The 112,229-nt window shown below is 72.3% G+C and carries 104 protein-coding genes and 7 pseudogenes (1 of these 111 cut by a window edge); 71 read left to right on the top strand and 40 right to left on the bottom strand.

Going from position 1 to position 112,229, the window contains the following annotated elements; all coding sequences use genetic code 11:
* Positions 1-29: 29 nt before the first annotated feature.
* Together OG286_RS02665 and OG286_RS02660 are read right to left on the bottom strand one after the other, a co-directional pair.
* Entirely contained in the window at positions 30-857 is an 828-nt protein-coding gene (locus tag OG286_RS02665; RefSeq protein ID WP_396320393.1) for a class I SAM-dependent methyltransferase, read from the bottom strand.
* A 182-nt stretch (positions 858-1,039) separates the two neighbouring features.
* On the bottom strand, positions 1,040-2,401 hold the full coding sequence (locus tag OG286_RS02660) for a M14 family metallopeptidase (RefSeq protein WP_396320392.1): 1,362 nt from the start codon (positions 2,399-2,401) through the stop codon (positions 1,040-1,042).
* 117 nt (positions 2,402-2,518) lie between these two features.
* Between OG286_RS02660 and OG286_RS02655 the strand changes: the two are divergent.
* The 7 genes and pseudogenes from OG286_RS02655 to OG286_RS02625 form a co-directional block, all read left to right on the top strand.
* A pseudogene (locus OG286_RS02655) lies at positions 2,519-2,854 on the top strand (nitrate reductase molybdenum cofactor assembly chaperone); the annotation flags it as partial.
* 65 nt (positions 2,855-2,919) lie between these two features.
* Positions 2,920-3,261: pseudogene (locus OG286_RS02650) on the top strand (respiratory nitrate reductase subunit gamma); the annotation flags it as partial.
* A gap of 217 nt (positions 3,262-3,478) precedes the next feature.
* Positions 3,479-3,829: a 5-carboxymethyl-2-hydroxymuconate Delta-isomerase gene (locus OG286_RS02645; RefSeq protein WP_396320391.1), complete on the top strand. Its 351-nt coding sequence runs from the start codon at positions 3,479-3,481 to the stop codon at positions 3,827-3,829.
* A 272-nt stretch (positions 3,830-4,101) separates the two neighbouring features.
* A complete protein-coding gene (locus OG286_RS02640; RefSeq protein ID WP_396320390.1) occupies positions 4,102-4,998 on the top strand; it encodes a LysR substrate-binding domain-containing protein in 897 nt (298 codons plus the stop codon).
* Between the two features lie 111 nt (positions 4,999-5,109).
* Entirely contained in the window at positions 5,110-5,292 is a 183-nt protein-coding gene (gene dmpI / locus OG286_RS02635) for a 4-oxalocrotonate tautomerase DmpI (RefSeq protein WP_396320389.1), read from the top strand.
* 666 nt (positions 5,293-5,958) lie between these two features.
* Entirely contained in the window at positions 5,959-6,774 is an 816-nt protein-coding gene (locus OG286_RS02630) for a maleylpyruvate isomerase family mycothiol-dependent enzyme (RefSeq protein WP_396320388.1), read from the top strand.
* A gap of 47 nt (positions 6,775-6,821) precedes the next feature.
* Positions 6,822-7,838, top strand: a complete 1,017-nt coding sequence (locus tag OG286_RS02625; protein ID WP_396320387.1) for a YhjD/YihY/BrkB family envelope integrity protein — start codon at positions 6,822-6,824, stop codon at positions 7,836-7,838.
* Positions 7,839-7,933: 95 nt separating this feature from the next.
* On the opposite strand, the gene OG286_RS02620 is transcribed toward OG286_RS02625, so the two are convergent.
* On the bottom strand, positions 7,934-9,622 hold the full coding sequence (locus OG286_RS02620; protein ID WP_396320386.1) for a hypothetical protein: 1,689 nt from the start codon (positions 9,620-9,622) through the stop codon (positions 7,934-7,936).
* A 244-nt stretch (positions 9,623-9,866) separates the two neighbouring features.
* On the opposite strand from OG286_RS02620, the gene OG286_RS02615 reads away from it, so the two are divergent.
* On the top strand, positions 9,867-10,670 hold the full coding sequence (locus OG286_RS02615) for a methyltransferase domain-containing protein (protein WP_396320385.1): 804 nt from the start codon (positions 9,867-9,869) through the stop codon (positions 10,668-10,670).
* A gap of 334 nt (positions 10,671-11,004) precedes the next feature.
* Positions 11,005-12,102 (top strand): AI-2E family transporter, encoded by a 1,098-nt coding sequence (locus OG286_RS02610; RefSeq protein WP_396320384.1) that lies wholly within the window; start codon positions 11,005-11,007, stop codon positions 12,100-12,102.
* 85 nt (positions 12,103-12,187) lie between these two features.
* On the opposite strand, the gene OG286_RS02605 is transcribed toward OG286_RS02610, so the two are convergent.
* Together OG286_RS02605 and OG286_RS02600 are read right to left on the bottom strand one after the other, a co-directional pair.
* Positions 12,188-12,757, bottom strand: coding sequence for a DinB family protein (locus OG286_RS02605; RefSeq protein ID WP_396320383.1), 570 nt, complete (start codon positions 12,755-12,757; stop codon positions 12,188-12,190).
* Between the two features lie 117 nt (positions 12,758-12,874).
* Positions 12,875-13,303, bottom strand: a complete 429-nt coding sequence (locus OG286_RS02600) for a MarR family winged helix-turn-helix transcriptional regulator (protein WP_396320382.1) — start codon at positions 13,301-13,303, stop codon at positions 12,875-12,877.
* Positions 13,304-13,434: 131 nt separating this feature from the next.
* Between OG286_RS02600 and OG286_RS02595 the strand changes: the two genes are divergently transcribed.
* Positions 13,435-14,319 carry an MBL fold metallo-hydrolase gene (locus OG286_RS02595; RefSeq protein ID WP_396320381.1) on the top strand — a complete coding sequence of 295 codons (885 nt, stop codon included), beginning with the start codon at positions 13,435-13,437 and terminating at the stop codon, positions 14,317-14,319.
* A 138-nt stretch (positions 14,320-14,457) separates the two neighbouring features.
* Here OG286_RS02595 and OG286_RS02590 read toward each other — a convergent pair whose 3' ends face one another.
* A complete protein-coding gene (locus OG286_RS02590) occupies positions 14,458-14,661 on the bottom strand; it encodes a cold-shock protein (RefSeq protein ID WP_396320380.1) in 204 nt (67 codons plus the stop codon).
* Between the two features lie 511 nt (positions 14,662-15,172).
* On the opposite strand from OG286_RS02590, the gene OG286_RS02585 reads away from it, so the two are divergent.
* The 3 genes from OG286_RS02585 (at position 15,173) to OG286_RS02575 (ending at position 18,363) form a co-directional block, all read left to right on the top strand.
* The gene (locus OG286_RS02585; RefSeq protein ID WP_396320379.1) at positions 15,173-16,408 is read left to right on the top strand and encodes a glycosyltransferase; all 1,236 of its coding nucleotides are present in this window, start codon (positions 15,173-15,175) and stop codon (positions 16,406-16,408) included.
* Between the two features lie 159 nt (positions 16,409-16,567).
* On the top strand, positions 16,568-17,575 hold the full coding sequence (locus OG286_RS02580; protein WP_396320378.1) for an ATP-binding cassette domain-containing protein: 1,008 nt from the start codon (positions 16,568-16,570) through the stop codon (positions 17,573-17,575).
* Entirely contained in the window at positions 17,572-18,363 is a 792-nt protein-coding gene (locus tag OG286_RS02575) for an ABC transporter permease (RefSeq protein ID WP_396320377.1), read from the top strand. Before OG286_RS02580 ends, OG286_RS02575 begins: the two co-directional genes overlap by 4 nt.
* Here the strand turns inward: OG286_RS02575 and OG286_RS02570 are convergent.
* Positions 18,344-21,487, bottom strand: coding sequence for an ATP-binding protein (locus tag OG286_RS02570; protein WP_405364680.1), 3,144 nt, complete (start codon positions 21,485-21,487; stop codon positions 18,344-18,346). The two genes, OG286_RS02575 and OG286_RS02570, sit on opposite strands and share 20 nt — an antisense overlap.
* Before the next feature lie 249 nt (positions 21,488-21,736).
* Between OG286_RS02570 and OG286_RS02565 the strand changes: the two genes are divergently transcribed.
* From OG286_RS02565 to OG286_RS02545, 5 genes are all read left to right on the top strand, one after another.
* Positions 21,737-22,231, top strand: a complete 495-nt coding sequence (locus tag OG286_RS02565; protein ID WP_396320375.1) for a MarR family winged helix-turn-helix transcriptional regulator — start codon at positions 21,737-21,739, stop codon at positions 22,229-22,231.
* Complete coding sequence (locus OG286_RS02560; protein ID WP_396320374.1) at positions 22,228-22,692, top strand: MarR family transcriptional regulator; 465 nt, start codon at positions 22,228-22,230, stop codon at positions 22,690-22,692. Before OG286_RS02565 ends, OG286_RS02560 begins: the two co-directional genes overlap by 4 nt.
* A 733-nt stretch (positions 22,693-23,425) precedes the next feature.
* Entirely contained in the window at positions 23,426-24,562 is a 1,137-nt protein-coding gene (locus OG286_RS02555) for a GNAT family N-acetyltransferase (protein ID WP_396320373.1), read from the top strand.
* Positions 24,559-25,737, top strand: coding sequence for an acyl-protein synthase (locus tag OG286_RS02550; RefSeq protein WP_396320372.1), 1,179 nt, complete (start codon positions 24,559-24,561; stop codon positions 25,735-25,737). Before OG286_RS02555 ends, OG286_RS02550 begins: the two co-directional genes overlap by 4 nt.
* Positions 25,734-28,322, top strand: coding sequence for an acyl-CoA reductase (locus OG286_RS02545; protein ID WP_396320371.1), 2,589 nt, complete (start codon positions 25,734-25,736; stop codon positions 28,320-28,322). The genes OG286_RS02550 and OG286_RS02545 overlap by 4 nt, the downstream gene beginning before the upstream one ends.
* Before the next feature lie 122 nt (positions 28,323-28,444).
* Here the strand turns inward: OG286_RS02545 and OG286_RS02540 are convergent, their stop codons facing one another.
* The 3 genes from OG286_RS02540 to OG286_RS02530 form a co-directional block, all read right to left on the bottom strand.
* Complete coding sequence (locus OG286_RS02540) at positions 28,445-29,719, bottom strand: phenylacetate--CoA ligase family protein (RefSeq protein ID WP_405363313.1); 1,275 nt, start codon at positions 29,717-29,719, stop codon at positions 28,445-28,447.
* A 338-nt stretch (positions 29,720-30,057) separates the two neighbouring features.
* Positions 30,058-31,224 carry an alanine--tRNA ligase-related protein gene (locus OG286_RS02535; RefSeq protein ID WP_396320368.1) on the bottom strand — a complete coding sequence of 389 codons (1,167 nt, stop codon included), beginning with the start codon at positions 31,222-31,224 and terminating at the stop codon, positions 30,058-30,060.
* A 372-nt stretch (positions 31,225-31,596) separates the two neighbouring features.
* A complete protein-coding gene (locus tag OG286_RS02530; protein WP_396320367.1) occupies positions 31,597-32,355 on the bottom strand; it encodes a DeoR/GlpR family DNA-binding transcription regulator in 759 nt (252 codons plus the stop codon).
* A gap of 49 nt (positions 32,356-32,404) precedes the next feature.
* On the opposite strand from OG286_RS02530, the gene OG286_RS02525 reads away from it, so the two are divergent.
* Both OG286_RS02525 and OG286_RS02520 read left to right on the top strand, forming a co-directional pair.
* On the top strand, positions 32,405-32,788 hold the full coding sequence (locus tag OG286_RS02525; protein ID WP_405363315.1) for a DUF4406 domain-containing protein: 384 nt from the start codon (positions 32,405-32,407) through the stop codon (positions 32,786-32,788).
* The gene (locus OG286_RS02520) at positions 32,785-33,468 is read left to right on the top strand and encodes an NUDIX domain-containing protein (RefSeq protein WP_405364677.1); all 684 of its coding nucleotides are present in this window, start codon (positions 32,785-32,787) and stop codon (positions 33,466-33,468) included. The genes OG286_RS02525 and OG286_RS02520 overlap by 4 nt, the downstream gene beginning before the upstream one ends.
* A gap of 27 nt (positions 33,469-33,495) precedes the next feature.
* Here OG286_RS02520 and OG286_RS02515 read toward each other — a convergent pair whose 3' ends face one another.
* Positions 33,496-34,095: a CGNR zinc finger domain-containing protein gene (locus tag OG286_RS02515; protein WP_405363317.1), complete on the bottom strand. Its 600-nt coding sequence runs from the start codon at positions 34,093-34,095 to the stop codon at positions 33,496-33,498.
* Between the two features lie 88 nt (positions 34,096-34,183).
* Between OG286_RS02515 and OG286_RS02510 the strand changes: the two genes are divergently transcribed.
* A complete protein-coding gene (locus OG286_RS02510; protein ID WP_405363319.1) occupies positions 34,184-34,981 on the top strand; it encodes an MBL fold metallo-hydrolase in 798 nt (265 codons plus the stop codon).
* Positions 34,982-35,380: 399 nt separating this feature from the next.
* On the opposite strand, the gene OG286_RS02505 is transcribed toward OG286_RS02510, so the two are convergent.
* Positions 35,381-35,869 carry a DUF6882 domain-containing protein gene (locus OG286_RS02505; RefSeq protein ID WP_396320362.1) on the bottom strand — a complete coding sequence of 163 codons (489 nt, stop codon included), beginning with the start codon at positions 35,867-35,869 and terminating at the stop codon, positions 35,381-35,383.
* Positions 35,870-36,368: 499 nt separating this feature from the next.
* The gene (locus OG286_RS02500) at positions 36,369-37,313 is read right to left on the bottom strand and encodes an ABC transporter permease (protein WP_396320361.1); all 945 of its coding nucleotides are present in this window, start codon (positions 37,311-37,313) and stop codon (positions 36,369-36,371) included.
* Between the two features lie 479 nt (positions 37,314-37,792).
* Between OG286_RS02500 and OG286_RS02495 the strand changes: the two genes are divergently transcribed.
* From OG286_RS02495 to OG286_RS02480, 4 genes are all read left to right on the top strand, one after another.
* Complete coding sequence (locus tag OG286_RS02495) at positions 37,793-38,176, top strand: cupin domain-containing protein (protein ID WP_405364675.1); 384 nt, start codon at positions 37,793-37,795, stop codon at positions 38,174-38,176.
* A 271-nt stretch (positions 38,177-38,447) separates the two neighbouring features.
* Entirely contained in the window at positions 38,448-38,633 is a 186-nt protein-coding gene (locus OG286_RS02490) for a hypothetical protein (RefSeq protein ID WP_396320360.1), read from the top strand.
* A 29-nt stretch (positions 38,634-38,662) separates the two neighbouring features.
* A complete protein-coding gene (locus OG286_RS02485; RefSeq protein WP_405364673.1) occupies positions 38,663-39,352 on the top strand; it encodes a phosphatase PAP2 family protein in 690 nt (229 codons plus the stop codon).
* An 89-nt stretch (positions 39,353-39,441) separates the two neighbouring features.
* Positions 39,442-39,768: a phosphatase PAP2 family protein gene (locus OG286_RS02480; RefSeq protein WP_396320358.1), complete on the top strand. Its 327-nt coding sequence runs from the start codon at positions 39,442-39,444 to the stop codon at positions 39,766-39,768.
* Here OG286_RS02480 and OG286_RS02475 read toward each other — a convergent pair.
* Positions 39,705-40,541, bottom strand: coding sequence for an undecaprenyl-diphosphate phosphatase (locus OG286_RS02475; protein WP_396320357.1), 837 nt, complete (start codon positions 40,539-40,541; stop codon positions 39,705-39,707). The two genes, OG286_RS02480 and OG286_RS02475, sit on opposite strands and share 64 nt — an antisense overlap.
* Positions 40,542-41,656: 1,115 nt before the next feature.
* On the opposite strand from OG286_RS02475, the gene OG286_RS02470 reads away from it, so the two are divergent.
* The 4 genes from OG286_RS02470 to OG286_RS02455 all read left to right on the top strand — a co-directional run bounded on the left by OG286_RS02470 (position 41,657) and on the right by OG286_RS02455 (position 45,560).
* Positions 41,657-42,595, top strand: coding sequence for an ATP-binding cassette domain-containing protein (locus OG286_RS02470; protein ID WP_405363324.1), 939 nt, complete (start codon positions 41,657-41,659; stop codon positions 42,593-42,595).
* On the top strand, positions 42,592-43,440 hold the full coding sequence (locus OG286_RS02465) for an ABC transporter permease (RefSeq protein ID WP_396320355.1): 849 nt from the start codon (positions 42,592-42,594) through the stop codon (positions 43,438-43,440). Before OG286_RS02470 ends, OG286_RS02465 begins: the two co-directional genes overlap by 4 nt.
* A gap of 105 nt (positions 43,441-43,545) precedes the next feature.
* A complete protein-coding gene (locus tag OG286_RS02460) occupies positions 43,546-44,880 on the top strand; it encodes a sensor histidine kinase (RefSeq protein WP_405363326.1) in 1,335 nt (444 codons plus the stop codon).
* Positions 44,877-45,560, top strand: a complete 684-nt coding sequence (locus OG286_RS02455; protein WP_396320353.1) for a response regulator — start codon at positions 44,877-44,879, stop codon at positions 45,558-45,560. Before OG286_RS02460 ends, OG286_RS02455 begins: the two co-directional genes overlap by 4 nt.
* A 64-nt stretch (positions 45,561-45,624) precedes the next feature.
* Here OG286_RS02455 and OG286_RS02450 read toward each other — a convergent pair whose 3' ends face one another.
* Complete coding sequence (locus tag OG286_RS02450) at positions 45,625-47,082, bottom strand: DUF2252 domain-containing protein (RefSeq protein ID WP_396320352.1); 1,458 nt, start codon at positions 47,080-47,082, stop codon at positions 45,625-45,627.
* Between the two features lie 366 nt (positions 47,083-47,448).
* Here OG286_RS02450 and OG286_RS02445 point away from each other — a divergent pair, with 366 nt between their 5' ends.
* The 4 genes from OG286_RS02445 (at position 47,449) to OG286_RS02430 (ending at position 51,369) form a co-directional block, all read left to right on the top strand.
* On the top strand, positions 47,449-48,066 hold the full coding sequence (locus OG286_RS02445; RefSeq protein ID WP_405364671.1) for a hypothetical protein: 618 nt from the start codon (positions 47,449-47,451) through the stop codon (positions 48,064-48,066).
* Positions 48,067-48,429: 363 nt separating this feature from the next.
* Positions 48,430-49,878 carry a proline-rich domain-containing protein gene (locus OG286_RS02440; RefSeq protein WP_396320350.1) on the top strand — a complete coding sequence of 483 codons (1,449 nt, stop codon included), beginning with the start codon at positions 48,430-48,432 and terminating at the stop codon, positions 49,876-49,878.
* A gap of 208 nt (positions 49,879-50,086) precedes the next feature.
* Complete coding sequence (locus OG286_RS02435) at positions 50,087-50,719, top strand: potassium channel family protein (RefSeq protein WP_396320349.1); 633 nt, start codon at positions 50,087-50,089, stop codon at positions 50,717-50,719.
* 2 nt (positions 50,720-50,721) lie between these two features.
* Entirely contained in the window at positions 50,722-51,369 is a 648-nt protein-coding gene (locus OG286_RS02430; RefSeq protein WP_396320348.1) for a GAP family protein, read from the top strand.
* A gap of 112 nt (positions 51,370-51,481) precedes the next feature.
* Here the strand turns inward: OG286_RS02430 and OG286_RS02425 are convergent, their stop codons facing one another.
* From OG286_RS02425 to OG286_RS02415, 3 genes are all read right to left on the bottom strand, one after another.
* On the bottom strand, positions 51,482-51,913 hold the full coding sequence (locus tag OG286_RS02425; RefSeq protein ID WP_396320347.1) for a hypothetical protein: 432 nt from the start codon (positions 51,911-51,913) through the stop codon (positions 51,482-51,484).
* Between the two features lie 895 nt (positions 51,914-52,808).
* Positions 52,809-52,991 carry a hypothetical protein gene (locus tag OG286_RS02420; protein ID WP_396320346.1) on the bottom strand — a complete coding sequence of 61 codons (183 nt, stop codon included), beginning with the start codon at positions 52,989-52,991 and terminating at the stop codon, positions 52,809-52,811.
* A 1-nt stretch (position 52,992) separates the two neighbouring features.
* The gene (locus OG286_RS02415) at positions 52,993-53,439 is read right to left on the bottom strand and encodes a DUF6325 family protein (RefSeq protein WP_396320345.1); all 447 of its coding nucleotides are present in this window, start codon (positions 53,437-53,439) and stop codon (positions 52,993-52,995) included.
* 635 nt (positions 53,440-54,074) lie between these two features.
* Between OG286_RS02415 and OG286_RS02410 the strand changes: the two genes are divergently transcribed.
* The 5 genes from OG286_RS02410 (at position 54,075) to OG286_RS02390 (ending at position 58,676) form a co-directional block, all read left to right on the top strand.
* Positions 54,075-54,530 (top strand): hypothetical protein, encoded by a 456-nt coding sequence (locus OG286_RS02410; RefSeq protein ID WP_396320344.1) that lies wholly within the window; start codon positions 54,075-54,077, stop codon positions 54,528-54,530.
* A 28-nt stretch (positions 54,531-54,558) separates the two neighbouring features.
* Positions 54,559-55,092, top strand: a complete 534-nt coding sequence (locus OG286_RS02405) for a DUF1269 domain-containing protein (protein WP_405364669.1) — start codon at positions 54,559-54,561, stop codon at positions 55,090-55,092.
* A gap of 99 nt (positions 55,093-55,191) precedes the next feature.
* Positions 55,192-55,458: a hypothetical protein gene (locus OG286_RS02400; RefSeq protein WP_396320342.1), complete on the top strand. Its 267-nt coding sequence runs from the start codon at positions 55,192-55,194 to the stop codon at positions 55,456-55,458.
* A 468-nt stretch (positions 55,459-55,926) separates the two neighbouring features.
* Positions 55,927-57,867 (top strand): ATP-binding cassette domain-containing protein, encoded by a 1,941-nt coding sequence (locus OG286_RS02395; RefSeq protein ID WP_396320341.1) that lies wholly within the window; start codon positions 55,927-55,929, stop codon positions 57,865-57,867.
* Positions 57,868-57,992: 125 nt separating this feature from the next.
* Positions 57,993-58,676, top strand: coding sequence for a hypothetical protein (locus tag OG286_RS02390; RefSeq protein WP_405363334.1), 684 nt, complete (start codon positions 57,993-57,995; stop codon positions 58,674-58,676).
* A gap of 37 nt (positions 58,677-58,713) precedes the next feature.
* Here the strand turns inward: OG286_RS02390 and OG286_RS02385 are convergent, their stop codons facing one another.
* A complete protein-coding gene (locus tag OG286_RS02385) occupies positions 58,714-58,932 on the bottom strand; it encodes a hypothetical protein (protein WP_396320339.1) in 219 nt (72 codons plus the stop codon).
* Between the two features lie 358 nt (positions 58,933-59,290).
* Between OG286_RS02385 and OG286_RS02380 the strand changes: the two genes are divergently transcribed.
* Positions 59,291-59,563 (top strand): hypothetical protein, encoded by a 273-nt coding sequence (locus tag OG286_RS02380; protein WP_396320338.1) that lies wholly within the window; start codon positions 59,291-59,293, stop codon positions 59,561-59,563.
* Positions 59,564-59,830: 267 nt separating this feature from the next.
* Positions 59,831-60,790 (top strand): prolyl aminopeptidase, encoded by a 960-nt coding sequence (gene pip / locus OG286_RS02375; RefSeq protein WP_396320337.1) that lies wholly within the window; start codon positions 59,831-59,833, stop codon positions 60,788-60,790.
* A gap of 63 nt (positions 60,791-60,853) precedes the next feature.
* Here the strand turns inward: pip and OG286_RS02370 are convergent, their stop codons facing one another.
* Positions 60,854-61,903, bottom strand: a complete 1,050-nt coding sequence (locus OG286_RS02370) for a GlxA family transcriptional regulator (protein WP_396320336.1) — start codon at positions 61,901-61,903, stop codon at positions 60,854-60,856.
* Between the two features lie 128 nt (positions 61,904-62,031).
* Here OG286_RS02370 and OG286_RS02365 point away from each other — a divergent pair, with 128 nt between their 5' ends.
* Complete coding sequence (locus OG286_RS02365; protein WP_396320335.1) at positions 62,032-62,955, top strand: NADP-dependent oxidoreductase; 924 nt, start codon at positions 62,032-62,034, stop codon at positions 62,953-62,955.
* 233 nt (positions 62,956-63,188) lie between these two features.
* Here the strand turns inward: OG286_RS02365 and OG286_RS02360 are convergent, their stop codons facing one another.
* Positions 63,189-64,793, bottom strand: coding sequence for an FAD-binding oxidoreductase (locus OG286_RS02360; RefSeq protein WP_405363338.1), 1,605 nt, complete (start codon positions 64,791-64,793; stop codon positions 63,189-63,191).
* A 68-nt stretch (positions 64,794-64,861) separates the two neighbouring features.
* Here OG286_RS02360 and OG286_RS02355 point away from each other — a divergent pair, with 68 nt between their 5' ends.
* The 12 genes from OG286_RS02355 to OG286_RS02300 all read left to right on the top strand — a co-directional run bounded on the left by OG286_RS02355 (position 64,862) and on the right by OG286_RS02300 (position 74,945).
* On the top strand, positions 64,862-65,515 hold the full coding sequence (locus OG286_RS02355; protein WP_396320333.1) for a TetR/AcrR family transcriptional regulator: 654 nt from the start codon (positions 64,862-64,864) through the stop codon (positions 65,513-65,515).
* A gap of 323 nt (positions 65,516-65,838) precedes the next feature.
* On the top strand, positions 65,839-66,591 hold the full coding sequence (locus tag OG286_RS02350; protein WP_396320332.1) for a hypothetical protein: 753 nt from the start codon (positions 65,839-65,841) through the stop codon (positions 66,589-66,591).
* A gap of 89 nt (positions 66,592-66,680) precedes the next feature.
* Complete coding sequence (locus tag OG286_RS02345; protein ID WP_405363340.1) at positions 66,681-66,917, top strand: hypothetical protein; 237 nt, start codon at positions 66,681-66,683, stop codon at positions 66,915-66,917.
* A 442-nt stretch (positions 66,918-67,359) separates the two neighbouring features.
* The gene (locus tag OG286_RS02340) at positions 67,360-67,698 is read left to right on the top strand and encodes a carboxymuconolactone decarboxylase family protein (protein WP_396320330.1); all 339 of its coding nucleotides are present in this window, start codon (positions 67,360-67,362) and stop codon (positions 67,696-67,698) included.
* Between the two features lie 536 nt (positions 67,699-68,234).
* The gene (locus tag OG286_RS02335; protein WP_396320329.1) at positions 68,235-68,639 is read left to right on the top strand and encodes an SHOCT domain-containing protein; all 405 of its coding nucleotides are present in this window, start codon (positions 68,235-68,237) and stop codon (positions 68,637-68,639) included.
* A gap of 370 nt (positions 68,640-69,009) precedes the next feature.
* On the top strand, positions 69,010-69,138 hold the full coding sequence (locus OG286_RS02330) for a hypothetical protein (protein ID WP_396320328.1): 129 nt from the start codon (positions 69,010-69,012) through the stop codon (positions 69,136-69,138).
* A complete protein-coding gene (locus tag OG286_RS02325; RefSeq protein ID WP_396320327.1) occupies positions 69,131-70,558 on the top strand; it encodes an MFS transporter in 1,428 nt (475 codons plus the stop codon). The genes OG286_RS02330 and OG286_RS02325 overlap by 8 nt, the downstream gene beginning before the upstream one ends.
* A 250-nt stretch (positions 70,559-70,808) precedes the next feature.
* Positions 70,809-71,168 (top strand): hypothetical protein, encoded by a 360-nt coding sequence (locus OG286_RS02320; protein WP_396320326.1) that lies wholly within the window; start codon positions 70,809-70,811, stop codon positions 71,166-71,168.
* Positions 71,169-71,268: 100 nt separating this feature from the next.
* Complete coding sequence (locus OG286_RS02315; protein WP_396320325.1) at positions 71,269-71,811, top strand: HEAT repeat domain-containing protein; 543 nt, start codon at positions 71,269-71,271, stop codon at positions 71,809-71,811.
* A 343-nt stretch (positions 71,812-72,154) separates the two neighbouring features.
* Entirely contained in the window at positions 72,155-72,655 is a 501-nt protein-coding gene (locus tag OG286_RS02310; protein WP_396320324.1) for a hypothetical protein, read from the top strand.
* 300 nt (positions 72,656-72,955) lie between these two features.
* Entirely contained in the window at positions 72,956-73,252 is a 297-nt protein-coding gene (locus tag OG286_RS02305; protein ID WP_396320323.1) for a hypothetical protein, read from the top strand.
* Positions 73,253-73,439: 187 nt separating this feature from the next.
* Entirely contained in the window at positions 73,440-74,945 is a 1,506-nt protein-coding gene (locus OG286_RS02300) for a histidine phosphatase family protein (RefSeq protein ID WP_396320322.1), read from the top strand.
* A gap of 159 nt (positions 74,946-75,104) precedes the next feature.
* Here OG286_RS02300 and OG286_RS02295 read toward each other — a convergent pair whose 3' ends face one another.
* A complete protein-coding gene (locus OG286_RS02295; RefSeq protein WP_396320321.1) occupies positions 75,105-75,626 on the bottom strand; it encodes an HAD domain-containing protein in 522 nt (173 codons plus the stop codon).
* A 579-nt stretch (positions 75,627-76,205) separates the two neighbouring features.
* Between OG286_RS02295 and OG286_RS02290 the strand changes: the two genes are divergently transcribed.
* Complete coding sequence (locus OG286_RS02290) at positions 76,206-76,682, top strand: hypothetical protein (RefSeq protein ID WP_396320320.1); 477 nt, start codon at positions 76,206-76,208, stop codon at positions 76,680-76,682.
* A 259-nt stretch (positions 76,683-76,941) separates the two neighbouring features.
* Here the strand turns inward: OG286_RS02290 and OG286_RS02285 are convergent.
* The 4 genes and pseudogenes from OG286_RS02285 to OG286_RS02270 all read right to left on the bottom strand — a co-directional run.
* Positions 76,942-77,362: pseudogene (locus OG286_RS02285) on the bottom strand (2-phosphosulfolactate phosphatase); the annotation flags it as partial.
* A 572-nt stretch (positions 77,363-77,934) separates the two neighbouring features.
* On the bottom strand, positions 77,935-78,681 hold the full coding sequence (locus OG286_RS02280; RefSeq protein ID WP_396320319.1) for a hypothetical protein: 747 nt from the start codon (positions 78,679-78,681) through the stop codon (positions 77,935-77,937).
* A 406-nt stretch (positions 78,682-79,087) separates the two neighbouring features.
* A complete protein-coding gene (locus OG286_RS02275; protein WP_396320318.1) occupies positions 79,088-79,708 on the bottom strand; it encodes an L-threonylcarbamoyladenylate synthase in 621 nt (206 codons plus the stop codon).
* 499 nt (positions 79,709-80,207) lie between these two features.
* A pseudogene (locus tag OG286_RS02270) lies at positions 80,208-80,930 on the bottom strand (class I SAM-dependent methyltransferase); the annotation flags it as partial.
* 367 nt (positions 80,931-81,297) lie between these two features.
* Between OG286_RS02270 and OG286_RS02265 the strand changes: the two are divergent.
* Entirely contained in the window at positions 81,298-81,993 is a 696-nt protein-coding gene (locus tag OG286_RS02265; RefSeq protein ID WP_405363348.1) for an alpha/beta fold hydrolase, read from the top strand.
* A gap of 173 nt (positions 81,994-82,166) precedes the next feature.
* Here OG286_RS02265 and OG286_RS02260 read toward each other — a convergent pair whose 3' ends face one another.
* The 3 genes and pseudogenes from OG286_RS02260 to OG286_RS02250 all read right to left on the bottom strand — a co-directional run bounded on the left by OG286_RS02260 (position 82,167) and on the right by OG286_RS02250 (position 84,811).
* Positions 82,167-83,627 carry a hypothetical protein gene (locus OG286_RS02260; protein WP_405363350.1) on the bottom strand — a complete coding sequence of 487 codons (1,461 nt, stop codon included), beginning with the start codon at positions 83,625-83,627 and terminating at the stop codon, positions 82,167-82,169.
* 190 nt (positions 83,628-83,817) lie between these two features.
* The gene (locus OG286_RS02255; protein WP_396320315.1) at positions 83,818-84,168 is read right to left on the bottom strand and encodes a hypothetical protein; all 351 of its coding nucleotides are present in this window, start codon (positions 84,166-84,168) and stop codon (positions 83,818-83,820) included.
* A gap of 80 nt (positions 84,169-84,248) precedes the next feature.
* Positions 84,249-84,811, bottom strand: a pseudogene (locus tag OG286_RS02250) (dihydrofolate reductase family protein).
* A gap of 309 nt (positions 84,812-85,120) precedes the next feature.
* Here OG286_RS02250 and OG286_RS02245 point away from each other — a divergent pair.
* The gene (locus OG286_RS02245; RefSeq protein ID WP_396320313.1) at positions 85,121-85,582 is read left to right on the top strand and encodes a pyridoxamine 5'-phosphate oxidase family protein; all 462 of its coding nucleotides are present in this window, start codon (positions 85,121-85,123) and stop codon (positions 85,580-85,582) included.
* A 122-nt stretch (positions 85,583-85,704) separates the two neighbouring features.
* On the opposite strand, the pseudogene OG286_RS02240 reads toward OG286_RS02245, so the two are convergent.
* Both OG286_RS02240 and OG286_RS02235 read right to left on the bottom strand, forming a co-directional pair.
* Positions 85,705-85,860 (bottom strand): annotated as a pseudogene (locus tag OG286_RS02240) (GlcNAc-PI de-N-acetylase); the annotation flags it as partial.
* Between the two features lie 100 nt (positions 85,861-85,960).
* Positions 85,961-86,593, bottom strand: coding sequence for a disulfide bond formation protein DsbA (locus OG286_RS02235; protein WP_405363352.1), 633 nt, complete (start codon positions 86,591-86,593; stop codon positions 85,961-85,963).
* 926 nt (positions 86,594-87,519) lie between these two features.
* On the opposite strand from OG286_RS02235, the gene OG286_RS02230 reads away from it, so the two are divergent.
* From OG286_RS02230 to OG286_RS02215, 4 genes are all read left to right on the top strand, one after another.
* Positions 87,520-87,654 (top strand): hypothetical protein, encoded by a 135-nt coding sequence (locus OG286_RS02230; protein ID WP_396320311.1) that lies wholly within the window; start codon positions 87,520-87,522, stop codon positions 87,652-87,654.
* Positions 87,651-88,514, top strand: coding sequence for a hypothetical protein (locus OG286_RS02225; RefSeq protein ID WP_405363355.1), 864 nt, complete (start codon positions 87,651-87,653; stop codon positions 88,512-88,514). The genes OG286_RS02230 and OG286_RS02225 overlap by 4 nt, the downstream gene beginning before the upstream one ends.
* A gap of 565 nt (positions 88,515-89,079) precedes the next feature.
* Positions 89,080-89,853, top strand: coding sequence for a dienelactone hydrolase family protein (locus OG286_RS02220; protein WP_396320309.1), 774 nt, complete (start codon positions 89,080-89,082; stop codon positions 89,851-89,853).
* A 440-nt stretch (positions 89,854-90,293) separates the two neighbouring features.
* Positions 90,294-90,584: a DUF3303 family protein gene (locus OG286_RS02215; RefSeq protein WP_396320308.1), complete on the top strand. Its 291-nt coding sequence runs from the start codon at positions 90,294-90,296 to the stop codon at positions 90,582-90,584.
* Positions 90,585-90,743: 159 nt separating this feature from the next.
* On the opposite strand, the gene OG286_RS02210 is transcribed toward OG286_RS02215, so the two are convergent.
* On the bottom strand, positions 90,744-92,918 hold the full coding sequence (locus OG286_RS02210; protein ID WP_405363358.1) for a glycoside hydrolase domain-containing protein: 2,175 nt from the start codon (positions 92,916-92,918) through the stop codon (positions 90,744-90,746).
* A gap of 717 nt (positions 92,919-93,635) precedes the next feature.
* Between OG286_RS02210 and OG286_RS02205 the strand changes: the two genes are divergently transcribed.
* Positions 93,636-94,154, top strand: coding sequence for a hypothetical protein (locus OG286_RS02205; protein ID WP_396320306.1), 519 nt, complete (start codon positions 93,636-93,638; stop codon positions 94,152-94,154).
* A 72-nt stretch (positions 94,155-94,226) separates the two neighbouring features.
* On the opposite strand, the gene OG286_RS02200 is transcribed toward OG286_RS02205, so the two are convergent.
* The 3 genes and pseudogenes from OG286_RS02200 to OG286_RS02190 form a co-directional block, all read right to left on the bottom strand.
* Entirely contained in the window at positions 94,227-94,655 is a 429-nt protein-coding gene (locus OG286_RS02200; RefSeq protein ID WP_405363360.1) for a hypothetical protein, read from the bottom strand.
* A 446-nt stretch (positions 94,656-95,101) separates the two neighbouring features.
* Positions 95,102-95,728: pseudogene (locus OG286_RS02195) on the bottom strand (sigma factor-like helix-turn-helix DNA-binding protein); the annotation flags it as partial.
* Positions 95,729-95,914: 186 nt separating this feature from the next.
* Entirely contained in the window at positions 95,915-96,643 is a 729-nt protein-coding gene (locus tag OG286_RS02190) for a TetR/AcrR family transcriptional regulator (protein ID WP_396320304.1), read from the bottom strand.
* 126 nt (positions 96,644-96,769) lie between these two features.
* Between OG286_RS02190 and OG286_RS02185 the strand changes: the two genes are divergently transcribed.
* Positions 96,770-97,807, top strand: coding sequence for an amidohydrolase family protein (locus tag OG286_RS02185; RefSeq protein WP_405363362.1), 1,038 nt, complete (start codon positions 96,770-96,772; stop codon positions 97,805-97,807).
* A gap of 463 nt (positions 97,808-98,270) precedes the next feature.
* Here the strand turns inward: OG286_RS02185 and OG286_RS02180 are convergent, their stop codons facing one another.
* Positions 98,271-98,906: a dihydrofolate reductase family protein gene (locus OG286_RS02180; protein ID WP_405363364.1), complete on the bottom strand. Its 636-nt coding sequence runs from the start codon at positions 98,904-98,906 to the stop codon at positions 98,271-98,273.
* Between the two features lie 379 nt (positions 98,907-99,285).
* On the opposite strand from OG286_RS02180, the gene OG286_RS02175 reads away from it, so the two are divergent.
* Positions 99,286-99,663, top strand: a complete 378-nt coding sequence (locus OG286_RS02175) for a hypothetical protein (RefSeq protein WP_396320301.1) — start codon at positions 99,286-99,288, stop codon at positions 99,661-99,663.
* Positions 99,664-99,996: 333 nt separating this feature from the next.
* Here OG286_RS02175 and OG286_RS02170 read toward each other — a convergent pair whose 3' ends face one another.
* From OG286_RS02170 to OG286_RS02160, 3 genes are all read right to left on the bottom strand, one after another.
* A complete protein-coding gene (locus OG286_RS02170; protein WP_396320300.1) occupies positions 99,997-101,088 on the bottom strand; it encodes a Ku protein in 1,092 nt (363 codons plus the stop codon).
* A gap of 278 nt (positions 101,089-101,366) precedes the next feature.
* Positions 101,367-101,774 (bottom strand): hypothetical protein, encoded by a 408-nt coding sequence (locus OG286_RS02165; RefSeq protein ID WP_396320299.1) that lies wholly within the window; start codon positions 101,772-101,774, stop codon positions 101,367-101,369.
* A 136-nt stretch (positions 101,775-101,910) separates the two neighbouring features.
* Positions 101,911-102,747, bottom strand: coding sequence for a helix-turn-helix domain-containing protein (locus OG286_RS02160; protein WP_396320298.1), 837 nt, complete (start codon positions 102,745-102,747; stop codon positions 101,911-101,913).
* A 113-nt stretch (positions 102,748-102,860) separates the two neighbouring features.
* Here OG286_RS02160 and OG286_RS02155 point away from each other — a divergent pair, with 113 nt between their 5' ends.
* The gene (locus tag OG286_RS02155) at positions 102,861-103,457 is read left to right on the top strand and encodes an NADPH-dependent FMN reductase (protein WP_396320297.1); all 597 of its coding nucleotides are present in this window, start codon (positions 102,861-102,863) and stop codon (positions 103,455-103,457) included.
* An 11-nt stretch (positions 103,458-103,468) separates the two neighbouring features.
* The gene (locus tag OG286_RS02150; RefSeq protein WP_405364668.1) at positions 103,469-104,437 is read left to right on the top strand and encodes an aldo/keto reductase; all 969 of its coding nucleotides are present in this window, start codon (positions 103,469-103,471) and stop codon (positions 104,435-104,437) included.
* Between the two features lie 583 nt (positions 104,438-105,020).
* On the opposite strand, the gene OG286_RS02145 is transcribed toward OG286_RS02150, so the two are convergent.
* Complete coding sequence (locus OG286_RS02145) at positions 105,021-105,881, bottom strand: helix-turn-helix domain-containing protein (RefSeq protein ID WP_396320295.1); 861 nt, start codon at positions 105,879-105,881, stop codon at positions 105,021-105,023.
* 125 nt (positions 105,882-106,006) lie between these two features.
* Here OG286_RS02145 and OG286_RS02140 point away from each other — a divergent pair, with 125 nt between their 5' ends.
* From OG286_RS02140 to OG286_RS02115, 6 genes are all read left to right on the top strand, one after another.
* On the top strand, positions 106,007-107,008 hold the full coding sequence (locus OG286_RS02140) for an alpha/beta fold hydrolase (protein ID WP_405364666.1): 1,002 nt from the start codon (positions 106,007-106,009) through the stop codon (positions 107,006-107,008).
* Positions 107,009-107,309: 301 nt separating this feature from the next.
* On the top strand, positions 107,310-108,506 hold the full coding sequence (locus OG286_RS02135; RefSeq protein ID WP_405364664.1) for a transposase family protein: 1,197 nt from the start codon (positions 107,310-107,312) through the stop codon (positions 108,504-108,506).
* 411 nt (positions 108,507-108,917) lie between these two features.
* A complete protein-coding gene (locus OG286_RS02130) occupies positions 108,918-109,781 on the top strand; it encodes an LLM class flavin-dependent oxidoreductase (protein WP_396320292.1) in 864 nt (287 codons plus the stop codon).
* 343 nt (positions 109,782-110,124) lie between these two features.
* Positions 110,125-110,439, top strand: a complete 315-nt coding sequence (locus tag OG286_RS02125; protein WP_396320291.1) for a hypothetical protein — start codon at positions 110,125-110,127, stop codon at positions 110,437-110,439.
* A gap of 89 nt (positions 110,440-110,528) precedes the next feature.
* Complete coding sequence (locus OG286_RS02120) at positions 110,529-111,557, top strand: homoserine dehydrogenase (protein WP_405364662.1); 1,029 nt, start codon at positions 110,529-110,531, stop codon at positions 111,555-111,557.
* Positions 111,558-111,664: 107 nt separating this feature from the next.
* Positions 111,665-112,229, top strand: partial view of an RNA polymerase sigma factor gene (locus OG286_RS02115; protein ID WP_396320561.1) — the 5' portion only. 65 nt of this gene lie beyond the right edge of the window; the window shows 565 of its 630 coding nt (coding positions 1-565); its start codon is at positions 111,665-111,667; the stop codon falls past the right edge of the window.

Raw genomic sequence — 112,229 nt, 5'->3', positions numbered from 1 at the left:
AGGGCAAAGGTCAGGCGGGGGCCGGGACTTCAGCCGACCGACCGCCTCACCACGCGAGCCTCACCCGGCCGGCCGGCCGGCCGAGCCCGCCGGACGGTCAGCATGTCCTGGGTGTGGCCGATGACGAACGAGCCGTCCGGCCGGGCGAAGTGACGCCGGACGTAGGCGGTCAGCTCGGTGCGGTCCGGCCGCGGCTCCATGGTGGCCAAGTCGGCCACGTTCACCATGAACTCGGCGACGTCCACCGCCTCCTCCAGGCGGTCGGCCCGGTAGCGGAGGTCGAGCGTCTCCAGCGTGTACTCGTGGGCCGGCTCCCGCTCGCGCAGGCGGTCGGCCAGCGGCCGCAGGTCGTAATGGACCCCGGTGAAGTGCTCGGCCATCCGCATGCACGGGCTGTCCGGGTTCTGGAGCATCACCACCAGGGTGCCGCCGTGCACCGTCCAACCGAGGACCGTGCCGACCGTGCGCAGCCAGTCCTCCTCCGGCACGTAGTAGAGCACGTGCGAGAGGTGGACCAAGTCCGCCGGCCCGGGCGGCTGCGCCTCGTCGATCGGCTCCGGCAGGACCAGGGCGTCGGGACAGGCCAGGCGCAGCCTTTCGCGCATCGCGGCACTGGGCTCGACGGCCACCGTCCGTTCGAAGAACCGCCCCAGGTGTGCGGTGGTCCGGCCCTCGCCCGCGCCCACGTCCAGCAACACCCGGCGGTGCTCCAGCCCGGCGACGACCTGGTCCAGCCGGGCGTGGGTACGGAGCTTCTCGTCGGTGCCGGCGAGGAACAGCTCGAAGGCACGACGGTAGGCGGCGCCGGAGACGTCCAGCACCCGGACGGGCCCCGGCTCCGCAGTCCCTGCCTCCATCCGGAAACCCCTTTCGACGGTGCGCCGCGTCCGGTCCATTGCACCGGGAACCGGCGGGTACGGAGCGCAGGGACGTTCCTGCCCGCGTGTCGCGGACCGGGCGGACCCCGTCGGCGACGCCGCCGCGGGGGGTGTGGCGGCGCGCCGGACGGGCGAGGCCGGGCTGTCGGGGGGCCGGGAGCTCAGGTGGTGATGCCGCAGTACTGCTGCTGCTTGCCGATCACCCGGAACATGCAGTCGGCGGTCTCCACCAGCCGCAGCACGGCCTCGCGGTTGCGGCTGGTCTCCCGTCCGATCACCTCGTCCGGCGGGTAGAAGCCGCTGCTGCCGTTCGGGCCCGGATACATCTCGAAGGTGTAGGCGAAGATCCGCTGCGCGCCCCACAGCCAATCGTCGATCGCGCCGTCGGTGATGTAGAGGTCGCTGGACTGTTCGGGCGTGTAGCCGTTGGTGCCGGCCATGCTCCGGCCGAGGGTGGCGAAGGTGTTGGCCTCGTCGGCGGTCATCCCGGAGGCCGTGTCCGCGGTGGTCCAGCCGAACGGCCAGAGCACCAGCTCGCTGTAGGTGTGGAAGTCGATGGCCGCGGTGATCTGCTGCTTGCCGCCCACCACCCGGGAGCGGACGAAGTCGGCGACCACCTTGGTCTCCTTGGCGGACTCGGGCGCGGCGCCCCGGTAGGTCTCGCTGGAGGTGGAGCCGGAGGAGCCGCCGCAGCAGCCCCACTTGTAGTCCCAGTTGCGGTTCAGGTCGGTGCCGACGTTGCGGCTGCCGGCGTTGGGCTGGCGGTCCTTGCGCCAGCTGCGGTAGCGGCCGGTGGCGATGTCGTACTCGCCGCCGTCCGGGTTGAGGTCGGGGATCACCCAGATCTCGCGGCTGTTGACGGCGTTGGCGATCCGGCTGTCGGTGGCGAACTTGTCGCCGAACTCGTGCAGCAGGTAGAGCGCCATCTCGACGGTGAGGTGCTCGCGCGCGTGCTGGTGGGCGGTGAACAGCACCTCGGGCTCGTTCTCGTCGGTGCCGACGTTGTCGCTGATCTTGACGGCGACGATCGGGCGGCCCTCGTAGGAGGTGCCGATCACGCGCTTGCTCATGATGTCGGGGTGCGCGGCGACGACGGCGTCGATGTCGGCGGCGGCCTCGGCGTAGTTGTGGTACCCGGAGTCGGCGGGCGGGAAGTCGTACAGGCCTGCGGCCGTGCTCTCCCGGCCGTCCTCGACGCCGTACCGGGGCCCCGGCAGCGCGGTGGGGGACCAGCCGAGCGCGCGCAGGCGGGCGAGTTCGGCGGACGTGGCGGTGACCACCACCGAGTCGGGCCGGACGGCGTCGACGGAGGCGCCGGTGGCGGCGACGGCGCTGCGTTCGGCGACCGTGCGGGGGCCGTCGAGGAGGTACTGACGGGCGGTGTCGCCCGCGGCTTCGGCCGCGGCGACGGTGTCGCCGGCGACCGGCTGGGCGGCGACCCGCGTGGTGAGCGGCGAGGCGAGTGCGAGGGCCAGCAGCACGGCGGTGACCGCGGCGGGCTTCCCTCGGCGGGGCAGTCGCATGACTGTCCTCCTGTGGGGGGTCCGTAGGGACGGAGCAGGGGAGGAACTGCGGCGCGCGCCAGCATGATGGTCCGTCAGTGTCATGAGTTCGTCAAGACGGCGGTGTCCGTCCGGCACGGTCTGGAGTTCACCGGCGAGGAGCTGCCCGACTTCCTGCCCGCCGTGCTGGAGTTCACGGCCGCCACCGGCTCGGATGCGCTGCTGCGCGAGCACCGACCCGCCCTGGGGCTCCTGCGGCTCGCCCTCACCGAGCACGGCACCCCGTACGCCCGGGTGCTGGAGGCCGTGTGCGCCACGCTGCCCGGACCGTCCCCGAAGGACCGGGCTGCTGCCCAGGCCCTCGCCCGTGGCGGCCCGACGCGTGAGCAGGTCGGTCTGGACACCCAGCCGCCCTACGGCCACTTGGGCCTGCTCCCCGTCCTGCCCGTGGAGTCCGTCCGGCCCATGGGGTAGCTTCCGCCCGTGGGGTCTGTCCCGCCCGTGGGGTGTGTTCCGCCCGTCGCGACCGGAGACCGCCGATGAGCACCTTCCTCTGGGGCGCCCTGCCGTACCCCGCGGTCGCGCTGCTGGTGTTTGGCCTGGTCTGGCGTTACCGCTACGACAGGTTCGGGTGGACCACCCGCTCGTCCGAGGTGTACGAGTCCCGGCTGCTGAACATCGCCTCGCCGATGTTCCACTACGGCATCCTCTTCGTCCTCGCGGGCCATCTCATGGGCCTGTTCGTCCCCGCGTCGTGGACCGACGCGATCGGACTCGACGAGCACGCGTACCACCTGCTCTCGCTCTTCGCCGACTGCGCGGCCTGGCTCCTGGCGGTGGCCGGGATCCTGGTGCTGCTGTACCGCCGCCGCACCAACGCGGCCGATGACGGCCGGGCGGACGGTGGCGAAGGTGGAGAATCAGGCGAGCGTGACCGGCCCGCGGGGGTGCCGGCGGCCGGGCGCACGGCGGTGCGCGATAGCGTCGCGGATGTCGTCCGTGCCGTCGGGGCCGGCTGTCCGTGCCGTTCGGCCGGTCCCGTCCGGCTGTCCGTCCGGTCCGGACCGGCTGTCCCGTCCCGTCCTGTAGGAGGCCCCCGTGCCGCAGATCCTGATCGACCACTCGCCGGAACTCGACTTCGACCAGGCGGGCCTCGCCGCGGAGGTCCACCAGCTCATCACCGAGGTGATCGACACCAAGGTGGCGGACTGCAAGACCCTGTTCCGCCCGGCCGCGCGGTACGCGGTCGGCGACGGGAGCACCGGTGAGGCCCTGGTGCTGGCGCAGATCAAGATCCTGGCCGGCCGCACCACCGAGCAGCGGGCCGAACTGACCGCCCGGGTGCTCACGGTCCTCCAGGCCCGCATCGCCGTTCCGGCGGCGATCTGTGTCGAGGTCACCGAACTCGACCGCGACACCTACCGCTTCGTCCACCACCTTGGCCGGTAACCGGCCCTGACGCCTCCACCGGTGGCCGGGCCGTCGCGCGGGGCGTGACCCAGGGCCCTACGGCGGTGCCGGCCCTTCCGGCACGGGCCCTTCGGCACCGCGCACGCGGGAGCGCGCGGCGGGCGCGATGCGCAGCGGCGAGCCGGCGGCGGCGACCTCCAGCCAGATCAGGCCGTCCTCGTCCGCACCCTCGCCGGCCGGGGCACGGGTGCGCGCGGCCCGCCTGCGGGGCCCTGCGACGATGGGCCGTCGACACACCGAGCGGGGGTCCCATGGAGCTACGACAGCTGCGCTGCTTCGTCGCCGTCGCCGAGGAGCTGCACTTCGGCCGGGCGGCCGAGCGGCTGCTGCTGGGCCAGCCCGCGGTGAGCCAGCAGGTGCGGCGCCTGGAGCGGGAGTTGAAGGTCGAACTGTTCGACCGGTCGCCCCGGTACGTGCGGCTGACGCCCGCCGGCGAGCGCTTCCTTCCGGCGGCCAGGAACGTGCTGGCGGCCGAGGACGCCGCCCGGGCCGTCGCCGCCGGCCTTGCCTCGCCCGGCACGCTCCGGATCGGAACCGTCACCGGCCTCGGCGAACGCCTCGACGCCATCCTGGACGCGTACCAGCAGCACGCCCCCGGCACCCGCGTCGAGCTGCACTCCGCCCCGGTCGGGGACCGGCTCGCCCGGCTCGCGGACGGGCGGCTGGACGCCGCCTTCGTCCGGGGCGCGATCCCGGATTCCGACCCCGCTCTTCGCTTCCTGCCGGTCTGGCAGGACGAGTTGGTCCTCGCCCTGCCCGCGCGGCACCCGCAGGCCGTGCACCCCGTGATCGATCTGTCCGAGCTCGCCGAGCTGCCACTGCGGCTCACCGAGCGATCGAACCATCCCGCCCTGGTCGACCTCGTCATGTCCGCCTGCCAGGAGGCCGGCTTCCGCCCCGTCCTCGGTCCGTCCACCGGCTCCCTCCAGGACACCCTGGCCGCCATCGGCACGGGGGCGCCGATGTGGACGGTGGTCTACGCCGCGAACGCGCGGACGGCGAGCACCCGCCGGATCGTCTTCCGTTCGCCCCGCAGACCGCTGGCGCTGCCGACGGCGCTCGCCGTGCGCCGCGCCGACCCGGTCCCGCGGCTGCTCCTGAACGCCTGCCGGACCGAGCCCGTGAGCTGGGACGATCAGGATTCGTGATCGCTGCCAGCCGAAATCGGGTCTGGGTGCGCGGCCCGCGATCCGGTGGACTGGTTCACGGCGGGAGGAATCCCGCAGGAGAAGTCCCAACCGAGGACCGAGGAGCCGAAGATGCCCGTCGTCACCATCCAGCAGGGCCCGCGCAAGGTCGAGCAGAAGCGCGAGCTGGTCAAGAAGATCACCGAGGCGTTCGTGGAGGCCCTGGAGGTCCCGGCGGAGAGCGTCTACGTCTGGATCCAGGAATACCAGGGCGAGGACTGGGCCCACGCCGGCAAGCTCACCGCCGACAAGTAGGCGCGGCGGCGCTTCGGCGCCGCGCCGCCGCGCCTTTCCCGGGTCGCCGTCCGCCCCGGGGGTGCGACCTCTCCTCCGCCCCTGAGCAGGCGCAGGGGAGGGGGCGCGCCTTGAGCAGGCGCAGGGGAGAGGGGCGGCCGTCGCTGCACGACCCGCCCCCCTGTACCCCGCCCCGTCGCCCGCACCGCCGGTGGGACGCCAGGCCCTTCGACGCCCGCAGTGATGCCCGCCGTCGCGAAGTGGCCACCCACCGCGGCGGAGTGACCACCGCCGCCGCGAAGTGGCCACCCACCGCGGCGGAGTGACCACCGCCGCCGCGAAGTGGCCACCCACCGCGGCGGAGTGACCACCGCCGCCGCGAAGTGGCCAGCCGCTGCCGCGGAGTGACCACCCGCCGCCCCATTTCGAGGAGTCTCGATGACCGACACCCCGACCAGCCCCGCCCCCGGCACCGTCCTGGTGCTGGTGGACCTCCAGCAGTGGATCGTCAACCGCCCCTCCACGCCGCCGCCCTGCAGGCGTTCCGCGCCCTGGGCGTCACTGTCACCGGCACTGATGCCCTCCTCGCCGGCGGGGTCACGGGCGGGGCCACCGGGCCTACCCGCCGGTAATCAGTTCCGCCGGATCTCTGGACAGCGGGGCGGGGGTGGTCCACGATTCACCACCATGATCCCTGCCCCGGTCCCGCGGGACTCCGTGCGCACCGTGCTCCTAGACGCCGTCCTCGGCGTGGCCGAGGATATCGCGGCGCTGCTCCGCCACCGCCCCGACACCGACCGCCCGATCCCCGGCGCGCAGTGGACCGTGGGCGAGGCGGCGGCCCATCTCGCCCTCGCCAACGAGCTGATGGCCGCTCTGGCCGCCGGCGAGCAGCGGACCTACGGGGACGGGACACCGGACAGCCTGGCCGCGGCCAACGAGGCCTCCCTGACCGCCTTCGCCGAGCGTGACACCACGGTCCTCGCCGAGGAGATCGTCCGGCACGCCCGCGCCTTCACCGAGGCCTGCGCGGACCGGCCGGCGTCGGCCCCGGTCCTCACCCCGCTCGGACCGATGGACCTCGCCACGCTGGCCTCGTACCTGCTCACGCACATGCTCGGCCACGGGTACGACCTGGCCGTCGCGCTGCGCCGCCCGCACATGGTCGACCGCCACCGGGTGGCACTGACCGTACCGTTCCTGATGACCGCCATGCCCCGGGTCGTCGACGGCCGATCCGCCGCCGGTCACACCGCCTGCTACGACCTGCGGATACGGGGCGGCGCCCGCTTCACGGTGACCTTCCTCGACGGCGCCGCCGAGGTCTCTCCCGGGCCCACGACCCGGCCCGACTGCACGATCCTCACCGAGCCGGTGACCTTCCTGCTGCTCGCCCTCGGCCGGTGCGACCCGTTCGCGGTTCTGGCCCGCGGCAAGGTCCTCGCCTGGGGCCGCAAGCCCTGGCTCGCCCTGCGGTTCCCGCTGCTGTTCAAGGCCCCCTGAGGCCTCCCGCGGACGGGGGGAGCCCCCGTCCGCGTCGGAGCCGTGGGATGCCGCGGCGCCGGGCTACTCTCGCCCTGTCACCAACCGGCCGGTCGCGAGGGGAGACGGCACCGATCAACCGCGAGCGAGTCATCAGAACGCTGACCTTCTGGCTGCGCCCGGCCTTCGCGCTGCGCGTCGTCAACCGCTTCCAGAAGGTCGTGGGCTTCGACCGGTCGATGGCGCTCGCCTCCAGCGCCCTGACGGCACTCATCCCGCTGGCGATCCTCTGCAGCTCCGTCCTGACCCGTCTGAGCGACAAGGACGTCGCGAACCGCATCATCGACCGCTACGGCCTCACCGGAGGCGGGGCCGAGGCGGTCGACGAGGTGTTCGCCTCCGCCACCGGCGCGAGCGCGAGTGCGAGCATCCTGGGAACGGCGTTCCTGGTGGTCTCGGTCCTGAGCTTCACACGGGCGATGCAGCGGATGTTCGAGCAGACCTGGGAGTTGCGCCCGCTCAGCGTGCGCAACACACCGAACGGCCTGCGGTGGGCGCTCACCCTGCCGGTGTACGCAGCGGCGGTTTCGTGGCTGCACGCCGTTCTCGGCCACGGACGTCTGGAACTGGTGGCATCCCTGGCCGAGGTGCCGCTCACGGCGGCCTTCGCCGTCTGGAGCGGCCGGGTGCTCTCCGCCGGGCGCATCGCCCTGAAGGACCTCGTCCCGTTCGGTGTCATCGCCGCCCTCCTCCTGGCGGCCTGTTCGATGGGGGCGACCTTCTACCTGCCGCGCCTCTTCAGCTCCTACGCCACGCGGTACGGCGCGGTGGGCGCCGTCTTCGCGATTCTCTCCTGCCTGTTCTGCGCCATGGTCGTCGTGGTCGGGTCCGCGGCGCTCGGGCGGGAGGTGTGCGATGAACTCGACCGCATCGGCCGGGGCGAGCGACCGCCGGACGACGAGGTCCGCCGGGAGTGGGACCACGTTCTGGGCCAGATGAGACTGCGGTGGCGCACCACCCGTCAGCAGATCTCCCGCCGCCGCCGGCGGCGGCACAGGCAACGCAGAGGACCCAGCCGACCCTGACGGCCCTCACCCGGCCCTCACGGCTCTCACGCGAGGGACCACCGTACGGTCCGACCGCCTTTCACCGGGTCACGTCTCGGGAGCGGGCCCGGGCGTCACGGCGACGCGGTGGCCGAGCCGGGCGTGGCCGGTGCGGGAGCGGACGAGGACCCGGACGGCCCGGGCGGCGTCGAGGCCGTGGGAGAGGCCGTGGGAGAGGCGGAGGTGGAGGCCGAAACGGGTTTCGGTGCGACCTGGAGGCCGATGACGTGCCCGTCGGCGGTGAGGAAGTACTGGAGTCCGGCGTAGCCCGGTGTCACCAGGATCCCCTGGGTCATCTTCGGCAGTTGGCTCGACCGGGCCAGCTCGGTGCCGGTGCGGGCATCGCGCCACACCACCTGTTCCGTGTCGTACGTCTTGAGCCCCTGGAAGAACTTCACGGGGATGTCGGTCCCGACCAGGACCCGCTGGTCCTTCGGGCCGAGCAGGGTCGTGAAGCTGAGCGTCGTCTGGTCCTGGGTCCATGCCACCGACAGGGTGCCGTTCGCCAGGTCGAGCCCGGCCAGCTTCCCCGCTCCCGCGTCCATCGCGTAGACGCGGTTGTTCTCCGGGTCGACCGAGACCATCGACGGAATGAAGCTCTGCTTGGTGCCGCTGCTCGCGAACGGCTGGACGCTCGCCACGTCGGTCGAGTCCGCCTGGGACACCGCGACGACGCTCATGGGGGTCGAGGTCGGCTTCCCACCGTTGGTCATGGCGACGACGTGGTCGTTGATGACCGCCATTGCCGACGCCGCCGTCTGCCCGTTCTGGAGGTAGGAGACCGGCCCCCAGCCGGGGTCGCGGGCGAGGGCGCCGTTCTGGTAGGTGTACCGGTAGAGCTTGCTCGTGCCGGGCAGGTAGATCGCCTGGCTCCCGTTGAAGGTCGTCGTGGTGAGCCGGCCGCCCATCATCTCGGGCAGCGTCACCTGGGAGACGACCTGCAGGGTCTTCGGATCGATCGCCACCATGATCGAGGGTGCCGTCGCCGTCGGGTCGGGGCAGTCGAGGAAGGCGCTGAACCCCTGCTCGGTACAGCCGGGCTGCCGGTTCACGGTCTTGGCCACGATCGTGCCGTCGGGGAACGCGTCGTAGCCGTTGTAGGCCGTGTCGCGCGGAGCCGACTGTCCGGTGGGCAGCGCGGTCCGGGCCAGGACGTTCCCGGTCGTCGGGTCGATCCTGGCGATGTGATAGCCGTAGATCACGACCAGGCTGCCGTCCGCGAGGGTGTTGAGGACACCCGGGTAGTCCCACTCGTCGGTCGCGTCGGTGTTGATGAGCACCCGCCGCCAGACCTCGTTGAAGGTGCCGGGCTCCACCCGTGAGACGAACGAGCCGGACGCGGCCGGGTTGTCGCCGTAGCCACCGCCGTAGACGTAGAGCTCGTCCGGTCCGCGGTCCACGATGTTGTACGGCGTGGTGTAGACCTGGTCCGAACTGTGCGCGAAGACCTGGTTGTTCGACGGGCCGCCCTCGAAGTGCGCGCACGCGTAGCGGTGCGTCCGGTTCGAGTCGTGCACCTCGAAGGCGGCGATGGTCGGGTACCACGGAGCGTTTCCCTCCGCGGCGGCACAGGCCTGCTCGTCGGGGATGAGCGCGGGGGCGCCGACCAGCGGGCCGTTGGCGGCCACCTCGTCGGCGGGCGGCGAGGAGCTCGCCCGCGGGCTGGGGGTGCTCTCGGCGGAGTCCACGCCGGAGCAACCGGAGAGCCCGATGATCAGGCCCATCACGGCGGCCGTCAGCCGGAGAACGGGCAACCGGATCATCGGCGCCTCCTCGACTCGGTTGGGGCGCCGGTGCTCGGCCGGCCCCGTCGCTTTGATCGACCGACAGAGTGTCAGTGCCGCCACGACCGCCCCGGGCTGACGCGCCGCCCGGCCCGGCCGGTCACCCAGCTGGGCGGTTCCGCCGATGGTGAGCAACCGGTCGCCGCACACCCGTCGCCTACGATCACCACCGGTGCCTGTCGGGTCCGGCGGCAGGCTCGGGCGACCCGAGAGGCGGCGGAACATGACCGGCGAACGCAGTCACCTGCTGGACAACCGGCAACGGGAGGCGGGCCGGCGGTTCGACGCCATCGCGGAGCCGTTCGACGGTTGGACGTTGCAGCACCTGGACCGGCTGGGGTTGACGGGCGGACACCGCTGCTGGGAGGTGGGTGCGGGCGGGCCGGGGATCCCGCGGGCGCTGGCCGAGCGGGTCGGCCCCCGCGGCCGGGTCCTGGCCAGCGACCTCGACACCAACTGGCTGACCGGACTGCCCGCCGACACGGTCGAGGTCGTCCGGCACGACATCACCCGGGACCCACTGCCCGACGAACAGTTCGACCTGGTGCACGCCCGCCTGGTGCTGGTGCACCTGCCCGACCGGGCCGAGGTGCTGCGGCGCCTGGCGTCCGCCGTACGGCCCGGAGGCTGGCTGGTGGTGGAGGACGCGGACCCGGCGATGCAACCGCTGGCCTGTCCGGACGAGCACGGACCGGAACAGGAGCTGGCCAACCGCGTGCGCCGGGCCTTCCGGGCCAGGCTCGCCGAGCGCGGCGCCGACCTCGCCTTCGGCCGTACCCTGCCCCGGCTGCTCCGTGCCGCCGGCCTGACGCAGGTCGCGGCCGAGGCGTACTTCCCCGTCACGTCCCCGGCCTGCCGGGAGCTGGAGGCGGCGACGGTGCGCCAGCTCCGCGACCAGCTGGTCGGGCCCGACCTCGCGTCCACCGACCTGGACCGGCACCTGACGAACCTCCACGATGCCGAGCTGGACGTGACCACCGCCCCGCTGGTCAGCTGCTGGGGCCGGCGAGGTCCGGCAGCCCCCTGAGCCGGTGACCCCGCAGCCCGGCACCCGGACAGGCCCGGTCCGCCGGGCACGTCCGAGCACGGGCGTCCGCCGACCCGGCTGCGCGGGGCGGGGGAGCGGGTGCGGTGGATCGATGCGGTGGGCGACCCGGCAGGCGTCCGTCGGCGCGGGAACAGGCCGGGCGGCGTTCCACCCGCTATCCAGGATGCATGTCGCTTTCGCACCCCAGCAGTCCCCGGCCCGACGGCAGTCCCTCGGAACGGCGTGGTCGGTCGCGCTCCGACGGTGCCGGGCACGGCGGCCCGGCCCCTGTGCGGCGTGCCCGGGCGGGGGGTGCGGCGGGTGGCGGTGTCGCATGCCGGTGAGGCGGCCCAAGCCCCGCCGGCCGGGCCCTGCGGCGGCCGTCGGCGGCGCTGGTCCGGCGCTGCGCCGCCTTTCGGACTACGCGTGGCGGCTGCTCGTCGTCGCGGCGGCGGCGTACCTGGTGCTGATGGTGGCGGGGCGGTTCCACCTGATCACGCTGGCCGGCTTCCTGGCCCTGGTGATCACGGCGGTGGTCCGGCCGGTGGTCGATCTGGTGGCCCGCGTCCTTCCCCGTTCGCTCGCCGTGGTGATCGGCCTGGCCGTGGCGATCCTGGTGCCGGCCGCCCTGCTCGCGCTGATCGGTGAGACCGTGGCGGACGACGTGTCGCGCCTGGTCGGGGAGTTCCAGGGTGGTCTGGACCGGCTGGAGAAGTGGCTGGAAGGGGCGCCGTTCCATCTCTCGGCGACGTACTTCGACGATCTCCGGCGCAAGATCTCCGACTACGTCTCCGCGCACCGTTCGACGCTGATCAGCACGGCTGTCAGCGGGGCCGGGCGGGTGATCGAGGTCGCGACGGGCGCCGCGCTCGCGCTTTTCATGTCGGTGTTCTTCCTGCACTCCGGGGAGCGGATGTGGCGGTGGACCGCTGGTCAACTGCCGGCTGCCGCGGGAGAGCATCTCGACCGGGGCGGCCGGGCGGCGTGGCGGACCTTCTCGGGTTACACCCGGGGCATCTTCATCGTCGCCGCGAGCAACGCGATCATGGTCGGCATCGCCCTGTTCTTCCTCGGAGTGCCGCTCGTCCTGCCGCTGATCGTGCTGGAGTTCTTCGCGTCCTTCGTCCCCCTGGTCGGCTCACCGGTCGCGATGCTGATCGCCTCCCTGGTGGCGCTGGCGGCCCGCGGCCCGGTGATCGCGATCGTGGTGCTGCTGCTGATCGTGGTGATCGGTCAGATCGAGGGCCACCTGCTCCACCCGCTGGTGATGAGCTGGGCGGTGAGTCTGCACCCGGTGGTGGTTGCGGTCTCGGTGCTCGCCGGCAGCATCGCGGCCGGAGTGATCGGCGCCGTGGTCGCCGTCCCCGCCGTCTCGGTGGCGTGGTCGGTCTACGCGGACCTGCGCCGTCCGGCGCCGCCGCCGGTGGTCTGACGCTCTCCGGGGCCCGGGTCCCGCCGCCGAGCCCGGGTGCGGCGCGGCTCCCCGCTTCACGACCGTCATGCCGGCGAGGCGAACCTCACTGGCCCACCCGTCCGTCGACGCACTCGCGCAACAGGTCGGCGTGCCCGCAGTGACGGGCGTACTCCTCGACCCTGTGCACCATCAGCTCCCGCACGGCGATGCCGTCCTTGCCCAGACGCTCGCCCGGATCCGGGTGCCCGGCCAGCGCGGCGTCGGTCGCGGCCTGCTCGCGCGCCAGAGCGGAGTACGCAGCGTCCACCTCGGCCTGCTCGGCGACGGCTTCGTCGAAGTCGGCATCACGCCTGCCGTACAGCTTCGGGAGCGGATCACCGTCGGTGATCCAGTTGCGCCAGTCCCGCTCCACTTCGGCGAGGTGCCGCACCAGGCCGAGCAGCGACATCGTCGACGGCGGAACCGACCGACGGGCCAGCTGCTCCGGATCCAGGCCCTCGCACTTCATCCGCAGGGTCGTCCGGTAGTTCGTCAGGAAGCCCTGCAGCGTCGCCAGCTCGCCGTCCGGACTGGCTCCCTCGCCGGCGCGGGGGTCGTCGCCCGGGTCGGCCCACATGTCGGGGTAGACGGTTGCCTGGCTCCATCGTGCGGGTCGGTCACTCATGCGCTCCATGCTGGTTCGTGAGGGCCCGGGCCCGCCAGTGGATTTCTCTGCGGTGATCACTGCCGGATTCCGCCGAGGACGTTCGGGGCGGGGTGGGGCGGCGCGGACGACGGTGCGCCGTTGCGGTCACGCGGAGGTGATGGCCTGCTCCAACAGGCCGTGAAGGACCTGCTGCTCCTGGGGGGTGAGGCCGGACAGCGGGGAGTCCACGGCGAGGAGCTCGAGGAGGCGTGTGCGCAGCGCGGTGCCCTCGGCGGTGAGGACGAGGTGCTTGGCGCGGCGGTCGGTGGGGTGCGGATGACGCTCGACCAGGCTCTGCTTCTCCAGCTTGTCGACGACGAAGGTGGTGTTGGAGGGCTCGCAGCTCATGCGTTCGGCGAGCTCCCGCATGGTCATCGGCCCGCTCATCTCCCGCAGCGCGGTCGCCTGGGACGCGGTGAGGCCCAGGGTGGCGGCGCGCTCCCGGACGTGCTCGCCGATCCGCTGGGCGAGCCCGTTCACCAGACCGCACAGCTGTCTCTCGGCGATGGCCTGGCGCTCGGGGGACGTCGTCATGCCACCACCCTAGCAAATCCATCAAGGCCAAATAATTTCAGCTTGAATGATTCGAACTTGATGCTTATGGTGGGCGTCGTCGCCGCGGGAGGCACCGCGGCGACCTGATGACGACTCACAGGAGAGAACCCATGGATGACGTGACGGTGGATCGGGACGAGCGACTGCGCCGGCCGGCGGGAGTCCGCTCGATACGCCTGGGCGACACGCTGGTGTCGTACGTGCCGGACGGCGATGTGCGGCTCCGGCCGCTTCACCTGCTCCAGGACACCACCGACGAGGTGTGGGCCGCGCACCCGGAGTACCTGGACGCCACCGGCCACCTCGTGGGCAGCGTCGGCGCCCTGCTGGTGGAGCACGGTGACCGCGCGCTGCTGATCGACGCGGGCTTCGGCCCGCGGACGCTCCAGGCTCCGGACGGCCCCCTCGGCGTGATCCGCGGAGGTGCGCTCCCGCAGAGCCTGGCCGAACTCGGCCGCGGCCCCGGGGACATCGAGGCGGTGGCCTTCACGCACCTCCACTCCGACCACCTCGGCTGGGCCTGCCACCCCGCCCCCGGAGGCGACCGGCCCGTGTTCGCCCACGCCGACTACCTGATCTCCGAGCCGGAGTGGGAGCGTCGCGACCTCCTGGAGGCCCAGGGCATGACGGACGAGGTCGCGGCCCTCGCACCGCGCGTCCGCACGATCACGGACGGGCAGGAGATCTTCCCCGGCGTCCGCGTGCGGATCACCCCCGGCCACACCGTCGGACACGCCGAGTACGTCATCACCGGGGGCGGACGGCGCCTGATCGCCTTCGGTGACGCCGTGCACTCGCCCATCCAGATCGACCACCCCGACTGGTCCTCGGCCTTCGACCACGACGGTGCCCGGACCGCCGAGCACCGCCGCCGCCTCGTCGCCGAGCTGGCAGAGCCCGGCACGATCGGCTTCGGCGTCCACTTCGCCGACGTGGTGTTCGGGCACGTCCAGCCGGGCGGGGACGGCCCGGCCTGGCGGCCGCTGGACGCCTGACCGGCCGGGTGAGGGCCGGGGCTGCTCCGGGGGGCCCGTACGGAGGCGGGAGGCGCTTCGTCCCGAGCCCACGGCCCGGGTCCGGAAACGGCAGCGCGCCCCGCATCGAGGTGATGCGGGGCGCGCCGTGCGGTGTGATCAGAGGGGCACGATGTTCTCGGCCTGGAGGCCTTTCTGGCCCTGGACGACGTCGAACTCGACCTTCTGGCCCTCCTGGAGCTCGCGGAAGCCCTGGGCGGCGATGTTGCTGAAATGGGCGAAGACGTCGTCGCCGCCGCCGTCCTGCGCGATGAATCCGAAGCCCTTCTCGGCGTTGAACCACTTCACCGTGCCAGTTGCCACGGTTTTCTCCCTCTGACTCGTGCTCACCCGGGGGCGAGCGTTCTGGCGAATCGGTCGTCGATGCGGTCCGCGGCCGACGGACTACCTGAAGGGTGGCGGCGCTGCCGCCGGGCCGACCGCGAGGAGCCCGTACGACGGACGGTACGGGACGGGACGCGCCGCGCGGTACACGCATCTCCGCCAGTCACCCGATCGAGGTGGCGGCAGCAGGCCGGGGCGCAGTACACCACCGCTTCCGGGCGGCTGATCGGGTCAGGCCGGCCCAGGGGAACGCCGGTCACCGCCGCCCCATCGGTGGGAGAAGTACGCGCCGGTCGCCGTTTCGCGGGGAGGCCGTTTCGCGGGGAGGCCGTCGGTCCACCGTCGGCGAGAAAAGGCAAAGGCAAAGGCAAGGAGTTCTTTCTCCTTGCCACTTTCAGGTTATATCGCACCGGGGGGCTTGCGGCAAGACCCGGGTTGTGCCGCAGGATTGTCGGCCGAAGCCGGAATTCACGGAAATGGGGAACCCGATATGCGTGTGGTGTTGTCGACGTGGGGATCGCGCGGGGACGTGGAACCGCTGGCGGGCCTGGCGGTGGCGTTGCGGGAACTCGGTGCGGAGGCGCTGGTGTGCGCGCCGCCGGACGAGGAGTTCGCGGCGCTGCTGGCGCGGGTCGGCGTGCCGTTGGTGCCGCTGGGCCCCACGGTTCGCTCGGTGGTCGCCGGCCCGAAGCCGCCCTCGGCGCAGGACGCGTTCCGGCTCGCTCCCGAGCTGGTCGCCGCGCGGTTCGACACGCTCCCCGCGGCGGCGGAGGGTTGCGACGTGCTGCTGGCGACCGGCCTGATGCCGGCCGGTGCGCGGGACGTGGCCGAGAAGCTGGGCATCCCCTACGTGTTCGCCTGTTTCCACACGGCCGGCCTGCCGTCGCGGCGCTTCCCTCCGGCAGCCCGGCCGGGCAAGCAGTCCTCGCCGGACGAGACCGACAACCGGGTGCTGTGGCAGCAGGACGCCCAGAGGGTGAACGCGCTCTACGGCGAGGCGCTCAACAGCGGGCGGGCGGCGATCGGCCTGCCGCCGGTGGACGACGTCCGTGACCACGTCCTCACCGACCGGCCGTGGCTGGCGGCGGACGCGACCCTGTGGCCGTCGCAGGACGCGACGGACCTCGACCTGGTGCAGACCGGGGCGTGGATCCTGCCCGACGACCGCACCCTCCCGGCGGGACTGGAGGCGTTCCTGGACGCGGGCGCACCACCGGTGTACGTGGGCTTCGGCAGCATGGCCGCGCACGCCCCGAAGGACATCGCCCGAGTGGCCATCGAGGCGAGCCGCGCGCACGGCCGCCGCGTGCTCCTCGCCCGCGGCTGGGCCGACCTGGGCCTGATCGACGACCAGGACGACTGCTTCGCCGTCGGCGAGGTCAACCAGCAGGCACTGTTCGGCCGGGTGGCCGCCGTCGTGCACCACGGCGGCGCCGGCACCACGACGACGGCCGCCCGGGCCGGCGCACCCCAGGTCGTGGTGCCGCAGATCGTGGACCAGCCGCACTGGGCCGCCCGGGTGGCCGAGCTGGGCATCGGCGTGGCACACGACGGTCCGACCCCGACCTTCGACTCCCTGTCGGCCGCGCTCGGCACGGCCCTGTCCCCGCAGACCCGCGCACGTGCAAGGGCGGTGGCCGGCACGATCCGCACGGACGGGGCCACGGTGGCCGCGAAGATGCTGCTCGACGCGGTCGGCCGGGAGCGGCCACCCGTGTCCGGGTGAACCGACCGGATCGGCGGTTCGGGGGCCGGCGGGCGACAGCACCGGCGTTCCGGGGCCACAGTGTGAGGAGTACGGAGGCATCGCCTCGCCCGCCCGGTTCCAGGGCGCTGAAACCGTCGTGAAACCGCGCTGAATGCGGGCAGGCGCAACCTCTGCGGCATGACAGCAACGACATCGCACGCACTGGCCATCGCCGCGTACGGGCTGCGCAAGTCCTACGGCGACAAGACCGTCCTCGACGGCATCGACCTCGCCGTCCCCGAGGGCACCGTCTTCTCCCTCCTCGGCCCGAACGGGGCCGGCAAGACCACCGCCGTCAAGATCCTGTCCACCCTGATCGGCCCCGGCCCGGGCTCCGGCGACATCCGGGTCGGCGGGCACGACCTCGTCACCAACGCCCAGGCGGTGCGGGCCGCGATCGGCGTCACCGGGCAGTTCTCCGCCGTCGACGGCCTGATCACCGGCGAGGAGAACATGCTCCTCATGGCCGACCTGCACCACCTCTCCAAGCGGGAGGGCCGGCGCACCGCCGCCGAACTCCTGGAGCGCTTCGACCTGGTGGAGGCGGCGAAGAAGCCGGCCTCCACCTACTCCGGGGGCATGAAGCGGCGTCTGGACATCGCGATGACGCTGGTCGGCGGCCCGCGGATCATCTTCCTCGACGAGCCGACCACCGGCCTCGACCCGCGCTCCCGGCACACCATGTGGCAGATCATCCGCGGGCTGGTCTCCGGTGGTGTCACCGTCTTCCTCACCACCCAGTACCTGGATGAGGCCGACGAGCTCGCCGACCGCATCGCCGTCCTCAACGACGGAAGGATCGCCGCCCACGGCACCGCCGAGGAGCTGAAGCGGCTGGTGCCCGGCGGACACGTCCGCCTGCGCTTCTCCGACCCGGCCGCCTACCGGTCCGCGGCCGTGGCCCTGCGCGAGGTGACCCGGGACGACGAGGCCCTGGCACTGCAGATCCCCAGCGACGGCAGCCAGCGCGAGCTGCGCTCCGTCCTCGACTGGCTCGACACGGCGGGCATCGAGGCGGACGAGCTGACCGTGCACACCCCCGACCTCGACGACGTCTTCTTCGCCCTGACCGGCACCACCACCGACATCCCCAACCAGCCCAACCAGTCCAACCAGCCGAACCAGTCCAAGGAGAGCGTCCGATGAGCGCCCTGTCCCTCGCCGTCCGCGACTCGTCCACGATGCTGCGCCGCAACCTGCTGCACGCCCGGCGCTACCCGTCGCTGACCCTGAACCTGCTGCTCACCCCGATCATGCTGCTGCTCCTGTTCGTCTACATCTTCGGCGACACCATGAGCTCGGGGATCGGCGGCGGCGCCCCGGACCGCTCCGCCTACATCGCCTACGTCGTCCCGGGGCTGTTGCTGATGACCATCGGCAGCACGGTGATCGGCACCGCCGTGTCCGTCTCCAACGACATGTCCGAGGGAATCATCGCCCGCTTCCGCACCATGGCGATCCACCGCCCCTCGGTGCTCGTCGGGCACGTCGTCGGCAGCGTCCTGCAGTCCGTCGCGAGCGTCGTCCTCGTCGGCGCCGTCGCCCTGGCCATCGGCTTCCGCTCCACCGACGCCACCGCCCTGGAGTGGCTGGCCGCCTTCGGACTGCTCGTCCTCTTCGCCCTGGCGCTCACCTGGATCGCCGTCGGCATGGGCCTGATCAGCCCCAACGCCGAGGCGGCCAGCAACAACGCGATGCCGCTGATCCTGCTGCCTCTGCTGTCCAGCGCCTTCACCCCCATCCACTCCATGCCCGGCTGGTTCCAGCCGATCGCCGAGTACCAGCCCTTCACCCCCGCCATCGAGACCCTGCGCGGCCTGCTCCTCGGCACCGAGATCGGCCACAACGGCTGGCTCGCCGTCGCCTGGTGCCTGGGCCTGGCCGCACTCGGCTACCGCTGGTCCACCTCCACCTTCAACCGCGACCCCAGGTAACCGCCGTGACAACGCGGGCCGCGTCCCGCAACCCGCTCCGCCCCAGGGCGGCGTACTCCGACACCGCGTCGGCGTACGCCGCCCCGTCGGCGTCCAACGCCTTCTGCCGGGCCCGCTCCTCCGACATCGTCGGCTGGAAGTCGCGCATCACCCGCAGCCGTTCGGCCAGCGCGATCATCCGTACGGCGGACGCGTCGCCCGACGCGAGCCCCACCAGGCCGAGGGCGTGCAGCACCGTCCCGAACACAGGGAGCTCCATGGGCGAGCCGGACGGGCCGGAGAGCAGCGTCCGCAGCCGCTTCCGCAGGCGGTCGACCGGCCCCGCGACGAGCTCGACGCGGCCGGCGTGCGCGTGTGCCGTCACCGCCGCCGACTGGATCTGCAGGGCCCACGGGTCGAGCCAGGGGTCGCCGCTGTGTGTCGAGCCGGCCGCGAGAATGCGCTCGACGGCGCTGCGCCACAGGCCCAGACCGACCTCCGTCAGCCCGCGGGCGAGCGCGATCTCGGCGCGCCCGCCGAGATCGGTGCTGTAGAAGGCGTCCTGCTGCGGGGCGTTGTCACTCTCCGCCAGCCGCAGCCAGTACTCGGCCTCGTCGGGGTCCCCGCGCTGCAGGCAGGCGAGGACGAGGGTCGAGCGCATGCCGATGTAGTCGTGCCCGTCGCCGATCCGCGGCAGCGTCTCGAACGCCGCCTTGAGGTGCTCGTACGCCGTCTCGCCCTGCCCCGTCCGCAAGCAGAGCTCGCCCAGCCGCGAATGACGCATGAGCTGGATGGACGGGTTGTCGACCGGGGCCAGTGCGGCGACCATCCGGTGAGCCGAGGCGAGCGCGCGGTCGATGTCCTGCTCGTACTCCCAGACATAGGTGGCGACACACTCGGCGAGACCGGCGACCAGCGGCTGCTCGCTGTCGCTGCCGCAGAGCCTGCGCAGCGCGTCGTAGTCGGGGGGCCGCATCTCGGGGACCGCGCACAGCACCACGGCGGTGGCGCCCAGCAGCGTGTCCGTCGGGGCCGGGGGCAGCCGCCGCAGGGTGACGAGCTGGCGTACGGCGTGCGGGCCGTAGCCCATGAGCAGGCCCGCCGTGCACACCACCGCGGCGGCGCGGGCGACTTCGACGTACTCGGGCCCGGGGCGGTAGTGCGACAGTGGCGGGCCGGTGTCGGCGGCGAGGGTGACGAGGCGGGGAAGGTTGGCGGCGGTGGACCACAGGCCGGCGAGGGCGGCGGCGAGGGCGGCGGTGGTGGGGTCGTCCGCCCGGGCCAGGGCGTACCGCAGGGCCAGCACGAGGTTGTCCTGCTCGGCCCTGATCCGCTCCCAGGCCGCCCGCGGTTCGGGGCCGAAGAGGACGTCGTGGTGCGCGACCCCGAAGTCCCGCGCCCAGGCGAGGAACCGGCCGACGGCCGCGTCGTCCCCGCCGGCCTCCGTACGTCGGGCCGCGCTGAACTCCCGTACGGTCTCCAGCATCCGGAACCGCGCGCCGGCCGGGGTGTCGGCGACGGTGAGCAGGGACTGATCGGCCAACTGCTCCAGGAGAGAGAGCGCGTCCTCGCCGAGCACCTGTTCCGCCGCCTCGCCCAGGAAGCCGCCGGGGAAGACGGACAGCGTCCGCAGCGCGGCCTTGGCGTCCTCGGCGAGCAGGTTCCAGCTCCACTCCACGACCGCGTACAGCGTGCGGTGGCGCTCCGGCATGTCCCGCACCCCGCCCCGCAGCAGCGCGAACCGGTCGCCGAGGCGCCGGGCGATCTCCGGCACCGAGAGCACCCGCACCCGCGCCGCGGCGAGCTCCACGGCGAGCGGCAGCCCGTCGAGGTGGCGGCAGAGCCCGGCCACCGCGTCCGGCGGCAGCTGCACGCCTGGCCTGGCTGCCCGCGCCCGCTGTGTGAACAGCTCGATGGAGGTGTCGAGACCGAGCTCCGGCAGCGCGTACACCGCCTCCGACGTCAGGCCGAGGGGGGCCCGGCTGGTGGCGAGCACACGCAGGTCCTTCGAGGACGAGACCAGGGCCCGCACCAGGTCGGCGGCACCCCGGACGACCTGCTCGCAGTTGTCCAGCACCAGCAGTGCGGGCCCGGAGCCGAGCACGCCGAGGATGCCGGACAACGGGTCGGCCGAGGCGTGGCCGCTCACGGCGCCGGGCCGTCCGTCGCCCGCGCCGAGCGCGGAGGCCACCTCCGCGGCCACGTCCTCGTTCGCGGTGACGGCGGCCAGCGGTACGAAATACACCACGCGCTGCTCGGCCCCGCGGCTGACGGCGTGCGCGAGCCGGGTCTTGCCGAGGCCGCCGGGGCCGACGACGGTGACGGCGCGGGAGGCGCGCAGCAGCCGTTCCACCGCCGCGATGTCGTCGTCCCGTCCGAGCAGGGGGTTCGGCTCGTGCGGCACGCCGTGTCTGACCACGGGCGCCTCGCCGCGCAGCAGCTCCTGCTGGACGGCCTTGAGTCCGGCGCCCGGATCCGTGCCGAGCCCGTCGCGCAGCTCACGGCGGTACGCCTCGTACCGCATCAGCGCGGCGGACGGGCCCGCCGTCGCCGCCTCGCCGCGCAGCAGCTCGGCGAGCACCTCCTCGTCGCGCGGATGCCTCGCGGCGGCCACGGCCAGCGGCCCGGCCGCCTCCGCGTGCCGCCCCAGCCGGGCGAGGGCGAGCGCCCGAGCGCGGAGGAGCGTGCCGTGGACGGGGGCGCGCTCGGTGCGCAACACGGCTACGGGGTCGTCGGCGTCGCCGGCCTCGTCGGGGGCACCCTTCCACAGTGCGAGCCCGGCCTCGGCCGCAGCCAGCGACCCCGCGTGGTCCCCGGCCCTGGCCCGGTCCGCGCTCGCGGCGGCGTGCAGCAGCAGGGCGGAGCTGTCGACCTGATCCTCGGCGAGCGTGAGCCGGTATCCGGTCGGCGTGCTCGCGAGGACGTCGAAGCCCAACTGCGCCCGGGCCCTGGAGACGAGGACCTGCAGCGCCTTTCCCGGCCGCTCCGGCAACTCGCCCGGCCACAGCCCTGCGACCAGCCGCTCGGTGCTGCAGCCCGTGCGCAGGTCGCCCGCCAGCAGCGCGAGGAGGGCGCGGAGCCGGGGCGCGGTGACCTCCTGTCCGCGGTAGGCGACACGCGGCAGCAGGGTCAGGTCGGTGGTCACCCGTGCAGATTAGCCGAGGCACCGGCCGCCGGAAGTCCTGGTGCGGGGCCGAACTCCCGCCGCCCGCACGGCTGCCGCGGCCGTGCCGACGGGGCCCGCACCCGCGCCACCGGGGCGGCTCAGGGCCGCCCGATCGCCGACTCCGCGGGGGTCGGGTGCGGGGGATCCGGTGGAGGGGTCCGGCGGGAACGGCGGGGGACAGGCGGAAGATAGTCGCCATGGATATAGTAGCCATGTACTCTATTTGCCATGAGCAAGGGTTCAACGGGCCCCACACCCGGCTTCCTGGTATGGCGGCTCGCCAACAAGTGGCGCGTCGCGGTCGATCGCGCGGTGGCCCCGCTGGGCCTCACGCACGCGCAGTACTCACTGGTCGCGTCGCTGTACGGCATGCAGCGCGCCGGCGAGCGGCCCAGTCAGCGCCGGCTCGCCGACCACACCGGGCTGGAGGCGCTGTACGTCTCGAAGCTGGCGCGTGCCCTGGAGTCCGCCGGGCTGATCGAGCGCACCCGCGATCCCCGCGACCCGCGCGCCGTACAGCTCGCCCTCACCGACGAGGGCCAGGCCGTCACGCGGCAGGCCATCGCGGTGGTCCAGGGCCTCCTCCGGCAGTTGCTGGAGCCGCTCGGCGGCCTCGACGCCCCGCGGACGCGCGCCTTCACCGAGGAGCTGGCGGCCCTGCTCGACGCACCTCTCGCTCCATCCCTGCCCGACGACGAGAGCACTCAGGGGACAACACCATGACCACCACCGCGTCCACCGCCACCGCCACCGCACCCGCCGCCGACGCCCGCGCCCTCGGCCTGGCCCACTACGCCGCCCGCGGCGTCCTGGAGCACGTCCTGGCCCGGCACGGCGTCACGTTCCAGCAGCAGGTCGCCCTGCGCACCGCCGTCACCGCCGACGCCCCGCAGACGCCGGACGAACTGGTCACGCAGGTCCGGAGCTCCCTCAAGGCCGATCCGGCCGACATCCGCGCCACCCTCGACGAGCTGCTGGCGCGACAGCTGCTCGTCGCGGACGGTGCGCACCTTCGCGCCACGGATGCGGGGCGCGAGCTGCTCGCCGTCGTCGCCACGGAGACCGCCCCCATCACCGCCCGCGTCTGGGGCGGGATACCCGCCGAGGACCTGGCCGCCGCCGGGCGCGTCCTCGCCCTGGTCACGGAGCGCGCCGACGCGGAGCTCGCTGTGCTGACCGCCTGACCGCCCCGCGGCTGAGCCCGCAGGAGGCGAAGGCCTACGTCATGATCGTTCGGGACGGCGCCGAACCCCCGGAGGAGCTGGCGAGCCTCACCCGGGAAGAGCCGAGGTGGCCGCCGCTGCCCATCGAGATGCTGGCCGGCCCGGTCGAGTCGCGGCCGGGCCGAGGGGTCGAGATGCCGGCCGGCCCGGTCCGGCAGCGGCCGGGCCGAGGGGCCGGTGAGGTCGACGGCGCTCTGTTCGGCCGACGGATACGCGCCCTGATCACCGCCCACAACGGGCTCGGCGACCACTCGGCCCCGGGGCACGGCAGATCTCCGACGCCGTCCGGAAAATCACCGCCCTGGGGCAGGGTGGATCAATTCATTCGTTGAATTTCGTACATATTTGATGATCCATCAGAAGAGTTTTGGCGAACCATCACCGCTGCTTCTGAATGGTTGTGATCCTTGTCGCACCACTACCGGTGAACCCCTTGTCCCACCTGCTGAGACGGCATCGACCGCCGGCGAAGGGGGCCGCCGTGATGCCGGAGCCGGGTTAGTGTGATGGTCGGTCAACCTACAGTGACCGCACTCCTTCCGTTCGTGCCCAACGCGGCTTTCGCGACCCATCCGGTCCGCCGTGTGGCGGGTTGCCCCAATCCGGGTGCTCGCCGCCGGGCGTGAATTCGCTCTTCCATGTCGCGTCCACGCAGATCCGTGGACGTACCGCCTTCGTGGGGGGAGGCAATCCGGTGCTCAACTATTCCCCGGCGCGTCCCGATGACGTCGACGCGCTGCTCCTGCTGTACCGAGAGGTCTACGGGCGTGCGTACGCACTGCCGCTCGGGACCGATCCCGACGTGATGGCGAGCGAGATCAGCTCGCCGCAGACCACCTGGCTGGTCGCCCGCGAGCCCGCCGGCGGCCGGCTCCTCGGCTCGATCGTCGGCACCCTCGACCCTGCCGCCCGGCTCGGCAAGCTCCAGGGCCTGGTGATCCACCCGGACGCCCGCGGCCTCGGCGCGGGCCACCTGGCCGTCCGGCAGCTCAGCGAGGCACTGCTAGGCGGCGATCGGCCGGCCGACTCGCTCTACTCGACCGCCCGTACCAACTCCACCGCGCCGCAACGGATCTGCCTGCAGGCCGGGTTCCGCGCACTCGGCGTCCTGCCGAACCTGCGCAAGGCCGCACGGCACGAAACCATGGTGCTGCTGGCCCGCCACCGCGAGGGCGTGCTCGAACAGCGCCTGCCGGTGGCACGCGTCCCGCAGGCCCTGGGCGGCCTCATGCGGGCCCTGGACGCCGTCCCGGGCCCGCACCCGAGGCCGGAGCTCGCCGACGAGCCGCTGCCGGTCCCGGCCCGGGGTCCCGGCCCGGGGCTCGAACTCGTCGACGCCCCGCAGTTCGTGGCCCGCCACTTCGCCCGCCACCTGCCCGACCCCGGGCAGTGCTTCTACCCCTTCCACACCCCCAACGTGCTGCTCACGCCCGCCGACGGCCGCTACGAGCTGTACGCGCAGCTCAGTCCGTCCGACGGGTACTGCACGCTGATCGGCGCCGAACCCGGGCTCTCCGCGATCGGCGACGACCTCGACACCATCACCCAGAAGCTCGCCGCCCACGGCGCCAGCTACCTCGAAACCCTGCTCCCACTGGACAGTTACGAGAACCTGCGGCTGCTGCTCGCACACGGGTTCCTGCCGGTGGCCGCCTACCCGGCGATGCGCCGGGAGCACAAGGGCTTCCGTGACTACGTGGTGATGGCCCGCACCCTCCAGCCGCTCGACTTCCGCGGCCTGTCCATCGATGCCGCCTTCCAGCCGTTCGCCGAGCAGTACATCGAACTGTGGAAGCACCAGAACCTCAACACCAACGGGATATTCCGATGAACAAGTACCTGCGCCCGGTCGCGGTACCCGACGCCGATGCGCTGGCCCACGTACAGCAGCTCTGCGACATCGCCGAGCCGTACCAGGCCGGCCCCGCCTCGGACCGCCTCTTCACCGCGGCCATGAACGAGTCCAACGCCTGGCACGCGGCCAGGTCCCCGTTCTTCGACCGGCTGCTCAAGGCCGGCCCGGGCGCGGGACGCCCGATCGAGAGCATCGAGGAGCTCGACCGGCTGCCCTTCGTCCACGCCAACTTCTTCAAGGCCCACGAGATCCTCTCGCTGCCCCGCGAAGAGGTGCTGCTGCACCTCACCTCCTCCGGCACCACCGGCCAGCGGTCGCAGATGTTCTTCGACGAGTTCACCCTGCGCAACGGCCAGCGCATGGTGGCCCGGGTCTTCGACCACTACGGCTGGATCGACGAGCGGGAGCCGGTCAACTACCTCCTCTCCAACTACCAGCCCCGGCCCGGCCTCAACCTCGGCACGTCGTTCACCGACGAGTACCTGTGCCACTTCGCCCCGGTCCGCTCGGTCGAGTACGCCCTCAAGCACACCGGCAGCACCCACGAGTTCGACCCCTTCGGCTGCGTCCGCACCCTGATCCGGTACGCCGAGGAGGGCGCCCCGGTGCGGATCCTCGGGTTCCCCGCCTTCCTCTCCTTCACCCTCGACCGGATGCGCGACCTGGGCATCGGCCCGCTGGAGCTCTCCCCGCGCTCACTGGTCGTCTTCGGCGGCGGCTGGAAGGGCCACGCGGACAAGCAGGTCGCCAAGCCCGAGCTGTACCGGCGCATCCACGACCAGTTGGGCATCCCGGACGAGCGGATCCGCGACGGCTACGGCGCCGCCGAACACTCCGTCCTGCACATGGAATGCCCCAACCACAACCTGCACGTGCCGGTCTGGGCCCGGATGCTGGTCCGCTCGGTGCGCGACCTGACACCGCTGCCCTACGGAGAGCCGGGCTACGCGCAGTTCATCTCGCCGTACGTCACCTCGGTGCCCGCCCAGTCCGTCCTCATGGGCGACCTGGTCACCCAGCACGCGCCCGAGGAGTGCGGCTGCGCACTGTCCACCCCCTGGTTCACCGTGCACGGCCGGGCCGGCCTCAGCCGCAACCGCAGCTGTGCCATCGCCGCCGCCGAACTCCTCAAGACCGAGAAGGCCTCATGACCAGCCCCACGACTCCCGTCGCGACCACCGACCGGCACTACTGGCAGGGCAGCTGGGTCGACGACACCGAAGCCGAGCGACGCCTCGCGGGGCTCGACACCTGCACCACCGAGGCCCTCGCCGTCCCGCTCAGCCCGCTGACCGTGCTCGCCGCCTGCGACCGTCTCGCCGCCACCCTGGCCGACCCCGCGAGCGAGCAGCACCGCCGGCTCGCCCGGCTGCTCGACGACGCGGATGTCGACACCGCGGAGCGCGAGCGCACCCTCCACGACCTCACCGAGGCGCTCGGCCGCGAGGCCCTGGAGACCAAGGTCACCCGCGAGCTCGGCGGGATCGACCCCGGACGGCTGGCCCGCTTCGACTTCCGCCGGGAGATCTTCGAGGGCTGGCTGCCGGTCGGCCTGCTGGTGCACATCGCCCCGGGCAACGCCCCCGCCGCGGGTGCGCTCAGCGTGGTCGAGGGCCTGCTCGCAGGCAACCTCAACATCGTCAAGACCAGTGGCGGGAGCCGCTTCACCCACGCCCTGCTCGCCGAACTGGCCGCGCTCGACCCGACCGGCGCCATCGCCGCGCGGACCGTCGTCCTGGGCTTCCCCTCCTCCCGCACCGACTGGCTGGCCCGGCTCTGCGGCGCCGCCGACGCCGTCGCCGCCTGGGGCGGCGAGGAGGCGGTCAACGCCATCGCCGCCCTCACCCCACCCGGCTGCCGGTTGGTCGACTGGGGGCCCAAGCTCTCCTTCGCCTACCTCACCGCCGACGCCTGGTCCGCCCCCGAGACGCTCGCGGGCATCGCCCAGGACATCTGCCGCCTGGAGCAGCAGGCCTGCGCCAGCCCCCAGGTGATCTACCTGGACACCGAGGACCACGATCAGCTCTTCGCCTTCGCGGAGCGCTTCGCCGCCGTCCTCGCCGCCCAGCCGCCGAGCGCGGCCGAGCCGGAGCTGCTGGAGAGCGCCGAGATCACCAACACCGTGCTGGTGGCGCGGCTGGAGGAGCACCTGGGCCTGACCAAGGTGCACGCCGACCCCGCCGCCCGCTGGCACGTCCTGGCCGACACCCGCGGCGCCCTGCGCGCCTCCCCGCTGCACCGGACCGTCTGGGTCAAGCCGCTGCCGCGCAAGCGGATCGGCGAGGTGCTGCGCCCGATGCGCCGCTACCTGCAGACCGCCGGGATCGGTGCCTCCCGCCGCGACACCGCCGAGCTGGCCGGCGCCGTGCTCGCCGCCGGGGTCCAGCGGGTCACCGTCCCCGGGCGGATGCTGGACAGCTACGACGGCGAGCCGCACGACGGCGTGTACGCGCTGCAGCGCTACAGCCGCCGGGTGGACGTCCAGCTGGACGCCCGGTTCTCCGCCGACGCCTGCCTGGACGACCTCGTCGGCGCCCGCGAACTGCCGCCCCCGCCGGTGCCGGTGACGGCGAAGAGCGAGTTCGAGCAGCTGCAGGAGGACCTCGGCCGGGCCGAGGTGTTCTTCCGCAGCGGGGGCAGCTCCGGCGCGCCCAAGCTCTCGGCCTTCAGCTGGGACGACTACCACGAGCACATGCGGCACGGGGCCGAGGGCGTGCTCGCGGCGGGCTTCGACCCGCGCACCGACCGGGCGATGAACCTCTTCTTCGGCGGTCTGCTCTACGGCGGCTTCCTGAGCTTCTACTCGGTCCTGGAGAACCTGCGCGCGGTGCAGTTCCCGATGGCCGCCCAGGACGACCACGCGGCCGTCGCCCGGTCGATCGTCGAGCACCGGGTGGACACCCTCTTCGGTATGCCGAACTACCTGCTGCGGGTCTTCACCGAGGGCGCGGACGTGCTCCGCGAGTACCGCGGGGTGCGCAAGCTCTTCTACGGCGGAGAACACTTCCCCGAGCGTCAGCGCACCTGGCTGCGCGAGGAGTTCGGCGTCGAGCTGATCCGTTCGGCGGCGTACGGCAGTGTGGACGCCGGCCCGCTGGGCTACCAGTGCCCGGACGCCGGGGACCGGGTGCACCACCTGTTCAGCGGACTGCAGACGCTGGAGATCCTCGACCTGGAGGAGGACCGCCCGGCCGGTCCGGGCCAGGCCGGGCGGCTGGTCTTCACCGCGCACAGCCGGCGCGGCCAGCGCCTGGACCGCTACGAGATCGGCGACCTCGGCCGCTGGGTGGACGGCGGCTGCCCCTGCGGGCGGCGCACCCCGCGGTTCGAACTCCTCGGCCGCTTCGGCGACATCTTCCGCAGCGGCAGCCACTTCCTCAACTACCGCCGCTTCGTGCTGGCGGCCGAGGAGCGGCTGGACCACCACGGCGCCCTTCAACTGCTCCTCGACGAGGACGAGCACAGCGCCCGGGAAAAGCTGACCGTCCGCCTGGAGGGGCTCCGCTCGCAGCCGCACCCGGGCGAGGACCCGGGCACGGGTGTAGGCCCGCGCTCGGCCGAACACCCGGACGCGGTAAGGGAGTTCCTGGACGCTTACCCGGACCTCGCGGCCGCCGTGGTGCGCGACGGCCTGGTGGAGCTGTCCGTGGAGCACGCCCCCGCCGAGGACTTCGAGCGGACGGCCGCCAGCGGCAAGCTCCTTGCGGTCGTCGACCGCCGGGCCCGGAACCGCTGAGGACCGCGGGCCGCCGCCGGGCGGCGGCCCGTAGCTCCCGTAGCTCCCGTAGCTCCCGTAGCTCCCGTGGCTCCGGCAGCATCCGTGGCTCCCGTAGTACGGCGCCACGGATGCTGCGGGGGCTACCCCATCCGCTCGTCGAGGAGCCGGACCAGCTTGCCGGTCCGGGGGTTGACCGCGAGGCCGTCCGGGGCGACCCATTCGAAGGCCAGCGGGTGGATCAGGCCCTTGCGGACGTGGTCGGCGAACATCGGCCGGGTCTCACCGAGGCGCGTGGTCAACTCCCGTTCCAGGTCCGGGTTTCCTCCGCCCGGTGCGGCGAGCCGCAGCACCAGCTCGTCCCGCTCGGCCCGGTGCCGCAGGACCACCTGATGGCCGACGATCGGGCCGTGCCCGCCGGTTGCTGCCAGCAGGGCGCGCAGGTCCTCCAGGTAGACGGTGACCACCCCGACCCGGGCGCCCTCCTCCGAGCGTCCCAGCAGTCGCAGGCGCCGCCGAGGGAAGTCGACCCACTCGGCGAGGTCGCCGACGGGGTAGCGGATCACCGGCATCAGACGGCGGACCAGATCGGTGGCGACCACCCGGCCGGGGCGGCCCTCCTCCTCGATCGGCTCGCCGGTCTCCGGATCGAGCAACTCCACCACCTTGTCCTCGGTGAAGACCTCGTGCACCCGGCTGTCCGGCTCCCCGGCCACCGGTCCGGCCAGGACGCCCGCGTCCACGCTGGCGTAACCGATCGACCGGACGGCCACGTTGGGGAAGGCGGTGGTGAGCAGTGCCACCTGGTCCGGATAGCAGGCCTCGCCGGCGAAGAGCGCGATGCGGACGTCCGGGAGGGTCCCGACGGTGTCGACGACCTCGCGGGCCAGCCGGCACAGCGACGTGGGCGGCGCGGCGATCACGGTCGCGGAGAAGTCGCGCAGGGCCTGGACGGTGGCGTCCAGTGGTGCGGCGCCGCCGATCGGCAGCTGGACCGTGGGGACGGGCGCTTCCTGCAGGCAGTTGAGGGTGAAGACGAAGCTGGAGTAGAGCTCGCCGGCGTAGAAGAGGTTGGCGACCTTGTCCCCGGCGCGCAGCCCGGCGGCCGGCAGGCCGCCGCCGAAGGTCCGGCTCATGCGGCGCCACTCCGCACGGGTGTACATGGACACCCGCGGTGCCCCGGTGGTGCCGCCGGTCTTGAAGACGATCCCGTCCTCGTGCGGCCCGGTGAGCACCCGGCTGTTGGTGATGCCGTGGGCCGCCCAGTAGGCGGTGTGCTCGGTCAGCGGCAGCGCGCTGAGGCCGGTGGGGTCGGAGGCGTCGGCGAGGTCGTCCGGGAGGCCGGCGTAGAGGTCGCGGTAGAAGGGGGAGTTCTCCCGTACATAGCGGATCAGGTCGGGTATATGAGTAGTCGTCACATCATATGAGTCTAGACCTGTACAAAAGCCTCGTCCGCGCGGGGTGGGGGGCGCCGGGATCGTGGGGCCGCTGCGTGGACCGGGATCGTGGGGCGCCGCGTGGACCGGGGTCGAGAACGCCGGCCGGCTGCCACGGGCTCGGGCCGAACGGGACCGGCTGGAAGCCCTGTTGGGGTGGATCCCCGGTTCCCCGACCGGGGATCCACCTCCGTGGCGCAGTGGTGCAGTGCCGCCGTGGCGGCCAGGCGGGTCACGCCTGCGAAGGGTTCGGCCTCGTCGGCCTCGTCGGCCTCATCGGGCTCGCCGGCTCGGCCTCGTCGCCGCCGGGCTCCGGGCCGTCACTGCGGTCGCAGGTTCAGGACGAGGTCGCGCGGCAGACCGTGGGTGTCGTGGAGGTAGTGGAAGTCCTCCTCGCGCAGCGGGCCCCGGAACCGGGGGCGGGCCAGGATCTGCCGGCCGCGTTCCAGGAGCCGGCCGAAACGGCGCTCCTCGTCGAGCAGCACCCGGCGCACGGCATCCGGATCCCCTTCCTGGCGGAAGCGGTCGAGGGTGTGCAGGATCAGCTCGTCCGGCAGGTCCCCGAGACTGCGCGAGGGATCGTCCCGCCGCAGCACGGTGAGCACCCGTCGTACCAGCCGGCGCAGCACGTAGCCGCGGCCGGTGTTGGCCGGGCGCACCCCGTCGCCGATCACCACCATGGCGGAGCGCACGTGGTCACAGACCAGCCGCAGTGACGGCTCGTCCAACTGCCACAGGGGCGGCACCACACGGCGCCAGGGGTCGAAGACGTCGCACTCGAACACCGACGTCCGGCCCTGCAGCAGCGAGGCCAGCCGTTCCAGGCCGAGCCCGGTGTCGACGTTGCGCTGGGGGAGCGGCACGAGCGATCCGTCGACGAGTCGTCGGTGGCGCATCATGACGTGGTTCCACACCTCCACCCAGCGGTCGTCACCGGTCGGTGTCGACTCGGGCGGGGTGTCGCAGGTCCACAGGAAGATCTCCGAGTCGGGGCCGCACGGCCCGGTCGGGCCGTTGGACCACCAGTTGTCCTCGACGGTGAGCTCCACCGGCACCCCGTGCGACTGCCACAACTCCAGGGAATCGGTGTCCGGTCCGGTCTGGTCGTCGCCGCCGAAGACCGTGACGTGCAGCAACCCGGGATCGATGCCGAACCCCTCGGTGAGCAGCCCGTAGCCCCAGTCGAGGCTCTGCGGGCCCTCGTAGTCGCCGAGCGACCAGGTGCCGAGCATCTCGAAGACGGTCAGATGGGTGCGATCGCCGACCTCGTCCAGGTCCGTGGTCCGCAGACAGCGCTGCACATTGACCAGCCGCCTGCCGAGGGGGTGCGGGCGCCCCTCCAGGTGCGGGGTGAGCGGGTGCATGCCCGAGGTGGTGAACAGCACCGGGTCACCGGGCGGCGGCAGCAGGGTCGAGCCGGTGATCCGGCGGTGGCCGCGTTCCTCGAAGTACTCGACGAACGTGCGGACGATCTGATCGGTGTTCATGGGGTGGCTCCTTCGCGTGAACTGCGGGGAGGCACCGGACGACTGGTCCGCGCGGTCATCGGAACCGGGGCGGGAGAACGCCATGGAACCACCGGCGGACCGTGTCCGGTCGCCGGTGGGAGAGGGAGTACGTCAGGCGGCGGCAACCGGCGAGCTGGTCGCTCGCGCGGTCGCGGTGGTGCTTCGGCCTGTGACGTTCATACGGCCGAGGTTAACGCGCCCGCCGCCCCTGGTCACCCGATTTTCGGCCCGGCCGCCCGGCCGCCCGGCCGCCCGGCCGCCCGGAGGACGCCCGCTCGGAGGACGGCCGCTCGGTGGACGGCCGACGCGGAATCTGCAGGCTGCCGGAGACCCCGCCGACGCCCGTGGCCGTCAGCCGGCCGACAGGACCTCCACGCCGCGCGCCGTGAGCTGCTCGACGACCGCGTGTCGGGGATCGGCGTCGGTGATCAGTCCGCTGATCTCCTCCCAGGGCAGGACGCGGAACCGTGAGGCCGTGCCGATCTTCTCGGACGAGGCGAGGATGTAGGTGTCCGCGGCCCGCGCGGCCAGCGCGCGCTTCATCGCGGCCTCCTCGGCGTCGCCGGTGGTCAGTCCTGCCTCCGGGTGGACGCCGGTGACGCCGAGGAGGCAGAGGTCGGCCGAGACGTTCTGGGCGGCCTCGACCGCGGCCGCACCGCAGGCGACCGCCGAGTGCTTGAAGATGCGGCCGCCCAGCAGGAAGACCTCGGCCTGCGGATGGTCGAGCAGCGTGGCCGCGACGGTCGGGCTGTGGGTGATCACGGTGCAGGTGAGGTCCGGCGGGAGCAGGCGGGCGACGGCGAGGGCGGTGGTGCCGCCGTCCAGGATCACGGCGCTGCCCGGCTTCACCAGAGCGGCGGCCGCCGCGGCGACCTTCCGCTTGCCGTCGGGGGTGACGGTCTTCCGGGCGGCGTAGTCCGCCACGGCGGGGGAGACGGGTAGCGCTCCGCCGTAGACGCGGTGGCAGAGCCCCTCGGCGGCGAGGTCGCGCAGGTCCCGCCGCACGCTGTCCTCGGAGATGCCCAGGTCCACGGCGACGTCCTTGGCGACGATCTTGCCCTCTCGCGCGAGCAGGCCCAGCAGGTGGTCGCGCCGTTCAGCAGCCAGCATCCGTGTTCTCTCCTGTTCTTGCACGTTTCTGCGTGTATCGTAGCGCGCCATGACCGACAAGCCGATGCTCATCCTCATCGCCGGCCCCTACCGCTCCGGTACCGACGGCGACCCACGGGCCATGGCCGCCAACCTCGCCCGCCTCGAAGCGGCGGCGTGGCCGGTCTTCGCGGCCGGTCACCTCCCCGTCATCGGAGAGTGGGTCGCCCTGCCCGTCCTGCGCTCGGCCGGCGCGGGCCCCACGGACCCCCTCGCCGACGAGGTCCTCTACCCGGCCGCCGAGCGCCTGCTCGCCCACTGCGACGCCGTGCTCCGGCTGCCCGGTGACTCCACCGGAGCTGATCAGGAAGTCGCCGCTGCCCGCCGCCGCGGCCTGCCCGTGTACCACGACGTGGACGAGGTCCCGCGCCGCACCCCTCAGGAGAGCGAGTGAACACGCGCCCCGGCATCGACATCCCTGACCACCGCGGCCGCACCCGCCTCGACCGTGCGGGGCGTGACCTCGACCGCAACCCCGACGTCGTGGTCCGCGACGTGGAGCTCACCTCCCAGGGCTGGCACGTCCTGCGCCGCACCACGTTCGACTACCGGCGTCGCGACGGACGCTGGGTCACCCAGCAGCGCGAGACGTACGACCGCGGCAACGGTGCGGTCGTGCTCCCGTACGACGCCGAGCGTGGACGGGTGCTGCTCACCCGCCAGTTCCGCTACCCGGCCTACGTCAACGACCACCCGGACGGCATGCTCGTCGAGGCCGCGGCCGGCCTGCTCGACGGCGACGCGCCGCTCGCCGCCGTCCGGCGCGAGGCCGCCGAAGAGCTCGGCGTCACACTCGGCCCGCTCACCCACGTCCTCGACGCCTACATGAGCCCCGGCTCGGTCACCGAACGCCTGCACTTCTACGCGGCCCCCTACGCCCCGGCCGACCGCACCGGAAGCGGCGGCGGGCTGGAGGAGGACGGCGAGGACATCGAAGTACTCGAACTGCCCTTCGCCGACACCCTCGCCATGGTCCGCGACGGCCGCATCACCGACGGCAAGACCATCCTGCTCCTGCAGTGGGCCGCCCTGGAGGGACCTTTCGCCTCGCCGCAGGCGAGGGCGGCCGGATGATCCGGCCGGCCGGGTGCGAGGCGTGCGTCAGTCGGTCCTCGGCTCCGCACGTCGGGCGTAGGCGCGGGCGGCGCGGGCGCGGTCGCCGCAGCGGGTGGAGCACCAGTGGCGGCGGCCGTGGCGCAGCAGGTAGCGGTTGCAGGGGGTGGAACCGCAGGTGGTGAGGCGGTCGGCGTCGGGGCCGGTGAGGAGGTCGGCCGCGTTGGCCGCCAGGGTCGCGAGCGCGTGGTCGAGGATCTCGGTGGTGGGGCACGGCGTCGCGCGGTAGGGGCCGTTGGTCTCGTCCCAGTGCAGCAGGGCCGCCGTCGGGGCCTTGCTGAGCGCGGCGTTGACGGCGGACAGGGCCGCAGGCAGCGCGGGCAGTCCGGCGATCCGCGCGGCGAACAGCGACCGGAGGTGTTCGCGCAGCGAGCGCAGCTGTGCCGTGCACATCTCCTGGACCTGGACGCCGGCCGGGGCGAGACCGTGCTCGGTGAGCCACCTGTCCGTTGCCGCGGGGGTGCCGAGGAGGTCGGTGAAGTGTCCCCCGGGCAGTGCGACGGCGCTGTTGGCGAAGTCGAGGGCGAGGTAGTCCTGCGCCCCTGGTGCGGGCGGCAGCGCGGTCTCGGCGGTCAGGGTCTCGCTCATGGATCTCATGGTACGGCTTGCGTTCGTCCGTGAGGAACAGCTACGGTTTTTCACGGATAAACCGCTTCTCATCCGTGAGGTATCTGGAATGGCTACGACCGGCACGACCAGTGAGCAGATCCCCGTCCGCGTCTTCGGCGGCCCGACCGCCCTCTTCGCATACGGCGGCCTGCGGTTCCTGACCGACCCGACCTTCGACGCTCCCGGTGACTACCAGGTGCCGGGCGGCCGGCTGACCAAGACGGCGCCCTCCTCCGCCGCACCGGCCGGACTCGGCCGCATCGACGTGGTCCTGCTCTCCCACGACGAGCACCCGGACAACCTCGACAACTCCGGTCGGGCGCTGCTCGCCGACGTCCCGCTCACCCTCACCACCCCCGGCGGCGGGCAGCGGCTGGGGGACGGGGCCAGGGGGCTGTCCGACTGGGAGTCGATCGACCTCGACCGCCCCGGCGGCGGCACGATCACCGTGACGGGCGTGCCCGCCGTCCACGGCCCGGGAGCACGTGAGGAGGTCGAACCGATCACCGGCCAGGTCGTCGGTTTCGTCCTGACGGGGGAGGGTCTGCCCACGGTCTACGTCAGCGGCGACAACGCCTCGCTCGGCCTGGTCGAGGAGATCGCCGAACGCTTCGGCCCGGTGGACACCGCCATCCTCTTCGCGGGGGCTCCCCGCTTCCCCGTCCTCTTCGACGGCGCGCTGATCGTCCTCGACAGCGCCCAGACCGCCGACGCTGCCCGGATCCTCGGCGCCCGCCGGGTGGTCCCCGTCCACTACGACAGTTGGGCCCACTTCACCGAGGGCCGTGACGAACTGGTGGCCGCTTTCACCGACGCCGGGCTGATCGACCGCCTGGACTTCGGCGACAAGGGCGACCTGGACTGACCTGCCTGACCGGACGGACCTGCCTCGCCGGCCTGACCGGACTGACTGGACCGACCGGGCTGACCGGTGCGACCGGGCCGGCGTGGCAGGCCGGCCCCGGGTGGACCGTCGGACGCAACGGTCCGCCCAGGGCGGTGGGGGAGGCCCGGTACCCGGACCCTCCGCCCTGCTACTGGCGCGCGCCGATGACGTCGGCAGGGCGCGCGGTCGGGGCCAGACGGCCGGGGAGCCCGGGCGGCGGCCGCCTGGCCCATGGCGGTCTGGACGAAGGACACCGTGCAGGCCATGGCGACCATCAGGGCCGGCCGAGCGGCTCGCCCATGTGTTCTCCCCGTCGCCGACGCCCGACCCCGCCGACATGATCACTTCACCGTCGGCGCCGGCAGCCTGTGCGGCCCGTCACCGTCCTTCTGCGGTGAGTACCAAGTCATGCACCAGAAAGTGGAGTTGCACGTCATCCGTCGAATCCGCCCAGAGACCCTCGGCATCGAGCACGGATGCCGCCACCATCCGTGCCTCCGCGACGAGTTCGGGGTGGTGGTCGAAACCCGGCCACGGCAGGACGGGGTAGTTGTTCTGCTCGCCGAACTGCCGCACCTGCTCGATGTCGCCCAGGAGGGCGTGCGGAAGTGAATCGTTCGCCCAGGACCACAGCCAGGTCTGCCGGGCGAGGCTGACGCTGCCGATCAACGTGAGCCGGCCGGTGAGGAAGGCCTTCCCCTCACGTGACCACGTGATCCGCGCGTCGTCCGTCGACCAGTGGTGTTCCACGTCCCCTGACAGCCCGAAGCGCTCGACCATGAGGGCCTGCCGCGCGCGGGCACGCTCCCGAGCTGCGAGCACGACCTCCTCCCAGTCGCGGTGGTCATGCTTCGAGCGGTCGCTCACTTGTGCCTCCTCGCACGGAACTGTCGGCAAGATCATCCCATCCGGGCGGCCGGCTCGGCCGCCGGGCCCGGACTCGGCCGCGCCCCGGGAGCCCGGCTCGGCGTCGATCCCGTCGGCCGGGGGCTTGGCGTCCTTCCTGCGGCATGCGGGGTGGGGACATACCTCACCCGCGGCGAGGACTCCGCCTGCATGGCGGCGGGGTGCCGGACAGCGATCCCGGAGTCGGGTGGGCTTCGGTGCGCGCGCCGGCGAGGGCGAGGCCGTCGAATCAGCCGGCCTCCTGGTCTGACCAGAGCACGGAGCGAGACCGCCCACGCCTGCACACGCCGAGCGACCGGGCACGTCGACCCCACCGCCGGCGGCGCCGCCCTCGTACGGTGCACCTGTACCGAAGGCGAGAACCGGCAGCAGTGACTGCGCTCGGGCGAGTGACCGTGCGACCTGCCCGGCCTCCGGAGATCCGGGAGGCGGTCCCCGGCGGCCGGACCCTCGGCCGCCGTCACTCGTAGCGGATTCTCGGGTCGAGCACGGCGTACAGCAGGTCCACGAGCAGGTTGGTGATCAGGTAGATCAGCACCAGCAGCGTCACCATGCCGATGATGATCGTGCCCTGCTTCTGGTGCACGGCGCGGGCGAGCAGGCCGCCGATGCCGTGCATGTTGAAGATGCTCTCGGTGATGACCGCGCCGCCCATCAGGCCGCCGAGGTCGGCGCCGAGGAAGGTGACGATCGGGATCAGCGCGTTGCGCAGGGCGTGGTGGCCGATCACCCGGTGGCGCTTCAGGCCCTTGGCGACCGCGGTGCGGACGTAGTCCGCGCGCATGGTCTCCATCAGGCTGGTGCGGGTCAGTCGGGCGACGTACGCGAGCGAGGTGGACGCCAGCACGAAGGCCGGCAGCAGGTACGCCCGCAGTCCGTCCTCCTCGTTGAAGGAGACCGGGAAGAAGTCGAAGCCGTAGTCGTTCTTCAGCTTCACGCCCAGCAGCAGCTGGAGGACGAAGCCGGTGACGAAGACCGGGATCGAGATCACCATCAGGGTGCTGACGAGGAGCAGCTGGTCGATGAACCTGCCCTTGCGCAGCGCCGCCATGACACCGGCCAGCACACCGATGACCGCCTCGATGACGAAGGCCACCAGGGAGAGGTTCACGGTGTAGGGGAACGACTCGCCGATCATGTCGCTGACCGAGCGGCCGGTGAGGCTCTCTCCCAGGTCGCCCTGGAGGAGACCGGAGAGGTAGTACCAGTACTGGAGGAGGAACGGGTCGTTCAGGTGGTACTTCTGGCGGATCATCTCCGCCACGAGCGGATTGGGGCGCCTGTCGCCGGCCAGCGCCTGTACCGGGTCGCCGGGCAGCGCGAAGACCACGGCGTAGATCAGGAACGTTGCGCCGAGCAGCACGGGGATTGCCTGTATCAGTCGGCGGATGACATAGCGGCCCATCAGACCTCCGTACTTTCGGGCGGGGGAGGGGGCGTTAGGAGCCGGACGGTTGCCCGAGTCCACCCGTTCGACCGGCTCGACCCCTTCGGCCGGCTCGACCGGCTCGGCCGACCGTGGGCCGAGACGCGGGTGCAGGGATGTACGCGCGTGGCCGGGCACCGCGGAGGCGGCTCCCCGCCATCAGGGCCCGGAGAACGGCGGGGGCGAGGGCAGGCCTCGGTGTGCCACCGCGGTCTGTTCGACGGTCGTGCCACGGCACGCATGAGCGGTTCCTCTCCGCCGGGTCACTGCTCCGGGCAGCGGCGAGAGGCGAGCGGAACGGCGGTGCCCGTCACATGGTGAACGGGGCGGACGGCAGGACCGGTTCATCCGTGCAGGAAGCAGAGCCAGGCCGTCGCCCCCGCGCGCCAGTTGTTCGGCCGCCGAGCCCGACCGCCCCCGAAGGCGTGCCGCCGTCGGCACGTCGATCGTCCGCCCGTATGATCGATGCCTTCCGGATCTTGCGAGGGCCCTACGTGGAGATGTTCCGCTTCGACCGTGCGGAGAAGGTCATCGATCGCTTCGGCAGTGTGGGCGCCACCGCGACCCGCGTCGCCGCCGCCGAGGGGGCTGTTCATCTGACCTGCCTGGCGATCGAACCAGGTGGAACCATCGGCACCCATCCCGCTCCGGTGAGCCAGCTCTTCCTGGTCATCGCGGGCGAAGGCTGGGTCGCCGGTCCGGACGGGCACAAGATCCCCGTCTCAGCCGGCGACGGTGTCCGCTGGGAGCCCGGTGAGGAACACGCGTCCGGTACCACCACCGGTCTCACCGCCCTCGCTCTCGAAGGCCCGTCGCTGGACGTCTTCTCCCCGGACACATAGCAGCGGCGGGACCGCACCGGCGCCTGGTTCACGTTGCCGGTACCGCGGCCGGGGAAGTGGCGGTCGAGCTGCTCACGGACGGCGCGCGGCCGGCCCGCAGAACGCCGACTCCCGGCCCCGGTGCCGGAGGGCTTGGCCGCCGTCGCACCGGGGCGGGGTGCGGCGCGCGGACGGGCCGGACGGAGGCCGCTGGCGTCGTCGGCATCATCCTGTCTACAGTGATGTAGACGGCAATGGGTGCCGAGGCATCCCCGATGAGAGGTGCCGACCCATGCCCCATCCCACAGGACCGTCGGCCGTGGACGTCCTGGATGCGCGTGCGCCGAGGCGGGTCCCCGGGGCGCTCCTGGTGCCAGGTGCCGCGATCGTGCTCTCCGCCGGGGCCGGCCTGTCGGCCGGGCTCTTCCGGGCAGGGGGCTCCCTGAACCTCACCGCCGGACTCCGGGTGGGCGTGTGACCGCGCGTCACCCGTGGGCTCGGGTCCTGATGCTGACGGTCGCGGTCCCGGTGCTGCTCTTCGGCGTGCTCACCGCCCTGCTCGCCGTTCACGGCTGGGGACCCTTCCCGGTGGAGTCGGCCCTGCACTCCTGGGCGGTCGCCCACCGCCCCTCGTCGGCGGTGCGAATCGTCGGGGTCGTGACGGACCTGGGCGCCGGGGTCCCGCCGTATCTCGCGGCCGTAGCGGCCGGCTTCCTGCTGGTCCGGCGCAGCGGCCGGCCGGGGCGTCCGACCGTCCGGATCGCGCAGGCCTGCGCACCCGTGCTGGTCCTGGCCGCGGGTCAGCTGCTCCGCAACGGGCTCATGAGGGCCTTCGCCCGTCCCCGTCCGCCGGTGGCGGACTGGGTCGCCGCCTCGCCCAGCGGCTACTCCTATCCCTCGGGCCACGCCTTCACCGCTGCGGCGGCCGCCGGTCTGCTCGCCTGGGCGGTGCTGAGAGGCGGCCGGCGGCGGCCCTGGACGGTGCTGCTCGTGGGGCTGTTGGGCCTGGTCGCGGTCGCTGTCGGCCTGAGCCGCATCTACCTCGGCGTCCACTGGCCGTTCGACGTGGTCGGCGGCTGGCTCCTCGCCGCTCTCTGGCTGGGCCTGACCCTGCCACTGATCCCGCTGATCGGCAGACCCCCGTCCGGTGCGAGTCCGGAAGCGCCCTCCCGTCCGGGCGCCGGGGCCGCCGGGTGACCACCGGTGGGCGGCCTGTGCGCGCAGAACCGGGCGTGTAGGCATACCGCTGCTGCGGCTCGGACCGTCCGGGCCGCGCACGCCGCTACGTGGCCGGGCCGGAGGCCGCGTCGCCCCGCCGCCGCGCCGGCGGCGGGGCGGTGAGGGCCCGGGCGCTCGCCGCACCGCTGGTGGTCGCCGTCGCGTTCGCCGCCGACACCGTGCTCAAGGCGCTGCTGCACGAGCCGCGGCCGTGCCAGGTCCTCGACGCCGGCACCACACCGGAGGCGTGCCCCGGCGCCGGGGACTGGTCCCTGCCGAGCAACCACACCGTCATCGTGTTCGCCGGTCCCCGTCCGGGCCGGACGGGGCGTCAGGCGCTCAGCACGCCGGTGCCGAGCAGGCCGAAGAGGATCACGCCGATGGCGATCCGGTAGACGACGAAGGCGTTGAACGAGTGCTTGGCGACGTACTTCAGCAGCCAGGCGATCGAGGCGTAGGCGACCACGAAGGAGACCGCGGTGCCGACCACGAGCGGCGTGGTGCCGACCCCGGCGCCCAGGGCGTCCTTCAGCTCGTAGAGGCCGGCGCCGGTGAGGGCGGGGATGCCGAGGAAGAAGGAGAGCCGGGTGGCGGCCACCCGGTCGAGGTCGAGGATCAGGCCGGCGGACATCGTCGCGCCGGAGCGCGAGAAGCCGGGGAAGAGCAGCGCGAGGATCTGAGCCGAGCCGACGATCATCGCGTCCTTGAAGCCGGTGTCGTCCTCGCCGCGCTTGTGACGGCCTATCTGGTCGGCCGCCCACATCACGGCGCTGCCGACGATCAGCGAGCCGGCGACCACCCAGAGCGAGGCCAGGGGGCCCTTGATCAGCGGCTTGGCGGCCAGGCCGACGACGACGATCGGGATCGTGGCGTAGATGACCCACCAGGCGAACTTGTAGTCGTGGTGGTAGCGCTCCTCGCGGTTCACCAGGCCGCGGCCCCACGCGGAGACGATCCGCACGATGTCCTTGAGGAAGTAGAGCAGCACGGCGGCGATGGCGCCGACCTGGATGACGGCGGTGAAGCCGACGACGGAGGTGTCGTCGACCGGGATGTCCATCAGCCCCTCGGTGATCTTCAGGTGGCCGGTCGAGGAGACGGGCAGGAACTCGGTCACCCCCTCCACGACGCCCAGGACAACCGCCTGTCCGACAGTGATCGCGCTCACGTGCACCTTCCCAGTGATGTCGGGCAAATCGGCAGGAGATCGGCATGCGGGCACTGTGGCCATCGCATGTGACTACAGGAATGTAGACGTGGGTGGCGCCGCCGTCCAATCACCCCGGACACTCCGGCACGAGGATGAACGAGAGGTTGACCGCGCCCGATCTCCGGGCGTCTTCCGGGTGCCGGGCAGCGTCCCCGCCGCGTCACGGAGGAGCGGCCGGGGCGCTGCCCGGGGGGGGCCGACGCCGGGCGGTGAGGCCGGAGAGCCGGCGCCGTGGTGAGGCCGTCGGAGAGCCGGCGCCGGTCGGCTGATCCGGACACCGCAACCCGAGGCCCGCACCGGTGGTGGCCCACCCCCGACCGGCGATCCGGTCGGGGTCGTACCGAGGTACCACTGAGCCGCGAGAGTTCCCGCTCGGGTACCACGGTCCGCCACTTCGCCGCGGCTAGCGTGAATCGCGGGACGCCTGGTCGACAGCCGAGTCGGCTGTCCTGGGGAGGTCCTGGCCGGACGCGTCGGCGACCCGCGGTCGTCCACGCGTCCGACGGACACCACCGTCGAAGGTTCTCGGAGGGCGTCATGAGCATTCCGACCCGTGTGACCACACCCGGCCGGGGGCCCGACCGGACCGCCCGGCTGCCCGGATCCGCGGTCCGGCCCGCCGAGTGGGCGGCACGCACCCCGTGGTCGCGCCCCGCGCCCTCACCCGCGACGCGGGGCGGCCGGGGCCCGGTGGCACCGGCCACCTGGACACTGCGGGCACCGGTGCCGGCGCGGTGCGCATGCCCGTGTTCGGCGCCGGCCGGACCGCGGGCCCCGTGGACCGCCCGGCCCGCCGTCCCACCGTGGTGAGCCCCTTCGAGCCGAGCCGAGCCGAATCGCCCACTGCCCGGCCCACTGCCCGGCCCGAGGCGGAACGGCCGGAGCCGAACGGCCGGTCGGTGGCCACGCAGGGCGGCCTCGCCGTCGGCCACCGCCACCCGGGCAGGCGTAGTACCGCGGTACCACCGGCGGCCGGTGGTTCACGTCCCGGGTACCACTGTTCCCGGGGAATCCGCACCTAGCGTGAGCTGAGGCGGCCGGACCGTCCGGAGCCCGAGCACGAGGGATCGTCCATGATCGAGGCACAGCAACTGACGAAGCGGTACGGGGAGAAGACGGCGGTCGACCGGCTGGACTTCACGGTCAAGCCCGGTTCCGTGACCGGGTTCCTGGGGCCCAACGGCGCGGGCAAGTCGACCACGATGCGGATGATCGTCGGCCTGGACGCCCCCACCGGCGGGACGGTGAGCGTCAACGGGCGCCGGTACGCCGACCACAGCGCCCCTCTCCAGGAGGTCGGCGCGCTGCTGGAGGCGAAGTCGATCCACCCGGGGCGCTCCGCCTTCCACCATCTGATGGCGCAGGCCCACACCCACGGCATCCCGCGCCGCCGGGTCGACGAGGTCGTCGAGCTGACGGGCCTGCAATCGGTGGCCGGGAAGCGCGCCGGGGCGTTCTCCCTCGGCATGGGCCAGCGCCTCGGCATAGCGGCCGCGCTGCTGGGCGACCCCGCCACGGTGATGCTGGACGAGCCGGTGAACGGCCTCGACCCCGAGGGCGTGCTGTGGATCCGCAACCTGCTCACCGGGCTGGCTGCCGAGGGCCGCACGGTCTTCGTCTCCTCGCACCTGATGAGCGAGATGGCCCTGGTCGCCGAGCACCTCATCGTGGTGGGACGCGGCCGGCTGCTCGCCGACACCACCGTCGAGGACCTGGTGCGCCAGGCCGGTGGCGACACCGTGAAGGTGGCCTGCTCCGACCCGGCGCGCCTGCGCGAACTGCTCGCCGCCCCGGGCGTGGAGATCACCGGAAAGGTGGGCACGGAGGAGCTGCAGGTGACCGGCGTGCCCGCCCGGACGATCGGGCTGACGGCGGCCGAGCACGGGATCGCGCTGTTCGAGCTGAGCGCGAAGAGCGTGTCCCTGGAAGAGGCGTTCATGGAGCTGACCAGGGACGCCGTCGAGTACCACGGCACCACCACCGGCATCGAAGCCCCCGGGAGGACGGCATGACCACCACCACCGCGACCCGGGCCTCCGGGCCGCCCGCCACCGCGCCCACCCGCCCGGTCTACCGGGTCACCGCCCGCCGCGTGCTGCGTGCCGAGTGGGCCAAGCTCTGGTCCTTGCGCTCCACCTGGATCACCCTGGGGCTGGCGCTGCTCTTCGTGGTCGCCTTCGGGCTCATCGCCTGCGCGCACTACAAGTCCAGGATCACCGCGGGCGGCCGTCTCGACCGCGACTTCGCCGACGCCACGGCCGTGCAGCTGTCCCTGTTCGGCACGAACTTCGGCCAGCTCGCGCTCGGGGTCCTCGGGGTCCTGGTCACCGCGGGCGAGTACTCGACCGGGATGATCCGCTCCACGCTGGCCGCCGTCCCGCGCCGACTGCCCGTCCTGTGGTCCAAGGCCGCCGTCTACGGTGTGGTCGCCCTCGTCGTCGCCACGGTCGGCGTTCTCACCGCCTTCCTGATCGGCAGCGGGATCGTCTCCGGCACGCCGGCCGCCCTCACCATCTCGGACGCCGGTGTGGTCCGCAGCCTGCTCGGCGCAGGGTTCTACCTCGCCCTGGTCGGTGTGATCGGCACCGCGCTGGGCGCCCTGCTGCGCTCGGTGGCCGGCGGCATCTCGGTGCTGGTGGCCTCGCTGATGCTGGTCCCCGGACTGGTCAGCCTGCTGCCGACCTCGTGGCAGGACCGGATCAGCCCGTACCTGCCCAGCAACGCGGGCGAGTCGATGTTCGCCCTGCACCACACCGCGCCCGCGCTGACACCCGTCGCCGGACTGCTGGTGTTCCTCGCCTGGACGGTGCTGGCGCTGGCGGGCGCCGCCTGGCGGCTGGCGCGCACCGACGCCTGACCGGCCGACGACGAGCGGACCGCGAACGGACCACGGGAAGGCCGGCGGTGCCGTGGTCGGTGAGGCCGACCACCGCACCGCCGGTCCTCGGCCATCATGGGACAGGTGACCTCCGTGACCATCGACGACGCCACAGCCGCAGGCTCCACGCAGCAGCCCCCGCCGCCGGGGCTGGAACCGCTGTGGGGACACCCGCTCGTCGCCCGGCTGGCCGACGCGGGGCACCGGCTGCGGCGACTGGACGGAAGGCACCCGTGGCTGCTCGACACCGGCGTGGTGATCGCGGTCTTCCTGCTGTTCTGTCTCCCGGACCTGGTGCACGGCGGCGGCCCGCGCGAGCTCCGCTTCAAGATCACCCATCTGCCGACCGCGGGCACCGGGGCCTTCCAGGCCGCACTGGTCCTCCCGCTGTGGTGGCGCCGCAGGGCGCCCACCGTCGCCTTCGCCGTCGTCGCGGCGGTCTTCGCGGTGCAGTGGATCATGCTGGTCTGGCTGCGCGCCGACGTCGCCCTGCTGATCGCCTTGTACAGCGTCGCCCTGCACGGACGCCTGCGACACCTTCCCTGGGCCTGTGCGGTCACCGCCGGCGCCGTCGGCCTGGTGGCCTTCCGGGTCTCGGCCGTGGTGACCTTCGGCGACGCCCTGTTCTTCCTGGTCAGCGCCGCCACCGCGTCGGTCGCGCTCGGACTGGTGCTGCGAATCCGCCGGGCCCACGTGGCGGCCCTCCTGGAGCGCGCCGTCCAGCTGGAGATCGAGCGCGACCAGCGTGCCGAGTTGGCCGCCGCCACCGAACGGGCTCGCGTCGCCCGGGAGATGCACGACATCATCGGCCACAACCTCGCCGTCATCATCGGCCTCGCCGACGGCGGCGCCTACGCGGCGGACACCAATCCCCGGCGCGGCAAGGAGGCGCTCCAGCTCATCGGCGGCACCGGCCGCGAAGCGCTCGGCGAGATGCGCCGGCTGCTCGGCGTCCTGCGCGAGGACGACGAGAGCCCGGAGTTCAGCCCACAGCCCGGTGTCGCCGACGTGGCCGGCCTCTGTGAACGGATCCGGGCCGCGGGCCCCGTGGTGACGTACCGCACCGACGGCGACCTGGAGTCGCTGGACCGCGGCGCCCAGCTGAGCGTCTACCGCATCGCGCAGGAGGCGCTCACCAACACCCTCAAGCACGCGGGGCGCCGGACCATGGTCACCCTCCACGTCGCGGTCGACGACACCGCGGTCCGCATCCGCGTCCAGGACACCGGACCGCCCGACACCGGCCCGGCACCGGCCGCACCCGTCCACCACGCGGGCCACGGCCTGGTCGGCATGCGGGAACGCGCGGCACTCTACGGTGGCACCGTCACCGCCGGACCCCGGCCCGCCGGTGGCTGGACCGTCGAAGCCCTCCTCACCCTCCTCCCCTCCTCCAGCCCCGAAAGCCGCACATCGTGACCACCGTGCTCATCGTCGACGACCAACCCCTCCAGCGGCTGGGCTTTCGCCTGCTGCTCGAGAGCAGCTCCGACACCTCCGTGGTCGGAGAGGCCGCACACGGCGCCGAAGCGGTGCGCAGCGCTGCCGAACTGCGTCCCGACGTCGTCCTCATGGACGTCCGGATGCCCGGGATGGACGGGATCGAGGCCACCCGCCGCATCGTCGCATCGGGCGGCCGCTGCCGCGTTCTCGTCCTCACCACCTTCGACATGGACGAGTACGCCCACGCCGCGCTCCGGGCCGGAGCCAGCGGTTTCCTCCTCAAGGACGCCCTCCCGGAGGAACTGCTCGCCGGGATCCGCGCCGTCGCCTCGGGCGACGCCGTCATCGCACCCGGGCTCACCCGCCGCCTGCTCGACGCCTACGCCCACCACCTCCCGGTCCGCGCCCCGGGGCAGGAAGCCGCCGACGATCCCCGGCTGCGCGCGCTCACCGAACGGGAACGCGAGATCCTGCTCGCGATGGCGCGAGGCCAGTCGAACCGGGAGATCGCCCAGCGGCTCGTCCTCGCGGAGTCCACCGTGAAGACGCACGTGGGCCGGGTCCTGGCCAAGATCGGTGCCCGCGACCGGGTCCAGGCCGTGATCTTCGCCTATGACCTGGGACTCGCCTGGCCGGCCGGCCCCGGTCCGGGCTGACGGCTGTTCCGATGGCGATGTTCCACACGCCGAAGGCGGTCAGGGCCGCAGGACGAAACACACGTCAGATCCCGGTGGTGGCTTCGGCCCTGCCCTCGCTCACGGCACGCTGCAGGGCAGCGAAGTCGTCCTCGTTCTGGTCGGCGTAGGCCTCGGCGAAGTCCGCGATGGCGTGGTCGAACCGGTCGGAGCCGCCGAGGTAGGCGGCGAGCGCGATCCGGTCACCGGAGCGGGCGTGCGCTCGGGCCAGGGTCCAACCGCACAGCCGTCCGTACAGAGCCATGCCCGACGGGAGCATCATCTCGATCGGTGCGGAGAACTTCCAGTCGCGCAGCTGGCGTACGTAGAAGTCGCGGTCCACCCCTCCCTCGCCGGTGACGCGGGTCCAGCCGAGGAAGATGTCACTCTGGGCCTGCATGAGGTGCTGTCCGGCGACGACGCGCTCGCCCTGGTTGCGGTACTGGCTGCGCCCGGCGTACTCCGCCAGGACGGACGGCTGGGCCTCCTTGGCTTGCAGGAACAGTGGTTCGACGCCGTCGCCGGCGTCCAGCAGCGCGATCCAGGCGCGGGTGCCGACGCTGCCGACCCCGACGACCTTGCGGGCCATCTGGACCAGTGTGAACTGATTGAGCAGGTGTCGTCGATCGGACTGCAGGGTGAGCCGGTACTTGCCCAACACGGTGCCGATCAGCTCGTAGATCGCCTCGGCCTGCACATCACTGAACACCTCCTCGACTGGAACGATCGTCGGAGGGTCGCTGATGATCTGCCGCCGACCGTCAACCATGGTGGTGAGCTTTCCCAGCGCCTGCGTGCTGTCATGGGTGTGAGCCTTGGCCAGCAGTGCCTCGGCCGCCTTGAACCTCTTCGCCTTGACCTGGGACCTGAACTGCCCGATGACCTCCTCGATGTCCAGGTGCGCGTACCAGACCTCCAGGAAGGGCTGCTTTGCGAAGCGGTGCATCGCCTTCCGGTAGCCCTTGGCCGCCTCCAGGACGATCTTGCGGCGAGCCTTGCGGGAGAAGTCGTTGTCGCGCCCCGCCACCGCCAGGCTCGCGGCCAGCCGCTTGACGTCCCACTCGAATGGCCCGGGCAGGGTCTCGTCGAAGTCGTTGACGTCGAAGACCAATCGCCGCTCCGGTGAGGCGAACGCGCCGAAGTTGGACAGATGCGCGTCTCCGCACAGCTGGACCCGCAGACCCGAGGCGGGCGTGCCGGCCAGGTCCGCCGCCATCGGCAGTGCGGCCCCCCGGTAGTAGGTGAAGGGCGACACCAGCATGCGCCCGTGCCGTACCGGCACCAGTTCCGGCACCCGCGACGCCGCCTGGCCCAGCAGCAGCCCGACCGGGTCCCGCGATCCGCCCGGCCGGAAGTCGCCGTGCGCCTCCAGTGGTGCCGCCCTGCGGGCTGCCTTCCCCAGTGCCACCCGGTCCGCCCTGCTCGGGGGCTCCGGCGCCGCGCCCCGGGCGGATGCCCCCGCATCGGACTTTCCGCCGGTCACGCCCTTTTCGGTCACCGTCATGGCCACTCCCGTCGGGCCGCAGCCACGCGTGCTGCTGGCTGGCAAATCACCACAGATGGCTATAGATATACCTATTCCTGGCAACCAGTGCCACGCCGGATCGGCATTCCCCCGAAGGGGAGAGCTGTCGTCACGGTCCCGCCGTCAGGTCGTGCGCCGCGGTCGCGGCTCGACGGTGCGCAATGACGGCGGCCGCTTTCGTGCGGGTCAGGGGCTCGTCGGCGGTGGTCGCCGAAGCGGCGCGTCACTGCTCCGGCAGCAGAGCCGGCGAGGCCACACTGGGGTATGGCACCAACCCCGAGCCCGGCCGCTCCGCCCCCGCTGACGCCGGATCAGGCCGCTGCCCGGGGTGAGCACTGGTGGCCGGTGGCGTTGGCGATCCTGGTTGCCGCGTTCCTCCACGTGGCGTTGCCCGAGAAGTACCGGGTGGCCCCGTCATGGGTGGTCCCGGTCGTCTTGCTCGTCCTGCTGGCCGCTCTGATCATCGGAGACCCGGGCCGCATCGACCGCCAGAAGCCATGGCTGCGGATGACGACCGGCGTCGTCATCGCCTTCATGACGGTGGCGAACCTGTTCGCCGCCGCCCGCCTGGTGGCCGACATCCTCACCAACAACAAGCTGTTCGCCGACAACGCCATCGGGTTGCTGGCCACCGGGGGAGTGGTCTGGGCCACGAACGTGATCACCTTCGGGCTGTGGTACTGGGACCTGGACCGCGGTGGTGCCGCTGCCCGCGCTCACCGGCCGTACGCAAATCCGGCCTTGGTGTTCCCCGAGATGCAGCACACGGGCTACGCGCCGGCCACCTGGGTGCCGGTCTTCGCCGACTATCTGGTGCTGGCCTTCTGGACCGCCACCGCGTTCAGCCCCACCGACATCTCCGCGATCAAGCGGTGGGCCAAGCTGTTGATGATGACGGAAGCGGTGGCGTCTCTGGGAATCGGTGGGCTGGTGATCGCTCGCGCGATCAACATCTTGCAGTAGGAGCACCTGACCTCCGGGGCAGTGCGGTGGCTGAAGCCATGCCTCCTGTGCCTTCGGACGGGATCAGCGGGTCTGCCGCGGTTCGTGGTGACGGTCGCTGGTCGGCGCGGGCTCGTGCTCGGCGCGTCCGACGTTCAGTCCGACCCGGCAGGTGACCCGGCGTCCGTGGTGCCGTGCACGGCCGGCCTCGCCCGGCTCCACCTGGTCCCGCGCGGCGGACTCACGAAGTGCATGGGAAACCCGCTCGGCAGTCACTCGTGTGCGCACCCCCGGTGGCGGTCCCGGGGCGTCGAGCATTCCCTGAAGAGGGCTGGCCGATCGTCAGACCAGCTCGTTCATGACGGCCGACCCTGGGAGCCTGTGATGCCTTCCGACACGTCCGAACCGGATCCGGGGCGACCGGGTGGCACGCCGCCGCAGGGCGGCCGGCCCGAGGGCGAGCCGCCGGTCACCGGCAGACCGCCGCAGCCGGCCGAGCTCTCGAGGGACGAGCGCAACGAGCTGGACGAACTGCGGCACCGGCTCACCGCCCTCGAGGCGTCCACACCACCGCCCAGGGCGCGCCACCACCGCCTACGAACGACGGGCTCGGTCGTCCTGATCGTCATCTCCTCCCTGCTGGCTCTGCTCGCGGTCATCGCGGTCTGGACCAACTCGATCATCGGTGACACCGACCGGTACGTCGCCACGGTGGCGCCGCTGGCGAGCAACCCCGATGTCCAGGCCGCGCTCACCAGCCGGGTCACCTCGGAGGTCCTGGCCCAGATCGACGTGAAGGCCGTGGTGGACGAGCTCTCCCAGGCCGCCGTCCAGCAGGGTGCGCCGCCCGAGCTCGGCAAGCTGATCGGCGGCCTGACCGGGCCGATCACCAGCGGCCTCACCCAACTGGTCAGCACCACCGTGAACAAGGTGGTGACCAGCGACCAGTTCGAGAACCTGTGGGTCGACGCGAACCGGGCGGTGCACTCCTCGCTCGACAAGGCGCTGACAGGCAAGGGCGGGGGAGCGGTCTCGCTCGAGAACAACCAGGTCGCCATCGACATCGGGCCGTTCGTCGCCAAGGTCAAGGACCAGCTGGTGGCTTCGGGCTTCGGACCAGCGGCGAAGATCCCGGAGGTGCACACCAGCTTCGTGGTGTTCGCCTCGAAGGACGTGGGCAAGGTCAAGACCTACTTCCGGATCCTCGAGATCATGGGCACCTGGCTCCCGATCATCGCCGTGCTGGTCGCCGCCGCCGGCGTGTTCACCGCCGTGAACCGGCGCCGCGGCCTGGTCGGCGCAGCCCTCGGGGTGGCCATCGCCATGCTCCTGCTGGGAGTCGTCCTGACGGTCTTCCGGTCGTTCTACCTCGACCACCTGCCGCCCGGAGCATCCCAGGCCGCCGCCGGCGCGATCTACGACGCACTGATCCGCTTTCTGCGCGCGAGCGTCCGCGCCGTGGGCGTGGCGGCCCTGGTGACGGCCGTCGGTGCCTTCCTGGTCGGCCCGTCCAAGGTCGCCGTTTGGATCCGCACGGCCTGCAAGTCGGCGATCGGCGCCCTGCGCGAGGTGTCGACCGCTCACGGCATGCGCCTCGGGGCGGTCGGCCGGTTCGTGCACCAGTACAAGCGCTGGATCGGAGCGGCGGTCCTCGTCGTGGCGGCCGTCGTCCTCGCGACGTGGAGCTACCCGACGGCGGCCGTGGTGTTGTGGATCGTCGTCGTGGTGCTGGTCGGGTTCGCCATCCGGGAGTTCCTGGACGCGGAACCGGGGGACTCCCCCCGACCGCCGTCGGCTCCCACGGTCGCCGGCGGCCCACGCCCGGGCGTTTGAGCCTCCGCGGCCAGGAAGGCGACCCCGCCGACCAGCTGTGCGGGTGGATCGCCCACCGCTCGGACGGGGACTCCGGGCGGTGGGGGCGGATTGGGCCGACCCGGTGGTCTGCACCCGGTCAGGAGCTCTCGGAGCGCCGGATCCGCGCGCGCATCCTGCATCGTGATCCGCATGGCGATTCATCCGTTGTCGTTGCGGTCCTGAGCCGGTGGGCAAGGGGATGGCGGGGCCGGATCTTCAGGAGCTCCCCCGGTGGAAGCGGCACAGACTCCTGGCGCGCGCACTCCTACGACCGCTGCTGACCACCGCCGGTCTGCTGACGGCCTACTACCTGATCCCCATGGACAAGCCCTACGGCGCCGCAACAGTGCTGGGACTCGTCCTCGGTCTGGTCGCGGTGTCCGCCCTCCTCGCCTGGCAGACACGGTCGGTCAGCCGTTCCCCGTACCCGAGGCTGCGGGCCGTCGAGGCGCTCGCGACCGTCTTCCCCCTGCTCATTCTGCTGTTCGCCACGAGCTACTTTCTCCTGGAGAGGAGCCAGGCGGGATCCTTCACCGAGTCCTTGTCCCGCGCGGATGCCGTGTACTTCACGGTCACGGTCTTCTCCACCGTGGGCTTCGGTGACATCGCCCCCAAAACGGGAGCGGCAAGGAGCACGGTGGTTCTGCAGATGCTCGCGGACGTGCTCCTGATCGGTGTCATCGCGCACGTCATGTTGGAGGCCGTGCGCAGGGGCCTCGACCGGCGTGTGCAGCCCGGGGGCCCGCAGCACGATGCCGGCCGGCCCGGGACGGACGGACCGGGTGACCCGGCAGACGGTGACCTCGGGAAAGGTGGCTGACGATGGTCCTCGAGCTCATTGTGATCGGTCTGGGAATCACGCTCGAGCCGCTCCCGCTCATCGCGTTCGTCCTGCTGCTCTCCGCCGAGCAGGGGGTCCGCAAGGGGCTGGCCTTCATCCTTGCCTGGCTGGCGTGCCTGGTCGTGGTGATCGCCGCGGTGCTGCTGGCGACCGGTGGTCAGCCTCCGGACAGGAACTCGGCTTCGTCGACGGCCGCCTTGGTGGTCAAGTTGGCGGTGGGCGTCGGCCTGATCGCGTACGGCGAGCACAAGCGGCGCCGCGTCAAGGCACCGCACGAGCGGAAGACCCCGAAATGGCAGAGACACCTCGACCGGGCCAATTCCTGGTCGGCGGCGGGACTCGCGGTACTGCTCCAGCCCTGGGGGCTGGTGGCCGCCGGTGCGGCCGCCGTGGTCCAGGCGAACCTGTCCGACGCCGCCACCTGGTTCGCCCTGTTCGCGTTCTGCGTCGTGGCGGCCTCGAGTCAGCTGGCGATGGAGCTCTACACCGTGTTCGCCCCGAGCGCCGCCGAGGTCAGACTGGAGCAGCTGCGTCGGTGGATCGTCGACCACCAGGATCCGGCCATCGTCGTGCTCTCGCTCCTGATCGGCTTCTGGCTGGTGGGCCAGAGCCTCTCGCAGCTGGTGTGACCCGATGCCGAGTGCTGAGCCTCGCACCGCTCGGAGACTCGGCCGGTCGGCGCCTCACGGATGCCGGGGACGCAGCGCCGCCGGTCCCGCACAGCGGGCCGGCGGCAGTGGGTCAAGCCTGCAGCGATGTTCTGGTCGTTCCGGCGCAGAGAGCCCAGATCACGAAGATGTCGATGGCGATCAGCACGATGGCCCAGAACGGGTAGTAGGGCAGCCACAGGAAGTTCGCGATCATCGCCAACCCGGCCACGACGACACCGACGGCACGTGCCCAGACGGCGCCGGTGAAGAGGGCCACGCCGGCCAGAACGATGATGATGCCCAGGATGAGGTGGATCCAGCCCCAGCCGGTGGTGTTCATCTGGTAGGTGTAGTTGCGGGTGACGACGATCAGGTCGTCTTTGGCGATGGCGGCGATCCCCTCGAATATCGCCATCGCGCCGCCGAAGATCATGAGAACTGCGGCAAAGACGGTCCAGCCGGTTGCGAACGGCCTCGGCGAGACCTGGGTATCCGTCGGCGTCCCGCTGACATTGCTGGCCATGTTCGGGCTCCTTTGAGAACAGCCTTGTCGCCGGATCGGGCGACCTGGTCGGAGACTCCGTATCCAGGCTGCCACGGTGGTAGTCAGGCAGCACCTCCGGGACCGCCCCACGCCCTTTCCGCTGGGGCCCGTCCCGCGAGACCAGCCGCCGAGGGGCGTGTGCGGGCGCGGCCCCTGCCTGTGAGACGGCCCGGGGCGCGAGGGATCCCTCTTTCTCAAATGCTCCGTCAGAACTGCATCGGAATAGCCGAATTGAGTGAAAGTCACGGACTGCGGCGGCCGGTCCGACAGGCGGGGAATGGAGCCCGGATGACCTGGACTCCTGCGGTTGCCGGGAGACGGAGAAGCCGCGCCCATCACGCGAAACACCCCCTGCTGATGCACCCCGGGCCGCCGGAGCGGGGGCCAGGCGAGTCGGGGCCGCCCATGCTCTCGGCACCGTCGGACGCGCAGTCCGGAGCGACCCCTGCCGGCCCGCGGCCTGTCCGGCCGGACGGCGGCTGGTCCCGCAGGGGCAGCGATGACGCGCCTGCCCACCCCGCGGACGGTGATGGGTCGGTGCGAGGGGTCCGGGTCAGCCCGATCGCCATCGATGCGCACGGCGTCGGCAACGCTTCGCCTCGTACGTGGCCGCCGCCGGGCGGGTCTCGGCGGGCGCGCGGCGCACCCGGTGGCGGACGTCTCCCTGGAACGGCGCCCTCGCGTATGTCACCCGGGCCGGCCGACGGCCGCCAACGGAGGCCGACATGGGAGGACGCCGCCCGCGGCGGGCTCGGACAACAGCCCTTCCCGTCGGGCGACGTGCCCGTGGACGCCTTCCCCCCGGTTGATTTCAGCGGGCAGCTCGATTCGCCCGGTCTCCTGCCGTGGTACTCGGCCGCCAGTGAGGCCCGGATCAGCGCCGGTCCCGGCGGTCCTCCCGGCGGTCCTGACGGTCGTCCCGGCGGTCCTCGCGCCGGTCGCTGCGGCGGTCGACCCCGTGGGCGACGACCGCTGCCGTGCCGACGACAGCCGCTGTACGAGCGACGGGGGCGCCGATCACCCCGCGTCGTCCTCTGCGCATGGGGCCGAGGGGCATCTCACTCTCCTTCCTCGTCGGCTTCGATCGAGGCCAGGATGGCCTGGATCGGAATGCGTCCGTTGGCGATGAGCTGGGCTCCGGAGCGGCGTGCGGCGGCGGCGAAGGGTCCCGCCCACGTGTTCTCCCAGACCAGCACTCCGGCTGTCGTGCCGGGCTCCATGGCGGCGGCCAGGTTGATGACGTCCTCCTCGGCGAGCAGGCCGGCCAACTGTGCCTCTGCCGCGCGCAGTTCGCCGACGCCTTCGAGGTCGTTGACCTCCAGGACGTCCAGCTCGCCGCCCGGCCCCTTCGTCAGGATGACCAGGTCCAGGACCCGGATGGTCCCCGAGGTGACCAGCTTGTCGAGCTCTGCGGCCATTTCGCCGGTGAAGTGCGAGGTAGCGGGCGGAAACTCGACGACGAGGTAGTCGACCGGTCCCAATTCGTCGTTGTCGGCTGATGTCATATCTGCGCCTCCGTTGTCTCGTCGTCCGTGGGCGGACCTCGGCGATGGGGGAGATGCCGCAGAGACCGCCGCAGTGCCGGCGAAGACCACCGCAACGGCGGCGGGCGCCGTCCATCCGGTCACCAGGAGTCCTCGGGAACTCTCGGCCGTCGCGTCCGTCCGCACCCATGGAGGTGCCGGCCGGGCCGGACTCATTGACAGCCTCGCACGGTCGCCGAGGGCCCGCATCCCGGCCGAAGTCCCAGCCTGGATACGGCAGATGCCGTTTCGTTCCGTGTCGGGACCGGCGACTCGTCCCTCCGAACTCGCGCCGTCGGGCGGACAGGATGCTCCCGGCGGACAATGAGGAAGTCGCCGTCATCGCCGGCGACGACATCTCGGGCTGCCACGCCCGCTGTTGAGCCGGACGCCAGGCCCTCCCCGATCCCGAGCAGGGCGCCGCGCGGGCGGAAGCAGACCGGCGGCGTCGGCTTCCCGCACCTCGGCACCGGAGTCATCAGGGACGCTCCGGTCAGGGGAGACGAGATGCCCGCCTCATCGAGAACCCAACGCCGCAGGCAACGACGGAACAAGGGCAGAGAGCGACGCAAGAGCATCAGGACTCAGCCGGCCGGAGCCGAGTCGAAGGTGTGATCGTGGCCGAGGCCGACCACCTGGGCGGGTTCTCGCTCTTCGTCCAGGACGGCAGACTCACCCACACCTACTCGATGATGGGCGTGTTCGTCTACCGGCAGCAGGCCGAGGTGCAGCTGCCGGCGGGTGAGGTGAACGTGCGCATGGAGTTCGTGGCCGACGCGCCCAAGCCCGCCACGGGCGGGCAGGTCACCCTGCTGATCGACGGCAAGGCCGTCGCCACCGGCCGCATGGACCACACCGTCCCGATCCGCTTCTCCGCCTACGCGGGCATGGACATCGGCTGTGACAACGGCGGAGTCGTCGACCTCAGCTACGAGGACAAGAAGCCCTTCGCCTTCACCGGCACCGTCAGGAAGGTCACCTTCGACATCGAGTCGCACCAGTCGGCCGAGGACGAGGACACGCTGCACACGGCTGCCCACCACGGGCACGCCGGGCACGGACTCGCCGGGTGAGGCACGTTCGCGGAGCAGAGGAGGACCGATGAAGTTCGACGACGAGACCATTGACGTGCTGATCGGCGGCTACATGTCGAAGGAAGCCGCCCGGGAGGACTACGAGACGGTCCTGGCCAGCGGCGGCTACCTGCACGGTGCGGTGGTCGTGAGCAAGGACCTCAACGGCGACCTGTCGGTGGAGGAGACCGACCACATGGTTCGCGAGGGCGCAGCGGGCCTGGGCGCCGTCGGGTTCGTGGTCGGGCTGTTCGCGCCACCGCTGCTGGCTGCGACCGCGGTCGGCGCGGTGATCGGCGCCGGGGCCGGCAAACTGGCCCACCACAAGACGGCCGCCAAACTGGAGGAGCAGGTGGGGGCCACCATCCCGCTCGGTGGCGCGGGACTGATCGTCGCCTTCCCGCGCTCGGCGGCCGGGAAGGTCGAACCGGCCGTGACCCGCGCCGTCAAGAAGGCGGTCGGCGAGGCCGAGGGGCACCACGTGCAGGCCCTGAAGGGTGCGATCGCCGAGGCACAGCAGAAGATGGCCGAGCCGGACACCGACAGTCCGGGGAGTGCGTGACATCAGGCGCTGGTGGCCGATCGGGCGACCGGCCGGCCCCGGACCCGTCGAACGCGACCGACCGCAGGATCGGCGCATCACTACCGTGTAGGAGAGGGCATGGCAACGCTTCCTCACCGTCCGCGGACGGCACGACATGATCTGGGTGCGGCGCTGGCCGCGGTGGAGACGGCGTACGAGCGCCTGATGGCCGCTCCCCGGCCCGACCCCGACTTCCTGCTCGATCTCCAGTGCCGGGCACGCGAACTGACCGACGTGGCCCTGCACCTGTCCGACGAGGTGCCGCACGCGCGGCACGCGCGGATCCGGCGTCGCTGCGTGGGCGCCGACCGCGGCGTCCGGTGGATCCTGCGGCACAGTCACTGACCAACCGCTCGCCGGTCTGGCCCCGCAGGTCCGGCGTCCGGACGTACACGCCGACCGCAGGGCCCACCTCGGCCCGCCCCGCCGGCAGGCGGCGGGGCGGGCCGGCGCCGTCGAAACCGGCGGCCCGCCCTGTCGCCACCGCGTACGCGGCACGCCGACCTCGCCCTCCGGGAGCACTCCCACGTGGTGCCAGCAGCCGCAAGGGAGAGCAGTGGTGTCCACCAACTCGCCGACCGGGACACGGGTTTGCTCACATCGAGTGAGCCTCCCCGGGACACGCCCGGCGGGCGGGCGAGCCACTGCCAGGATCAGCGGCGCACCGCGACCCCAGCCCTTCCGGACGGCTCCCCAGGGAGTCGGTCCGCCACCCCCGCACGCCCCGCGCCGGGCCTTCGCCCGGCCACCCGGCACGGCGGTCAGGGCTGCCCGCGTGCAGCACGGACGTGTCCGGTCATTCGAGGAGCATGCGTGGTTGAGCAGCAACAGCAGGACGTGAAACCGGCCGGCGAGCAGCCGGGCGACGAGGCGGAGGAGGCCCGCTGGTCCTACCGCACGGACCGGATCGTGCGGGCCACCGCCAAGCTGTCGGCGTGGGCGATGATGCGGCGCCTGCCGCAGCTGGTGCGCCGCACTCTCAGGCTGGCGTGGCGGGTGGACCGGCGGGCCACCGTCGTCCTGCTCGCCGGGCAGCTGATCTCCGGCGTGTTGGCGGCCGTGGCGCTCTGGGCGACCACCGGAGCGATCGGCGCGGTGATCGCGCCTGCCGGCGGTCCGGTCGCCGGCCGGCTCGGCGACGGCGCGTGGCCGGTGACGGTCCTGGCGGTGGCGGCCGCCGGCCGGGCCCTGCTGGGCACCGTCAGCGTGGCGATCTCCGAGCGGCTCTCGCCGAGGATCGCGCGCGAGGCGGAGCTGGAGCTGCTGGCCGTCTCGGTGGCCGCCGAGCTGGAGGCGTACGACCACGTCGGCTACGCCGAACGGTGGGACGCCGCCGACCGGGGAGCCGACTCCGCGCAGGAACTCCTCGGCGTGGCCCAGGAGATCATCGCCTCCGTCGTCACCCTCGCCGCGGCCGCAGGGGTGCTCGCCGCCCTGCACCCGGTGCTCGTGCCGTTCCTGGTCCTGGCGTCGATCCCGCAGGGCGTGGTGGCGGCCCGCTCCGCACGCATCCGCTACCTGATGGCCATCGAGAGCATGGACGACCGGCGCCTGCTGGGGATGCTGCGGTACTGCCTCTGCCACGACGACAACGCCGACCAGATCCGGTCCGACACCATGGCGGGCTTCCTCACCACCAAGTACCGCAAGGCCGGTGACCGCCTGGACGCCGCCACCGACCGGGCCGCCCGCCGGGCCGCCCGCATCTCCTTCCTCGGCTCCCTGGCCACCGGCCTCGCCTCGGTCCTGGTCTGGGGCGCCCTCCTGGCACTCCTGGCCACCGGCCACGTCTCGGTGGCCGCCGCCGGGGCGGCCGTCTTCGCGCTGCGCACCGCCGGGTCCGGGCTTCAGGGCATCGTCGGCGGCGGTACCCGGCTCTACCGGCTCGGTCTGTACCTGCGGGACTTCGACGACTTCGTGGCCGAGGCCGGCGGGCACGCGATGCGCCGTGGCACTGCCGAGCCCGCCGCCCCGCGCCGGGTCGCGGCGCGGAAGGTCTCGTACACCTATCCCGGGGCCGACCGGCCCACGCTGGACGGCCTGGACCTGGAGATCCGCCAGGGCGAGATCGTCGCCCTGATCGGTGAGAACGGCTCCGGGAAGAGCACCCTGCTACGGCTGCTGTCCGGCCTGACCCTGCCGAGCGGCGGCGTCGTGACCTGGGACGACGTGCCGACCCAGGAGATGGACCCGCACGCCCTGTGGGAGCGGGTCGCACTCGTGCCGCAGCAGTTCTCCCGCTGGCCGCTCACCCTCGGCGAGAACATCCACCTCGGCCACGTCGACAGGACCGGCGGGAAGGAGCTGGTGGAGCGCGCCGCCGCACTGGCGGGTGCCGACGAGGTCGCGGCCACGCTGCGCTCCCGGTACAACACCCTGCTGGCCCGCGCGTTCTGGGGCGGCGAGTGGCTGTCCGGCGGCCAGTTCCAGCGCGTGGCCGTCGCCCGCGCCTTCTACCGCTCCCTGCGCGCCCCGGGCCTGCTCGTCCTGGACGAACCGACCTCCGACCTCGACCCGCGGGCGGAGCACCGCATCTTCCACAACCTGCGGACCCTGGCGGCCGGGCGCGCCACCATCCTGGTCACCCACAACCTCGACAACGCCGTCCTCGCGGACCGCATCGTCGTCATGCGCGGCGGCCGGATCGCCGAAGAGGGCACCTTCGCCGAACTCGCCTCCGGGAGCGGGCTGTTTCGCGAACTCCTCGATCTCAAGCGCGACCGCGACCGCAGGCTGCCCGGCCAGCGCCGGTAGCCCCGGCCCCTCCCGTCGGCCCCGGCCACGCCGCCGGGGCCGGCGGCACCCGACCCCTGACTCCACGGTCCGAATGACACACCGGCGGGATGACAAGGCCCGACCCGTGCGGAAGGATTCGTTCAGTGAGTTCGCCCTTCATGGAACACGGCCAGCACCCCGCCGTATGGGTCGGTGCGGCGATCCCGAGCCCCCTGATGGCCGCGCTCGGAAAACGCGGCGGGATCCCGCAGACCGTTCGCGGGGAGATCGGCCGCCAGCTCGAAGGCGGGGTCTCGCCGCAGCGGCTCCGGGACCGTGTCGAACGACGCTGGTTCCTGCGGTACTCGCACCTGACGGGTGAGGCGCTTCTCTCCCGTGCCGACGAGATCGCCCTGGAGCTGGTCCTGCCGCCGCAGTGCCCGCGCGGGGTATGTGAGGACGGCTGGCTGTTGGACGACACGGGGAGCTGCCCCGAGTGCCTGCCCAACGCGACGGTGGTCGATGTTGCCGACGACGTCTCCGACGGCCGCCAGGCGGGACCGGAGACGTACCGGCGTGCCGCCGCAGCCGTGCGGGCGCGGATGCGCGGCGGGCATCGGTCCCTGCACGCGGCGGAGGAACGGGCCCGGACGGAGCGGCACGAGCACGGGCGCCGTATCCCGGTGACGATGCAGTGCGCCGGATGCCGGCAGAACGCCGTTCCGGCGCTTCGCTGGCAGGGGCGTCCGTACTGCCGTCCCTGTCTGGACTCGTGCCGGGGCTGTGCGGTGATCCAGCCGGTGGCGACGCTGAGCGCGGAACACCTCTGCGCGGCGTGCAGCGGCTGACCGCCGCGCCAAGGCACCCAAAGGCGACGGATGGTGGTCAGTCCACGTTTTCGCGGCGGCCGTCGGCCTCCGGCTCGAGCAGCCGCTGGTCCGCCTGCCGGGCCGGCTCCCGCGCCGACTCGTCCTGCTTGCCGGCCGTACGAGCCGCACCCTGGGCGGCCCGAGTCCGTTCCTCGGCGCGCACGAGATCGTTCTGGGCGCGGGTGTCGCGCGCCTGTGCCTCGGTGAGCGCGGCGTGGGCGTGCTCGGCTTCCACAGCTGCTCCCCGGCGAGGTGCTCCTGGGCGTCCCGCAGGGCATGGCCGAGCTCCAGCAGCTGCTCGACCAGGTCGCTGTGGCGGTGCGCGAGAAGGTTCGCGGCCCATGCGGCCTGGGCGGGGCGGTGCAGCGCGCGGACCCGCTTGGCGAGCTGCGGGTGGCTCTTCCTGAGCTCGGTAGCGCGCTGGTTGCGGGCCGCGGTGAAGTCGGCCGGGGCGAGGAGGTAGAGCTCGTCGGCGGTCGCCTCGAAGGTGGGCTCACTGGTGGTCATCGTCTCGGACTGTACGGGCGCCGGGGCGGTTGCGCGCGGTCGGCCGCGGGGGCCCGTTGTCGGTGGTGGCCGGGATGCTGGGCGGTATGGACGACGATGCGCTGATGCGGGGCCGGGTGTACGGGGCGGACCATGACGATCCGGATCCGGGGCCGCGGCGAGGGCGTGTGTACCGGGAGCTGGTGGCAGGCCCGCTCGACGGGCTGTTGCTCGACGTCACCGGCTGGAGCCGGCACGAGCTCGAGGACGGTGCGGCGCTGGCCACCGAGATCGGCGCCCACGGCGCGGGCGGGCGCGCTCACTACGGGCCCCGGCCGGGCAGCGACCGGTACTGGGACTGGGAGGGCGACAGCGCCTGAGCTCTGACCGGCCGGAAGCCGCCGCCCGATGGCGGCCCGGATCAGGTGCGGGTTCGGGTGGGCGCCGGCGTTGCGTGAGCGTGTGTTCGCGGAGTTGACCGTGCACGCGCCGGCCGGTCACGACCCCTGAGGCCGGACTGCCGTCACCACCTTCGATCCACCGGGGCTCCGCCTGCTCGTCCGTGAGACCAACACCGATGGCACTGCGGCAAGTTGGGTGACAAATGACGGGGACTCAATTACGACCACGGTCTAGGATCGACGGTCATGGTTGACTTCTACCCGCCCACCAGCCCCTACGACCATGGAATTCTCGACACGAGGGACGGCAACCGCATCTACTACGAACAGCTCGGAAACCCCGCGGGCAAGCCCGTCCTGTACGTCCACGGCGGCCCCGGGGCGGGCGCGCCACAGCGGCCGACGAGGGCCTGGGACCCGGAGTGCTACCGCGTCATCCGCTACGACCAGCGCAACTGTGGTCGCAGCACCCCGCACGCCAGTGACCCGGCGGCGGACATGAGCCTGAACACCACGCAGCACCTGATCGACGACATGGAGCGGCTGCGCGAACACCTCGGCGTCGAGCGGTGGTTGCTGAACGGCGCCTCCTGGGGCTCGACGCTCATCCTGGCCTATGCGCAGCAGCACCCCGAGCGCGTCAGCGAGATCGTCATTCAGGCGGTGACGGTGACGAACGCTGCCGAGACCTACTGGCTCTACCGGGGCGCCGGTCGGTTCCAGCCCGAGGCGTGGGACCGGTTCCGCGACGGCGTCCCCGAGTCCGAGCGGGACGGCGACCTGCTCGCGGCCTACGCGCGGCTGATGGAGAACCCCGACCGGGCCGTCCGGGAGAAGGCCGCCAACGACTGGCTCGCCTGGGAGGACGCGGTCATCTCGAACGAGCCCAACGGCGTTCCCGGCATGTACAGCGACCAGGAGGCCGACGCGCGGATCGCGTTCGTACGGATCTGCGCCCACTTCTTCAGCAACGGCGCGTGGCTGGAGGAGGACCAACTGCTGCGCAACGCCCACAAACTGGCCGGGATCCCGGCGGTGCTGGTCCACGGCCGGCACGACATGGGCAGCCCGGTCCAGACGGCGTGGGAGCTGGCGAAGGCGTGGCCGGACGCGCGGCTCCAGATCTTCGAGGACTCGGGGCACGTCGGAAGCGACGCGATGGGGGAGGCGGTCCGGGAGGCCATCGAGGAGTTCAAGAAGCGCTGATCCTCGGGGCGCGTACGTGCAGGCCCCACGTGGCCTTCGGGCCCCGCGGCACGTGGCACGGCGTCAGGCGGGCGCGGGGGCCGGGTCGTGGGGGCTGAAGGTGCGGCGGTAGGCGGCGGGCGAGACCCCGAACGCCGTCCTCATGTGCGTGCGCAGGGAGTTCGCGGAGCCGAGGCCGGCCCGGTGGGCGACCAGGTCGATCGACAGGTCGGTGGTCTCCAGCAACTGCTTGGCCAGCTCCAGGCGCTGCGCGGTGAGCCACTGCACCGGGGTCATGCCGGCCTCGTCGCGGAAGCGCCGGGTGAAGGAGCGCAGGCTCATCCGGGCGTGTTCGGCGAGCCGGGTGAGGGGCAGCGGCTCGCCGAGGTGCTCCAGGGCCCAGGCGCGGGTGGCGGTGGTGCTGGCGACGGTGGGTTCGGGGACCGGGCGGTCGATGTACTGGGCCTGTCCGCCGTCGCGCCACGGCGGCACGACGCACATGCGGGCGGCCCGGTTGGCGACCGCCGCGCCGTGGTCGCGGCGGATCATGTGCAGGCACAGGTCGACGCCGGCGGCCACGCCGGCGGAGGTGAGCACGTCGCCGTCGTCCACGAAGAGGACCTCCTCGTCGACCCTGACCTTGGGGTAGGCCGCGCGGAACTCCGGGGCCAGGTTCCAGTGGGTGGTGGCCGGCCGGTCGTCGAGCAGCCCGGCGGCGGCGAGCACGTAGGAGCCGGAGCAGATGGACACCAGCCGGGTGCCGGGCCGGATGCCGGCGATGGCCGCGCCGACCTCGGGGGGCAGCGGGCCGCCGCGGCCCAGCTCGGGCATGGCGTGCGTGGGCGGCAGGATCACGGTGTCCGCGGCGGCCAGGGCCTCGGGGCCGGCGGCCGGCTGCACGGTGAAGCCTGCGTCGCTGAGGACGGGCGCGCCGTCGGCGGTGCAGACGACGACCTCGTAGAGCGGGCGGCCCTCGGTGTCCTGCGCACTGCCGAAGACCCGGGAGGGGATCCCCAGCTCGAAGGGCGGGACCCCGGGCAGGGCGAGCACGGCGATCCGGTGCCGCCGTGGCGGCGCCCCGGTCGCCCGGTCCCGCTCGCTCTCCGTCACCGTCGTCACCTGGATTCCACCCATGGCCAAATCCTGTCACCTAGTGGCCAAACGGCCAACACCATGGCGGGCCGGGATGCCGGATCGTGGACTGCGTCGCCCCGGGAATCCCGCGGCGTACGGATCGAAACGAACGACGGAGGCGGAACAGCATGCGAGCGGTGGTCGTGGAGCAGTGGGGCGGGCCGGAGAACCTGGTCGAGCGCGAGGTCGAGCGCCCCGAGCCGGGGCTGAACGAGGTCCTGGTGCGCGTGCACGCGGCCGGAGTGAACCCGGTGGACTGGAAGACCCGGGCCGGCGGCGGCCTCATCGAGTGGGGCGCCGTGCCGGCGGTCGGCTGGGACGTCTCCGGCACGGTCGAGGCCGTCGGGCCCGGCGTGGGGATGTTCCGCCGCGGCGACGAGGTCTTCGGGATGCCGCTGTTCCCGCGCCAGGCGGGCGGATACGCCGAGTACGTGGTGGCGCCGGCCCGGCACCTCGCCCCCAAGCCCGCGGGCCTGACGCACGTGGAGGCGGCGGCGCTGCCGCTGGCCGCGCTGACCGCCTGGCAGGCCCTGGTGGACACGGCCGACGTGCGCCCCGGGGAGCGGGTGCTGGTGCACGCGGCGGCCGGCGGGGTCGGCCACTTCGCGGTGCAGATCGCCAAGGCCCGCGGCGCGTACGTCATCGGCACGGCCAGCGCCGGCAAGCACGGGCTGGTGCGGGAGCTGGGCGCGGACGAGGTGGTCGACTACCGGGCCGTGCGGTTCGAGGACGCCGTGTCCGACATCGACGTGGTGCTGGACGGGCTCGGCGGCGAGACGGCCGAGCGCTCCCTGAAGGTGCTCCGGGCCGGCGGCCGGCTGATCACCCTGCCCGGGCCCGACGACGTTCCCGCCGCCCAGGACGGGGTGCGGGCCGTGTGGGTCCTGGTCGAGCCGGACCACCTGGGCCTGCGGGAGATCGCCGCCCTGGTGGAGCGGGGCGCGCTGAAGCCCGTGGTCGAGACGGTCCTGCCGCTGGCGGAGGCCGCGAAGGCGCACGGGATCGGCGAGCAGGGCCGCACCACCGGCAAGATCGTCCTGACGGTCGCCTGAGCCGAGGCGGCAGCCCGGCGCCGCCCCGGGGCGCCCCGGGCCGCGTGGGCCGGGTGGTCAGCGACCGACCGGCGGGGCCGGGCCGATCCGCCCGGCCCCGGTGCCTGCCCCGGCGCGGCCGACAGACGCGCGGTCTTGCCCAGGCGCGCCCCGTTACCGCTCGGCGGCCGGGGACGGGCGAGCGGCGGCGGGTCAGCCCCTTGGACAGGTGTGTCGCATCGGCCGCTGTCCCGTCAGTCGAGCAGGGCACCCGGGTTGAGGATGCGGTGGGGGTCCAGGGCGTCCTTGGCGGCGCGTAGGGCCAGCGCGAAGGGCTCCGGGCGTTGGCGGTCGTAGCCGGGGCGGTGGTCGCGGCCGACGGCGTGGTGGTGGGTGATGGTCGCGTGGTGGCGGTGCAGGACGTCGGTCGCGACGGCCTTGACGTCGTCCCAGACCTCGACCTCCTCGCCCGGCCGGCCGGCGACGGCCACGGTGAAGTAGGGGGCGGCGCCGTCGGGATAGACGTGGGTGAGGCGGCAGTTGACGGTGGCCGGGTGTCCGGTGGCCTTGAGGGCGGCGGCGCCGACCTCGGTGCGGACGGCGTCGATCAGGGCGGGGATCCTGTCCCAGGTGGCGGCGGTCTCGAAGGTCTCGACGACGGCGCCCATACGGGCCAGGCCGTCGCGCAGGTAGGGCATGCGCAGGAAGGCCGAGCGCCAGGCACCCACGGCCGCATCGGCCGGGGCGTCGCCCCGCGCCGCGGCCGCGCCGCCACGGCCGCCGTGGGCGCGGGCCAGGTCCAGGGCGCTCGCGAGCCGGTCGTCGACGCGGGCGGTGGCGGACTCGAAGCCCAGCACCAGGACGGCGGAGCCGTCGTGCGAGGCGCCGGACAGCAGTGCCTCGCCGGGGTCGAGCAGGCGGCAGTTGGCCGGGGCGAGGTCGGACTGCGCGATGGCGCGTACCGCGTCCAGCGCACGGTGGAGGTCGGTGAAGGCCACGGAGGTCGAGGCCCTGTACCGGGGGCGCTCCTGCAGACGCATCCAGGCCTCGGTGATGACGCCGAGCGCGCCTTCCGAGCCGAGGAACAGGCGGTCGGGCGACGGTCCGGCGCCGGATGCGGGCAGCCGCCAGGACGCGCCGGTTCCCGCGGGCGTGACCACGCGCAGGGACTGGACGAAGTCGTCGATGCGGGTGCGGCCGGTGGCGTAGTGGCCGCCGGCCCGGGTGGCCAGCCAGCCGCCGAGGGTGGAGAACTCGAAGCTCTGCGGGAAGTGGCGCAGGGTGAGGCCGTGGGGCCGCAGCTGCGCCTCCAGTACGGGGCCGAGCGCGCCGGCCTGGATGCGGGCCGAACGGCCGGCGGTGTCGACCTCCAGGACCCGGTTCATGGAGGTGAGGTCGAGCGACAGCACGGCGCGGTGGGCGTCGCCGCGGTACTCGACGCCGCCGACGACCGAGGAGCCGCCGCCGAAGGGGATGACGGCCACGTCCTGCTCGCCGGCCCAGTCCAGCAGGTCGGCCACCTGCCGGTCGTCGGCCGGGCGGGCGACCAGGTCGGGGATCCGGCCGGGCCGGCCGCGCAGCGCCCGGATGACGTCGCGGTAGGCCTTGCCCATCGCGTGCGCGGCGCGCGCCTCGGGGTCGGCGGTGACCAGGTGCGCCAGGGCCGGCGGAGGTGTCGCGCGGGGCCGGGTGACGGTCAGGTCGGCGACCCGGGGGACCGGCAGTGGGCGGGCCAGGGTGCCCGGCAACAGCGCTCCCAGCGCGGCGCACTCCGCGTCGCCGGGGTGGGCGTCGGCGTAGCCCCAGCCCCACCAGGACCGTGGGCGGGCGGAGCCGGGGACGGGCGGGGCGACAGGCATGAGTGTGCTCCCAGCGGGGTCCGGGTAACTTACCCAACAGAAAATTACCCTAGGGTAATATCAGGCCCATGACAACGCCTCCTTCCAAGACCGGCACCAAGGGCGTGCCGAGGGCCGAGCGAGAACGACAGGTCCTGGCCGCGGCCACCGAGGAGTTCGGCCGCCGCGGCTACGAGGCCACCACCGTGGCCGCCGTCGCCGCCCGCGTGGGCGTCACCAAACCGCTGCTGCACCAGTACTTCGGCAGCAAGCAGAACCTCTACCTCGCCTGCCTGGACCCGGTCGGCGACCGGCTGCTGGACGCCGTCCGCACCGCGATGGCCGAACACCCCGCAGGCGCACCGCCCACCTCCCTGCGCGTGCTGAACGCCCTGTTCGGCGCCCTGGACGGACAACGCGAGGCATGGTTCGTCCTCTACGACGCCACACTGCCGCCCGGCAGCGACGCCGCCCACCGCGCGGCGCACTACCGCGACGCGATCGACGACCTCGCTGCGACCGGCACCGCCGAACTCCTGCACGCGGCCGGATCCGGCGACCCGCTCGACGCCGACGCCCTCAAGTACGCCTGGCGCGGCCTGTGCACCGCCCTGGTCCGCTGGTGGATCAACCACGCCGACCAGTCACCCGAGGCCATGACGCAGCGATGCGCACGGCTCTTCGCCGCCGCCCGCTCCGTCGAACCGGATGAAGCCGCCCACCCCGCGGGCGGGCGGAGCTGATGGGACCGATGGACATGTCCTCCCGGGAGGTCCGCCTCCCGCTCGACAAGGTTGTCCACGTCCTGCAGGACCTGAACGAGTTCGTGGTCTCCCTCGACCGCAGACGATCCCCGGCCGGACGACCAGGTCCTCCTCGGAGCCCGGCAGCACGGCCGGGTGCCCGCCCCGGCCGGCCTGCTGCGCCCTCACTGCTCCTGTGCGCCGTCACGGGGTGATCCAAAAGGCTTGACGGCCCCCCGGTGGCCTGCTGATAGTCGTCGGGGCGGGTGCCCGTCCGAGAGGTCTCCCCCGAGGGGGCGCCGACTGCCAAAGGGGAGGGCGATGTGAGTGCCGCGGGTTGGATCGTGCTGATCGTCCTGGCTGCCGCCGGAGCGGCCGGCTGGCGGCTCTGCCGCTACCCCGGCGCCTGGAGGCACGCCTTCGCCCCGGAGCACGACGCGGCTCGCCGCGACCTCGCCGCCGCGCGGGGAGCCCTCCGCGCCGCGAAGCAGCGCCGAAAGAAGGACCTGGGCCGCGCGCGGGGCGCCGTCAGGGCCGCCGCCGACGCCCACCGCCGACGCATACGCGCGATCGAGCAGCGCATCGCCGCCCTCCGCGAACCCGGCCGCGGGGAGCCGCGCGACGAACTCGGCCCCCTCAGCCTCCACGAGCACGTTCTCGGCATGCGGACCGGCGACGAACGAGCCGACCTGCCCCTGCACGAGATAGCCGTCCGATCCGACCACGCCCCGACGGCCAACCACGTCTACGTGGTCGACCCGCAGGGACGCCAGCACCTGCTGACCTACCCCGCCGCGGAAGCTGACGAGGACCGCGTCCGGAGGTTCGTCGTCGACGTCCACAACGCCATCGCCGACGCCAAGGCGGCCCAGCGCGACCGGGACTCCCGCATCCGCGAGGCCGAGGCCGAGCTCCGGCGCGTCCAGGAGGACACCGGGAAACAGACGCGCGCGCAACTGCACCTCGACGAGACCACCGCCCGCTGGGACGCCGACGCCAGCATCCCGGCGGCGAAGCAGGACCTCGAGGCCGCGAAGGACCGCTGGCAGGCGCTCACGGGCCGCCGCCCCCGCTGACCGGGGTGACCCTGCCCCGAGAGGGGCGTGCCGTGGACCGGCCGGGCGATCGGTTCCGCCCAGCCTGTTCGGGCTGCGAGACTGGGATCATGACCCCAGATCGTCGCAGCCTCGGGCTGCCCGCATTCTCCGAGCCCGCCGCCGACGCGCCCATGCCCGCCCAGTCCGGCGTTCGCCCGCCGCTGCCGGTCGCGCAGGGTGCCGACTTCCGTCAGCCGCCCGGCGAAACCGCGACCGACCCGGCCCCGGCCCCGGCCCCAGCCCCGGTCCGGCACCGGCTCGCCGCCGGCGGCCCGACCTTCTCCGACCCGGCCCGGCAGATCTGACCGGCTCCCACACGGCTGCCCGGCAGGGGTAGGGGACTCTGGTCGCCTGGCATGTCCGCGGCCGGAAAATTGCAGGTCAAGGCCCTGTTCAAGGGCATCGAGCCGGTCTAGCATTCCGGTCACAGCAGCCCCACCACCCCCTCGACGGGCTGCTGAGCAGACCGGCTGCGCCTCCATACGGCCGGTACCCCCACGGCCGGGACTCCGGGCGCCCCCCGTCCCCGCGGTCCCGGCCGGCTGCACCTCCACCGATCACCCTCCAGCGGCCGGACTCGCCCGGCCCGCCTCCCTCGGCCGCGGCCCCGTTCCCGACCCGGCACGGCTCTCCCGCGCGCGCGTCCCGGAAGCCTCCTACCGTGGAAGGGCAGCCCGGCCGGCGCCCGTCTGTCCGTTCCCGGCAGCGTCCCGGCGTCGGTGCCGAAGCACCAGGAGGCCCCTCACCATGTCCACCACATCGGAAACGCCCGTCCTTGACACCCTCGCCGCCATGACCATCGACTCGATCGAGCGGTGCGGCCTGGCCCCGGACACGCTCATCCTCACCCGGATAGCCGCACTCGTCGCCTGTGACGCGCCCCCCATCTCGTACCTCGCCCACATCGATCCCGCGCTGCGGTCCGGCCTGACCGCCGAGAAGCTCCAGGACGTCCTGGTGGCGATCGCCCCCATCGTCGGCACCGCCCGCGTCATGACGGCGGCCGGCAACATCGCCGCGGCCCTCGGCGTCGCGATCGCCGTCGCCGACGCGGAGATCGAGGCCGCGATGGAGGCCGAGGGCTGACGCCGGCCGTCCGGCCCCGTCCGACGGCGGCGTTCGGACCGGCCCCCGCTGATCCACGTCCACACGCCACCGCCGTTTCCGGGGGCGGCTCCCAACCGCTCATTCGGTCCCGGTACGACAGGCTCCTGCCGTACCGGGGCCTCGGCGTACCGGGGCCTCGGCGCACCGACGGCCGTGGCCGGCCCTCCACCGAGCCGAGCGGATGCGTGAACCGGGGGCCGCGCGCAGCATGAGGACATGAGTGAGCGCATACCGGTGCCGCCCTCGGTGACGACGTCCGTTGCGGTCGCCGCCCCGATCGACCCGTTGCACGTCGGCCCCACCCGGCCCGACGCCGCCGCCGGAACCCGGACCCAGATGCTGCCCGGAAACGGCTGGTTCGCCCTCCTGCCCCCGGGCAGCGCGGAGCAGCCAATCCCCGACACGACCTGGCACCCCGGCGAGGTCCAGCCCCCACCCCGGCTCCCACGCCGCACTCGACCTCAGCCCCACGATTCGGGGCGGCCCAGGCCGTTCCGGGACAGGAGATCAAAGCTATGAACCTCGCGGCCGACTACCCGCTGTTGAACGTCTTCTGGACCATTTTCTGGTTCATGCTGTGGATCCTCTGGTTCATGCTGCTGTTCCGGATCCTCATCGACCTCTTCCACGACGACTCGCTGAGCGGCTGGGCCAAGGGCGGCTGGGCCGTGTTCCTCGTGTTCCTGCCGTTCCTCGGCGTCTTCGTCTACCTCATCGCCCGCGGACGCGGCATGGGCGAGCGCGAACTGAACAAGGCGCAGAAGAGCGACGAACGGTTCCGCGCGTACGTTCGCGAGACCGCCGGCGCGCCGGGACAGCAGTCCACGGCCGATCAACTGGCAAAACTCACCGAACTGCGCACCGCAGGCCAGATCACGGACGAGGAGTTCGCCCGGGCCAAGGCCAAGATCCTCTCCTGACTCCGCTGCCGCCTTCCCCCGCGACCGGGCGGGCTGCAGGTGACGGCGGCAGCGGCGTCGGTCGGTCCGCAGCGTCGAGCCCGGGTGGCGGCCCGGGCTCGACGTCGTCCCCGCGGCGACCCCCCTGCCCTGGTGCGAACGTGGTGGGAGCGTACGACCACGGGGAACGGGCCTCAGCCAGGTGCCGACAGTGCGTTCGTCCCGTCGGTCGCGGCGGTGGCCCGGGTCGGCCCCGCTGTGGCCGCGCGGGGCCCGGGGGAGCTGAACGTGCGACGGCGGCGACCGAGGGCGGGTCGAAGCGGCAGCCGCGGCGCAACGTGTCCCGGCGCAGGGCGCCGCGGGCGACCCTGATCGAACGAGGGAGCCATCCATGAGGGCCTACCCGGCGATCGCCGGGCACGACGTCATCGGCGGTCTCCGTACCGTCGTGCCGGTCGCCGCGGCCATCGCCCGCGACGAGCACCTCGACACGGTGGAACGCGGCGGCGCCGATGGCTGACTCCGCCCCGGCACGCACGCCCGCCGCCCTGCGACGGGTCGTCGCCCCGCTCGCCCTCGCCCAGTTCATCTGCAGCTTCGCCGGCTCGAACATGAACGTGATGATCAACGACATCAGCGACGACCTCGACACCACCGTGCAAGGCGTGCAGGTCGCCATCACCGTCTTCCTGCTGGTGATGGCCGCTCTCATGATCCCCGGCGGCAAACTGACCGACCGCTACGGCCGCAAGCGGTGTCTGCTCACCGGCCTCGTCGTCTACGGCGCAGGCGCGCTGATCAGCGCCGCCGCGCCGGGCCTGGGCGTCCTCATCCTCGGCAACTCGATCCTCGAGGGCATCGGAACGGCCCTGCTCATCCCACCCGTCTACATCCTCACCACACTGCTCTTCACCGAGACGACCTCACGTGCCCGCGCCTTCGGGACGATCATGGCGCTCGGCGGCATCGGCGCGGCGGCCGGCCCGCTGATCGGCGGGCTCATCACCTCGGCAATCAGCTGGCGGGCCGCGTTCGTGTTCCAGGCCCTGGTGATCGTCGTGATCCTCATCCTCAGCCGCCGGATCCAGGACCCCCTCCCGCCGGACCCGACCCGTCCCTTCGACACCGTCGGCACCATCCTGTCCGCCGTCGGGCTCGTCCTCGTCGTCACCGGGATCCTGGCCGCCGACAACAACGTCTGGCTGATGCTCGCCCTGCTCGCCCTCGGCGCGCTCTTCCTGACCGGCTTCTTCCTGTGGGTCCGCGCCCGGGAACGGGCCGGCAAGGAGCCGCTGCTGTCCACCAGCCTGTTCCGCAGCCGCGTCTCCAACCTCGGGCTGGTCACCCAGAACACCCAGTGGCTGCTCCTGATGGGCGTGTCCTTCACCGTGGCCTCCTACCTTCAGGTCGTCCGCGGCTACGACGCGATCCAGACCGGCGTGATCTTCACCGCGGCCACCCTCGGCATCCTCGCGTCCTCCCTCGCCGCCGAACGCCTCGCCGAACGGCACGCGCAGCGCACCCTCATCCTGACGGGCTTCCTCGGCACGATCGCCGGCATCGTCGTCCTGATCGTCGTGGTCGGCGGCTCACCCAGCCCCTGGGCCTTCGCCCCCGGGCTGCTCCTGATCGGCCTCGGCCTCGGCGTGATGCTCACCCCCTCGGTCAACATCGTCCAGTCGAGCTTCACCGACGACCGGCAGGGCGAGATCTCCGGCCTGTCCCGGAGCGTCTCGAACCTCGGCTCCTCCCTCGGCACCGCGGTCGCCGGCACGATTCTCGTCGCGGGCCTCACCAGCCACGCCTACGCCGCCGCCATGATCACCCTGGCTGCCGTCGGACTCATCGGCCTCACCGCCGCCGCGCTCCTGCCACACACTCCGGGCCCCGCAGGAGGCCGACGGGGGCCGGCAGGGCACGGCCGACCCGGGCGAGGCTGATCTCGGCGGTGCCGAGCATGCAGAGGTGGTGCTCCCAGTCGTTGATCTCCCGGTAGCGGCGCGCCCAGACGTCCCGGCCCTTCGCCTAGGCCCTTGCCGAGGTCCTGCGCCGCGTCACCGGCACCACCACGTCGGCGCACCTGTCGGACACGATCTGGACCGGGATCGGGCGGAGGAGGACGCGTACTACATCCTCGACGCCGAGGGGACCGAGGCCGCCTGCGGCGGGTTCAGCGCCACCGAGCGCGACGTGGCCAGACTCGGCGAGATGATCCGGTGCGGCGGTGCCGTCGGCGACCGCCAGATCGTCCCCGAGGCCGTCGCCTCCACCATCGCGTCGGCCGTCCCCGACGGCTATCCCCGCCGCGTCCGGTTCCCCGCCGCACCCGCCGACGCGCCGGCCACCCTCTCGTACCACGACCTGCGGTGGATTCCCAACGACCCCTACGGCTCCATCATGGCGAGCGGCATCCACGGCCAGCGGCTCTTCATCTCGCCCGCACGGGACCTGGGCGTCGTCCACTACGCCTCCCGGGTCGTCTCCCCGGCCGTTCCACAAGTGCCCCTCGTCCAGGCGTTCCTGACGACCGGACGCCACCTGAACAGCTGAAGGCCTCCCGCGATCGGCCTTCGGGCGCACGGCCCTCGCTCTCCTCGACCGGGGCGAAATTCCTTTGCCGGGCGTTGCCGCACGGCGCGAGACTGGGGCCATGCTCGGATTCGTCAGGACCGACAACGAAGCCCTCGTCTCGTGCTTGGGCGACCCGCACCGCGCCGTGGCGGCCTACTGGGAGCTGCTGCGGCGCAAGGAGGACGCGCTGGGTGCCATCCGCGCCGGCCTGTCCCACGAGAGCGCCGCCGTCCGCGAGGGCTGCTGCCGACTCCTGGACCACCTGGTCGACACCGAGTCGATGGGTCAGCTCATCGCCATGGCCGACGATCCCGACGCCCGGGTCAGGATCGCCGCGTTCCACGCCCTGGCCTGCGACCGGTGCAAGGGTGACACGTGCACACCGGGCGCGGACCGGGTCCTCGAACCCGCGTTGCTGCACCTGGCCTCCGACCCCGACCCGCAGGTCCGGCAGAGGGCCGTCGAGCTCGTCGGCAAGTTCGTCCACAGCGACGCCCGGGCCCTCGCGGCCGTGGAGGAGTCCCACGCCCACGACCCGAGCCCGGCCGTCCGGAAGAAGGCGGGCTGGTTCACCCCCGGAGGGACCATCTACCAACGGACCGCCCCGCACGCCTCCCGATAACGGGACAGCCCTTGGAGCCCGTTCTCCTTGGCCGGCGATGGCCTGCGCACCACGCGTGGGCGCCGGCGTCCGGCCGCCGGACACCGGGGGAGATCGGCCGTGCCCGGCCGCCGGCACCGCTGGTGCGGCCGCGGCGGGGCCGGCGCCCCCGCCGCGGCCGCCGGACCACCCCGTCCCGCTGGCGGTTCTGGCCTGAGCTCCTCGGCCGATGGCCCTTTCGGGCAGTCGTCGTCCGCATTCGAACCTCCCGGTCCATGATCAGTTGACTGACCGTCAGTACAGGCCGAAGGGTGGTGGGGACAGGCCCGCGTTCGGGCTCCTCCCCACCCGTCAGGAACACCTCGTGCAGAAGATCCGGACTCTCGCCGCCAGCGCGATCGCATGCGGCGCCCTCGTGCTGACTGCCGCTCCCGCCCAGGCCCGTCCCGCCGCGGTGCCGGTCGCAGCCGCCGCGGTGCCGGTCACTGCTGCCGCCGCGGTGCCTGCCGCCGATGAGGCGGCTCGCAGTACCTGGGTCACGGTGTTCAACAAGACCACCAAGCCGTTGGCCCTGGCCGGCAACCGCCTCCTGCACGGATGCTGGATGGACAACCGGACTCCCCAGAGCTGGGTCAACTCCCGTGGCGCGGTGATGTTCGCCAGCGAGTCGTGCGGCTTCATGACCGGTACGGAGGGGGAGGTCACCTACAACATCAATGAAGGCGGGCAGGTTCACCTGACCTGGAACAACCCCTACTCCGGTGCCAACTCCTACACCTGCACGGTGCCGAGCGGCTACTCCTGCGTCTACAGCGGCGGCTCGGGCAACAGCGCCCAGGTCACCTTCACCTTCACCAAGGACTGAGACGCAGCCGGCCGGTGCGGACCCGGGCGAGGCCCCGCACCGGCCGGCTGCGTGGCCGACTGCTGCACCGGATGGCGGCCATGAGCGTCGCCTGCCCGAACACCTGCGGCGCCTGGTGCACCGAAGCCGCTGGTTCTTTCACCCCCGCTTCCACCGCGCCTGCTCCGTCGACCGTCGGGGACGGGTCGGCCCGGCGGTCCTGCCGTCGGCGTGGTGCGTGCGGCATTCGGCTCACTCGGTGGGCGGTTTCCTCCTGGGGGACGTGGACTGTGGGAAGTCGAATCGAGGAGGTGTCGCCCGATGGCGATCATCATCGTGCACGAGACGCCGGGTGGGACCCGGGAGCAGTACGAGCAGGTCACGAACAGGCTGAGCGGCGGCAAAGGTGCTCTGAGGTCACGGGGTGACTGGCCCGCGCCGGGGCTGCTGTCCCACGTGGCCGGCCCGACGGCCGACGGGTGGCTCGTCGTCGACGCCTGGGAGTCGGAGGAGGCGTTCCAGCGGTTCGCCGAGCACCTCATGCCCGTGCTCAGGGAAGTCGGGATGGCCGAGGTGCCACCGAAGATCTATCCCGCCGTCAACGTCGTCACCGACTAGCCCTCCAGCCTCGCCTGGGGCCGGGGACCGCCCGGCGTCAGCGGGAGAGCCTCACCGCGACGTCGTCGTCGGGGCAGTCGTCCGCGAGGGCGGTGCGCGCCCGGTGCTCTCGGGCGTCGACGGTGGGGTTCTCCGGCGGGGCGGACACCTGGCGGTCCGGTCCAGGATCGAGACCCCCCTTCGCAGGGTGTCTGTTCCGTCCGATGCCGGGTCGTCGTTGCACCTGAGCTTCGGCAACGATCCCTCGCGCGAGATGGCGGTGTCCTGGGCGACCGCGGCGTCGGTGAGCCGTCCCCGGTTGCGCCTGGGCACCGCGAAGGGTGGCCACGGCGGCGACACGGGTATCCGCGAGCAGCTCCTGCCGGTCTTCGACCGCTACCAGGTCGACCCGGTGCTCTGCGGCCACGACCACGACTACGAGCGCACCTACGCCGTGCGCGGCACCGACCTCGGCAGCCTGCTGCGCCCGAGCGTGGTCAGCGACGAGATCCACGGCCTCGACACCTCCCAGGGCACCGTCCACCTGATCCCGGGCGGCGGCGGTACCGCCTCGAACGACGACACCTACCTCACCGACCCCGCCGGTACGGGCGTGCCGGACGCCTTCGTCCGCACCCAGCGGCTGACGTTCAAGGCGGACGCGGACGCGAAGGAGAAGGCCACCTGGTCGGCGGTCCGCGACCCCGACACCGCCTTCCCCTACGGCGTCGCGGTCCTCGACGTCGACCCGGGGTCCTTGATCGGCCGCCGCACCACGATCACCGTCAGCTCCTACCACACGCCCGCGGCCACGACGGCGAACCCGGCCCGACCCCGGTGCTGTTCGACCGCTTCACCCTCCACCGCCTGCGGCGTTACGCCCGGCCCGCTCACCACGGCGACCTGGCTACCGCAGGTCGCTGACGAGACGCGGACGGTTCGACGAGGGCGTTCCGCCGGCCACCTCCCGGCGGGACACCCTCAGCGATGCCGCCGCGATGCCCGCCGCGGGCCCGGCTGGGTGGCAGTGCGTGGCGCCGGTCGTTGGGGTGTCGATCGGCGCGTCGCGAGCGCCGCCATGCTGCCGCGCGAGCGTGGCGGAGCGCACTGCAGGCCCTGGTGGTGCTGCGCGGGCGGGCCGGTGCAGCCGATGCGCTTTTCCGGCCGGGCTGACAGGCTGGGCGGTATGAGGATGGAAGTCTCCCGACGTCTGATGGTGCTGCGGCACGCCAAGTCCGCCTGGCCCGACGACGTGGCCGACCGCGACCGGCCGCTGGGCCCACGGGGGCTGCGCGACGCCCCGGTGGCCGGCCGGTGGCTGCAGGCGGCCGGGTGCCTGCCGGACGCCGTCGTGTGCTCCCCGGCCCGCCGGACCCGCCAGACCTGGGAACTGGTCGCGGGTGAACTGAGCACCGCACCGGCGGTGACCTACGACGAGCGCCTGTACGGCGCGAGTGCCTCCGTCCTGCTCGCCGTGGTGCACGAGGCGCCGGACCACGTCCGCTCCCTGCTGCTGGTCGGTCACTTCCCCGGGGTGCAGGAGCTGCCACTGGCCCTGGCCGGAGACGCACTCGGCGACGCGCGCGAGCGGATGGCGTCGAAGTTCCCGACCTCCGGGCTCGCACTGCTGACGTTGAGCGGACCGTGGACGCAGGCCGACGCAGGCTCCGCCGTGCTGACCGACTTCGTCGTCCCCCGTGGGCAGAAGCCCTGACGGGCGTTCCCTCCCACGCGGCCACGCCGCATCCAGCACAGCGGAACGTGCGTCAGAACGTGCGTCAGAACGTGCGTCAGAACGGGGGCCGGGCGGTAGCCTCAACGGCCCCCGGCGGTCTCTTCACGTCGCCTCAGTCTCCCGCTGCCTCGGCCGTGTTCAGACCAGCTGTCGCAGCCACGCGTCGAGAGCCGCGTAATCGCCGGCGGTCAGACCACGGCGGGGATCGACGCGATGGAGCATGGTGCGTCCCGGGTGCTGGGCGGCAACCCAGGCCCGATCGGTGTCGGTGACCTCGTCGTCGACCCAGGCGAACGGGCGTCCCGCCGCCCATTCGACGAGGGCGCGCGTCTTCCAGTGCAGTCCGTTCCGCTCGTCCTGGTCGTCGTTGTCGGACGGCTCCGGCCAGACCACCACCGCCAGCTGCGGCAGACCGATGCGGGGAGCGATGCACTCGTTCGCGTCAGCCATCCATGTCGTGGCCCAGACCACCTCGCACGGGAGCGCGGCCAGCCGGAGCCCGTGCGCGGGATCGATCCTGCTCAGGAGCGGATTCGCGTCGGCGCCACGAGGTTCAGGGCCTGCGTCATAGGTCGGATACTGCCGGGACGCCGCACCGAACGGGATGAGGGGTCCGTCGACGTCGAGGAACAGCAGTGGACGCTGCACAGATCCGGTCACGGGATCACGATAGCGCCGGCGCCCACCAGGGACCGCCTCGATGACGAGAGCCCCGCCACCGACCGTTGCCGCCGGCGGCCCCTACGGAGCCTGGGCGTGCGGCCGGGGGAGGGTGGGCGAGGTGCCCATCCACCCGGGTCTGGTCGAGGCCGAGCGGGAGCAGGATGCGCTCCCCGATCGCCCGAAGGGTGCCACAGGCCGGACGGACGCCGGCGGCGTCTGCGCTTTTCGGATACGTGGCCGCCACGCGAAATTCACGGGCAGGGGTCTACTCGCATAGACATCGTCGGTCCATCCTGGTGTCGTACCGCTCCCGCACGGTTCCCCACACTCACACCGGCGCCCCGGCCGCCCTGCGAACACGATCGGGGCCGGGCGGATCATGCGTTTCCCCCGCGCCGAAGCACTGCCGCGACACCGCATCACCGCACTGCCGCACGGCACTTTGCACGACCCCCTGTCTGGTCGGCCCCCGCCCGCCCCGCGCTCGACTGCCCGCCCGGCAGGCCGAGGCCGGGCGCGGCCGACGACGAGCGGGGGTGCCCCAGTCCGAGGTCAACCACTTCACCGGGAGAGCAGATGAAGCCCCGTACCGCAGCCGCCGTCGTCGCCCTGGCCCTGGCCGGGCTCGCCCTCTCGGCGCCCACGGCCGGCGCCAGTGGTACCAAGTTGTCGCAGTCGACGGCCGCCGGCCAGTTCAGGAGTGCCGGCATCACCTGGAGTTCGAGCGGTGGCTGCACCACCCGATCCAACTCCACCTGCACCTCGTTCGAGCAGATCAACTCCGGCACGGTGAGCACGATCATCACCCTCAAGCAGTCCAGCGGCTGCGCCATCAACATCACGGGCGGCACCGAGGTGGGCCACGCCTCCGGAACCTACAGCCACTACAACGGGTACAAGGTCGACATCTCCCGCAATTCCTGCATCGACGGCTACATCCAGAACAGCTTCACCTACATCGGCCTCCGGGGTGACGGCTACCCGCAGTGGAAGGCCGCCTCGGGCAACCTGTACTGCAACGAGGGCAGTCACTGGGACATCCTGGTCTACTGACGCCGGCCTCGGGAGGCGGGCGCCGGGACGGGCTCCCGGCCCCGGAGGAACGTCACGGCGGCGAACCGGTGTCATGGCGGGGAGGTGTCCAAGCGGACCCCCGTCGGCGCCGGCCCGCCGTGCTCCTGCCGCGTCCGTACTGCACTGCCTGGCGCGTCCCACAGCACCGCCACCGTGGTGTGCCAGGCGGGCGGTGACGCACCTTCGGGGCGAACACGGCTCAGTTCCTCGCACGGTGGGGGTCGCGCCTCGCCGGCGATCAGATCGGGGCGTCGTCGGTCAGCGAAGGAATGGCGCACGGACGCAGGACCATGAGCGAGCCTTCCAAGGTCGCCACCATGGCAAAGGGGGAACCGGTCGAGCTCAAGACAGAGCGCGACGTCGTCGGGATGGACTCCTTGACGCACCCCCTCCTCCAGTTCGGCGGCGCGCGACTCGGCAGCGCGGCGCAGGAACTCGGCAGCGTCCGTCCCGGCCCCGGTGGCCCTCCGGGCGACGTATTGAGCACACGCCAGATCTTCGTCGGCCTGCCCGTCCTCGCCCGTGACCATGAACGTGACACTGTCACTCCTGCGCGTCCGCAAGAGCTGAGCCGTCGCCTCCGCCACCACGAAGCCGGCGCACAGCACCAGCGGCGCCTCCTTGACCGCGAGGGCGCCGACCGTTCCTGCCGTGGTCTTGCCCCATGCACGGCTCCATCCACCGCGCCACACGGCCAGTCCAGAGTGGGTGAAGGTGCGGCCGACACCGATGCCCCGGTCGTCCCCTTCGCTCCGGATATCGGGGTCGGCAAGGCGGAGCGGAGGCCGTCGAGCGGGAGCACCGTGAAGGCGTCACTCGGAGCGTCAGCGTAGTGCTGGACCTCGATCCAGCCTTCACGCACGAACGGGAGACTCCGCGTCAAGTCGTTCAGCTGGCATGCTTACCCGTCCACTGCGCGTGGGACCGGTGTGCAGGCAGGTCGTGGGGCGGACGGAGCACCGCGTCTGCCCGGTAGACCGGTGCCGGACGGCCGGACGGCCGGACGGCTGGGGCCCGCAATCCCGGCTGCCCGGAGAACCCGGCGACCCAACACGCCAGGGCGGCGCGGCGTAGCAGCCTAGCGGACGAAGGCAGGAGATTCTTCGGCGTCAGCCGATGGACCACCGTCACTTGAGGCTGTGTAAACCGGAAGATTTCCCGCCGGACGCCGGCTGCCGGCTGCCGCGAGCCGGTGCAGACGATCCGAAGGAAGCGCCCTGGTAGTGCTCGGTCACATGTGGGCGCTGATCTCGCCGCCGGCGGTGAGCACCATGTAGACGCCGTTGGCGACGCCTCCGGCGTCCTGCTGGTTCGACTCCAGCGTGCCGTTCACGGCGTTGTCGGTGCCGAGGATCTGCGCGCGGTACCGGAGCTCGCCGATCTTCGTGACCTTGGCCGTCCAGCCGCCCGCGAGCTTGAACGTGCCCGGTCCCTGGTGCCCGCCGCCCATCCAGGAGTGGACCTGGCCGTCCAGCGAGAGCACGACGAACATGTCGTTGGCGTCCAGCCCGGCGTCGGATCCGTTCGTCTCCAGCGTGGCGAGGACGTCACCGCTGTGGACGATCTTGGCGACGTAGTGCTGGGCCCCGACTTCCTGCACCTCGGCCGTGCTGCCGTCCACCAGGGGCTGGGTGTGGACCGGGGACTTCGCCTTGGCCGAGGTGGCGGGTGGCGTGGCCCGGGGCGGGGCGGGCGAAGCGGGCGGGGCAGCCGGTGCGGTGGCGCCGGGCGCGGTGGCTGGAGCGGCGCTGCCCTGTGCGGCAGGAGAGACGGGCGTGGTGGGCGTGACGGGTGTCGCGGCGGCCGGTGCGGTGGTGCCCTGTGTGGTGGGCGTGGCGGCTGCGGTGGCCGCGGTGGTGCCCTTCGCATCGGAGGCGGAGCTGCAGGCTGTCGCGGCGGGGACGATCAGAGCGGCTGCCAGGGCGGTGCGGGCCAGCGTGCGGACGGTGGTCGCGCGACGGGTCGTCGACGGGAACATGAAGGTTCTCCTGAGCGAGGTACGGGTGAGGTCTCGCACATTGCCCGTCCCCTCTCGTGCAGGAACCGCGGGGCAATGCGGCGGCGTGCACGATCGAACCTAGTGCGAACAATCGACGGAATAGAGCCTTCCGTGTCACCGGACTGCAACGCCCCGGACAGCACTGTGCCGATCACAGTGCCCGCACCTCCGCCCACTTGAGTGATCGTCAGCCAGACGAGCCGACGCTGCGACGCCGGCTGGACACCTCCGTGCGGTCCGCCGGCCGGCCCGCGGCAGACGCCTGGCGGTGACCCTGCTCCAGGCGAGTGGAGCAGTCGGGCCGACCGAGGCCGGCAGGGCCACTTCCTCCCGGCGCAGGCCCTCGGCCCTGGGCCTGTCGCCGGCCGAACCGTGAGTTGTGTCGTCACTCGAAGCGCGTGGGGTCGCCGGCCCCGCGTCGGACGATCTCGGCTGCGCCGCCGGAGAAGTCGACGACCGTCGTCGGGTCCGTACCACAGTCGCCGGAATCCACCACGGCGTCCAGCACGTGGTCGAGCCGCTCCTTGATCTCCCACCCCTGGGTCATCGGCTCGTCCTCGCCGGGGAGGAGCAGGGTGCTGGACACGAGGGGCTCACCGAGTTCGGCGAGCAGGGCCCGCGTGACGACGTGGTCGGGGATCCTGACCCCCACCGTCTTCTTCTTCGGGTGCATCAGACGGCGCGGGACCTCCTTGGTGGCGGGGAGGATGAAGGTGTAGCTGCCCGGCGTCGCCGCCTTGACGGCGCGGAAGACGGCGTTGTCGATGTGGACGAACTGCCCCAGCTGGGCGAAGTTCTCGCACATCAGGGTGAAGTGGTGGCGGTCGTCGAGACGCCGGATCGACCGGATCCGTTCGACGCCCTCATGGTTGCCCATACGGCAGCCCAGGGCGAAGCAGGAGTCGGTCGGGTATGCGATGAGGGCCCCGGAGCGGAGGCTGTCGGCCACGGTGCCGATGGTGCGGGCCTGGGGGGTCTGCGGGTGCACGTCGAAGTACTTCGCCATTGGTCGACTCTACGTGATCCACCCGGCACACCGGGGCCGGCCCGCGGCGGAAGCCGACCACTCTCCCCGGTGGATGCCGCTCGCCGCTTCGCACACCCCGAGGCCACCCAGCCGGCCGGCAACCTCGGCCGGCCCTCTGCACGGGCACGGTCCTCCGGCACCCGGAACACCTTCACCTTCCGGCCTGTCTACGACCACCCCTTCGGATCGCCTTCGACAGGCACATCCGATACGGAAATGCTGTTCTCCCACCCCAGGGCACGGCGCCCACTCGGGCGCTGGGCCCTCCTGGCCGCCGGCTCGTGAACAACCACTGCTTCCGGCGGGACGCCGGGGTGATGGTCCGTTCGCCACGAGCTTCACCTTCACCCCGGAGGGACGGCGGCATCGATCGGGACCAGCAGAGTGATCCCCGGGCCGTTCCAGCTCGTGAGCCGATCACGCTACTGTAGGCGATCCCGGAACGCTGATCAGGGCCGTCTGCCACGTCCGCTGACAACGGACGTTGTGCCAGGAAGACGAACTCACCTCCTGGCCGGTCGGGCGCATCGCGAACTTCCTCGATCACGAAGCCGTGCGTGACCAGGTCCCGCTCGACCTCCTCCCGGCCTCGGAAACGCAGGGTCGAGTCCGACGTCAGCACCTGCCCGTCTGCCGCGAACCCGTAGGTCCAGCGGAACGTCACCAGGGGCCGGCTCACCTCGAGCAGCTGGACCCAGCTCTCGACGGAGCCGACGCCTGGGATGTCCGTCACGCGGTAGGAGTTCTCGCGGGTCCACTCCTTCCAGGCCTGTCCGGCCGGATCGCGGGTCTCGAAGACCAGATGCCCGCCAGGCCGTAGTGCTTCGTAGGCTCCCCGTAGCGTCCTCTGCCACGCTTGCGGATCAACGATCGCCTGGGCAACGTTCGCTGTCATCGTCGCGAGGTCGACCTGCAGCGGCGGGAGGCCTGTCGCATCGCCGTGGATCCAGCGTGCTCGCTCACTGCCCGGCTTGGCCTTGGCGACCTCGATGGACGCCAGTGCGGGATCCACCCCGACGACCTCGATCCCGCGGTCGGCCAGCAGAAGTGCGAACACCCCTGTGCCGCAGCCGATGTCCAGCACGCGGCGTGCCCCGAACTCCTCTGCGATCCGGAGGTATGCATCAAGATCGCTGCGGTCGGGGTCGAGCGGATCGTAGATCGCGGCGAGCCGCGGATACGCGAAGCAGTCGTCGGCCATGCGGGCGAACGTATGTGGAGCTGGGACCGGACAGCTACTGATTTCCCTGTGGCGGCGAATCCTGAGTCACTCGGCTCGTGTGGTGGCGCTGTGTGGGCGCTCCTCTCCGACAGCCTTGGGGCGTGCTGTGAGTGACCTGTGGCATCCGGACGTCCTGGTGGTCGACGAGGCCGCACCATGCCTCTTCGGGAGCGTCATGTCGTGCGCGTTGCACAGTCGTGGCCGCCGCACCTACGAGCCCACCACGACACGGCAGATGCCCCGAGGCCGCGCGGCGTACAGATTCGGGGGCTTTTCGTCGGTTGGGGGTGAGCGGGCCGAGGGTGCATAGTCGGCAGGGGCAGTCGGGGCCGACGTGGAGGTGGCGATGCGAGTCGTGTTCGTGCACGGTGCGTGCGTGCAAGACGGGTCGTGGTGGTGGCACCGCACCGCCGAGCTGCTGCAGGAGCGGGGGGTGTCGAGCGTGGCCCCGGCGCTGCCGAGCTGCGGTGAGGCGGGCCTGCCCGGCGGGGTCGCCGGCCCGGGGCTGCCCGAGGATGTTGCCGCCGTGCGGCAGGTGCTGCAGGCCGGCGACGAACCGACCGTCGTGGTGGCCCACAGCTACGGCGGTGTCGTGACCGCGGAGGCTGCTGCGGGAGTCGGGTCGGTGCGCCACCTGCTGCTGATCTCCAGCTACCTGCCCGAGGTCGGGCAGAGCCTGTCGGAGTTCGGGGACGGCAGCCCCGCCCCGTTCCTCGGCGTCGACCCCGACGCCGGTACGTTCGGGGTCCGCCCCGAGCTGCTCGTGGAGACGTTCCTTCAGGACTGCGACTCCGAGGTCCAGGCGCAGGCGGCGGACCACCTCGCCCGGCAGAGCGTGCAGGTGACCGTGCAGCCGGTCGGGGCGGCCGCATGGCAGCAGTTGCCCTCGACGTACCTCGTCTGCGCTCAGGACCGGGGCACCCCGCCGCGGCTGCAGCGCGAGTTCGCCCGCCGGGCCGGCAGCGTCGTCGAGCTCGACGCCGGCCACCACCCGTTCCTGTCCCAGCCTGCAGCGGTCCGGGATCTGCTGCTGAGCCTGTGACGGCAGCCGCGGACGACCCGGGCCGGTGAACCGAGGGCCGGGAGGCCGTCATGCGGGCCGCCGAAGACCTGCTGCCGACACCGGCGACCGGTCCGCCGTCGCCACCCGCCCCGCGGCGGAGGCGGCGGAGGAGGTGGTGGAGAGCGCTGCGCGTCCTGGTGTGTGAACCCTTGCTACGACGACTCAGCGCGGCCCGCGAACTCCTCGGAGGTGGACCGGCCAAGGACAGCGGTGGGCGACGGAGCCTGTCGCGCAGGACCACGGGACGTCGGTCGGGCACGCCGGACGAGTCGGTCCCACCAGGGCTGTTGGGGTGGGAGTTGCGGAGCTCCCGTCGTGATCGGGACGAACCGGCTCTCGACCGGGATGTCCCACTCGATCAGCGCGGCCGGGAACCAGGTGACCGGCTTGGTGTCACCGAGGGTGTTGGCCCAGGCGGCTACGCGTTCCGCGGCGTCCCGGGAGGGGAGCAGGCCGCGCTCGTCGGTGACCACGCCCAGGGAGCGAACGGCGTCCTGGTGCAGGTCGTTGCAGAGCCAGGTGTGCAGCAGGCCGTAGTCGTAGCCGAGCACCTCCCAACCGATCTCGCGCCCGCCCTCGGCCAGCTGCGGGATGGTTGTGCGGTCGCCATGGCCGTCCTCTTTCCCGACCCGGCCGTCGAGGTGGGTGAGCAGCACCGGCTCGTACGTCGCGGCCGCGCGGATGTCCGCGACGAAGCCGGCGGTGTGGTCGGCCGGTACCAGCATGGCGTACACATACGCTTCTTCGAGTCCTCGGAGGGGCGCGCACGCCTCCAGGGCCTCCTGGGCGGTGTCGAACCAGCAGCCGTCCTGCGGGAGCCGGTCGATCAGGCAGTCGGATGCCGTGGTCAGCCGCTCCGCGCCGGATGGTGCCCCGGGGCCGGTCATCCGCTCAGGGACCGCCACGAAGTAGCCGGCGAGCAGCGGCTTCGCGGTGCCCGGTGCGGGCACCGGCGCCGCGGCGGCCGAGACCCCGCCGCCGGGCGTGGCAGCGGCCGGCTGTCCGGTCGTACCGCTCCGGGGCCGCTCCAGCAGGGGCAGCGACTCGCCGGTGCGGCGCGGACGCCGCTCGGCGAGCCAGAAGAGGTAGCGGCGCAGGTACTCCTCCAGCCCGTGGTCGAGGTAGGCGGCGCAGTCGCGCAGGCCCTGGGCGGCGTCCCGGAAATGCACGCGGTACTCGCCGCGGACGCGCGACCAGCGGTCGGACACCCCGAAGGCCCACTCGCGCACCCGCCCGCGCTCCTGCCACCACTCGCGCACCGCCGGGACGCTCCAGTGCTCGTCACCGTCCATCGCGAAGCCGCCGTGGCCGAAGAAGCAGCCGTTCAGCAGGTCGAAGGTCTGCGAGGGGCCGACCGGCTGGCGGTACACGAACTCCATGCCGGCCAGCGGCCCGTGCGCGTCGTCGTAGGCGAGGTGGAACGGCGCGTCGTGGCGGCCCATCTGCATGCTGTCGGTCTGGGCGCCATAGAACGGGCCCGGGACATTGCGCCAGTTCCGCTCCTCCCAGAGCCCGTCGAACTGGTCCAGGTACGGATGCTCGATGAGCAGCCGCCGGGCGGTGGGCAGCGGGTCCCAGTAGTCGCCGAGGCCGTCGTGATTCCCGTTGTCCACAGGTCGGGTCCATTTCGAGTGCCGGTCGCAGGCTGCCAGTGATAGCAGAAGCCCAGTTCACCCGGTGCACAGCCCCCGGAGCTCGTCTCCGGATCGGCGGTACGGCCGTCGAGCCGTCCTGCGCTTCATCTCCTCTCGGGTGTACCTGGGTGACACGCTCGGGGCACCTCCTGGCGGTCCTCCGAGGGGGTCAGGACGTGCCGGTGGCCGAGAGGGCGCCCACGGCGAACGTGTGCGTCTGTGCGGCGGCTTCGTCGATCGGTACGTGCTTGCCGTCCGGCGGGAAGAGGTCGACGACGCCGATCGCTCCGTAGTTTGCCCAGAAGCAGGTCGTCATGGGGAAGGTGTCGCTGACGTTCTGCTGACACTTGACCACCAAGTCCTTGGTGGTGAAGGTCTTCGGCTGGCCGACCGGGTTCCGGCCGTAGCCCTTCTCCAGGTCCATGGTGTGGGAGAAGACCTCGTTCAGTGAGGCGGCGGGGTCCGTGACTTTCTCGTACAAGGTCGTTCGGGTGGTGAGGTTCGGCACGGTCGCCCGCATCCCGCTCCTCGCGCAGATCATTTCCCTGAGAAAATGTCACTGGCCGGCCCGTTCTTCCGAGGGCTCGGCGGACGAGCCGGCTAACGCGCCACGCGGTGGCGGAGGTAGACGACGTTCGAGCTGAAGGTGCGGGTCTCGACGAGTTCGAGATCCACCCGGCGCTCGCGCCGGGGAAAGAACGGAATGCCACCGCCAACCAGCACCGGGTAGACCATGGCCCGGTACTCGTCGATGAGATCCGACGCAGCCGCCTCGGCGGCGAGAGTCGCGCCGCCGATCGCGATGTCGCCCTGCCCCGGCTCGGCTCGCAACCGCTCGATCTCCTCCGCCACGCCGCCGGAGGCCAGGCGGGCATGGCCCTGCACCGCCGACAGCGTGGTCGAGAACACCACCTTCGGGAGCGGCTTCCAGGCGAGGTCCACTCGCGCATCGAGTCGTCGAGCGATGGATCCTGGTCGGCGGTCTCCCAGTACAGCATCGTCTCGTACAGCCGTCGTCCCAGCAGGTGGACGCCGACCTCCCGAATCTCGTCGATCCAGAAGCGAAAGACCTCCTCGTCGGGCGCCGTCCAGTCGAAGTCGCCGTCCGGCCCGACGATGTAGCCGTCAAGTGAGACGTTCATCGAATACGTCACGCTGCGCATCAGAAGTCCTCCTCGGTAACGGGTTCGACTGTACGACCGCCGGACGCCGCAGACTGATCGCGGCTCGCGGGACCTCCCTGGGCCGAGTCACCTCACGAGATCATTTCGTTGAGAGAAACTCACTGACCAGCCATCTCGCGGCCCAGCGAAGGGAGCGACCAGCACGGTCGAACGTCGTTGCGACTGGTCGCACTTCGATGAGAGCCCGAGCCCGTACCCCCGGGCGGCGGGCTGAGTGGCTTGTCGGTCGCTGGGAGTAGGACCAACGCCTCATGCGCGCTTCCGAACCGCTGAATAGCATCGGCGATCATGAAGACCACGGGAATCGCTCGCCGCGATGTGGCGGAGCGCCGGCGCGACACTCTTGGACGGCTCGCTGAAGAACGGGACATATGGGTGTCGACGGGTCATCCGGATCACGGCCCGCATCAAGTGCCGCTGTGGTTCCGGTGGGACGGACAGGCCGTGTGGATGTGCACCGGCGAGACCTCCGCGACTGCGCGTAACGTGCGAATCGAGCCCCGCGTGCGCCTGGCGCTGCCGGACACCTTCGATGTGGTGCTCCTGCAGGGAGAGGCAAAGTGCTTCTCGGACCGGGCAGTTCCGGAGGACGCCGCAGACGCGTTCGCCGGAAAGTTCGGATGGGACCCACGTACGGAGGAAGGGCCTTTTCTGTACATACGCGTGGCGCCAAAGACGGTGCTGGCCTGGCGTGGTGAGCCGGAGCTGCGCGGCAGAGTCCTCATGCGCGAGGGAGCGTGGCTGGAGTAGCGACCACCCGGCAGGCCGGGATCCACTCGCCCGGCGGGCGCCGAACGTACGCCCGCCGGGCGGCACTCGGTCCGCCGGGACGGATCAGACGGTCAGCCTCCTCAGCCTGACGGGTGCCCGACCCGGTGACTGTCAGGCGCCCAGGTGGCGGTGACGACGGCGGTGGTGGCGCCTGCGGCGCCGTGCTGCGCGAGGACGCCGCCGGCCAGAAGGGACTCGTCGTCCGGGGGGCCGAAGACCCCGAGAAGAGACGGCAGGGGTGCGGGACGGGGAGGAATCACGGAATCGGTGCCTTCCAGGGTTCGACAAGGAGGTGACCGGGACGCGGAGCCCCGACCGCCGCTTCGACAGCCGGGCTGCCGAGCCCGGGGTGACCACTCACTCGAACGACGGCTTGCGATCCCGGGTCCGCTTGAGCTCGAAGAAGCCGTCCGTGCCGGCAACCATGACCAAGCCGTCCCAGAGCCGTCCGGCCGCTTCGCCACGGGGTGCCGGCGTGATCACGGGGCCGAACAGGACCGTGCCCCCGATGCGGAGGACAGGCGTTCCGACATCGAGGCCGACCTCGTCGAACGCCTCGTGGTGCGAGTCCTTGATGAGCTGGTCGAAGTCCGTGCTCATGGCGGCCGCGGCCAGCGAATCGGGCAGGCCCACCTCCGCGAGGGCCTCGGGGAGGACGGCCGGATCGTCGCGACGTTGGTGGTGGTGAAACCGGGTGCCGATCGCGGTGTACAGCGGTCCGAGGACGCGGCGGCCACCGTGCTCGGCGGCCGCCGAGCAGACCCGCACCGGCCCCCACGCCCTCGTCATCAGCTCCCGGTAGTCCTCGCTGAGTCCCTTGCCCTGGCGCTGGTCGAGGTTCAGGTAGGCCAGCGACATGATCCGCCAATCGGCGCGTACCGGCCGGACCTGCTCGACCTCCAGGAGCCAGCGCGAGGTGATCCACGCCCAGGGGCACAGTGGGTCGAACCAGAACGGAACGTCCACGCGGTCCGGCAGTTCGTTGATCATCAGATGAGCACCGTCCTTCCTCAGGTTCGCTGTTGCTTCCCCGCCCCGGGGCTGGATGTCGGACAAGCCGCCATGGGCTGGCATGGACCCCGAGGCCTGAACCGTGGGGTACACCGCGGCGGGTGCTCACCGGCTTGATGCCCTGCTTCCGCACCGGACGCCGGGACTTGCCGTGGTCGTGGCCCCGGCCGGCCGGCGAGCAGGGGCAGCAGTTGGGTGACGTCCTTGCGGTTGCTGCCGGTCGGTGACGGCGAGCGGGATGACCTGGGCAACGGCTCGATCGGTCCCCACAGCAGGGCGGCGATGAGAGCGGAGCGGGTGATGCGCATGGAATCCTCCGGGTTCATTGCGTAGTGGAGCGTATACGCAAGGCAATCAGTGGCCACTGACAATCGCGCCTGGCCCTGCCCCATGGCAACCGTGAGGAGCCATCCGATCTGGCCGCACGTCACCTGAAGTGGCTGGGCGTGCGTCCCGCCGCCGGGGGCGCGCCCGCCCCATCTCGAGCCCGCCAACGGGCCGTGCGTTCACGGGCGAGGCCATGCGGGGGATGCGCCCCTGCCGCCGAGGGTGTCATGGCCGTCCGGATCCCGGAGCAGGTGTACGGTGGCGCAAACAACTGCGCAGAGTAATTCTGTCGTCACCAGTGCGGGGGAAGCAGCTGTACCAGCGGGTCTTCCGGTTGCACAGGCAACGCGTGACAAGCTGCGGGCGCCGGCCCGGCCGGCCCCGGTCGTGGGCCGGATCGGCCTTGGCGCCGTGGCGGGGCGCGAGCTCCGTGCGAGTCGTGCGGTGCCGTGGTGGATCGTCAACGTCGCCGCGACCATGGGCTTCAGGTATGGGCTTCAGGTGGTCCACCATCTGGTTCCTGCCGCCCGGGAGGATCACCTGGACCGTCGTGCGGGTGGACCGAGACGGCGCGGCAGGTGGTCATCGGGCAGCTGCTCACCGACCTGGTGATCCTCGGCCCGGCCGTCAAGGTCATCGTGGGCGCGGCCCCGCGCGGCGAGCAGTGCAAGGCGAGCCCGGGCAGCACCCGGGCTGGGGGTGAAGAACGATGAGCCGGTCCCGCAGACCGAAGCCGCCGACGCCCACGTCGCACCGGCGCGGCCGGCACCCGCTAACCGGCGCCCCGGCGACCTTCGTCGACCATGTGCGCCCGGACGGAGTCGTGGTCCGGTGGGAGTCACGGCGCCACCGCAAGCACCAGAAGCCCGCCGCCGGACCGACCTGGTGGGCGCCCAACGCCCGCGGCTGGTGGATCGCGGTGCTGTTCGCCACCGGGTCGCTGCTGTTCGCCGTCGGCTCGGTGCCCGGCTACACCGGTGCGGTCGGAGCCCGGTGGGACACCGTCACGTACTTCATCGGGTCGCTGTTCTTCACCGCGGCGTCGTTCCTGTCCTACCGCGAAGCGGTCGACGCAGCCCCGAAGGCACAGAACCCCGCGCACCGGCGGTTCTTCGTCTTCCAGCCGCGGCGGATCGACTGGTGGGCCACCGCGGTCCAGCTGGCCGGCACCTTGTACTTCAACGTCAGCACCGGGGTCGCCGTGGCGAATCATCTGTCCGCGGCCACCGCCCACCAGCACGTCTGGCGGCCCGACGCGATCGGCTCGGTGTGCTTCCTGGTCTCGAGCTGCCTCGCCTGGTACGAGACCTGCCACCGCTGGGCGGCGTGGCGGCCGAGATCCTTGTCCTGGTGGATCACGCTGGCCAACCTGATCGGGTCCGTCGCCTTCGGTATCTCCGCCGCCGCCGGGTACATCGACCCGGTCACCGGCCAGGTGCACAACGCCGCGAGGGCCGACACCACGACCCTGATCGGTTCGATCTGCTTCTTCGTGGGCGCCGTCCTCCTGCTGCCCGAACGCACCGAGGAGACCGGTAGCCGAGTGACCTCGCCAACGGACGGTGGCGCCTGACAGCGTGTATCGCGGCATCGGCTCGCTCGGGCCCGCTCTCTCCTCCTTGTTGCCCGATTTCGCGGACACCACCGGCTGCGTGATCCCCCGATCGCGCGGCCGCCAGGCCGTCTGCCCTCTTCGAACGGAGGCGGGGTTCGTGTGGCCGGGCGGTTGGCGGGAGCCGACTGCCACGAGCTGGCGGCACACGGTTCGGGACAGCGACCCGGCCGGGGCCGGGTTTCGGAGCGCGGTGAGGATCGTGCAGCCGCAAGATCGGTGGTTCCGTCAGGGGCAGCGCGTCGACCGGGTACAGGGGCCGAGGTGTTGGCCGCGACCGTACCTGCGCACAGCACGGTGGACTGGGGGAGCGCTGGCACCGCTCCTGTCCCGTGGGCTACGTTATGCGGTGATGACTACCGGGACTTCATTGCGCCACACACGGATCGGTGACCCGGCGCTCCTTTGAGCGCCGTACGGGCCGGCGCCGGCCCGCTGTTGGATCGAGGATCCGGCGCTGCTGCGCGGGCTCCGCCTCCTGTCGTGTTGATCTCAGCTCGACACGTCAACCACGACAGGAGAACTCATGCCCACCAAGACGCTGCACATTCCCACCGCGGACGGCCAGGCCGACGCTTTCGCCGCCTTCCCCGACGGTGACGAGCGGCACCCAGGGGTGCTGATGTACCCGGACGGCTTCGGCATCCGGCCGGTGCTGCGGGAGATGGCCCGCGAACTGGCCGGGCACGGCTACTACGTGCTCGTCCCCAACCTCTTCTACCGGCACGGCCCGGCACCGGTGATCGAACTTCCCGGGCACATCGGCGAAGAGGCCCGGCCCGCGGTCTTCGCCCAGCTGATGCCCTTGATCGAGGCGCACACCGCCGAACGTGTCCTGAGCGACGCCGACGCCTACCTCAGGTTCCTCACCACCCAGCCCGAGGTCGGCGCCGGACCGGTCGGGGTGACCGGCTACTGCATAGGCGGCCTCCTGGCGATGCGCACCGCCGTCGCCCACCCCGGCCAGGTGGCCGCCGTTGCCGGATTCCACGGTCCCGTGGGCGTCGACGGGCCCGACAGCCTCTCCACGCTCACGGCCCAGGTCCACCTCGGCCACGCCGAAGGCGACATGACGCCCGAGGCCCTCGGCGAGCTCAACCAGGCCCTGGACGCCGCGGGTGTCGGCTACACCTCCGAGATCTACCCCGGCACCATCCACGGCTTCACCATGTCCGACACCGATGCCTTCAACCCCTCCGCACTGCAGCGTCATTGGGAGCGCCTGCTCCCCCTCCTCGACCGCACCCTGGACAACAGTGGATCTTCGCGACCTGGGAAGCGGTCGGACTCGCGAACCTGAGGAGGCGGGGGCTGTATCGCCGGGGGGTGATGGTGACGCTGCCGGGGAACTCGGGGGACCTGCGGAGGTCCTCCATCCTCGGCAACCGCTGCGCTGATCACCACGATCGTCCCGACCCGCCCTGAGGACCGGGGAGGCGGGTGCGGGAACGGCGGGCACAGCGGGAACGGCCGGGCGGCGGCGCGGCGCCTGGGCCCGGCATCCGCTCCCTCGCAGGCAACCCCCGGACCAGCTCGGTGTTGTCGCGCCCGGTGTCGGACAGCTCGGCAGAGCCCGGTCGGCCGGTGTGGGCATGGCCTGCAACGTACGGCCGAAGCACGGACGGTGGACGAGATGTTGCCGGCCTGGTCACCGGGGGAGAGGCTGAGCGGGCGTCACCAGGTGCCAGAGAGTACGGTCGACACCGCGTCGATCGTGGTGCGCGGAAGGAGCGAGTCCACATGAGAGTCATGCTGAGAGCCCACTTCGACACCCAGGTCTCGAATGAGGCGATCAAGGACGGCAGCCTGCCGAAGATCATGGAATCGATGGTCGAGCGGCTCAAGGCCGAGGCGGCCTACTTCGGCCCCAGCGAGGGCGGGAGGTCCTGCACCCTCGTCTTCGACCTGCAGGACAGCTCACAGCTGCCCACGATCGCGGAGCCGCTCTTCCAGAAACTCGGCGCGAAGATCGAAATCCAGCCGGTGATGAACCCCGCAGACCTGCAGAAGGGTCTTGCGGCTCTGAAGTAGCAGAGACGGAGCGCGAGGACCCGGCGCTCCCGCCCTTGGCGTGGCTGCGCGGGCGGACCGGGTCCCGCGCCGCTGGAAGCCGACCGGAAGGCGCCCCTCGGCGCCCCACCCCCTGGGAGGTGGCGGGGACGGGGCGCCGGGTGATGGTGTGGGCCCGGGTCAGCTCCGGGTGACCACGAGCTGGCTGGAGCCGTCCGGCAGGCCGGCGATGGCGGCGCGCTGGGCCGGGAAGGTGCTCGCGCCGTACGGGCCCTGGACGGCGCCGAAGCCGGACCAGTTGCCGTTGCCGAAGCGGGTCTCGTGGTAGACGTTGCCGTCACCGCCGACCACCGCCACCTGGGACGAACCGTCCGGCAGGCCGGCGATGCCGACCGTCCGCGCGGCCATGGTGGGCACGCCGTTGCCGGGGAGCGCGGCGAAGCCGGACCAGCTGCCGTTGGCGAAGCGGGTCTGGTGGTAGACGTTGCCGTCGTTGCCGATCGCCAGGACCTGGGAGGAGCCGTCCGGCAGTCCCGTGATGGCCACCCGCCCGGCCGCCATTCGCGGGCTGTTCACACCGGGGAGGGCGGCGAAGCCCGACCAGCTGCCGTTGGCGAAGCGGGTCTGGTGGTAGACGTTGCCGTCGTTGCCGATCGCCAGGACCTGGCTGGACCCGTCGGGCAGGCCGGCGATGGCGACGTCCCCGGCCGCCATGGTCGCGGTGCCGATCCCGGGGAGCGCGGCGAAGCCGGACCAGCTGCCGTTGGCGAAGCGGGTCTGGTGGTAGACGTTGCCGTCGTTGCCGATCGCCAGCACCTGCGACGAACCGTCCGGCAGACCCGCGATGCCGGCCCGGCGGGCCGCCATGGTGGGCGTTCCGATCCCGGGGAGCGCCGCGAAGCCGCTCCAGCCGCCGTTCGCGGCGCGGACCCCGTGGTAGAGCTGGCCGTCCAGGCCGATGCCCAGCTCCTGCGAGGAGCCTCCCGGCAGCCCGGCGACCGCGGCCTCCGCGCCGCGGAACACACCCGCCCCGCCCGCCAGCGGGCTGAAACCGGGCCAGTTGCCCGAGCTCTGGCGCACGCCGAGGAAGAACCCGGAGGACTGCGACGGCGGGGCGCCGGTGAGCTGGATGTCGAGGTAGTCCTGGTCGATCCCTATGGTGAAGCCGCCCCAGGTCTCCGGGTCCTTCGGCGAGGCGTACTGGTGGGCGCGCTGGTGGTTGGACCAGTAGCCGGCCGGTATCGCCGGGTCGTTGGTGTCCTCCTGGCCGTTCCAGTTGGCGCTGAGGACGGCGTCGGGCATGGTGTAGGCGCTGTTGCCGGCGTTGGTGGCCAGGTCCTTCATGCCGGACGAGGAGCTGCTGTAGACCCCGGAGTTGTAGCCCAAGGCGTGCAACTCGTTGGTCCAGGCGGTGAGGAAGCCGAGTACGTTGCCCGAGTACTGCGCGACGTAGGCCTCCATGTCGTAGTAGAGGATCGTGCCGGGGCCGAAGCCGAGGGCCTGGGCCTGGCTCACCGCGTCGTCGGCGGCGTTGGCGCCCTCGGTGGCGGGGGAGGCGATCTTCGAGGCCTGGACGCCGACGTACAGCGGCATGAAGGCCCAGCCGCCGGCCTGCTGCTGCTGGACCCAGGAGGCCGTCAGGTTCGGCTGGGCGCAGGCCCGCTTGGCGCCGCCGATGTAGATGCCGACCGCCCGGTACGGGGAGGAGGTCATCCACGCGTTCATCGTGGCGCCGGAGGGCGCCGTACAGGCGTCGAACCCCTTGCCGGTGTAGTTCGTCGCCGACGCGGGTATCGACGCCGACGCCGCGGCCGGCGCGGCCATGGCCAGGTCGGATGGCGGGGCCGCGGCGATGGTGGACCGCGGTGCGACGGCCGTCCGGGGTGCCGCGGGTGCCGGCGCCGGCTGGTGCGCCGACTCGGGGGTGAGCCCGGCGCCGGTGATGATCCGCCGCACCAGCGGCTGGTCCGTGTCGTACGTCCCGGTCACCGCGACGACACCGTCGTTTGCCAGGATCGTGTGCGCGACGGGGTTGGAGCCCTCCCGGTCCGGTGCGGCCGCCGTGGCGGGCTCGACCAGCAGGGCCTCCGTGCGGCCGATCAACCGCGGCGGACAGACCTGCTGTTCGCCCGGATGCCCGAGGTACACCGCGTGCTGGTCGAAGCGGACACAGGCCTGCGGGTCCACAGCCAGATCCACCACCGGCCAGGCCGCCGGCACCTGGAAGACGTGGCCCTTGTACGTCACCGTCTTGGTGTCCGGACTTCCGGCGGGCGCGGCTTCGGCGGAGCCGGCGGCGGGCGCCGCCACGAGCACGGCCGCCGCGACGGCCGTGGCGCTCCGGAGCGCTGTCATACGGGACTTCACCCAGATCTCTCCTGACATGACGAAGGCCGCGCGCTGAGAGGTCGGCCGCGGCGTCGGCGGCCACGATATCCACGCCCGCAACGACCGACCGACGCGGGCCCCTCCCGTCCGGCCTCGCGGCCCATCTCGGGGCCGGTGCGGATCACCCGGCCGTGGACGCGGCGGAGGTAGGCCAGGACTGAAGCCGGACCAGCTGCTCCGTGCCGAGCTCCGCCCGGCCGGGCCTTCGAGCTGTCCGGCCAGGCCCCGGCGACAGCCCCTCGTCCGCTTTGTGCGCGCGGCGCCCTCGCATGTCCCTCCCGCTCGACGAACGCTGCTGCTGGCGCCGCTGGAGGCCGCCACCGCCGGTGACGGTCTCCAGTGACACCCGCGGACGGTTCGCCGCTGGACGACGTCTCCTGACAGTGCGCCAGGTGAGGATGAGCCGGGTGACGAAGGGCGCGGCGACAGCGCGGCCCTCTTCTGGCTGTTCAGCCACACGCCGAGGCCCACCTGGACGACCTCGGCGCTCGTCTCGCCCCCCGGGGCCACGAGCGTCTCCAACGGCTCCCTGTCCCGGCTGCCACGGGCGTGAGGGGGGATCCACCGGGGTGATGCCGAACGAGCCGCCCGGACCCTGGCGCCGGCGGCATCACGGCGACCCCGTGTCGGTACGTCCGCGTGTGCTGCGGCCGAGGGCGGTCCCCGCCCCGATACGCTGGATCGGTGAACCGCCTCCTGCCGTGGCCGCGCAGACACCCGGTCGGCCGGCCGGAATCGCGGACGGACTACGCGGGCGCGCTCTACGGCTCCCTCCTCGCGGCCTCCGTCATCGCCGCGGCGAGCGCGGTGGGCGACTTCCCCCGGCTCCAGCTCGTGGTGCTGCTCCTCGTGACCGGCCTGGTCTTCTGGGCGGCCCACGTCTACGCCCACCTTGCCGGCGAACGACAGGTCGGCCAGACGATCGGCTGGGCCGAAGCACGACAGGTCGGGCGGCACGAGTGGTCCATCGTCGAGGCGGCGGTGCTGCCCGCCGCGGCCGTGGGGGTGAGCCCCCTGCTGGGACTGGGGCTGAGCGGCACGGCGTGGCTCGCCCTCGCGGTCGCGGTGGCTCAGCAGGTGGCCTGGGCCTACCTCGGTGCCGTGCACGCCGGAGCGTCCCGTACCCAGGCCGGTGTCGAGGGGATGATCAATCTCGTCCTCGGTCTGGTCATCGTGGCGGCGAAGGCGGCCATCGGACACTGAGCGGGGCGAGGGGGACGGGATCTCTTCGGCCGCGGACCAGCCGTCCCGGCTCGGTCCGGCCGGGACGGGTTTCTACCAGGACAGTCGGGGGTCCTGTACGAAATCGGGGGACTGCGGGGCCAGCGACTCGAAGTGTGGCTCGTCGGTCCTGCACAGGTACCCCGGGCCCGGCTCGTACGTGTGGACGCGCTGGACGCGTGCGATGGGTACCTCGACGAGCGCACCGTCGTGGAACATCCACAGTCCGAAGCAGTCATCGTCCTCGTCGTGGAGCATGACCTGCACGCAGTACGGCCGCTTCCACGGCAGCGCCTCCAGGTCGGCGAGGAGCCCGTGGCGCTGGTAGCTCCTGAAGAACTCCAGGTACCAGCCCCCGACGAACCAGCCGGGGATCTGCGTGAACTCACCACGCCAGGTACGTGTCTCGTCGGGACGAGTCAGCGGCTCCATCACCTCGTCCTCGTACCGGGCCAGAACGAGGGCCTGCGCCATTCTGCTCATCCGCACATGTCACCCCACCAGGCATACCCCCGGCAACTCGATTTCGGCTCCCCGATCCCTGGGGCACCGGCACCGCCTGCTGCGGGCCACGCACACCCGGAGAGCAGCACGGACCGGCGCAACCTGGCACAGCGGACCGGAAGGGGGCGAGGGCCGGGCATGCCAGGCGGGGGCCGGATGGTGATCCGATCCGCCGGCTTCCCGCCCTCCCACACCGCAAGGGTCAGCTCATGGGCGCAGCCTGTCATCCCCCCACCGGCAGCAGCACCAACGGACCAGATCATCTGAGATGACGAGCGAATCGGACCAGATCCTCGGAGACGGGGACCGGATCGCCGGAGACGGGACACGACCGTCCTGTCTCGTGGCAGTGGAGTTCGAGCAGTCTCACCAAAGGCTGAGTGGCTTCTCCTCTCCTGTGTCGCGTCATGACAGTTCTGATCCGGTCAGTCCGGGGCACGGAGAGCCTGCTGCGTTTCGCGCAGGACCGCCCAGGCATCCGCGACGGGCCCCACGTGCCCGAGCTTGTCGGGGTTGCTGACCGTGCGGATCGTCTGGATCTGCCCGTCGAGGATGTCGAGGGTCCAGGTGTTGATGACCTTGCCGTCCCGGTCGCGGTAGACCGCACCCGGCTGGCCGTTCATCCGGTGCGGTTCCACGACGCCGCCGATCCGGGCGAACGGCGGCAGGAGGGCGGCGAGCACCCGCGACACGTGGTCGGCGCCGAGGAAGCCCCTGGCCCACTGGGGGGCCTTGCCACCGCTGTCCGCGACCATCTGCACGTCGGCGGCGAGCAGTTCACGCAGGGCGTCGACGTTGCCCTCGACGCAGGCGTCGAAGAACCGCGTCGAGAGCTCCTCGCGCTCGCGCCGATCGGCCTCGAACCGCGGCCGGCCCTCGTGCATGTGCCGGCGTGCCCGCACCACCAGCTGACGGCACGCCGCTTCCGAGCGGCCCACAGCCGCGGCGATCTCCGGGTAGCCGAAGGCGAACACCTCCCGCAGGACGAACGCCGCGCGTTCGAGTGGAGTGAGCCGCTCCAGCAGGAGCAGGGCCGCCATGGACACCGAGTCGGGCGACCGACGGCGAAGGGTCGCCGACCCAGTGGCTGCGCGCCGGCGCGACGAGCGCGCCTCGCCGCGCCAGATAGCGGGGGGCACGCAGTTCGCATCAGATGCGATTGGCGGCGCTTGGCCTTGCGGTACAACGGTTGACGCCAAGCCGACGATCATGGACTTGAGGCCGGTCGTGGGGAGCGGCTATGCGGACAGTCGCTGGAGCCATTCCGTCAGAAGTTGCTGTTCGGCCTGACTGAGGGCGTTCTGGCCGGGCAGTGCGGCGCGCAAGGCACGGGCGGCGCCGCCCGGCCCCGCTTCCTCCACAGCCGGTTCCTGGGTGGTGATGGTGGTGATCATCGATTCGCGCAGGGTGACAAGGAGTGCGGGGTCTCGCTCGGGCTCGGGGACGGACTGCCAGGTCAGGATGGCGCCGCTGGCGGTGGCATGGACGATCTGGGCCGCGAGTCCCTCTTCCGTACGCAGGAGCCCCGCGGCGGCGATGCGGCGGATTTTGTCCATGAGGTGTTCGAGGCCGATCCGGAAGACGGTCGTGGACCGGGCGGGTTCGCCGTACATCAGTGTGTACAGCGCGGGGTTGGCCAGTCCGAACTCGACCACGGTGTCCCAGCCGTCGCGGAGTTCCTTGACCGGATCTTGCGGTGCGGGTTCGATCTGCTGCTTGGCTGCCAGGAACCGGGTGAAGCCGTGCTCGGCCACTGCGTCCAGCAGCCCCTCCTTGTCGCCGAACAGCCGGTAAAGGGCCGGCGGCTGCAGCCCGGCGGCGTCGGCGACCGCCCGGGTGGTGACCGCGTCGCGGCCCCCGCGCTCCAGTAGGCCGGCGGCGGCCTCGATGGTCCGTCGGCGCGTCTGCTCTCGCGTGGCAGTGCCGGGCTCCGCGGCGCGCCGGGTGAGGGTCGGTTCGACAGGCATGGAAGCAACGGTAGCGTCATCGGGACCGAGACGCTACCGCTGTTATCGATTTCATGTTTCCGTTGAAATTATCGATGGTAACGTGAAATGAGTTTCACTGGAAACATCAGTGCGAGGAGAACCGTCATGTCCGACCGTTTGCGGATCATCGGGGTGGAAGAGACCGTCGTCGTACCGGCCGTCTACGAGGCGTACCAGCGGGCCGGATCGCCGCAGATCCCCGCCCGCGGCTTCGGCGACAACCCCATCGCCAAGAACCTGCACGACGTCGGCGAGCAGCGGCTGGCCCACATGGACGACCAGGGCATCGACGTCGCCGTGCTCTCCCTGTCGTCCCCGGGTGTGCAGGATCTGTCCGAGGCCGACGCGGTCGCGGTGGCCCGCGAGGCCAACGACCAGCTTGCCGAGATCGTCGCCTCCCGGCCCGACCGCTTCCAGGCGTTCGCCGCGATTCCCACCCAGTCGCCGGCCGCGGCCGCGGCCGAACTGGAGCGCGCCGTGTGCGAGCTGGGCTTCCCCGGCGCCATGCTGTACGGCCGCACCGGGGACAAGCCGGCCGACCACCCGGACAACGACGAGCTGTACGCGATGGCCGAGCGTCTGGCCGTGCCGCTGCACTTCCACCCGCAGACACCGGTCCAGCCCGTCATCGACGCCTACTACTCCAACCTCCCCGAGCCCATGGGCCCCGTTCTGGCCGGAGCCGGGCTCGGCTGGTACTACGACCTCGGTGTCCAGTACCTGCGCATGATCTTCTCGGGGGTCTTCGACCGGTTCCCCGACCTGCAGGTGATCGCCGGGCACTGGGGCGAGGTCGCGCTGTTCTACCTCGACCACACCGGCTTCTTCGGCGAAGCAGGCCGCCTGCGCCAGCCCCTGGCGGACTACTTCAAGCAGAACTTCTGGGTCGCTGGCAGCGGCACCAACAGCCCCCGCTACGTGCGCTGGACCGCCGAAGTGATGGGCACCGACCGAATGCTGTACTCCACCGACTACCCCTTCACCTACGGCTTCCGCCCCGGCGGTTTTCCCTACGTCGACACCAGCAACGGTGAAGCCCGCTCCTTCCTGGAGAACTCGCCCTTCACCGACGAGCAGAAGGCCGACATCGGCCACCGCAACTGGGAACGCCTCACCGCCCGCGCCAAGCGCCCGACGGTCTGAAGCCCCCAGGGGCCGGCCGGAACGCCACCACGCGCCCCGGCCGGCCCTGACGGCCCCACGGACGTCGGCGCACGCCGGATCTGTGGCGAACGCGGTCCGAGCTCCGGCGTGACCTCCAGCGCGAGCTGACGTACGACGGACTGCGCGCCGCCGAGGCCGAGGGCAGCAAGGGTGGGCGCCGCCCCGCCGTGGCGGCCGCGACCGACAACGTGCGCACCGCGTACCTGAAGGGCCGCTCCATCGCCGCCCTCGCCCGCGACCACGGCGTCAGCCGCGGCGCGATGGCACGGCTGTCGCCGCCCTCATGCCCGACCACACCGCCATCGAGGAGGACGCCCCCGCCCCGGAGCTGCCGGTCGCCCTCGCCATGCCGGGCAAGGTCGCCGACTTCCTCCGCACCACCGAGCTGGAGCCCGCCGAGCCCGCCGAGCGCGCCGTGTACCGATGTTCCCCGAGGCCGGTTTCAGTCGTCGCGCCCGAGACCGCGGTCGGGTGCGCTCATGTCGCCCGTCCCGGGGGTGCCGTCGGCGAGCGCGTAGCGCAGGTACACGGTGCCCTGCGGGCCGGCTGCCGGCGGTTCGAGGATTGTGACGTTCGTGGGCACCGCGCCACCGTCGAACACCTTCTTCCCGACGCCGAGCACGATGGGGTGCACCCAGAGGTCGAGACGGTCGAAGAGTTTCTCGCGCAGAAGGGTCTGCACCAGGTTGAGGCTCCCGACGACCTTCACGTGCTCGTGCCGGTCACGGATCTCGCGCACCGCGCCGGCCAGGTCCGGGCCGAGCTGTGTGGACCCGGCCCACGGGAGGTCGGGCGTGCCGCGGGAGGCCACGTACTTCGGGACGCGGTTGAAGAGCGTGGCGATCTCGCCGTCCTTCTGGTGCGGCCAGTAGGCGGCGAAGATGTCGTACGTCCGCCGGCCGAGCAGGAGGGCGTCCGTGCCCTCGTACGCGGCGAGGATCTGCGCCCCGGTGACCTCGTCCAGCAGGGGCGCCTGCCAGCCGCCGAACGGGAACCCCACGGGGTCCTCGTCGGGGCCGCCGGGCGCCTGCCCGACGAGGTCGAGGGTCGTGAACAGCTCGATGTGGATGAGGCCCATGCCTTACTCCCGATTCCTCGAAGAGCACATGCCGACCGATCTCGAAGCGCGCAGCACGGTGCCCTGCCTACGCCATCAGGCCGGGGCGCTGCACCGGCACTCCTGCTCACGATAGATCACAGGCCGCGTCCGAGCAGGGTGGCCGGCCTGCGTCCGGCGCCATGGCCAGGTCACCCGGTGCGGCGTCGACCGGGGCGATCGGGCAGGTGCCGGGCGACCTCCGGCTTCACCGCCCGGGCGGCATCGGACGGGAGCACCGCCGCGCCACAAGACGTGGCGCAGGGAGGAGCGGCCGGGCGCTGGACGCCGCCGCATCGGCGCTCGGGACGGTCCGCTCGGGGGTGGGCGGCAAGGCCCGGGGCGCCGGCCGCCCGCCCAGTTGGCGGGCTTCGCGAAGGACAAGTCCGGCGAGGGCCGCAACGACGACGCGATCTACGCCGTGGCGATCGCCATGGCCGAGTCCGGCTGCGACCGCCTGGCCGTCCACACCAACCTCCCCACCGACCCCGACCCGGGTACCAAGGACCTCGGTGCCTGGCAGATCAACGAGCGTTGGTACCCCGAGGTCCACGGCCACGATGCCGGGATCGTCACCGCCGAGAACTGGCAGGACATGGGCTGGGCGGCCCGCAAGGCCTACGCGATCGGCAACGACGGCACCGGCCGCGGCTGGGCCTCCTGGGCGGCCTGGCACCTGGGCACCTACCAGCAGTACCTCGGCCAGGCGCGCGACGCCGTCTACCGCGTCTGGCAGTGACGCCCCGCCGCGGGTGACCACCTCGAGCACCCGCACCCGCCCGGCCGCCCCTGGTGCCCCCACCCGGCACCAGGGGCGGCGTGCGTCAACCGTCCCCTGTGCCCGCACCCGGACCCGCCGCCTTGGGCCCGCTGCTCCCCTCCGGCCACAAGACGTGGAAGGAGCGGCTGAAGCACGAGGCCGAGACGGCGAAGGCCGAGCGATCTGCGCGAACCGCCGGGGGAGCAGGGCAGCGCTCGACACACCCCTCCGGCCGGCTCAGGCCCGGTCGGAGCCACCCGGTGCGGGGACGGGCGGCCGGGCGGTCGAGGCCTTCCGCGGGGCGCTGTGCCGTCAGGAGGCGGCGCGACGGGGTCGGCCGGATTGTTCGAGGGCGTGCTGGAGTTCGTCGCGGGTCATGGTGGAGCGGTGGGGGACGTCGAGGTCGGCGGCGCGTTTGTAGAGCTCGGCCTTGGTGAGCTGGGAGAGCTGTTGCTTGCCGGTGGCGCTCGCAGGTTTCCTGCCCGTGGCCCGGCCGGCCCGGCCGGCGGTCGACGCCTTGGCGGAGGTGCTCTTCTTGCCGCCGGCGGCCTTAGGGGACCGGGACGCGGCTGTGGGGGTCTTCCGGCCCGCGGACTTCTGCGTCCTCTCGGCAGGTTCGCCCTTGCGGGCGCTGTCGAGGCTGCGGCGCAGGGCGTCCATCAGGTCGATGACGTTGGTGGCGTCGGGCGCGGGGCCGGTGGAGACGGCGATCTCGCGGCCGGCGAGCTTGTCCTCGATGAGCTGTTTGACCTGGTCCTCGTAGGTGTCGTGCCACTCGTCGGGGTTCCATTCGACGGCGAGCATGCCGATGAGCTCCTCGGCGGTCTTCACCTCCTGCGCGGACAGCTTCACGTTCTCGGGGAGGTCGTCGATCTCGCGGCGGGGGTCGCGGACCTCGTCGGCGAAGTGCATGGTGTGCAGCTCCAGCAGGCCGCCCTCGGAGCGCACCGCGGTCAGGTACTCCTTGCCGCGCATCGCGAACATGGCCAGTCCGGCCTTGTTCGAGTGCTCCAGGGCCTCGACGAGGAGTGCGTAGATCTTGGCGTACTCCTGGCCCTTCGGGCCGAGGTAGTACGTCTTGTCGAAGAAGATCGGGTCGACCTGATCGAGGTCGACGAAGCCGCTGATGTCGATGGTGCGGGAGCGGCCAGGGGAGATCTGCTCCAGCTCGTCGGGCTCGACGACGACGTACTCGCCCTCGGTGACCGGGTAGCCCTTCACGATCTCGCCGAATTCGACCTCTTTGCCGGTGCGCTCGTTCACCCGCTTGTTGCGGACCCGGTCGGAGGTGCCGCGCTGCAGCTGGTGGAAGTGGACGTCGTGGGACTGCGTCGCGGTGTACAGGGCGACGGGCACGGTCACCAGCCCGAAGGTGAGCACCCCGGTCCACACTGGTCTGGCCATGACGCCTCCTCCTTGCACCACGCCGGTGTCCGCCGCCGGTCGTGCGGGACGACGGGTCCACCGCCAGCGTCGCCGCCGGACGGCCGTCCCGCACGCGGTGCTGGGCCGACGGCGACCCCGCCGGCTTCGCCCCGGTCGGAAACACGACGGCGCCCACCTGGCACCTGGGCATGAGTTCGCCTGCCCAAACCCCGGCCGGGCTGTCATGACTGGGTGCGGTCGTTCGACCGCGTCGCGACGGACATCCGCATCCATGGGGAACAGATCTCCGCGGGCCGTCAAGCCGCCGGTCGGCGGCCCTCGCCCGTGCGATGCCGGTCGGGTCGGGACGCGTCGGTGTGGCGTTCCCGGGCGCGCCTGAGGGCGAGGTGGGTCAGCCAGGCCATGCCCAGGGTGAACGGCGCGGCAGTGTCCTCGGGCGGGCCGGGGATGGCGGAGCAGACCACCATGAGGGCGAGTGGGATCCAGACCCGCAGCAGTGCGTGCCGGACCGCCGCCCTCCCCGGTGCGAGCCGGGCGAGGAAGGGGAGGAGGAGGCCGATCACGGCGCACGGCACGGTGAGGCCCAGGTGCTTCACCGCCTCGAACACCGTCCAGGCCGACAGGAGCAGGCCGAGCGCGCCCCAGGCGGACGGCACGGCCCGCGGCACCGGCCTGGTCCTGCCGCCGGCGGACTCGGGTGTCATGGTGTCAGGTTCTTTCCGGCCTGTGTCCGCCAGGAGGTCGGCGGGGCGGGCCCAGGAGGTCGGCGCGGCGGCCCAGGAGATCGGCGGGGCGCCCCGGGAGGTCGCCAGGGCGGGCCGATGTGGTCGCCGGGGCTGGTCAGGAGATGGCCCGGAGGCGGCCGGGGGTCCGCCGGCGGAGCCGGTCCAGGGCCAGGGCCGTCTCCTCGTCGGCCGGAAGGTGGACCACCAACTGCTGGGCATCCGAGGAGAGTTCGAGGGTCTCGCGGAGCAGCCGGAGCTCGGGGCCGGACGGGTGGACGATCCGGAGGACGCCGCGCCGCGGGACGGCGTGCCGGTTGAGGCGGCGGGTGAACTCGGGGCCGGCGACGGGCGCGAGTTCGGTGGTGAACCACTCGGCGTTCTCGACGGAGGGCCCGAGCCAGATGTCGAAGGCCTGCTGGTCGGCGAGGTCCGCCCAGTCGGGGAAGAAGCTCGGGGCCCCGGGGTGGGTGAAGACGTAGCGGGTGAGGTTCGGGGCGCCGGTGTCGAGCAGCCCGCTCGGGCCCATCACGGCAGCGTAGCCGCTGGTGTGGGCGAGGATGTCGCCAAGGCGGTTGGTCACCGCGGCGACGCCGGGTTCGAGGAGGCGCAGCGTCTCCAGGACGGCCGGCCGGACCTCCCGGGGCGGGGGCGCCGGGCGGGTGCGGCCGGCGCACTCGCCGCCGGTGATCTTCGCGAGGTAGCGCAGGTGGTGGCGCTCCGAGGCGTCGAGGCTGAGCGCGTCGGCGAGCGCGTTCAGGATCGGCGTCGAGGGGTTGCGGTCCCGGCCCTGTTCGATGCGGGTCAGGTACTCGACGCTGATGCCGGCCCGAGTGGCGAGGTCGAGGCGCCGCAGGCCCGGTGAGCGGCGGCGGCCGCGCTCGGGCAGTCCCAGTGACTGCGGCTGGATGCTGTCGCGCTTGGCCCGGATGAAGTCCCCAAGTGGCGTACCCATGCCGTTGAGCATAGGGCGCGGCGCGCCGGTGGCGGAGGGCCCAGGGTGGCCCCGCGGGGGCCAGTCTGAGCGGGGCCTGGTTGCCGCCGCGGCGCGGGCCGATCGTGGTGGGCATGGAGAACACGACGCACAAGCTGCTGATCATCGTCGGAAGCGTCCGGGAGGGCCGGTTCGGCCCCGTGGTGGCCTCATGGGTCGCCGAACAGGCCCGCCGGCACGGCGGGTTCGGGGTGGAGGTCATCGATCTGGCCGACATCGACCTCCCGCTGGCGCTGCCCGCCGCGTCGCCGAAGTTTGCCGGCGACGCCTACCCCCGCCCGGCCGGGATGGCGCCGCTGACCTCGGCCCTGGAGAGCGCGGACGCCGTCCTGGTGGTCACCCCGGAGTACAACCACAGCTACCCGGCCTCCCTGAAGGCCGCCATCGACTGGCATTTCACCCAGTGGACGGCCAAGCCCGTGGCCTTCGTCAGCTACGGCGGCGCGGCGGGGGGACGGCATGCGGTGCTGCACCTGGAGAACGTGCTGACCGAGCTGCACGCGGTGACGATCCGCGACGGACTCGCCTTCCCCGACTACTTCACCGCGTGGCAGGACGGACGCCCGCTCGACCCCGACACCACCGGGTACGCCAAGACCCTGCTCGACCAACTGGCCTGGTGGGCCGGCGCGCTCCGCACGGCGCGCCAGTCCGCCCCCTACCCGGCGTGAGGACGGCGACCATGGAGTACGTACCGCTCGGGGAAACAGGATTGACGGTCAGCCGGATCGCGCTCGGCTGCATGGGCTTCGGGGATCCGGCGCAGGGGGTCAACCCCTGGGCCCTGGACGAGGAGGCGGCGGCGCCGATGTTCCGGCGGGCCGTCGACCTGGGCATCACCCTGTGGGACACGGCCAACGTCTACGCCGGGGGCACCTCGGAGGAGATCGTCGGCCGCGCCGTACGGCGGTACAGCCGTCGGGAGGAGGTCGTCCTCGCCACCAAGGTGGGGCTGCCGATGCACGAGGGGCCCGAAGGCTCCGGACTCTCCAGGAAGGCGATCCGCGCCCAGGTCGACGCCTCGCTCGCCCGGCTCGGCACCGACTGCATCGACCTCTACCAGATCCACCGGTTCGACCCGCTGACCCCGGTCGAGGAGACGATGGAGGCCCTGCACGAGGTGGTGGCGGCCGGGAAGGTCCGCTGCCTCGGCGCCTCATCCATGTGGGCCTGGCAGTTCGCCAAGATGCAGCACACCGCCGAACGGGACGGGCTCCCCCGCTTCGTGTCGATGCAGAACCAGTACAGCCTGGTGCAGCGCGAGGACGAACGGGAGATGTTCCCGCTGCTCGCCGACCAGGGTGTCGTCAGCCTGCCGTGGTGCCCGCTCGCCAAGGGGTACCTGGCGCGGCCGCCCGGGCGGGTGACCGGTCGTTCGGCGAGCGACCCGATAGGGCAGCGGTTCGCCGCCGATGTCGACCGGCCGATCGTGGACGCCGTCCAGCGGGTCGCGGAGCGGCGCGGGATCCCGATGGCCCGGGTCGCCCTCGCCTGGGTCCTCGGGAACCCCACCGTCGTCGCGCCGGTCATCGGCGCGACCGACCCGGTCCACCTGGAGGACGCGGCAGCCGCGCTGGCCGTCCGGCTGGACGAGACCGAGGTCGCGGATCTGGAGGGCCGGTACACGCCGCGCCGACCCACCGGGTTCTGACGCCGCGACGAAGAGCCGGTGGTGGGCCGCCGCTCCCTCCGGGCGGCAGCCGGCAGGGCCCCCGGGGCGGCAGCCGGCAGGGTATCCCCGCCCCGGTCCAGGCATGGACGACCCGCCACTGCGACGAACGCCCGAGGCGCCGCCAGGACCGGACGCGCCCCCGTGGGCGAAGCCGGCATCAGCCCGCCCGATGCGGTCGCGGCATTGCTCCGGTCCGGGGGTGTTCCCGGCCTCGGCATCGGACCGGCTGCCGTCCTTGGCCGGGGCGGGGCCACCCGCGCGGGCCCCCGGTCTCTCGTGCGTTCACTGAGGCTCCGCCATCTTCGAACGTGCTGGTCGGAGGGGCTGGTGTGACGGTTCTCCGGGGTACTCGTGCTGGTCGCGGGCGGAGTCTGCGGTCTTGATCGTCTGACGGGGCGGGCCGGGGCAGTTTCGCCGGTTCCTCCGCGTCGCGGGCCCGGTGCCGCCTACAATCCGGTGCACGTTGCGTGGAACGCACCCGCGTACTGCGGCTCCTGAGGACGGAGCTGCAGTACGCTACGTGGCCCACGGCTCCCAGCTCTCTGTTCAAGAGACCGGCGGCTCAGCTGAACGTATGCTCCGCGCCGCCGCGCGCCGGCCAGGCCCTGTCATCGGCGGCCAGCCACGGCTCGTTCGCGGCGGCGGTGGGGGTGGTCCCGGTGAACGCGCGGACGTCGTGGTGGAGGTGGGACTGGTCGGCATAGCCACCGTCCACGGCCACCTGCACGGGGGGTTGCCCCCGGACCAGGCGGTGAACGGCGTGATCGAAACGGACCAGCATGGCGGCGCGTTTGGGCGTCAGGCCGATCTGGGCGCCGAAGCGTGACCACGTGCGCTGCCGGCTCCACCCGATCCGGCCTGCGAGGTCGCTCACGCGGGCCTGTCCGTGGCTGGCGACGATCTGGCTCCAGGCCCAGGCCACTTCGGGATCGGCCTCCCGGCCCGCATGGAACCGGGTCATCAGTTCCATGTCGATCAGCGCGAAGCGCTCCGGCCAAGTCCGCGCATGGTGAAGCCGCTCCCGCAGGCGCGGCGCGGCGCGGCCCCACAGGTCGTCGAGTGCGATGACGCTCCCACGCAACTCCGCGAGCGGGAGTCCGAGTACGGGGCGCGCGACAAGCGGGGACAGGCGTATCTGCACGCACTCAAGGTCCTCGGCGTGCACCTCGAACGCGCTGAAGGCGAGCCCGGCAGTCACGCTCTCCGACCGCATCCGGCCGACCGCGCCGTGGATGTCGAACGGGCGTCCGCCGAACTCGACAGCCACGGTGATGGCCGGGTGGGGAATGGCTCGTAGATCGATCGGGCTGCCACCCCGAATGCGGAACCCGGCCATGTCGACACCGGGCAGCGCGGTCATCCGCGACGGTCGCGCGATCTCCCAGGCAGCGGTGGAGTCTGCCGTCCGGCGAACAGGTTGCATGCCCCGACGGTACGAGCAGCTCGGCGTCGGGATCAACCACCGTGCAAGGCGCGACATTTCTCCAAGACGCCCCGCGCCCGCCACCGCGAGAGTGATGGCACCCCGCACCGACCGACGGAGGACCCGTGGACGAGACGACCACCCCGCAGGATCAACACCCACACAGCCGCCCGGACCCGGCATCGAACGTCCCGCGTAGACGGCGGGCGCTGACCCGCCGGTGGCGGATCACCGCGCTGGCCGCCGGGGTGCTGGTCCTCCTCCTCGCGGGAAACACGGTGTCCGTGCTCAGGGAGACGGCCGAGGCCTCCGGCGAGCAGATAGTGCGCATTCCCGGCGGGGACCTCCACGTCGTACAGGACGGTCCGTCCGGCGCGCCCACGGTGGTGCTCTTGCACGGCCTCGGCGGTTCGACGGCGTGGTGGGACCCGGTCCTGCCAGCCCTGCGGGACCTGCACGTGGTACGGGTGGACCTGCTCGGGCACGGCGGATCGGCGAAACCGGCCGACGGCTACGGCATGGCGGAGCAGGCACGCCGGGTCGCAGCCGCGCGCGACCAGCTTGGGGTGCGCCGCGCGACGGTCGTCGGACACTCCACCGGCGGCGCCGTCGCCACATCGCTGGCCGAGCAGCGCAGTGACCTGGTGGCGGCGATCGCACTGATCGACAGCGGCCCACGGATCGACGCGTACATCGGCGACAGCTTCGTCGCCCACCTGGTGACCACGCCGGTGGTAGGGCAACTCCTCTGGCGGCTGCGCACCGACGGCACGATCCGCAACGCGCTCAGCACCGCGTTCACCCGCGACGTGCAGGTCCCCGACCGGATCATCGCCGACATCCGGGGCATGACCTACCGCAGCCTCACCGCGACCGACGCGGGGTCCAGCGCGTACCTGAAGGAACGGCCCCTCCCCGACCGGCTCGCCGGCCTCGGCTTGCCAACCCTGGTGATCTTCGGTTCCCAGGACCGGCGATGGCAACCCTCCTCCGCCCAGGACTACCGCCGCATCCCCCACGCACGCATCGAGATCCTCGACGGCGTCGGCCACACCCCCATGTTCGAGGATCCCAACACCACCGGAGCCCTCCTCCACGGCTTCGCCGTCGAAACCGCGTCACGCTGATCACCCGTCGTCGAGCGGTCCGGCGCCATGCAGTGCATGCAGCTGAGTGCCAACCCCGAACACCTGTGACGTGCTCCGGATAGCCGTGAGGCCTCGCCATCTTCGAACGTGCTGGTCGGAGGGGCTGGCGTGATGCCCCATGGTGGAGCCGCTGCGGGGGAAGCTGTCCAAGCTCGCCGGGCGAGGCTGGCTGCGCAAGCTGCCCGGCAGCCGCTTCTGCGCACTTCCGTGACCGGAATCGATGCCCGACCTGGGCGGATGGGGGCGTAACCGTGGTGCCCTCGGCGGCCGTTGAGATCGTGTGACCAAAACCAACGCGCCCGCCGAGGGCGTCTCCCTTGTCTACCAGTGCTGCCTCAACCTGTCCACGAACACCCTGGCCTACCTCGCCGACCTGCTGCGATCCCGTCTGAAGGCGATCCGCTCCCCGTGGCGGTCGCTGCCGCAGGGCCGGATCGCGGTGCTTGTGCTGGCGATGCTGCGGCACGACCAGCGCCTGCTCGACCTGGCCGGCGGCAACGGCGTGCCGGAGTCCACCCTGCGGCGCTGGCGGGACGAGATGATCGGCCTTCTCGCCACGAAGGCCCCACGCCTGGACCGGGCGCTTCGCACGATAGCCCGGCAGGGCGGGGAGGCCGTGCTGATCGATGGCACCCTGATCCCGACCCAGCGCCGCACCGGGCCGAACAACCGCCCCAACTACTCCGGCAAGCACCACCGCCACGGCCTGCACTTCCTCGCCCTGACCGACGAGAAGGGCCGCCTGATCCGGATCTCCGCGGCCCGGCCCGGCCGGACCATGTCACAGAGTCCTTGGGGTGCGAGAGCGGTCGCGGCACCGGGAGCTGTGGGTCCCACTGCGCCTGTCGGCGTCGTCGCTACGCCGGGTCCTGTCGCACGTCTGATTCCCCACATGGGGAATCAAACGGCCTGGCGGCCGACGTCCTGCAGCACGTCCTCGGCCCGGCAACTCGACTTCCCACGTTCGGCGTTGGAGGAATGCCGGGCTCTGGCCATCGAGCCGGCCCAGCGTGGCCTCGGCGCAGCGCTACGCGACTACCGGCTCGGCTCGCGCGGGCGCGCCGAGGGGTTCGTCGTGGACCGGGTGCTGCAGGAGTGCGCCGGGCTTGCGGGCGCGGTACGGGGCGCATGGTCTGGCATATACCACCGGCCACTGTCCGTCGCCCACTACCTGGTGCCAGTTGTGGCTGTTAGCACCCTTGTGACCAGAAACCGCCCTCTCATGGAGCAGGTCCTGCTCCTGGTCGACCGCGCCGTGAGCGTGGTGTCCCGTACTGTTCGCGCTCTTGTTGCCGCGGCAGTCAGGCTCGACGACCGAGCCGACTGTGCGTTGCGCGCGTGGGCGCGGCCACATGTCGCGCGACTGCGGGGGCTCTTATGGCGGGTCGTGCAGGCCAATCGTGAAAGCGCCCTCACACGATATCGGGCCGCCGGCGAGCGACGCCCCAGTGGCTCCCGTCCGTCTGACGGATCCTGACTTCCCGGCCCCGCAGGCCTGCCCGACACCGACGTGGTCTGCCTGGGATCGGCGACCGGGGGGGTGTACGAGAACTACTGCACCGGCGACCAGGCCACCCAGGACGCGGCGTTGCACGACAACCCGAGCAGCCGGCGCGTGCGCGCTCCACGGCGGGCCCGCGTGCGGTCCACCCCCGGGCGTGGTGGGTGGCGCACACCCGCCGGGCCAGGACCAGCACCGCCGCGCGCAGTTGGTCGGTCAGCTCCCGGGGTCGCGCCTGGTCGACGGAGCCGGCCTGCTCCTGGTGCTCGTCCATGCCCGGATCGTTCCCGGGATCCTGATGCATCGTGCGCGGTCCGCGGCCTGCCGTGAAGCCGCCTGCATCCGAATCCGGTTGCTGCTTCGTTTGCGGCTGTGCATCCTGCTGGGATGCGCTTCTCCATCAACATCCCGAACTTCGGTGACTTCGCCGACCCCCGAAACGTCGCGACCGTCGCGGCTGCCGCTGAACAGGCCGGCTGGGACGGGCTCTTCGTCTGGGACCACGTACTGCACCGGCGGCACCAGGGGCGTCCGTTCGGAGACCCCTGGATGCTGCTGACCGCAGCCGCGCTGGCGACCTCCCGGATCCGACTGGGCACGTTACTGACGCCGGTCCCCCGTTACCGTCCGCAGCAACTGGCCCGCCAAGTGGCCACCCTGGACTGCCTCAGCGACGGCCGGGTGACCTTCGCCGCGGGCCTGGGCGGTCCGATCGACGACGAATACCGCAGCTTCGGCGACACCACCGAGCCACATCTCCTCGCCGAGCGGCTGGACGAGGGACTGGAGCTGTTGCGGCGCTTCTGGACCGGCGAGCCGGTGAACCACCACGGCCGGCACTACGAAGTCCGGGACGTGACGCTGCTGCCCGCCACCGTGCAGCGGCCCGGTCCGCCCGTGTGGATCGGCGGGTTCTGGCCGCGTCACCTGCCCATGCGGCGGGCAGCGCGGTGGGACGGCGCGGTGCCGCTCTTCGAGACCGCCCGGCACGGGCATGTGCCCGACGTGGCGGAGGTGGAGGACCTCGTCGGCTATGTACGCAAGCACCGCACGGCCGAGTCCGAGCGTCCCTTCGAGTTCGTGCTCGGCGGTGCCACGCCCCCGGACGCGGCGAAGGCCAAGGACGTGATCGGTCCGCTGCACGACGCCGGCGCCACCTGGTGGGACGAGCGGCAGGTCCAGACCGGCCCCGACCTGGACCGCCTCACACCGGTGCTGCGCCGCATAGAGGCGGGGCCGCCAGTGCTCTGATCAGCCACTCGAGGTTGTGCCGGACGCGTTCGGCACAACCTGGGGAACCGTGATCGCGCGGGCGGGAATCACATGACGCTGATCATGCAGATCGTGCGGAAAAGCGTGACCGCCGACCCTTCACTTCACTGCCGCCCGGCGCGGCGCCTCCCCGACGCTGCCCCCGGTGAGCACACCGGCCGGGTGACGAAGGGCGCGGCGAGCGGCACAGCCCGGCGGCGGCCACGGGTCAGCCACCGATCCACCAGGCTGGACCCGTCACCGCCGGACCTGCCACCGAACCCTCGGTGGGAATACCGCGTCTTCGAGGTTTGCGGCGCCGGGCGCGGGTGACACGTAGGACATGGGTAGCTATGTGATCACCGTTCCCGGGACAGTGCAGCGACCGCTGGAGGAGTCGGCGCGCCGTACCGTGCTGGCCGTCGTGCGCGGTGCGGATCCTGAGGAGGTCGGTGCGCAGGTCCCCGACCTCGACGTGCTGACCCTGGACGAGCCGGAGGGAACGTTCGTCCTGCGCCTGGAGGTCGAGGCCGCCGACCGCACCGCCGCCGGTGAAGCGGCGCTGGTCCTGGCCCGGCGGGCTTTCGCGGCGGCCGGGTACGAGGAGGATGCGGTGGGCATGGGCACTCCGGTGGTCACCGGCATCGACGTCGGCTGATCCACACCGTCATCCCGTCGTTCCACCGCCGATCGGCCGACGGTTCACCCGTCGATGGTGTGCACAGCCGAAGAAGGAGACGCTCCGCCGTGACACCTGCCGTTGTGCCGAATTCACCGGACGACGTCGCGGTGGTGCTGTCGGGCTACGGCCCGGTCGGCCGTGCCTATGCCGACCTGCTGCGCACACGGGGCGATGAAATCGCCCACCGGTACGGCGTCCGGCTGCGGCTCGGCGCCGTCCGGACCGGCTCGGCACACTGCCTGCCGCGCCCGGGCGATCCGGTGCCGCCGCGTCCGGCCTGGGGGCCGCCGGTGGCGCTGGAGCAGAGCCTCGACCGGAGCGGCGCGCGCGTGCTCGTGCAGGCGCTGCCTTCCTCACCGGCGGTGCGGCGGCAGGCCGCCGCGGAGGCCGTTGTGGCCCTTGGCCGCGGGGTCCACGTGGTCACTGCCGCCAAGGGGCACCTGCTCACCCACTGGCGCGCCCTTGGCGAGGCCGCGCAGGCCGGCCGCAGCCTGATCAGGATCTCCGGGGCCACCGGGGCCGCGCTGCCGACGGCCGACCTGGCGCGGGCGGGCGTTCGCGGTCTCGGGTGTGAATCCGTCCGGGCGTGCCCCAACGGGACCGCCACCTTCGTCCTCGACCGGCTGGCGGCGGGGGAGTCCCTGGCCGAGGCGGTCGGCGAGGCGCAGCGGCGGGGCATCGCCGAGGCCGACCCCTCGGCCGATCTCTCCGGTGAGGACGCGGCCACCAAGGTGCGGCTGCTCGCGGCCCTGTTGTGGGGGTGGGAGCCGTCGGCCGTGCGGGTGTGGACGGAGCCGGTGGACGGGCACGCCGTGCCGGTGGCCCTGGCTGCGGCTGCGCGGGGGAACAGGCTGCGGGCGGTGGCGGGCGCGAGTGTCGACGAGCCCTTGGTGGTCCGCGTCAGGCTGGAGGAGACCGCGCCGGGTGATCCGCTCCACGCGCTTTCCGGGCCGGAGAAGGGTGTCGTCTATGGCTGCCCGGAGGCGGGGGACATCACCGTGAGCGGTGGCCGTTCGAGCCCGCTCGGTGCGGCCCTCGCGATGCTCAAGGACACCCTCGACGTGACGACGGCCGACCGCTTCGGTTTCGGCTGAGGGCTGCCCGGCGGACCGGGCGGGCGAGCAGTCGGCCGCTCCGACCGTGACACAGCTCACTGGAACCGTTCCGTGCCGGCCGGACAACCACAGGCGTGGACTTTTCGATGCACGAGCGGATCAGAGCCGGGGATCCCGGCGCCTTCCGGCAGTTGTTCCAGGAGCACGCGCAGGCGGTCCGCCAGCACGCGGTCCGGGTGAGTGGTGACCGTGCCGGCGCCGAGGACGTCATGGCAGTGGTCTTCCTGGAGGCATGGCGTCTGCGGGGCAAGCTCCGCGACGAGGGGACCACGCCTCGGCCCTGGCTGATGGGTATCACCGTCAACGTGCTGCGCAACCGCGCCCGGGCGGCCCGTCGGCATGCGGCGGCCCTCGCCCGCATGCCGGCGCCCGAACCCGTCCCGGACTTCGCCGACGAGCTGGTCGGCCGCCTCGCCGACAACGATCAACTCCTGGCTGCCAAAGCCGCGCTGGAGAAACTCCGCCGTGGGGAGCGCGAGGTGTTCTCCCTGTGTGTGTGGGCCGGCCTCAGCTATCCCGAGGCCGCCGAGGCGCTGGGCATCCCGGTCGGCACCGTACGTTCCAGGCTCTCCAGGGCCCGCACCCGGCTGCGTGCCCTGGCCGACAAGGAACTCCGGCAGGTTTCGAGAATTCGTCCGGAACCCCTGCGGG

Origin of the sequence: Kitasatospora sp. NBC_00039, from assembly GCF_045160625.1 — a bacterium.
Classification (GTDB): domain Bacteria; phylum Actinomycetota; class Actinomycetes; order Streptomycetales; family Streptomycetaceae; genus Kitasatospora.
This window is presented reverse-complemented; position numbering and strand designations above follow the sequence as displayed.

What these genes read in the sequence shown, in the direction of transcription:
- OG286_RS02315 (WP_396320325.1), top strand. Translation starts at nt 71,269, where the DNA reads ATGCTCGGATTCGTCAGGACCGACAACGAAGCCCTCGTCTCGTGCTTG.
- OG286_RS02470 (WP_405363324.1), top strand. Translation starts at nt 41,657, where the DNA reads ATGATCGAGGCACAGCAACTGACGAAGCGGTACGGGGAGAAGACGGCG.
- OG286_RS02515 (WP_405363317.1), bottom strand. Translation starts at nt 34,095, where the DNA reads ATGAGCGAGACCCTGACCGCCGAGACCGCGCTGCCGCCCGCACCAGGG.
- OG286_RS02220 (WP_396320309.1), top strand. Translation starts at nt 89,080, where the DNA reads ATGCCCACCAAGACGCTGCACATTCCCACCGCGGACGGCCAGGCCGAC.
- OG286_RS02210 (WP_405363358.1), bottom strand. Translation starts at nt 92,918, where the DNA reads ATGACAGCGCTCCGGAGCGCCACGGCCGTCGCGGCGGCCGTGCTCGTG.
- OG286_RS02145 (WP_396320295.1), bottom strand. Translation starts at nt 105,881, where the DNA reads ATGCAACCTGTTCGCCGGACGGCAGACTCCACCGCTGCCTGGGAGATC.
- OG286_RS02550 (WP_396320372.1), top strand. Translation starts at nt 24,559, where the DNA reads ATGAACAAGTACCTGCGCCCGGTCGCGGTACCCGACGCCGATGCGCTG.
- OG286_RS02580 (WP_396320378.1), top strand. Translation starts at nt 16,568, where the DNA reads ATGACAGCAACGACATCGCACGCACTGGCCATCGCCGCGTACGGGCTG.
- OG286_RS02190 (WP_396320304.1), bottom strand. Translation starts at nt 96,643, where the DNA reads ATGCCTGTCGAACCGACCCTCACCCGGCGCGCCGCGGAGCCCGGCACT.
- OG286_RS02535 (WP_396320368.1), bottom strand. Translation starts at nt 31,224, where the DNA reads ATGAACACCGATCAGATCGTCCGCACGTTCGTCGAGTACTTCGAGGAA.
- OG286_RS02630 (WP_396320388.1), top strand. Translation starts at nt 5,959, where the DNA reads ATGATCCCTGCCCCGGTCCCGCGGGACTCCGTGCGCACCGTGCTCCTA.
- OG286_RS02415 (WP_396320345.1), bottom strand. Translation starts at nt 53,439, where the DNA reads ATGACATCAGCCGACAACGACGAATTGGGACCGGTCGACTACCTCGTC.
- OG286_RS02245 (WP_396320313.1), top strand. Translation starts at nt 85,121, where the DNA reads ATGAAGACCACGGGAATCGCTCGCCGCGATGTGGCGGAGCGCCGGCGC.
- OG286_RS02165 (WP_396320299.1), bottom strand. Translation starts at nt 101,774, where the DNA reads ATGACACCCGAGTCCGCCGGCGGCAGGACCAGGCCGGTGCCGCGGGCC.
- OG286_RS02290 (WP_396320320.1), top strand. Translation starts at nt 76,206, where the DNA reads ATGAAGCCCCGTACCGCAGCCGCCGTCGTCGCCCTGGCCCTGGCCGGG.
- OG286_RS02430 (WP_396320348.1), top strand. Translation starts at nt 50,722, where the DNA reads ATGGTCCTCGAGCTCATTGTGATCGGTCTGGGAATCACGCTCGAGCCG.
- OG286_RS02560 (WP_396320374.1), top strand. Translation starts at nt 22,228, where the DNA reads ATGACCACCACCGCGTCCACCGCCACCGCCACCGCACCCGCCGCCGAC.
- dmpI (WP_396320389.1), top strand. Translation starts at nt 5,110, where the DNA reads ATGCCCGTCGTCACCATCCAGCAGGGCCCGCGCAAGGTCGAGCAGAAG.
- OG286_RS02305 (WP_396320323.1), top strand. Translation starts at nt 72,956, where the DNA reads ATGGCGATCATCATCGTGCACGAGACGCCGGGTGGGACCCGGGAGCAG.
- OG286_RS02185 (WP_405363362.1), top strand. Translation starts at nt 96,770, where the DNA reads ATGTCCGACCGTTTGCGGATCATCGGGGTGGAAGAGACCGTCGTCGTA.
- OG286_RS02640 (WP_396320390.1), top strand. Translation starts at nt 4,102, where the DNA reads ATGGAGCTACGACAGCTGCGCTGCTTCGTCGCCGTCGCCGAGGAGCTG.
- OG286_RS02360 (WP_405363338.1), bottom strand. Translation starts at nt 64,793, where the DNA reads ATGCCTGTCGCCCCGCCCGTCCCCGGCTCCGCCCGCCCACGGTCCTGG.
- OG286_RS02615 (WP_396320385.1), top strand. Translation starts at nt 9,867, where the DNA reads ATGACCGGCGAACGCAGTCACCTGCTGGACAACCGGCAACGGGAGGCG.
- OG286_RS02440 (WP_396320350.1), top strand. Translation starts at nt 48,430, where the DNA reads ATGCCTTCCGACACGTCCGAACCGGATCCGGGGCGACCGGGTGGCACG.
- OG286_RS02610 (WP_396320384.1), top strand. Translation starts at nt 11,005, where the DNA reads ATGCCGGTGAGGCGGCCCAAGCCCCGCCGGCCGGGCCCTGCGGCGGCC.
- OG286_RS02420 (WP_396320346.1), bottom strand. Translation starts at nt 52,991, where the DNA reads ATGCCCCTCGGCCCCATGCGCAGAGGACGACGCGGGGTGATCGGCGCC.
- OG286_RS02125 (WP_396320291.1), top strand. Translation starts at nt 110,125, where the DNA reads ATGGGTAGCTATGTGATCACCGTTCCCGGGACAGTGCAGCGACCGCTG.
- OG286_RS02225 (WP_405363355.1), top strand. Translation starts at nt 87,651, where the DNA reads ATGAGCCGGTCCCGCAGACCGAAGCCGCCGACGCCCACGTCGCACCGG.
- OG286_RS02405 (WP_405364669.1), top strand. Translation starts at nt 54,559, where the DNA reads ATGAAGTTCGACGACGAGACCATTGACGTGCTGATCGGCGGCTACATG.
- OG286_RS02155 (WP_396320297.1), top strand. Translation starts at nt 102,861, where the DNA reads ATGGAGAACACGACGCACAAGCTGCTGATCATCGTCGGAAGCGTCCGG.
- OG286_RS02450 (WP_396320352.1), bottom strand. Translation starts at nt 47,082, where the DNA reads ATGACGGTGACCGAAAAGGGCGTGACCGGCGGAAAGTCCGATGCGGGG.
- OG286_RS02500 (WP_396320361.1), bottom strand. Translation starts at nt 37,313, where the DNA reads ATGGGCCGCTATGTCATCCGCCGACTGATACAGGCAATCCCCGTGCTG.
- OG286_RS02345 (WP_405363340.1), top strand. Translation starts at nt 66,681, where the DNA reads ATGACCCCAGATCGTCGCAGCCTCGGGCTGCCCGCATTCTCCGAGCCC.
- OG286_RS02665 (WP_396320393.1), bottom strand. Translation starts at nt 857, where the DNA reads ATGGAGGCAGGGACTGCGGAGCCGGGGCCCGTCCGGGTGCTGGACGTC.
- OG286_RS02160 (WP_396320298.1), bottom strand. Translation starts at nt 102,747, where the DNA reads ATGGGTACGCCACTTGGGGACTTCATCCGGGCCAAGCGCGACAGCATC.
- OG286_RS02660 (WP_396320392.1), bottom strand. Translation starts at nt 2,401, where the DNA reads ATGCGACTGCCCCGCCGAGGGAAGCCCGCCGCGGTCACCGCCGTGCTG.
- OG286_RS02595 (WP_396320381.1), top strand. Translation starts at nt 13,435, where the DNA reads ATGGATGACGTGACGGTGGATCGGGACGAGCGACTGCGCCGGCCGGCG.
- OG286_RS02365 (WP_396320335.1), top strand. Translation starts at nt 62,032, where the DNA reads ATGCGAGCGGTGGTCGTGGAGCAGTGGGGCGGGCCGGAGAACCTGGTC.
- OG286_RS02130 (WP_396320292.1), top strand. Translation starts at nt 108,918, where the DNA reads ATGCGCTTCTCCATCAACATCCCGAACTTCGGTGACTTCGCCGACCCC.
- OG286_RS02180 (WP_405363364.1), bottom strand. Translation starts at nt 98,906, where the DNA reads ATGGGCCTCATCCACATCGAGCTGTTCACGACCCTCGACCTCGTCGGG.
- OG286_RS02425 (WP_396320347.1), bottom strand. Translation starts at nt 51,913, where the DNA reads ATGGCCAGCAATGTCAGCGGGACGCCGACGGATACCCAGGTCTCGCCG.
- OG286_RS02235 (WP_405363352.1), bottom strand. Translation starts at nt 86,593, where the DNA reads ATGATCAACGAACTGCCGGACCGCGTGGACGTTCCGTTCTGGTTCGAC.
- OG286_RS02530 (WP_396320367.1), bottom strand. Translation starts at nt 32,355, where the DNA reads ATGCTGGCTGCTGAACGGCGCGACCACCTGCTGGGCCTGCTCGCGCGA.
- OG286_RS02525 (WP_405363315.1), top strand. Translation starts at nt 32,405, where the DNA reads ATGACCGACAAGCCGATGCTCATCCTCATCGCCGGCCCCTACCGCTCC.
- OG286_RS02575 (WP_396320377.1), top strand. Translation starts at nt 17,572, where the DNA reads ATGAGCGCCCTGTCCCTCGCCGTCCGCGACTCGTCCACGATGCTGCGC.
- OG286_RS02335 (WP_396320329.1), top strand. Translation starts at nt 68,235, where the DNA reads ATGAACCTCGCGGCCGACTACCCGCTGTTGAACGTCTTCTGGACCATT.
- OG286_RS02275 (WP_396320318.1), bottom strand. Translation starts at nt 79,708, where the DNA reads ATGGCGAAGTACTTCGACGTGCACCCGCAGACCCCCCAGGCCCGCACC.
- OG286_RS02200 (WP_405363360.1), bottom strand. Translation starts at nt 94,655, where the DNA reads ATGAGCAGAATGGCGCAGGCCCTCGTTCTGGCCCGGTACGAGGACGAG.
- OG286_RS02485 (WP_405364673.1), top strand. Translation starts at nt 38,663, where the DNA reads ATGCTGACGGTCGCGGTCCCGGTGCTGCTCTTCGGCGTGCTCACCGCC.
- OG286_RS02355 (WP_396320333.1), top strand. Translation starts at nt 64,862, where the DNA reads ATGACAACGCCTCCTTCCAAGACCGGCACCAAGGGCGTGCCGAGGGCC.
- OG286_RS02400 (WP_396320342.1), top strand. Translation starts at nt 55,192, where the DNA reads ATGGCAACGCTTCCTCACCGTCCGCGGACGGCACGACATGATCTGGGT.
- pip (WP_396320337.1), top strand. Translation starts at nt 59,831, where the DNA reads ATGGTTGACTTCTACCCGCCCACCAGCCCCTACGACCATGGAATTCTC.
- OG286_RS02600 (WP_396320382.1), bottom strand. Translation starts at nt 13,303, where the DNA reads ATGACGACGTCCCCCGAGCGCCAGGCCATCGCCGAGAGACAGCTGTGC.
- OG286_RS02325 (WP_396320327.1), top strand. Translation starts at nt 69,131, where the DNA reads ATGGCTGACTCCGCCCCGGCACGCACGCCCGCCGCCCTGCGACGGGTC.
- OG286_RS02490 (WP_396320360.1), top strand. Translation starts at nt 38,448, where the DNA reads ATGCCCCATCCCACAGGACCGTCGGCCGTGGACGTCCTGGATGCGCGT.
- OG286_RS02620 (WP_396320386.1), bottom strand. Translation starts at nt 9,622, where the DNA reads ATGATCCGGTTGCCCGTTCTCCGGCTGACGGCCGCCGTGATGGGCCTG.
- OG286_RS02565 (WP_396320375.1), top strand. Translation starts at nt 21,737, where the DNA reads ATGAGCAAGGGTTCAACGGGCCCCACACCCGGCTTCCTGGTATGGCGG.
- OG286_RS02370 (WP_396320336.1), bottom strand. Translation starts at nt 61,903, where the DNA reads ATGGGTGGAATCCAGGTGACGACGGTGACGGAGAGCGAGCGGGACCGG.
- OG286_RS02495 (WP_405364675.1), top strand. Translation starts at nt 37,793, where the DNA reads ATGATCGATGCCTTCCGGATCTTGCGAGGGCCCTACGTGGAGATGTTC.
- OG286_RS02380 (WP_396320338.1), top strand. Translation starts at nt 59,291, where the DNA reads ATGGACGACGATGCGCTGATGCGGGGCCGGGTGTACGGGGCGGACCAT.
- OG286_RS02465 (WP_396320355.1), top strand. Translation starts at nt 42,592, where the DNA reads ATGACCACCACCACCGCGACCCGGGCCTCCGGGCCGCCCGCCACCGCG.
- OG286_RS02625 (WP_396320387.1), top strand. Translation starts at nt 6,822, where the DNA reads ATGCCGCGGCGCCGGGCTACTCTCGCCCTGTCACCAACCGGCCGGTCG.
- OG286_RS02255 (WP_396320315.1), bottom strand. Translation starts at nt 84,168, where the DNA reads ATGCGGGCGACCGTGCCGAACCTCACCACCCGAACGACCTTGTACGAG.
- OG286_RS02545 (WP_396320371.1), top strand. Translation starts at nt 25,734, where the DNA reads ATGACCAGCCCCACGACTCCCGTCGCGACCACCGACCGGCACTACTGG.
- OG286_RS02150 (WP_405364668.1), top strand. Translation starts at nt 103,469, where the DNA reads ATGGAGTACGTACCGCTCGGGGAAACAGGATTGACGGTCAGCCGGATC.
- OG286_RS02605 (WP_396320383.1), bottom strand. Translation starts at nt 12,757, where the DNA reads ATGGAGCGCATGAGTGACCGACCCGCACGATGGAGCCAGGCAACCGTC.
- OG286_RS02585 (WP_396320379.1), top strand. Translation starts at nt 15,173, where the DNA reads ATGCGTGTGGTGTTGTCGACGTGGGGATCGCGCGGGGACGTGGAACCG.
- OG286_RS02265 (WP_405363348.1), top strand. Translation starts at nt 81,298, where the DNA reads ATGCGAGTCGTGTTCGTGCACGGTGCGTGCGTGCAAGACGGGTCGTGG.
- OG286_RS02170 (WP_396320300.1), bottom strand. Translation starts at nt 101,088, where the DNA reads ATGGCCAGACCAGTGTGGACCGGGGTGCTCACCTTCGGGCTGGTGACC.
- OG286_RS02280 (WP_396320319.1), bottom strand. Translation starts at nt 78,681, where the DNA reads ATGTTCCCGTCGACGACCCGTCGCGCGACCACCGTCCGCACGCTGGCC.
- OG286_RS02340 (WP_396320330.1), top strand. Translation starts at nt 67,360, where the DNA reads ATGTCCACCACATCGGAAACGCCCGTCCTTGACACCCTCGCCGCCATG.
- OG286_RS02215 (WP_396320308.1), top strand. Translation starts at nt 90,294, where the DNA reads ATGAGAGTCATGCTGAGAGCCCACTTCGACACCCAGGTCTCGAATGAG.
- OG286_RS02510 (WP_405363319.1), top strand. Translation starts at nt 34,184, where the DNA reads ATGGCTACGACCGGCACGACCAGTGAGCAGATCCCCGTCCGCGTCTTC.
- OG286_RS02330 (WP_396320328.1), top strand. Translation starts at nt 69,010, where the DNA reads ATGAGGGCCTACCCGGCGATCGCCGGGCACGACGTCATCGGCGGTCTC.